At 67.8% G+C, this 114,128-nt stretch carries 105 protein-coding genes and 1 tRNA gene (2 of these 106 cut by a window edge); 45 read left to right on the forward strand and 61 right to left on the reverse strand.

Going from position 1 to position 114,128, the window contains the following annotated elements; translation table 11 throughout:
- The 4 genes from CXQ96_RS05780 to CXQ96_RS05795 all read left to right on the forward strand — a co-directional run.
- Positions 1-447: the 3' portion of a tRNA (cytidine(34)-2'-O)-methyltransferase gene (locus CXQ96_RS05780; RefSeq protein WP_104117095.1), read on the forward strand. It extends 21 nt beyond the left edge of the window; only the last 447 of its 468 coding nucleotides appear in the window; the start codon falls outside the window, past its left edge; it ends in the stop codon at positions 445-447.
- 19 nt (positions 448-466) lie between these two features.
- Positions 467-1,288 carry a class I SAM-dependent methyltransferase gene (locus tag CXQ96_RS05785; RefSeq protein WP_104117096.1) on the forward strand — a complete coding sequence of 274 codons (822 nt, stop codon included), beginning with the start codon at positions 467-469 and terminating at the stop codon, positions 1,286-1,288.
- Between the two features lie 177 nt (positions 1,289-1,465).
- Entirely contained in the window at positions 1,466-2,083 is a 618-nt protein-coding gene (locus tag CXQ96_RS05790; RefSeq protein WP_104117097.1) for a sigma-70 family RNA polymerase sigma factor, read from the forward strand.
- Positions 2,084-2,099: 16 nt separating this feature from the next.
- On the forward strand, positions 2,100-2,954 hold the full coding sequence (locus CXQ96_RS05795) for an anti-sigma factor (RefSeq protein WP_181036373.1): 855 nt from the start codon (positions 2,100-2,102) through the stop codon (positions 2,952-2,954).
- A gap of 117 nt (positions 2,955-3,071) precedes the next feature.
- Here CXQ96_RS05795 and CXQ96_RS05800 read toward each other — a convergent pair whose 3' ends face one another.
- From CXQ96_RS05800 to CXQ96_RS05815, 4 genes are all read right to left on the reverse strand, one after another.
- A complete protein-coding gene (locus CXQ96_RS05800) occupies positions 3,072-3,824 on the reverse strand; it encodes a PIG-L deacetylase family protein (RefSeq protein ID WP_104117099.1) in 753 nt (250 codons plus the stop codon).
- Positions 3,825-3,827: 3 nt separating this feature from the next.
- Positions 3,828-4,775, reverse strand: coding sequence for an electron transfer flavoprotein subunit alpha/FixB family protein (locus CXQ96_RS05805; protein ID WP_104117100.1), 948 nt, complete (start codon positions 4,773-4,775; stop codon positions 3,828-3,830).
- 40 nt (positions 4,776-4,815) lie between these two features.
- Entirely contained in the window at positions 4,816-5,643 is an 828-nt protein-coding gene (locus CXQ96_RS05810; RefSeq protein ID WP_181036375.1) for an electron transfer flavoprotein subunit beta/FixA family protein, read from the reverse strand.
- 233 nt (positions 5,644-5,876) lie between these two features.
- On the reverse strand, positions 5,877-7,454 hold the full coding sequence (locus tag CXQ96_RS05815) for a S1C family serine protease (protein ID WP_104117101.1): 1,578 nt from the start codon (positions 7,452-7,454) through the stop codon (positions 5,877-5,879).
- 442 nt (positions 7,455-7,896) lie between these two features.
- Here CXQ96_RS05815 and CXQ96_RS05820 point away from each other — a divergent pair, with 442 nt between their 5' ends.
- The 3 genes from CXQ96_RS05820 to CXQ96_RS05830 all read left to right on the forward strand — a co-directional run bounded on the left by CXQ96_RS05820 (position 7,897) and on the right by CXQ96_RS05830 (position 12,349).
- Positions 7,897-10,002: a TPM domain-containing protein gene (locus CXQ96_RS05820; protein WP_308662555.1), complete on the forward strand. Its 2,106-nt coding sequence runs from the start codon at positions 7,897-7,899 to the stop codon at positions 10,000-10,002.
- Between the two features lie 57 nt (positions 10,003-10,059).
- On the forward strand, positions 10,060-10,854 hold the full coding sequence (locus CXQ96_RS05825) for a PspA/IM30 family protein (protein ID WP_104117103.1): 795 nt from the start codon (positions 10,060-10,062) through the stop codon (positions 10,852-10,854).
- 106 nt (positions 10,855-10,960) lie between these two features.
- Positions 10,961-12,349 carry a deoxyribodipyrimidine photo-lyase gene (locus tag CXQ96_RS05830; RefSeq protein ID WP_104117104.1) on the forward strand — a complete coding sequence of 463 codons (1,389 nt, stop codon included), beginning with the start codon at positions 10,961-10,963 and terminating at the stop codon, positions 12,347-12,349.
- A 219-nt stretch (positions 12,350-12,568) separates the two neighbouring features.
- On the opposite strand, the gene CXQ96_RS05835 is transcribed toward CXQ96_RS05830, so the two are convergent.
- The 3 genes from CXQ96_RS05835 to CXQ96_RS05845 form a co-directional block, all read right to left on the reverse strand.
- Positions 12,569-12,642: transfer RNA gene (locus CXQ96_RS05835), tRNA-Met, on the reverse strand.
- A gap of 67 nt (positions 12,643-12,709) precedes the next feature.
- Positions 12,710-15,652 (reverse strand): UPF0182 family protein, encoded by a 2,943-nt coding sequence (locus tag CXQ96_RS05840; protein WP_104117278.1) that lies wholly within the window; start codon positions 15,650-15,652, stop codon positions 12,710-12,712.
- Positions 15,653-15,991: 339 nt separating this feature from the next.
- Positions 15,992-17,086 carry a PDZ domain-containing protein gene (locus CXQ96_RS05845; RefSeq protein ID WP_258058895.1) on the reverse strand — a complete coding sequence of 365 codons (1,095 nt, stop codon included), beginning with the start codon at positions 17,084-17,086 and terminating at the stop codon, positions 15,992-15,994.
- 368 nt (positions 17,087-17,454) lie between these two features.
- Here CXQ96_RS05845 and CXQ96_RS05850 point away from each other — a divergent pair, with 368 nt between their 5' ends.
- Positions 17,455-18,954: a zinc-dependent metalloprotease gene (locus CXQ96_RS05850; RefSeq protein ID WP_104117279.1), complete on the forward strand. Its 1,500-nt coding sequence runs from the start codon at positions 17,455-17,457 to the stop codon at positions 18,952-18,954.
- A gap of 98 nt (positions 18,955-19,052) precedes the next feature.
- On the opposite strand, the gene CXQ96_RS05855 is transcribed toward CXQ96_RS05850, so the two are convergent.
- The 3 genes from CXQ96_RS05855 to nudC are packed head-to-tail and all read right to left on the reverse strand — an operon-like array spanning position 19,053 to position 22,679.
- The gene (locus CXQ96_RS05855; RefSeq protein WP_258058896.1) at positions 19,053-19,628 is read right to left on the reverse strand and encodes a M48 family metallopeptidase; all 576 of its coding nucleotides are present in this window, start codon (positions 19,626-19,628) and stop codon (positions 19,053-19,055) included.
- On the reverse strand, positions 19,615-21,723 hold the full coding sequence (locus CXQ96_RS05860) for an ATP-dependent DNA helicase UvrD2 (RefSeq protein WP_104117107.1): 2,109 nt from the start codon (positions 21,721-21,723) through the stop codon (positions 19,615-19,617). Before CXQ96_RS05860 ends, CXQ96_RS05855 begins: the two co-directional genes overlap by 14 nt.
- Positions 21,723-22,679: an NAD(+) diphosphatase gene (nudC, locus tag CXQ96_RS05865; RefSeq protein WP_104117108.1), complete on the reverse strand. Its 957-nt coding sequence runs from the start codon at positions 22,677-22,679 to the stop codon at positions 21,723-21,725. Before nudC ends, CXQ96_RS05860 begins: the two co-directional genes overlap by 1 nt.
- A gap of 147 nt (positions 22,680-22,826) precedes the next feature.
- Between nudC and CXQ96_RS18980 the strand changes: the two genes are divergently transcribed.
- Entirely contained in the window at positions 22,827-24,326 is a 1,500-nt protein-coding gene (locus CXQ96_RS18980; protein ID WP_104117280.1) for a phosphotransferase, read from the forward strand.
- A gap of 51 nt (positions 24,327-24,377) precedes the next feature.
- Here the strand turns inward: CXQ96_RS18980 and CXQ96_RS05875 are convergent, their stop codons facing one another.
- From CXQ96_RS05875 to CXQ96_RS05890, 3 genes are read right to left on the reverse strand one after another with little or no spacing between them, the layout of a single operon-like run.
- A complete protein-coding gene (locus tag CXQ96_RS05875; protein ID WP_104117109.1) occupies positions 24,378-27,779 on the reverse strand; it encodes an ATP-dependent DNA helicase in 3,402 nt (1,133 codons plus the stop codon).
- A gap of 11 nt (positions 27,780-27,790) precedes the next feature.
- Positions 27,791-31,213 (reverse strand): ATP-dependent DNA helicase, encoded by a 3,423-nt coding sequence (locus CXQ96_RS05880; RefSeq protein ID WP_258058897.1) that lies wholly within the window; start codon positions 31,211-31,213, stop codon positions 27,791-27,793.
- Positions 31,214-31,242: 29 nt separating this feature from the next.
- Positions 31,243-31,731: an MGMT family protein gene (locus tag CXQ96_RS05890; protein ID WP_104117110.1), complete on the reverse strand. Its 489-nt coding sequence runs from the start codon at positions 31,729-31,731 to the stop codon at positions 31,243-31,245.
- A 74-nt stretch (positions 31,732-31,805) separates the two neighbouring features.
- On the opposite strand from CXQ96_RS05890, the gene CXQ96_RS05895 reads away from it, so the two are divergent.
- Positions 31,806-32,603, forward strand: coding sequence for a 3'-5' exonuclease (locus tag CXQ96_RS05895; RefSeq protein ID WP_104117111.1), 798 nt, complete (start codon positions 31,806-31,808; stop codon positions 32,601-32,603).
- A 134-nt stretch (positions 32,604-32,737) separates the two neighbouring features.
- Here CXQ96_RS05895 and hemL read toward each other — a convergent pair whose 3' ends face one another.
- From hemL to hemE, 8 genes are all read right to left on the reverse strand, one after another.
- Positions 32,738-34,063 (reverse strand): glutamate-1-semialdehyde 2,1-aminomutase, encoded by a 1,326-nt coding sequence (hemL, locus tag CXQ96_RS05900; protein WP_104117282.1) that lies wholly within the window; start codon positions 34,061-34,063, stop codon positions 32,738-32,740.
- 37 nt (positions 34,064-34,100) lie between these two features.
- Positions 34,101-35,087 (reverse strand): porphobilinogen synthase, encoded by a 987-nt coding sequence (gene hemB, locus CXQ96_RS05905; RefSeq protein ID WP_104117112.1) that lies wholly within the window; start codon positions 35,085-35,087, stop codon positions 34,101-34,103.
- Positions 35,084-35,956: a uroporphyrinogen-III synthase gene (locus tag CXQ96_RS05910; RefSeq protein ID WP_104117113.1), complete on the reverse strand. Its 873-nt coding sequence runs from the start codon at positions 35,954-35,956 to the stop codon at positions 35,084-35,086. The genes hemB and CXQ96_RS05910 overlap by 4 nt, the downstream gene beginning before the upstream one ends.
- A 6-nt stretch (positions 35,957-35,962) precedes the next feature.
- On the reverse strand, positions 35,963-36,910 hold the full coding sequence (hemC, locus tag CXQ96_RS05915; RefSeq protein ID WP_104117114.1) for a hydroxymethylbilane synthase: 948 nt from the start codon (positions 36,908-36,910) through the stop codon (positions 35,963-35,965).
- A 13-nt stretch (positions 36,911-36,923) separates the two neighbouring features.
- Positions 36,924-38,078, reverse strand: a complete 1,155-nt coding sequence (locus CXQ96_RS05920; RefSeq protein WP_104117283.1) for a ferrochelatase — start codon at positions 38,076-38,078, stop codon at positions 36,924-36,926.
- A 47-nt stretch (positions 38,079-38,125) separates the two neighbouring features.
- Complete coding sequence (gene hemQ, locus CXQ96_RS05925; protein ID WP_104117115.1) at positions 38,126-38,845, reverse strand: hydrogen peroxide-dependent heme synthase; 720 nt, start codon at positions 38,843-38,845, stop codon at positions 38,126-38,128.
- 72 nt (positions 38,846-38,917) lie between these two features.
- A complete protein-coding gene (hemG, locus tag CXQ96_RS05930) occupies positions 38,918-40,441 on the reverse strand; it encodes a protoporphyrinogen oxidase (protein ID WP_104117116.1) in 1,524 nt (507 codons plus the stop codon).
- Between the two features lie 2 nt (positions 40,442-40,443).
- Entirely contained in the window at positions 40,444-41,520 is a 1,077-nt protein-coding gene (gene hemE / locus CXQ96_RS05935; protein ID WP_104117117.1) for a uroporphyrinogen decarboxylase, read from the reverse strand.
- Between the two features lie 183 nt (positions 41,521-41,703).
- Between hemE and CXQ96_RS05940 the strand changes: the two genes are divergently transcribed.
- Entirely contained in the window at positions 41,704-43,098 is a 1,395-nt protein-coding gene (locus CXQ96_RS05940; protein ID WP_104117118.1) for a glutamyl-tRNA reductase, read from the forward strand.
- Between the two features lie 64 nt (positions 43,099-43,162).
- Here the strand turns inward: CXQ96_RS05940 and moeB are convergent, their stop codons facing one another.
- On the reverse strand, positions 43,163-44,434 hold the full coding sequence (gene moeB, locus CXQ96_RS05945) for a molybdopterin-synthase adenylyltransferase MoeB (protein WP_104117119.1): 1,272 nt from the start codon (positions 44,432-44,434) through the stop codon (positions 43,163-43,165).
- 154 nt (positions 44,435-44,588) lie between these two features.
- On the opposite strand from moeB, the gene CXQ96_RS05950 reads away from it, so the two are divergent.
- Entirely contained in the window at positions 44,589-45,209 is a 621-nt protein-coding gene (locus CXQ96_RS05950; RefSeq protein ID WP_223263017.1) for a TetR/AcrR family transcriptional regulator, read from the forward strand.
- 48 nt (positions 45,210-45,257) lie between these two features.
- Entirely contained in the window at positions 45,258-45,482 is a 225-nt protein-coding gene (locus tag CXQ96_RS05955) for a DUF3107 domain-containing protein (RefSeq protein ID WP_104117121.1), read from the forward strand.
- Positions 45,483-45,613: 131 nt separating this feature from the next.
- Here the strand turns inward: CXQ96_RS05955 and CXQ96_RS05960 are convergent, their stop codons facing one another.
- Positions 45,614-46,471 carry a ferritin-like fold-containing protein gene (locus CXQ96_RS05960; protein ID WP_104117122.1) on the reverse strand — a complete coding sequence of 286 codons (858 nt, stop codon included), beginning with the start codon at positions 46,469-46,471 and terminating at the stop codon, positions 45,614-45,616.
- Between the two features lie 159 nt (positions 46,472-46,630).
- Here CXQ96_RS05960 and CXQ96_RS05965 point away from each other — a divergent pair, with 159 nt between their 5' ends.
- The 4 genes from CXQ96_RS05965 to CXQ96_RS05980 all read left to right on the forward strand — a co-directional run bounded on the left by CXQ96_RS05965 (position 46,631) and on the right by CXQ96_RS05980 (position 51,665).
- Positions 46,631-47,128, forward strand: coding sequence for a YdeI/OmpD-associated family protein (locus tag CXQ96_RS05965; protein ID WP_104117123.1), 498 nt, complete (start codon positions 46,631-46,633; stop codon positions 47,126-47,128).
- 20 nt (positions 47,129-47,148) lie between these two features.
- On the forward strand, positions 47,149-48,708 hold the full coding sequence (locus CXQ96_RS05970; protein WP_308662562.1) for an RNB domain-containing ribonuclease: 1,560 nt from the start codon (positions 47,149-47,151) through the stop codon (positions 48,706-48,708).
- A 302-nt stretch (positions 48,709-49,010) separates the two neighbouring features.
- Positions 49,011-50,789: a DEAD/DEAH box helicase gene (locus CXQ96_RS05975; protein ID WP_104117284.1), complete on the forward strand. Its 1,779-nt coding sequence runs from the start codon at positions 49,011-49,013 to the stop codon at positions 50,787-50,789.
- A gap of 15 nt (positions 50,790-50,804) precedes the next feature.
- Positions 50,805-51,665, forward strand: a complete 861-nt coding sequence (locus CXQ96_RS05980; RefSeq protein WP_104117285.1) for a site-specific DNA-methyltransferase — start codon at positions 50,805-50,807, stop codon at positions 51,663-51,665.
- A 15-nt stretch (positions 51,666-51,680) separates the two neighbouring features.
- Here CXQ96_RS05980 and CXQ96_RS05985 read toward each other — a convergent pair whose 3' ends face one another.
- The 3 genes from CXQ96_RS05985 to CXQ96_RS05995 form a co-directional block, all read right to left on the reverse strand.
- On the reverse strand, positions 51,681-52,523 hold the full coding sequence (locus tag CXQ96_RS05985; protein ID WP_104117125.1) for a PHP domain-containing protein: 843 nt from the start codon (positions 52,521-52,523) through the stop codon (positions 51,681-51,683).
- Positions 52,524-52,622: 99 nt separating this feature from the next.
- Positions 52,623-53,057 (reverse strand): DUF1772 domain-containing protein, encoded by a 435-nt coding sequence (locus CXQ96_RS05990; RefSeq protein ID WP_104117126.1) that lies wholly within the window; start codon positions 53,055-53,057, stop codon positions 52,623-52,625.
- A complete protein-coding gene (locus tag CXQ96_RS05995) occupies positions 53,054-53,860 on the reverse strand; it encodes an NmrA family transcriptional regulator (RefSeq protein ID WP_104117127.1) in 807 nt (268 codons plus the stop codon). Before CXQ96_RS05995 ends, CXQ96_RS05990 begins: the two co-directional genes overlap by 4 nt.
- 81 nt (positions 53,861-53,941) lie before the next feature.
- Between CXQ96_RS05995 and CXQ96_RS06000 the strand changes: the two genes are divergently transcribed.
- Both CXQ96_RS06000 and CXQ96_RS06005 read left to right on the forward strand, forming a co-directional pair.
- On the forward strand, positions 53,942-54,916 hold the full coding sequence (locus tag CXQ96_RS06000; protein ID WP_104117128.1) for an AraC family transcriptional regulator: 975 nt from the start codon (positions 53,942-53,944) through the stop codon (positions 54,914-54,916).
- Positions 54,917-55,124: 208 nt separating this feature from the next.
- Positions 55,125-56,582 carry an aminopeptidase P family protein gene (locus tag CXQ96_RS06005; RefSeq protein ID WP_258058920.1) on the forward strand — a complete coding sequence of 486 codons (1,458 nt, stop codon included), beginning with the start codon at positions 55,125-55,127 and terminating at the stop codon, positions 56,580-56,582.
- Positions 56,583-56,704: 122 nt separating this feature from the next.
- Here the strand turns inward: CXQ96_RS06005 and CXQ96_RS06010 are convergent, their stop codons facing one another.
- Complete coding sequence (locus CXQ96_RS06010) at positions 56,705-57,619, reverse strand: general stress protein (protein WP_181036376.1); 915 nt, start codon at positions 57,617-57,619, stop codon at positions 56,705-56,707.
- Positions 57,620-57,797: 178 nt separating this feature from the next.
- Here CXQ96_RS06010 and CXQ96_RS06015 point away from each other — a divergent pair, with 178 nt between their 5' ends.
- The 3 genes from CXQ96_RS06015 to CXQ96_RS06025 are packed head-to-tail and all read left to right on the forward strand — an operon-like array spanning position 57,798 to position 60,800.
- Positions 57,798-59,081, forward strand: coding sequence for a CBS domain-containing protein (locus CXQ96_RS06015; RefSeq protein WP_104117129.1), 1,284 nt, complete (start codon positions 57,798-57,800; stop codon positions 59,079-59,081).
- Positions 59,074-59,673, forward strand: a complete 600-nt coding sequence (locus CXQ96_RS06020; RefSeq protein ID WP_104117287.1) for a DUF1003 domain-containing protein — start codon at positions 59,074-59,076, stop codon at positions 59,671-59,673. The genes CXQ96_RS06015 and CXQ96_RS06020 overlap by 8 nt, the downstream gene beginning before the upstream one ends.
- Complete coding sequence (locus CXQ96_RS06025) at positions 59,670-60,800, forward strand: Mrp/NBP35 family ATP-binding protein (protein WP_104117130.1); 1,131 nt, start codon at positions 59,670-59,672, stop codon at positions 60,798-60,800. Before CXQ96_RS06020 ends, CXQ96_RS06025 begins: the two co-directional genes overlap by 4 nt.
- A 30-nt stretch (positions 60,801-60,830) precedes the next feature.
- Here the strand turns inward: CXQ96_RS06025 and CXQ96_RS06030 are convergent, their stop codons facing one another.
- The 3 genes from CXQ96_RS06030 to sigE form a co-directional block, all read right to left on the reverse strand.
- Positions 60,831-61,232, reverse strand: a complete 402-nt coding sequence (locus CXQ96_RS06030; protein WP_104117131.1) for a Sec-independent protein translocase TatB — start codon at positions 61,230-61,232, stop codon at positions 60,831-60,833.
- Positions 61,233-61,357: 125 nt separating this feature from the next.
- On the reverse strand, positions 61,358-62,317 hold the full coding sequence (locus CXQ96_RS06035; protein WP_104117132.1) for an anti-sigma factor: 960 nt from the start codon (positions 62,315-62,317) through the stop codon (positions 61,358-61,360).
- Positions 62,318-62,322: 5 nt separating this feature from the next.
- Positions 62,323-62,970 carry an RNA polymerase sigma factor SigE gene (gene sigE / locus CXQ96_RS06040; protein ID WP_258058898.1) on the reverse strand — a complete coding sequence of 216 codons (648 nt, stop codon included), beginning with the start codon at positions 62,968-62,970 and terminating at the stop codon, positions 62,323-62,325.
- Positions 62,971-63,299: 329 nt separating this feature from the next.
- Here sigE and CXQ96_RS06045 point away from each other — a divergent pair, with 329 nt between their 5' ends.
- The gene (locus CXQ96_RS06045) at positions 63,300-63,938 is read left to right on the forward strand and encodes an O-methyltransferase (RefSeq protein ID WP_104117133.1); all 639 of its coding nucleotides are present in this window, start codon (positions 63,300-63,302) and stop codon (positions 63,936-63,938) included.
- Between the two features lie 141 nt (positions 63,939-64,079).
- Here the strand turns inward: CXQ96_RS06045 and CXQ96_RS06050 are convergent, their stop codons facing one another.
- From CXQ96_RS06050 to CXQ96_RS06070, 5 genes are all read right to left on the reverse strand, one after another.
- A complete protein-coding gene (locus CXQ96_RS06050; protein WP_104117134.1) occupies positions 64,080-64,247 on the reverse strand; it encodes a DUF3117 domain-containing protein in 168 nt (55 codons plus the stop codon).
- 164 nt (positions 64,248-64,411) lie between these two features.
- On the reverse strand, positions 64,412-65,608 hold the full coding sequence (locus CXQ96_RS06055) for a hypothetical protein (protein ID WP_104117135.1): 1,197 nt from the start codon (positions 65,606-65,608) through the stop codon (positions 64,412-64,414).
- A gap of 38 nt (positions 65,609-65,646) precedes the next feature.
- Positions 65,647-66,255, reverse strand: coding sequence for a DNA-3-methyladenine glycosylase I (locus CXQ96_RS06060; RefSeq protein ID WP_104117136.1), 609 nt, complete (start codon positions 66,253-66,255; stop codon positions 65,647-65,649).
- Positions 66,252-66,659 (reverse strand): DivIVA domain-containing protein, encoded by a 408-nt coding sequence (locus CXQ96_RS06065; protein WP_104117137.1) that lies wholly within the window; start codon positions 66,657-66,659, stop codon positions 66,252-66,254. Before CXQ96_RS06065 ends, CXQ96_RS06060 begins: the two co-directional genes overlap by 4 nt.
- A 35-nt stretch (positions 66,660-66,694) precedes the next feature.
- Entirely contained in the window at positions 66,695-67,573 is an 879-nt protein-coding gene (locus CXQ96_RS06070) for a TIGR00730 family Rossman fold protein (protein WP_104117138.1), read from the reverse strand.
- 117 nt (positions 67,574-67,690) lie between these two features.
- Here CXQ96_RS06070 and CXQ96_RS06075 point away from each other — a divergent pair, with 117 nt between their 5' ends.
- The 4 genes from CXQ96_RS06075 (at position 67,691) to CXQ96_RS06090 (ending at position 70,986) form a co-directional block, all read left to right on the forward strand.
- Positions 67,691-68,467 (forward strand): amino acid ABC transporter ATP-binding protein, encoded by a 777-nt coding sequence (locus CXQ96_RS06075; RefSeq protein WP_104117139.1) that lies wholly within the window; start codon positions 67,691-67,693, stop codon positions 68,465-68,467.
- 58 nt (positions 68,468-68,525) lie between these two features.
- On the forward strand, positions 68,526-69,368 hold the full coding sequence (locus CXQ96_RS06080) for a glutamate ABC transporter substrate-binding protein (RefSeq protein ID WP_104117140.1): 843 nt from the start codon (positions 68,526-68,528) through the stop codon (positions 69,366-69,368).
- 77 nt (positions 69,369-69,445) lie between these two features.
- A complete protein-coding gene (locus CXQ96_RS06085; RefSeq protein WP_104117141.1) occupies positions 69,446-70,123 on the forward strand; it encodes an amino acid ABC transporter permease in 678 nt (225 codons plus the stop codon).
- Positions 70,120-70,986 carry an amino acid ABC transporter permease gene (locus tag CXQ96_RS06090; protein WP_104117142.1) on the forward strand — a complete coding sequence of 289 codons (867 nt, stop codon included), beginning with the start codon at positions 70,120-70,122 and terminating at the stop codon, positions 70,984-70,986. Before CXQ96_RS06085 ends, CXQ96_RS06090 begins: the two co-directional genes overlap by 4 nt.
- Positions 70,987-71,144: 158 nt before the next feature.
- Here CXQ96_RS06090 and dapE read toward each other — a convergent pair whose 3' ends face one another.
- Complete coding sequence (gene dapE / locus CXQ96_RS06095; RefSeq protein WP_104117143.1) at positions 71,145-72,236, reverse strand: succinyl-diaminopimelate desuccinylase; 1,092 nt, start codon at positions 72,234-72,236, stop codon at positions 71,145-71,147.
- Positions 72,237-72,269: 33 nt separating this feature from the next.
- Here dapE and dapD point away from each other — a divergent pair, with 33 nt between their 5' ends.
- Together dapD and CXQ96_RS06105 are read left to right on the forward strand one after the other, a co-directional pair.
- Entirely contained in the window at positions 72,270-73,247 is a 978-nt protein-coding gene (gene dapD / locus CXQ96_RS06100; protein WP_104117144.1) for a 2,3,4,5-tetrahydropyridine-2,6-dicarboxylate N-succinyltransferase, read from the forward strand.
- A gap of 3 nt (positions 73,248-73,250) precedes the next feature.
- Positions 73,251-74,129 carry a hypothetical protein gene (locus CXQ96_RS06105; protein WP_104117145.1) on the forward strand — a complete coding sequence of 293 codons (879 nt, stop codon included), beginning with the start codon at positions 73,251-73,253 and terminating at the stop codon, positions 74,127-74,129.
- 51 nt (positions 74,130-74,180) lie between these two features.
- Here CXQ96_RS06105 and CXQ96_RS06110 read toward each other — a convergent pair whose 3' ends face one another.
- On the reverse strand, positions 74,181-74,795 hold the full coding sequence (locus CXQ96_RS06110; RefSeq protein ID WP_104117146.1) for a hypothetical protein: 615 nt from the start codon (positions 74,793-74,795) through the stop codon (positions 74,181-74,183).
- Positions 74,796-74,920: 125 nt separating this feature from the next.
- Between CXQ96_RS06110 and galE the strand changes: the two genes are divergently transcribed.
- Positions 74,921-75,946 (forward strand): UDP-glucose 4-epimerase GalE, encoded by a 1,026-nt coding sequence (gene galE / locus CXQ96_RS06115; RefSeq protein WP_104117147.1) that lies wholly within the window; start codon positions 74,921-74,923, stop codon positions 75,944-75,946.
- Between the two features lie 128 nt (positions 75,947-76,074).
- On the opposite strand, the gene CXQ96_RS06120 is transcribed toward galE, so the two are convergent.
- From CXQ96_RS06120 to fdxA, 3 genes are all read right to left on the reverse strand, one after another.
- The gene (locus CXQ96_RS06120) at positions 76,075-77,358 is read right to left on the reverse strand and encodes a citrate synthase (protein WP_104117148.1); all 1,284 of its coding nucleotides are present in this window, start codon (positions 77,356-77,358) and stop codon (positions 76,075-76,077) included.
- Positions 77,359-77,512: 154 nt separating this feature from the next.
- Entirely contained in the window at positions 77,513-78,667 is a 1,155-nt protein-coding gene (gene dapC, locus CXQ96_RS06125; RefSeq protein ID WP_258058899.1) for a succinyldiaminopimelate transaminase, read from the reverse strand.
- Complete coding sequence (fdxA, locus tag CXQ96_RS06130; RefSeq protein WP_049829022.1) at positions 78,667-78,993, reverse strand: ferredoxin; 327 nt, start codon at positions 78,991-78,993, stop codon at positions 78,667-78,669. The genes dapC and fdxA overlap by 1 nt, the downstream gene beginning before the upstream one ends.
- Positions 78,994-79,137: 144 nt before the next feature.
- On the opposite strand from fdxA, the gene CXQ96_RS06135 reads away from it, so the two are divergent.
- A complete protein-coding gene (locus tag CXQ96_RS06135) occupies positions 79,138-79,395 on the forward strand; it encodes a hypothetical protein (RefSeq protein ID WP_308662576.1) in 258 nt (85 codons plus the stop codon).
- 17 nt (positions 79,396-79,412) lie between these two features.
- On the opposite strand, the gene CXQ96_RS06140 is transcribed toward CXQ96_RS06135, so the two are convergent.
- A complete protein-coding gene (locus CXQ96_RS06140) occupies positions 79,413-79,718 on the reverse strand; it encodes a hypothetical protein (RefSeq protein WP_104117149.1) in 306 nt (101 codons plus the stop codon).
- A gap of 177 nt (positions 79,719-79,895) precedes the next feature.
- Here CXQ96_RS06140 and CXQ96_RS06145 point away from each other — a divergent pair, with 177 nt between their 5' ends.
- Positions 79,896-80,390, forward strand: coding sequence for a transcriptional regulator (locus CXQ96_RS06145; protein WP_104117150.1), 495 nt, complete (start codon positions 79,896-79,898; stop codon positions 80,388-80,390).
- 10 nt (positions 80,391-80,400) lie between these two features.
- On the opposite strand, the gene CXQ96_RS06150 is transcribed toward CXQ96_RS06145, so the two are convergent.
- The 7 genes from CXQ96_RS06150 to CXQ96_RS06180 form a co-directional block, all read right to left on the reverse strand.
- Positions 80,401-80,781 (reverse strand): hypothetical protein, encoded by a 381-nt coding sequence (locus CXQ96_RS06150; RefSeq protein WP_104117151.1) that lies wholly within the window; start codon positions 80,779-80,781, stop codon positions 80,401-80,403.
- 118 nt (positions 80,782-80,899) lie between these two features.
- Entirely contained in the window at positions 80,900-82,816 is a 1,917-nt protein-coding gene (gene typA, locus CXQ96_RS06155; protein ID WP_104117152.1) for a translational GTPase TypA, read from the reverse strand.
- Between the two features lie 208 nt (positions 82,817-83,024).
- Positions 83,025-84,788: an ABC transporter ATP-binding protein gene (locus CXQ96_RS06160; RefSeq protein WP_258058900.1), complete on the reverse strand. Its 1,764-nt coding sequence runs from the start codon at positions 84,786-84,788 to the stop codon at positions 83,025-83,027.
- Positions 84,785-85,861 carry an ABC transporter permease gene (locus CXQ96_RS06165; RefSeq protein ID WP_258058901.1) on the reverse strand — a complete coding sequence of 359 codons (1,077 nt, stop codon included), beginning with the start codon at positions 85,859-85,861 and terminating at the stop codon, positions 84,785-84,787. Before CXQ96_RS06165 ends, CXQ96_RS06160 begins: the two co-directional genes overlap by 4 nt.
- Positions 85,854-86,780, reverse strand: a complete 927-nt coding sequence (locus CXQ96_RS06170; RefSeq protein WP_104117154.1) for an ABC transporter permease — start codon at positions 86,778-86,780, stop codon at positions 85,854-85,856. Before CXQ96_RS06170 ends, CXQ96_RS06165 begins: the two co-directional genes overlap by 8 nt.
- 135 nt (positions 86,781-86,915) lie before the next feature.
- Positions 86,916-88,553 carry an ABC transporter substrate-binding protein gene (locus CXQ96_RS06175; protein WP_104117155.1) on the reverse strand — a complete coding sequence of 546 codons (1,638 nt, stop codon included), beginning with the start codon at positions 88,551-88,553 and terminating at the stop codon, positions 86,916-86,918.
- A 395-nt stretch (positions 88,554-88,948) separates the two neighbouring features.
- A complete protein-coding gene (locus CXQ96_RS06180; protein ID WP_104117156.1) occupies positions 88,949-90,778 on the reverse strand; it encodes an ABC transporter ATP-binding protein in 1,830 nt (609 codons plus the stop codon).
- Positions 90,779-90,864: 86 nt separating this feature from the next.
- Here CXQ96_RS06180 and CXQ96_RS06185 point away from each other — a divergent pair, with 86 nt between their 5' ends.
- Positions 90,865-91,491 carry a PH domain-containing protein gene (locus tag CXQ96_RS06185; protein ID WP_104117157.1) on the forward strand — a complete coding sequence of 209 codons (627 nt, stop codon included), beginning with the start codon at positions 90,865-90,867 and terminating at the stop codon, positions 91,489-91,491.
- An 8-nt stretch (positions 91,492-91,499) separates the two neighbouring features.
- On the opposite strand, the gene CXQ96_RS06190 is transcribed toward CXQ96_RS06185, so the two are convergent.
- The 3 genes from CXQ96_RS06190 to CXQ96_RS06200 form a co-directional block, all read right to left on the reverse strand.
- On the reverse strand, positions 91,500-92,534 hold the full coding sequence (locus CXQ96_RS06190; RefSeq protein ID WP_104117158.1) for an ABC transporter permease: 1,035 nt from the start codon (positions 92,532-92,534) through the stop codon (positions 91,500-91,502).
- Positions 92,531-94,072 carry an ABC transporter permease gene (locus tag CXQ96_RS06195; RefSeq protein ID WP_104117159.1) on the reverse strand — a complete coding sequence of 514 codons (1,542 nt, stop codon included), beginning with the start codon at positions 94,070-94,072 and terminating at the stop codon, positions 92,531-92,533. The genes CXQ96_RS06190 and CXQ96_RS06195 overlap by 4 nt, the downstream gene beginning before the upstream one ends.
- 233 nt (positions 94,073-94,305) lie before the next feature.
- Complete coding sequence (locus tag CXQ96_RS06200) at positions 94,306-96,102, reverse strand: ABC transporter family substrate-binding protein (protein WP_104117160.1); 1,797 nt, start codon at positions 96,100-96,102, stop codon at positions 94,306-94,308.
- A 368-nt stretch (positions 96,103-96,470) separates the two neighbouring features.
- Between CXQ96_RS06200 and CXQ96_RS06205 the strand changes: the two genes are divergently transcribed.
- Entirely contained in the window at positions 96,471-96,785 is a 315-nt protein-coding gene (locus CXQ96_RS06205) for a hypothetical protein (protein WP_104117161.1), read from the forward strand.
- 77 nt (positions 96,786-96,862) lie between these two features.
- Here CXQ96_RS06205 and CXQ96_RS06210 read toward each other — a convergent pair whose 3' ends face one another.
- The 3 genes from CXQ96_RS06210 to CXQ96_RS06220 form a co-directional block, all read right to left on the reverse strand.
- Positions 96,863-98,281, reverse strand: coding sequence for a glycosyltransferase family 39 protein (locus CXQ96_RS06210; RefSeq protein WP_104117162.1), 1,419 nt, complete (start codon positions 98,279-98,281; stop codon positions 96,863-96,865).
- Positions 98,282-98,683: 402 nt separating this feature from the next.
- Positions 98,684-99,040 carry an META domain-containing protein gene (locus CXQ96_RS06215; protein ID WP_146070833.1) on the reverse strand — a complete coding sequence of 119 codons (357 nt, stop codon included), beginning with the start codon at positions 99,038-99,040 and terminating at the stop codon, positions 98,684-98,686.
- Positions 99,041-99,149: 109 nt separating this feature from the next.
- On the reverse strand, positions 99,150-99,728 hold the full coding sequence (locus CXQ96_RS06220) for a hypothetical protein (RefSeq protein WP_104117164.1): 579 nt from the start codon (positions 99,726-99,728) through the stop codon (positions 99,150-99,152).
- Between the two features lie 187 nt (positions 99,729-99,915).
- Here CXQ96_RS06220 and CXQ96_RS06225 point away from each other — a divergent pair, with 187 nt between their 5' ends.
- The 8 genes from CXQ96_RS06225 to CXQ96_RS18810 all read left to right on the forward strand — a co-directional run bounded on the left by CXQ96_RS06225 (position 99,916) and on the right by CXQ96_RS18810 (position 104,960).
- Complete coding sequence (locus CXQ96_RS06225) at positions 99,916-100,509, forward strand: SipW-dependent-type signal peptide-containing protein (RefSeq protein WP_104117165.1); 594 nt, start codon at positions 99,916-99,918, stop codon at positions 100,507-100,509.
- 2 nt (positions 100,510-100,511) lie between these two features.
- Entirely contained in the window at positions 100,512-101,201 is a 690-nt protein-coding gene (locus CXQ96_RS06230; RefSeq protein ID WP_181036377.1) for a SipW-dependent-type signal peptide-containing protein, read from the forward strand.
- On the forward strand, positions 101,198-101,812 hold the full coding sequence (locus CXQ96_RS06235; RefSeq protein ID WP_258058902.1) for a signal peptidase I: 615 nt from the start codon (positions 101,198-101,200) through the stop codon (positions 101,810-101,812). The genes CXQ96_RS06230 and CXQ96_RS06235 overlap by 4 nt, the downstream gene beginning before the upstream one ends.
- Positions 101,809-102,528 carry a hypothetical protein gene (locus tag CXQ96_RS06240; protein ID WP_104117167.1) on the forward strand — a complete coding sequence of 240 codons (720 nt, stop codon included), beginning with the start codon at positions 101,809-101,811 and terminating at the stop codon, positions 102,526-102,528. The genes CXQ96_RS06235 and CXQ96_RS06240 overlap by 4 nt, the downstream gene beginning before the upstream one ends.
- Before the next feature lie 96 nt (positions 102,529-102,624).
- Positions 102,625-103,140 carry a tetratricopeptide repeat protein gene (locus CXQ96_RS06245; RefSeq protein ID WP_104117168.1) on the forward strand — a complete coding sequence of 172 codons (516 nt, stop codon included), beginning with the start codon at positions 102,625-102,627 and terminating at the stop codon, positions 103,138-103,140.
- A 212-nt stretch (positions 103,141-103,352) separates the two neighbouring features.
- Positions 103,353-104,000 carry a maleylpyruvate isomerase family mycothiol-dependent enzyme gene (locus tag CXQ96_RS06250; protein ID WP_258058903.1) on the forward strand — a complete coding sequence of 216 codons (648 nt, stop codon included), beginning with the start codon at positions 103,353-103,355 and terminating at the stop codon, positions 103,998-104,000.
- Between the two features lie 42 nt (positions 104,001-104,042).
- A complete protein-coding gene (locus CXQ96_RS18805; protein WP_104117169.1) occupies positions 104,043-104,489 on the forward strand; it encodes an acetyltransferase in 447 nt (148 codons plus the stop codon).
- Positions 104,490-104,717: 228 nt separating this feature from the next.
- Positions 104,718-104,960, forward strand: a complete 243-nt coding sequence (locus CXQ96_RS18810; RefSeq protein WP_258058925.1) for a hypothetical protein — start codon at positions 104,718-104,720, stop codon at positions 104,958-104,960.
- 115 nt (positions 104,961-105,075) lie between these two features.
- Here CXQ96_RS18810 and CXQ96_RS06265 read toward each other — a convergent pair whose 3' ends face one another.
- From CXQ96_RS06265 to ychF, 3 genes are all read right to left on the reverse strand, one after another.
- Positions 105,076-105,636 carry a hypothetical protein gene (locus CXQ96_RS06265; RefSeq protein ID WP_104117171.1) on the reverse strand — a complete coding sequence of 187 codons (561 nt, stop codon included), beginning with the start codon at positions 105,634-105,636 and terminating at the stop codon, positions 105,076-105,078.
- A 666-nt stretch (positions 105,637-106,302) separates the two neighbouring features.
- Positions 106,303-106,620 (reverse strand): hypothetical protein, encoded by a 318-nt coding sequence (locus CXQ96_RS06275; RefSeq protein WP_181036378.1) that lies wholly within the window; start codon positions 106,618-106,620, stop codon positions 106,303-106,305.
- Between the two features lie 282 nt (positions 106,621-106,902).
- Positions 106,903-107,988, reverse strand: coding sequence for a redox-regulated ATPase YchF (gene ychF / locus CXQ96_RS06280; RefSeq protein ID WP_104117173.1), 1,086 nt, complete (start codon positions 107,986-107,988; stop codon positions 106,903-106,905).
- 84 nt (positions 107,989-108,072) lie between these two features.
- Here ychF and rmuC point away from each other — a divergent pair, with 84 nt between their 5' ends.
- Positions 108,073-109,410, forward strand: a complete 1,338-nt coding sequence (rmuC, locus tag CXQ96_RS06285) for a DNA recombination protein RmuC (protein WP_104117174.1) — start codon at positions 108,073-108,075, stop codon at positions 109,408-109,410.
- 14 nt (positions 109,411-109,424) lie between these two features.
- Here rmuC and CXQ96_RS06290 read toward each other — a convergent pair whose 3' ends face one another.
- Both CXQ96_RS06290 and CXQ96_RS06295 read right to left on the reverse strand, forming a co-directional pair.
- Complete coding sequence (locus tag CXQ96_RS06290; protein ID WP_104117175.1) at positions 109,425-110,522, reverse strand: 4-hydroxy-3-methylbut-2-enyl diphosphate reductase; 1,098 nt, start codon at positions 110,520-110,522, stop codon at positions 109,425-109,427.
- Between the two features lie 61 nt (positions 110,523-110,583).
- Positions 110,584-111,426: a hypothetical protein gene (locus CXQ96_RS06295; protein WP_104117176.1), complete on the reverse strand. Its 843-nt coding sequence runs from the start codon at positions 111,424-111,426 to the stop codon at positions 110,584-110,586.
- A gap of 199 nt (positions 111,427-111,625) precedes the next feature.
- Between CXQ96_RS06295 and xseA the strand changes: the two genes are divergently transcribed.
- Entirely contained in the window at positions 111,626-112,921 is a 1,296-nt protein-coding gene (gene xseA, locus CXQ96_RS06300; RefSeq protein ID WP_258058904.1) for an exodeoxyribonuclease VII large subunit, read from the forward strand.
- Positions 112,922-113,045: 124 nt separating this feature from the next.
- Positions 113,046-113,282: an exodeoxyribonuclease VII small subunit gene (locus CXQ96_RS06305; RefSeq protein WP_104117177.1), complete on the forward strand. Its 237-nt coding sequence runs from the start codon at positions 113,046-113,048 to the stop codon at positions 113,280-113,282.
- A 39-nt stretch (positions 113,283-113,321) separates the two neighbouring features.
- Here CXQ96_RS06305 and CXQ96_RS06310 read toward each other — a convergent pair whose 3' ends face one another.
- Positions 113,322-113,696 carry a VOC family protein gene (locus tag CXQ96_RS06310; RefSeq protein WP_104117296.1) on the reverse strand — a complete coding sequence of 125 codons (375 nt, stop codon included), beginning with the start codon at positions 113,694-113,696 and terminating at the stop codon, positions 113,322-113,324.
- A 90-nt stretch (positions 113,697-113,786) separates the two neighbouring features.
- On the reverse strand, positions 113,787-114,128 hold the end of the coding sequence (locus CXQ96_RS06315) for a PPK2 family polyphosphate kinase (RefSeq protein WP_104117297.1). The gene runs 483 nt beyond the window's last position; only the last 342 of its 825 coding nucleotides appear in the window; the start codon falls outside the window, past its right edge — the gene reads right to left on this strand; it ends in the stop codon at positions 113,787-113,789.

Genomic DNA, 114,128 nt, shown 5'->3' on the forward strand with positions numbered 1-114,128 from the left:
ACTCCCGAGATACCCGGCAATACCGGGGCCGCCATCAGGCTCGCCGCGGTCGCAGGCGCGGAACTGCACCTCGTCGAGCCGTTGGGTTTCAGCCTCGAGGATTCGAAGCTGAAGCGGGCGGGCCTGGATTACCACGACCTCGCGGTGCTGCACGTCCATGCGAGCCTCGACGAGGCCTGGAGCGCACTGAAGCCGGAGCGGGTGTTCGCCTTCACCTCGGACGGCGACGTGTCCTACACGGACATCTCCTACCGCCCCACCGATGTGCTGATGTTCGGCCGTGAGTCCGACGGGCTGCCGCACGACGTCAAGCACGACACCCACGTCACCTCGCGGGTTCGTGTTCCCATGCTCCCCTCACGCCGTTCGCTCAATCTCGCCAACACCGCATCGATCGTCCTCTACGAAGCCTGGCGCCAACAGGGCTTTGCGGGCGCCCAGCGATGATCCACGTCTAGGAGCCCCAATGCCCGCTCGCCACGCCGCCGCCCTGCCCGACAGTGGCGCCGAGGACTACGACCGCCTTGCTCCCGCTGTGTGGAATCCCGTGAGCAACGCGGTCGTCGCCGCAGCGGACGTCCTCGTGGGTGAGCGCGTCCTGGACGTGTTCGCAGCGACGGGCTCCGGGACGATCCCCGCCGCTCAACTCGCCGGACCGAGCGGCCACGTCGACGCCGTGGACCGCTCATCGGCGATGCTCGACCTCGCCGAGGCCAAGGCGGAGGCGTTAGGCCTCGGCAATGTGTCCTTCCACCGGTCGGACCCGGCACGATGGGTGCCGGACGCTGCGTACGACGCGGCTGTCAGCTGCTACGGCGTCCTCCTGCTCGAGGAGATGGACGCCGGGATGGACCACATCGTCCGCATGCTGCGACCCGGCGGAAGGATCGCGATCAGCGTCTGGGACGAGGGCGCCCTCGACGCATTCGAAGGCCTCCTCCTGGACAGCGTCGCAGCGGGCCGGGACGGCGGCGAATCGGGCTCGGATCGGATCGACGTGCCCGTCGTCGGGAATCGGGCACGGTTGGCCTCGTCCGACCGGCTGCGGGACTGGCTCCAGGCGCGGGGCCTGACGGACGTCGCCGTGGAGAAGCTCGGGCTGACCGTGCCCCTCGAGCCCGGGCACGCCTGGTCCTTCGCCCTCGGCAGCGGGTACCGCCAGCTGCTCCCTGGCTCTGCGGACGCCCTGCAGCGCGTCCGCCGCGCCTTCGAGGAACGCCTGGGCGAGGAATTCGTATTGGATGCCGGTTCGCTCATCGCCGTCGGACACCACCAGCCCGACAGCTAGCGCCCGGCACGGGCCATCCGGTGGCCGTCCAGCTCCGAATATCAGGTGTCAGCGAAAAGCTCGAACCGATAGGGGTGTGGAATGGTGCTTCTGCAGCAGGGGCGCGTTCGTCCCACACGTCACGAACGAGTCAATGCTGTTCGGTTTGGCACCACCGGCGCTTTATGCTGGACCCCTATGGAAACGCCACGAGTAAGCCGGGTCGGTCCCATCTCACCCGCAGCAAGCGAGTCGGCCGTTGATCCCAGCGCCGGTCCCACCCTGACCGATCTGCTGTTGCGGGTTGCACGGCAGGATCAGGCCGCGTTCGCGCTTTTCTACGAGCAGACATCACGACGGGTCTACGGACTCGCCCGGCGCGTGCTCATAGACCCGGAACTGAGCGAGGATGCGACCCAGGAGGTCTACCTCCAGGTCTGGAACAGCGCTGACAGGTTCAACCCGGCGATGGGGAGTCCCATGGCCTGGCTGATGACGCTGGCCCACCGCCGCGCGGTGGACAAGGTGCGTTCGGAACAGAGCGCGACGGACCGGGAAGCTCGTTACGGCGCAGCCACCCAGACCATCGATCACGACGACGTCGTGGACACCGTGACGCAGCGCCTCGAGGCGGAAGGCGTCGTCAGGTGTCTGGATACCCTCACCGAAACCCAGCAGGAATCGGTGAGGTTGGCCTACTACGGCGGCCTCACCTACCGGGAAGTGGCCGAGAAACTCGGAGTGGCAGTACCGACGATCAAATCAAGAATCCGAGATGGACTCATCCGACTCAAGACATGTCTGGGGGTGATCTGAAATGCAGGACAAGGAAATGAACAGACAATTTGCAGATGACCTCGACACGGACCTGGCTCGCGGCCACGTTCTGGAATGGGCCGAGATCTACGCGCTGGACGCCCTCAGCGCAGACGAGCGGCGCATCATCGATGCGTTCCTCGATGACGCCGATCCGACAATCAGCGCCACGTTCGCGGACCGGGTCCGAACCTGTCGGGAGACGGTGACATCGGCGTATGCGACCGATGAGGTCGAGCCGCCGGAGGACCTCTTCGAACGCATCGTCGCGCAGCTGCCCGCCAAGGAAGGTTCCGGCACGGGTGCAAGCGGCCGTACCGTGCCGCTCGCACCCGTTGCAGCGAATCGGGTGGAACGCGCCGGAGGTGCTCCGGGCGCGGAACAGGACGAGTTGGCCGCGCGCCGTTCGGCCAAGGCATCGATGTCGTCACGGGCTGCACGGTGGGTCGTCGCTGCGGCGGCTGCCGTCGTCATCGCCGTCGGCGGCGTCACGATCGCGCAGAACCTTCAGCCGACGACGGTCGAGCAGCAGGTCCTGCAGGCCTCCGACGTCCGTACCGAGCAACTCGTCCTGGAGCCGGGCGGCGTCGCCGATGTGGCCGTGTCCGGTGAGGAAGATGCAGCCGTCGTCACCCTCAGCGGAGTGCCGGCACCGGCCGAGGGCTTCGTCTACCAGATGTGGCGCATACCTGCCGACGGACGAGCGCCGATCTCTGTCGGGACGATGTCCGGTGAGGACGTCGCCGGCACCAAGGTCACCGAGCTGACCGGCATCAACGGTGTCAGCGCTATCGCCATCACGGTGGAACCCGAAGGCGGCTCGGACGAGCCGACCCTGCCCATCGTCGCCCAGATCCCGCTCGGAGCCTGAGAGCAAGGAAAGCGTGGAGGCCCCCGTCGAACCACCGACGGGGGCCTTCGTGCAACTGCGGCTGTCGTGCCGATGCTGCCCGACCGGACTGCCATGCTCCCCGGCCGAACTGCGAGGCTAGAAGCCCGCGATGGTCTCGTCGGTGTTGATCCCCACGACATGGAACGCCTCGGCGCTGCGTCCCTCGGGCAGGCGCGCGCGGCGGGCGTTCTCCTGCAGGATGGCGCGGACCCTCTCCTGCATCCGATCGACATCGGGGTGCTGGCTGCGGTGAGCGGTGATAGCTGCGATCTTGAGGTCCTCGGAGCCCGTCACGTCGACGTACCGGTTTTCCAGATGGGCGGGCCCCCCGTAGAACCAAAGCCAGGGGACGCGGAAGCTCGCAAGACCAGCGGCTTCAAGCTCCGGGTAGGCGAAGGGGTTCTCGACCGCCGGGTACACGGCCCGCGTGACTGCTTCGCCGCACGCGAGGTGGTCCGGGTGGCTCTTCTGGATACGGTCCCAGGCCCGCTCGGGATGCATCGACACCACGATGTCCGGCCGGACTTCGCGCATGCGCCTCACCACTTCGCGGACCACGGCATCCGTCGCTTCGAGATATCCGTCGGGTTCTCCCAGGAACGTGACATTTGAGACACCGACGATCTTCGCGGCGGCTCGTTGCTCTTCCCGGCGAAGGCCCGCTATTCCCGGCCGATCCTCGGCCGAGAACCCGCCGGCGTCCCCATCGGTCATGATGCAGTAGCTGACCGAGGCACCCCTGGCCGTCCAGCCGGCGATCGTCGCCGAAGCCCCGAAGTCGATATCGTCAGGGTGCGCAGCGAACACCAGCACCCGCTCGGGAGGCGCAGCAGCCTGTTCCGTCGTCATGTCCTACAGTCCGCGCTTCCGGATCTCCTCGGTAGCCTGTGGCAGGACGGTGAAGAGGTCACCTACGATGCCGAAGTCGGCGATCTCGAACACAGGCGAGTCCGCATCCTTGTTGATGGCCACGATGACCTTGGAGGTCTGCATGCCGGCTTTCTGCTGGATGGCCCCGGAGATCCCCACGGAGACGTACAGCTGGGGCGACACCGTCTTGCCCGTCTGGCCGATCTGCGCCGAATGTTCGATCCAGCCGGCGTCGGTCGCTGCCCTAGACGCTCCGACTGCTCCCCCGAGAGCGTCCGCCAGCTCCTCCAGCGGCCCGAAATTCCCGTCCACTCCCCGTCCGCCGGCCACGATCACGCGTGCCTCGGTGAGTTCCGGCCTGCCACTTGCAGGCTTCTCCGCGCGGCCGGTGATGCGTGCTGCGGACGACGGGAGCTCGACCGGGAGAGGAACCTCCCGCGGCGAGGAGGGCGTCCCGGCCTCCACCGCCTCGAAGCTGTTGGGCTTCACCGTGAGGATCGCTACATCGGTGGTGACCCGGCAGTTCACGGTGTAGGAACCGGCGAAGTCCGCTTTCGTCGCGACCAACCCGCTCTCCAGGCCGACGACGTCGGTGATCACGCCGGCCTCCAGCCGGATACCCAGCCGTGCGGCGATCTCCTTCGCCTCGTAGGAGTTCCCGAGCAGGACGATGCTTGCACCCGACGTTCGCACGGCCTCGGCGAGGAAGGCTGCCTTCCCGGCCACCAGCACCTCTGCGACCGCGCCGGAGTCCGGGCGGTAGTACTCCTGCACGCCGTACGAACCCACTCCGTCCAGGTACGCCTGGCCCGCGGTCTCCGCGAGTGCGACGGCCACGTCGCCGAGCGATGCCCCCAGTGAGAGAAGCTCCCGCTCGCTCTTGGCGAGGCTGGCTCCGGGATGATCGAGGAAAACGAGGACGGTGCTCAAGGCGAGGCCTCCTGGGACGAGTGGGCGAGCGGGGAAAGGACTAGAGGAGTTTCTGCCCGGCGAGGAAGTCGACGAGCCTGATGCCCGCGTCGCCTTCATCGGTGATGATGATCCCCTGGCTGCGTGGTGGCCGCGGAGATGCTGCTTCGACCCGTGTCCACGAGCCCGCAAATCCCACCTCGTCGGGCTGGAGACCGATATCGGCGAGGGTGAGTACCTGCAGCTGCTTCTTCTTAGCGGCCATGATGCCCTTGAAGTTCGGGTACCGGGGCTCGTTGATCTGATCCGTCACCGAGACGAGGGCCGGCAGGGTGGCCTCGATGTTCTCGGCGAACGAGTCGTTGTCGCGGCGCGCGGCGAGCGTCCAGCTGCCGTCGTCGTTCGTCAGCTCGATCGACGCCGCGAAGGTCACCTGCGGCAGCTCGAGCCGCTCAGCGAGCTGCGCCGGCACGAGTGAGGTCTCCCCGTCCGTGGATGCCATGCCCGTCAGGATCAGGTCGAAGGGTCCGACGTGCCGCAGGAGCGCGGCCAGGGCCTTCGAGGAGGCAGCTGCGTCGGATCCGCGCAGGGCCTCATCGATCAGGTGCACCCCGTCGTCGGCACCGATCTGGAGCGACTTCTTCACGGCGTTGACGGCAGGCGCGGGGCCCATCGTGAGGGCGGTGACCCGGTGCCCGGCTGCAGCTCCCCCGTGGGCCTCGACGATCTGCAGCGCCGCTTCGAGCGCGTACTCGTCCAGTTCGGAGAGGATGCTCTCGGAGCGCACCGTCGTCAAGTCGTCACCGCCGATGTGGCGGTCGAACTGGGCGTCGGGAACATGCTTCACCAGGACTGCAATGCGCAATCCGTCTGCTGTGGCCTCGTCCATTGACGACCTTCCTCGTTCAGGGGATTTTCCCATCGACTAGCTAACCATAGTGGGGTCCTGCGGACCGCTGCGGGTGCCGGCCGGAAACGGCGGGTAATGCCAGGCAACGGCAGGTCATGGCAGGTAGTGCTGGTGACCGGCCGGCACAGGCACGGGCACGGGCACGGGGGTAACGTCACAAAAGGCGGTCCCGCACGCAGGACCGCCTTCTGCTCACTGCGCCGCAGTACAGGCTAGGATGTCGGCGCCTGGGCCAGGGTGACGTCCACGGTGCGCGACTGCCCGTTGCGGACGATTTCCACCGGCACCTGCTGGCCGACGGTCTGGATGCGGACGGCTGCCGTCAGCGACTGCGGGTCGCTGATGGTGAAGGTGCCCACCTTGGTGATCACGTCCCCCACCTGCAACGAGGCGTCCTCCGCGGGCGATCCCGGCTCCACCGATTGAACGAGGGCACCCGTCGAGAAGGTCGACTCGGTCCGGGAGCCGTCCCCGGCCGCCGCGGTGACGCTCACTCCGAGGAAACCGTGTGTCGCCTCGCCGTTCTCGATGATCTCCGTCGCGATACGGTCCGCGTAGTTGATGGGGATCGAGAAGCCCACGCCGATGTTGCCGGTCGATTCGCCGGAGCCGGCGGACGCGATGGCGACGTTCACGCCGATGATCCTGCCGTCTACGTCGACAAGCGCACCGCCCGAGTTGCCCTGGTTGATCGCGGCATCGGTCTGGATCACGTTCAGGTAGATGGAGCCCTGCGACTGGGTCTGCTGACCGCTTGAACCGCCCGGCGGCAGGAAGTTGAATCCCTCACCGTCGTCGGACTCGGTGGTGTCCGGCTGCTCTTCCGGCACGGCAGAGGAGGCGACGCTGATGGTCCTGTTCAGGGTCGAGACGATGCCGTCGGTCACCGTGCCGCTCAGGCCGAGCGGAGCACCGATGGCGATCGCGGTGTCACCGACGTTCAGTTCGTCAGAGTTGCCGAGTGTGGCGGCTTTCAGGTCCGGAGCGTCGATCTTGATGACGGCGAGGTCGCTCAGGGGATCGGTTCCGACGACGGTCGCCGCGAAGACGCGCCCGTCATTCAGCTTGACCTCGACCGTCGGGTCGGAGACCTGACCCCCGAGCGTCACGACGTGCGTGTTCGTGAGGATGTGCCCGTCGGTGTCCAGGATGATGCCGGAGCCGGAGCCGCTGGAGCTGCCGCCGTTGACGGCGATCGTGACGACGCTCGGCGACGCCGTCACCGCGGCCCCCGTGATGGCGTTGACGTCGTCGGTGTTGTTCACCACGATCGACTCCGGGGCGGCCTGCGACGTGCCGCCGGTCGACGTGCCGTCCAACGCGGTGTAACCGGCCGTCGCGACACCTCCGCCGATGAGCCCCGCGGCGAGGACACCGGCGGCGAACGTACCGAGCCCGACACGCTTCCGGTCCTTCACGGCCGTCCGTCCGGTGCCGTTCCGGGAGTCGCCCCACGCGCTCTGCTCTCCGTAGAAGGGCTGGTGCCCGGCGTACGCGGGGTGGGGCGCCGCGGCGCTCTGCCCGGCACCGGGTTGCTGGCTGCCGCCGGATGCAGGATGCCCGACGGCGGGGTGCTGCGCGGTGGGCGGACCCGCGATCGGGTGGACCGCCGTCTCCGGATACCCCTCGGTGCGCTCGGAGTCCTGGTGGTACCTGTCGGTTGCCTCGGCGTGGTCGGAGGTCGCGGCCGGCTGCTGGCCGGTCCAACCGGCCCCCCACGACGGCGGGGTCTGTGGCTGTGGAGGGAGGGGACGGTCTCCGTTGCCGGGAGTACCTGGCTGCTCGTTCATGGGAGGTCCTTTCGTTGCTGTTGACCACATCATGACAACCTTCGCTGAGCCTGAAGCATGCATTCGCTGTGCGGTTTCTGAGAAGTCGCTGAATCCTGTCGATGACTCCGCGCCCGATGCTGCTCGCTCCCCCGACAGGTCCGGGTGGCCCTGCACCTTCCGCGGACGACTTCCGGTGACGACGGATCGCGCTGCTCGGTCGCTGTCGTAGGCCCTGTCGTGGCCACTGTCCTCAGCCGTCCGAACCCCACGGCGGGTGCCGCACAACACTATGCCCTCTTCCGTCGTCGTGCCGCTTTCGCTAGGGGCATAGGCGGGGTGGTGGACTGCCCCTGACCCCGACCATAGAATCGGGAACACAGGGAGCCTCCGGCGTCCGCCGACACCAGTCCTGGGACCGGTAGGGTCCGGGGGACGTGCTGAAGGGTCGAAGATGCGAATGATGAGCAGGCGCACCCGCGTCTCTGCTGTCCTGGGTGCCGTCATGGCGATCCCGTTGTTGTCCAGCTCGGCGGCTTTCGCCGATGCTCCGATCACTTTCCCCGCCGGCGACTATGTCACCGACACGGCGGGAGTCCTCACGCCCCAGGAGGAGAGCGAGCTCGAGGCCGCCATCGCGGACCTGCGTTCGCAGCAGGGCTTCACCATCCGTGTCGCGTACGTCGATACCTTCGAGAATCCAGCGGATGCGGAGCAGTGGGCGTCCGCCACCGCCAGCCTCAACGCGTCGAGTGCTGATGAGGCCGTCCTCGCCGTCGGCGTGGATCAGAGGAGCGCCGGGTACGCCCCCGGCAACCGCTCCGCGCTCGGCGGACAGGGCCAGGAGCTCTACGACGAGCACATCCTGCCCGAGCTGCAGGACGGCGACTACGCCGGTGCGGGGCTCGCGGCGGTCGAGAGCAGCGAACAGGCGCTGACGGGCGGCGGCTCCAGCAGTGGTGGCACGTCGACGGGCACCGGTGCCGTGACCGGTGGCAGCGGTCTCGGCGGGCTCGTGCTCGTCGGTGGGCTCGTCGCCGTCGCGGGCGCGGGCGGGTACATGCTGCTCAAGAAGCGGGGCGGCAACAGCGCACAGCGCAAGCGCGAGGAGTACGGCTACGGTCCGGTACCGTCCGCCACGGGCGAGGTGGTGGACCCCCTCTCCTCGGTGAGTGTCGAGGACCTGCGCAAGCGCGCGGGCAGCCTGCTGGTCGCCGCAGACGATGCGATCAAGTCCAGTGAGCAGGAACTGGGCTTCGCGGAAGCCCAGTACGGCAGCGAGGCCATCGCGACGTTCTCCCAGGACATCGCTGCCGCCAAGCAGCATATGAGCGAATCGTTCAAGTTGCAGCAGCAACTCGACGACCATATCCCCGACACCGAGCAGCAGCAGCGGCAGTGGCTCGGTGAGATCATCCGCCGTTGCGAGGACGTGAACGCCTCGCTCCAGGCGCACAAGGCGGACTTCGACTCCCTCCGGGAGCTGGAGAGGAACGCGCCGGATGCCCTGCGCCGGGCGCAGTCCGCAGCGGACGACGCCCGCCGGCGGTTCACAGCGGCCGAGCAGTCCCTGCGCGCCCTGCAGGGCCGGTACCTCGAGACCGCCACCTCCCAGGTGGCGGACAACATCGAGCAGGCCCGCGAGCGGCTGTCCTTCGTCGACAGCGCCGCGCAGGAGGCACAGACACGCATGGCCAGTGGTGACACGGGACGCGCCGTCGTTGCAGTCCGCGCTGCGGAGGAGGCGGTGCACCAGAGCATGGTCCTCCTGGACGCCATCGACAAGCGTGCGGAGGAGCTCGCAGTAGCCGAGCGCGAGCTCGAGCGTGCGCTGCCCGAGACCGAGCAGGACCTCGCCCAGGCCCAGGCCATGGACCGCACGGGGCAGTACCGCGACCTCGCCGGCCCCATCGCCGCGGTGCAGGCTGCTGTCTCGACAGTCCGGCAGGAGCGGCAGAACGCGCGCAGCAATCCGCTGGCCCTGCTGCAACGGCTCGAAGCGGCGCATGCCCAACTCGACGCCGCACTGGGTGGGGTCCGCGACCAGGCCGAGAACGCGCGGCGCGCACAGGAGTCCCTCCAGCACGCGATCATCGCAGCGCAGTCCGGCATCTCCGGTACGGCGGACTACATTCGCGCCCGCCGCGGCGGAGTGGGCAGCGAGGCCCGCACCCGCCTCGCAGAGGCCGAGCGCAACCTCGACTACGCCGTGGAGCTCCAGCGCACCGATCCCGTGACGGCCCTGTCCCACGCCCAGCAGGCAGCCATGCTGGCCGACCAGGCGGCGCAACTGGCCGAGCAGGACGTCGACGGTTTCGGCCGCCAAGGCGTGGGCATGGGTGGCATGTACGGCGGCAGGGGCGGTGACGGGATGGGTGGAGCCCTACTCGGAGGCATCCTGCTCGGGTCCATCCTCAACGGAGGCGGCTTCGGTGGAGGTTTCGGAGGCGGCTTCGGCGGAGGATACGGCGATGGCGGCGGTAGCGACTTCGGAGGCGGCGGCTTCGGCGGCTTCGACGGCGGCGGAGGCGGATTCGGAGACTTCGGCGGTGGTGGCGGCGACTTCTAGCCGCTTCGCTCCGGCAGCAGGACCCAGGACTATCACGAAGAATCGAAAGGGAAATCAATGGTAAAGCAGTCAATTTTCGGCAGGATCGCCCAGCTCACCCGGGCCAACGTCAATGCGTTGATCGATCAGGCGGAGGATCCGCAGAAGATGCTCGACCAGATGGTCCGCGACTTCACCAACAGCATCGCCGAGGCGGAAAGCGCTGTGGCCCAGACCATCGGCAATCTCCGCATGATGCAGGACGACTACAACGAGGACGTCGAGAACGCGCGCAGCTGGGGCAACAAGGCACTCGCTGCGTCACGCAAGGCCGACGAGTACCGAGCGTCCGGTGACACCGCCGACGCCCAGAAGTTCGACAACCTGGCCAAGGTTGCCATCCAACGCCAAATGGCGGCGGAGAACGAGGCGAAGGGTGCCGAACCCACCATCGCGTCGCAGACCGAGATCGTCGACAAGCTGAAGGACGGCCTCAACCAGATGCGGGGCAAGCTCGGCGAGCTGACGACGAAGCGCGACCAACTCATCGCCCGGTCCCGCACCGCCCAGGCACAGCAGCAGGTCCACGACGCCGTCAAGAGCATCGACTTCATGGACCCTACGAGCGAGGTCGGCCGTTTCGAGGAGAAGATCCGCCGCGAGGAGGCCAGGGTCCGCGGCCAGCAGGAGCTGGCGTCGTCGAGCCTGGACGCCCAGTTCGAGAGTCTCGAGGACCTCGGCGAACAGACCGAGATCGAAGCGCGTCTCGCCGCCTTGAAGTCCGGCTCCGGAACGCAGTCCGCGATCGGGCAGGGTACGGGCAGCGAGACCCCGACCGCCACACCGTTGTCGACGGGTGAGACGACGTACTGATCCGCCCCACCGCACCTCCTACAGGGGAACCGCGCCTTTCGGCTGCGGTTCCCCTGTCGCTTTGATCGCCCTGCACAGGCCCGCACCTGCAGGCTAGATTTGGCTCATGGCCCTGACACTGGTGTGGTTCCGTGATGATCTTCGAATCTCCGACAACCCGGCACTTGTCGCAGCTGCGGACCGTGGGGACGACGTCGTCGCCTGTTACGTGCTCGACGAGGAGACAGATGGCATCCGCCCGCTGGGAAGCGCGTCCAAGTGGTGGCTGCACCACTCGCTCGAGGCCTTGGCGGGCACCCTCGAAGGACTCGGGATCCCGCTCGTCCTGCGCCGCGGAGCTGCAGGAGAGGTGCTGCCGCAGCTGGCCGACGAATGCTCCGCCGATGCCGTCACCTGGAACCGCCGGTACGGGTTGGCCGAGCGAACGGCGGACGCGGCCCTCAAGGAATCCTTCGCCGCGCGCGGAGTCGAGGCGACGAGTTACCAGGCAAACCTCATGTACGAGCCCTGGGAGGTCACCTCCGGCTCGGACGAGGCCTACAGGGTGTTCACGCCCTTCTGGCGGGCATGCCTGGCTTTCCGGACACCCCGCACACCGCTCCCGGCACCGGCGTCCCTCCGCGGCCCTCACCTCGCGTCGGACGACCTCGATACCTGGGGGCTTCTTCCGACCGCTCCCGACTGGGCGCAAGGGCTCCGCGACACGTGGACGCCGGGCGAGGCAGGAGCACATGCCCGGCTGGACGACTTCCTCTCCAGGCTCCGCGGATACAAGGACAACCGCGACTTCCCCGCGGTCCGCGGCACCAGCATGCTCTCCCCGCACCTGCGATTCGGCGAGATCAGTCCCTTCGAGGTCTGGCACGCCGCACAAGACCACGGGGACAGCTCGACGGCGGACGACCTCCGCGCCTTCGGGTCGGAATTGGGCTGGCGGGAGTTCAGCTGGCAGCTGCTGTACTTCAACCCCGAACTGGCGACCGTGAACTATCGACCGGAGTTCAATGCGTTCGCCTGGGAGAGCTCCACCCAGAGCGAGTTGAAGGCCTGGCAGCGTGGAAGGACGGGCTATCCACTCATCGATGCCGGGATGCGGCAGATGTGGGAGATCGGCTGGATGCACAACCGCGTGCGCATGGCGACGGCGTCATTCCTCATCAAGAACCTCATGATCGACTGGAGGGTGGGCGAGAGATGGTTCTGGGACTGCCTCGTGGACGCCGATGCCGCGAGCAATGCTGCCAGCTGGCAATGGGTCGCAGGCTCGGGGGCGGACGCCAGCCCCTATTTCCGCATCTTCAATCCGGTGCTGCAGAGCAAGAAGTTCGACCCGGACGGCGCGTTCCTCGTGCGGTTCGTGCCCGAATTGGCTGACGCGGAGAATGTCCACGAGCCCTGGAAGGGAGTCGCACCCGGATATCCCGACCGCGTCGTGGACCTCAAGGAGAGCAGGGAGCGCGCGCTGAGGGCCTACAAAGCACTGTCGGAGTGTTAGGGGGCGGCTCCCCTCCCCTCGCCCCTCCCGGACGCGCCGTCGTCTGCCTGGTGCCCCTGACGGCCCTCTGCTGGGTCAGATCGGTCGGGGTCCGGGGGTCCCGCCCCACGGCGCAGGCAGGAGCACCTGCGACCAGCCCCTGACGGGGACCAAGGCGGCCCACTGTGAGGGAAACCAAGAAGTCCGGCCGACCAGATGGTCGACCGGACTTCTTATTCGTTGCGGGGACAGGATTTGAACCTGTGACCTCTGGGTTATGAGCCCAGCGAGCTACCGAACTGCTCCACCCCGCGGCGTGTAACTAACGTTACCGGCCGCGGGGCCAAGAGGCAAATCGAGCAGCTGCCCGGTCGACCCGGACTACTCTCCGGCGCTCCCCGAGACACGCTCTTCGGCGTCGAGCGCCCTCTGGAGTGCGTCCTGCAGACGTTCCTGCGCCTCACCGTAGGCAGCGAAGTCGCCGGCTGCGAGGGCCGCGTTGCCGTCCTGGATCGCATCGTTCGCGTCATCGAGGGCGGCGCGGAGGTCAGCCGCGGGATCATCCGTGGTTCCACCGGAGGTTCCGCCCTGCGAGGGCGTCGGGGTCGGGGTCGGCGTGGCTCCTCCCTCTCCGTCCGTCGGAGGCGTCCCGGGATCCTCAGGGGTCTCACCGACGTTGTCGCTGTCGCCGGTCGTCGCACCGGAGTCGCCGGCGAAGACCTGGTCGAGCGCCTCGGCGAGAGTCGGAGCGAAGCCGACGGTCTCCCCGAAACTGACCAGGACCCTCCGCAGGACCGGGAAGGACGAACTGCCCGAGGACTGCACGTAGACGGGCTGCACGTAGGCGATGCCGCCTCCGATCGGCAGGGTCAGCAGGTTGCCGTTGATGACCTCCGACGCGCCCTGACGCAGGAGGTTGAGTTCCTGCGAGACAGTGGTGTCCGAGTTGAACAGGTTCTGCGCCTGGCCCGGGCCGACCACGGAGTCCTGCCCGGAACTGTCCAGCAGCGTCAGCTGGCCGTAATTCTCACTCTTGACGCCGTCCTCACCCGTTCCCGCATCGCCATTGGCCGCCAGGAATCCGTACAGCACGTTCCTCGGGGTCTGCCCGGCCGGCACATACGGGATGTACGGCGTCGTGAGGGAGAACGCCGCCTCCTCCTGGTCGGGCATCTGCAGGGTCAGGTAGAACGGAGGCTGCCGCGGCGTCGTCTCCGTCGTCGCGCCGTCGGAGGCGGCTCCGGGATCGGCGGGCACGCTCCAGGCCTCGCTGTTGTTGAAGAACTCGAGCGTCGTCGTGACGTGGTACCGCGCCAGCAGTTCACGCTGCACCTTGAAGAGGTCCTCGGGGTAGCGCACGTGGGCCATCAGATCCGCCGACATCTCGCTGTAGGGCGTCAGCGACGACGGGTACACCTTCTGCCAGGACTTCAGCACCGGGTCCTGATCGTCCCAGGCGTACAGCTTCACCGAGCCGTCGTAGGCATCAACGGTGGCCTTCACCGCGTTCCGGATGTAGTTGACCCGTTCGGCCGGGAGCGCGGTCGCAAAGCCTTCCGCCGTCTGCGAATCCTGCGTCGCGGATTCCAGTTCCTGCTGCTGCGAGTACGGGAAGTTGGCGCTCGTGGTGTAGCCGTCGATGATCCACTTCACCCGACCGTCGACGATCGCAGGGTAGCTGTTGCCGTCGAGCGTCAGGTAGGGCGCCACCTTGCGCACGCGCTCCACCGGGTCGCGGTCGTACAGGATCTGGGACTCGCTGTTGACCTGGTCGGACAGCAGCAGGTCCGTGGACTGGAACTTCAGCGCATACACGAGCCGGTTGAAGGGGTTGCCGACCTCCGGTCCACCGTTGCCGCTGAAGGTCGTCCTGGACTCCGTGTCGGAGTTCTCGTCCTGCGGGCGGTCGATCTCCGCGGGCTCCTGCCCGTCCGGCGCTCCCACGACGGAGTACTCCGGCGAATCCTCACCGAAGTAGATGCGTGGTTCGTAGGTCGACTCATCACCGAGGACGCCGGTGGAGGGAATACCCGACTGCAGGAACTGGGGACGACCATCCGGCTGAACCGTCGAACCCGCCGCTGCCACGACCCCGTATCCGTGCGTGTAGAACGCGTGCTCGTTGACCCAGCCCTCCGGCACGCCGTCGGTGTCGAGCTCACGCACGGCGATGACGGTGTCCTGGATCTCGCCGTCGATCTCGTACCGGTCGACGTTCAGGGTCTCGGGGAACTGGTAGTACTGGCGGAACTGCTGAAGCTGACTGAACGCGTCGGAGACGAGGTTCGGGTCGAGCAGACGGATGTTCGCCGTGGTCTCGCCGTCGCTGTTCAGCGCGCCTGCCTGGGGGTCGGCTTCCGGGGTGTAGTTGGCGGTCTCCACCTGATCGAGCCCGTACGCCTCCCGCGTCATCGCGATGTTCCGGTCGATGTACTCGCCTTCGGCGCTGAGCTGTGACGGGTCGACCTGGAAACGCTGGACCACCGCGGGATAGACGCCGCCGGCGAGCAGAGCCGTGACGATCAGCATCGCCGTGCCGATCAGGGGCAGGCGCCACCGCCCGATGAAGGCGGACGCGACGAACAGGACCGCGACGATGACCGCCGCGACGGCGAGGATCGCCTTCGTGGGAATGACGGCGTTGACGTCCGTATAGAGCGCACCGGCCCAGGTGTCCTGGTTGAGCAGCGTGTCGTACCGGTCCAGCCAGTAGTTGACGCCCTGCAGCACGAGGAAGAGCGCCGCGACCACGGCGATCTGGACCCGAGCGGCCTTCGTGGTGAACAGGCCCTTCTCCTCGAGCCGGATGCCGCCGTACAGGTAGTGGGTGAGGACCGTCGCGATCGCGCTGATGATGACCACGCTGATCAGGAACCCCGTGACGAAGCTCAGGAACGGCAGCGTGAACATGTAGAACGCGTAGTCCATGCCGAACTCGGGGTCCTGCTTGTTGAACGGCTCCTGGTTCACGAACAGCAGCACCTCCTGCCACTGCGAGGACGCGGCCGTGCCGGCGAACGCTCCGAGCACCACGGGGATACCCAGCATCAGCAGGCGGCGGATGGGCTCCAGCTGCGCCTGGTAACGGTTCAGGTTGTCCTGGATCGCGCTGTCCGGCGCATAGATCGGCCTGCTACGGAACGCAATGCGCAGACTGAAGAACACGGCGCCGGCCATGACGAGGAACGCGACGACGAACAGCACGATCCGCGACAGGTTCTCCGTGACGAAAACCTCGAGGAACCCCAGCTGGTTGTACCAGAGAACGTCTGCGTAGACCTGGGACAGGTAGACGAAGGCGATGACGATCACCGCCACGACGATGATCGTCGGGATCAGCGGGCTTCTGCGCCGGCTTGATGCTGCACTTGCTGGGCTCGGCCTACTGCCGAACGGACGTTCTGGTCCGGATGTCACATCTACCTCATCGTTAGCTGCTGCGGGTCACGATGACCGGTATTCCGCTTCGCTCCCCAGCCCGCACACGGGCAGAAGACAGCGTGCAGTCACGCCCTTCGTGTTTTCATTCTGCCCTGTTCACGCTCAGCCGGACCAATTAGGTTCCCCCGGTCCCGCCCACGACCCGAGATTGTCACACAACCGTGTCTTCCGCTCCGCTTTCCGTCGCCTCCATCCGGTGGCGACAGCCCCGCGACCGCGGAATCAGCAGGCGGGCAGACCTGCTGATCCGCCGCCTGCGCCGAGTGTTTCTACGGCATCGACGGCCTGGTCGAGCGTCTCGACCTTGACGACGGTAAGCCCGTCCGGGATGTTGCCGACCACCTCGTCGCAATTCTCGGCGGGTGCGAGGAAGAATTCGGCCCCGGCAGAGCGCGCTCCTACGAGCTTCTGTGCGATTCCCCCGATGGGCCCGACGACGCCGGCCGAATCGATCGTCCCGGTGCCGGCGAAGTGACGACCACCGGTCAGGTCGCCCTCGGTCAGCGTGTCGATGATTCCCAATGCGAACATCGTGCCGGCGGACGGGCCGCCGACGTCGTCGAGCTTGATCGTCACCTCGAAGGGGAAATCGAACGTCGAGGCCAGCAGGATGCCCAGCTGGTAGTCGCCATCCTCCGATCGGGCAGGAGTGACGGTGACGTCGACAGGAGCGCCGTCCCGGATGATCGAGAGGTCGGCGGGCGCTCCACCGGCGTCCGCCAGTCGCGAGCGAAGCGTCTCGATGTTCTCGATCTCCGCGCCGTCGATCGTCAGCAGGACATCGCCCTCCTCGAGGATGCCCTCGGAGGCGGAATCCGCGGCGAGGCCGGCGACGGACAGCTCCTCGGTGAAGTCGATGTCCTCGTGCAGCAGCGCGGCGGCGATCGCCGACTCCTGGGACGACGTCATGGCGACCGCATTCTGCTCCTCGAGCTGGGAGGACGTCGTGCCCTCGGGATACACCAGTTGCTCGGGCAGGACGTTCTCGTTCGGGTTCGCCCATGCGCGGAACGTGTCCAGGACGTTCACCCGCCCGTTCGGCCCCCCGCTCACGAAGACGGTGGTGAGGTCGAGTTCGCCCTCGGGCGGGAAGCTCTCCCTGCCCTCCACCGTGATGAGGGGTGTGCCGTTCACCGCGCCGATCGTGTTGAAGGTCGGCCCGGGCGACTCGATCACGTAGGGCGAAGGAAGCAGCACTGCCGCTGCACACAGGACGACGGCGAGACTGCCGGAGACTGCCATCGCGCGGAAGCGCGGATCCCTGGGCCGGGTGGGCTCCTCTGGGCTGTACGTCTCGAAGTGGCCGGACTGCGTCACTGTGCTTCTCTCTCTAGGGCGCGTGGGGGTGTGCCGTTCCTCGGCGTGGACCGCACCATGCAGGCACACCCAGAGTAGACGCTCGGAGGCACTCCTCCCGTAGCGGTTCCTGCCCTCACATGCTTGCCTGCCCGCTTCCCCTAAACCCCGAACGGCCCGCCTGACGCGACGCTTTGCCCTCAGCGAACGGTGTGCGGCGCGAGGGACATCGGCGACGAGTGGCCGGTAGCGTGGTGTGCACAGCCGGTAGGGATGCGTCTGCATCCCCGCCCGGACCCGCGAAGCTACTCCCAGGACCGGTGGTATCAGTGACCAACCCTTCCAACCCCTCGAACGACGACGACACGCCCCAGGACCCGCTGTCCGAGATGCTGTCCAAGATGTTCGGCGGTGGGGCCGCGGGGTTCGACCCGCAGGAGATCGCCAAAGCGGCCGGCCTGCCATCGGACCCGGGGGCGATGGCGATGATGATGCAGCAGGTCCAGGCGATGTTCTCGACGCCGAGCGAAGGCCCCGTCAACTGGAAGATGGCTCACGACCAGGCGCGCCGGATCGCTGCGTCCGATGGCGACCCATCTGTCACTCCCCTCCAGCGACGCAGCGTGGACGAGTCGCTCAAACTCGCCGAGATGTGGCTCGATCCCGTCACGGACTTCCCGAGCACCGGGCAACTCGGTCGTGCCTGGTCACGCGCGGAGTGGGTCGAAGCCACGATGCCGACCTGGCGTCGCTTGACCGAGCCGGTCGCATCGAGCATCGCGAAGGCGCTGTCAGATGTCATCTCCGAGCAGCTCCCGGAGGAGATGAAGTCGATGATGGGCATGATGGGCGGTCCGGCATCGATGCTCCAGAACGTAGGCGGAGCGATGTTCGGCATGCAGCTTGGACAGGCGGTCGGTGCGCTGTCCAAGGATGTCGTCGGCTCCACGGACATCGGCGTTCCCCTCGCCGATGGACGGATGGCCCTGCTTCCCGCGAATGTCGCGGCCTTCGGTGAGGGCCTGGACATTCCCGAGCAGGAGGTGCAGCTCTTCCTTGCAGTTCGCGAAGCGGCCCACGTCCGTCTGTTCACCCACATCCCGTGGCTCACGGGGCATCTCCTCGGCAGCATCGAACGCTATGCCAGGGGCATCCACATCGACATGGGCAAGATCGAGGAAGCCGCCCGCGACATCGATCCGACGAACCCGGAGAGTCTGCAGGGCGCCCTCTCCCAGGGCGTCTTCATGCCGGAGCGGACTCCCGAGCAGGACGCGGCGCTCGTCCGGCTCGAGACGACTCTTGCCCTCGTGGAGGGATGGGTGGACGAATTGACGGCCGCCGCGGCGGCGAACCTGCCCTCGGCAGGTGCCCTCCGCGAGATGGTGCGGCGTCGCCGCGCGACGGGCGGACCGGCCGAGCATGCGTTTGCCTCACTCGTCGGACTGGAACTGAGGCCGCGCAGGCTGCGCGATGCCGCGTCCCTCTGGTCCCTCCTCACGAAGGAACGCGGCATCGAAGGACGCGACGCGCTGTGGCAGCACCCGGATCTGCTGCCCACCGCCGAGGACCTCGACGATCCAACAGGCTTCACGGAGCGTCGCCGGCTGATCGAATCTTCCGACGCCGACGTCGATGCCGCGCTCGAGCGTCTCCTCGCGGGTGACTTCGAGCCGGGTGCCGATGATGCCGTCCCGGACACCGCCGGTGGGGGCGGAACCGATGACGTTACGACGGAGGGTGCGCCGGCAAGCGATACCGATGGCAGGACCGACGGTGGGCCTACGGACGGTGGGCCTACGGACGGTGGACCTACTGACGGTGGGACCAGCAGCGAGGGCCCGGCGACCGGCGACGACCCTGACGTGGACGGACCCAGCTCCCGGTAGTCCACCCATCAGCAAGTGAAGCGCCCTAGCTCCCAGTAACCGGCCCGCCTTCCGGCAACACAGTGCCTGGAAGCTTGCCGGGGCCCTTGGGACAGGCTTTACAGGCTGTCCTGGCCGCCCGTGAGATTCCGCTGCGCTGCGAAGGCGGCACCGTCTAGGAAGGCCTTGGCCGTCTCGGTCCGCGGATACGTGGTGAGCAGGGCCCAGAACGCCGCATTGTGTGAGGGCTCTATCAAATGCGCCATCTCGTGGAGCATGACGTAGTCGACCACCCACTCGGGCATGCCCTGCAGCTTGTGTGACAGGCGGATCGATCGATGCGCGGGCGTCGCGGACGCCCACCGCGTGTTCTGGTTCGTCACCCATCCGATGGTCGAGGGAATTCCTCTGCCGCCCAGGTACTGCTGGGCGAGCCGCTCCGCCCGCTGCAGCAGAGCCTTTCCTGCCTCATCCGGGGAAGATCCGGCAGGGGGAAGATGCTTGGCGGTCATGCGCTCCACCATGCGATCCACCCAATGCCGCTCCTGCGTGGCGGAGAAGTGCCCGGGGATGGATACGCGGATGACACCGTCCCGTATGTCGGCGCTGACGGTCCGCTTCCGCCGCGCCGAACGTCGTACCTCGACGGGCATCCGCGCCGGTTCGGACGGCGTCCCCGCCTCAGGAATTGTCACTGATGATCTCCAGGACGGCCTCGCCGTACCGCTCGAGCTTCGCGGACCCGACGCCGGCCAATTCGCCGAGCTCGTCGAGCGTCTGCGGCTTCGCCTCGGCAATGGCCACCAGCGTGGCGTCCGTGAAGACGACGAAAGCGGGGACGTCCTTCTCGCGAGCTTCGACGAGCCGCCAGGCACGGAGCGCTTCGAACGTCTCTTCCTCGTAGCTCGCGGGACAGTCGTTGCATCGCCCGATCTTGCGCTCCGACCCGGTCAGCAGCGGACGTCTGCACACCCGGCAGACGACAGGTCCTGATGCCTTGCGGCTGGCCTTCGCCCTCGGCTGACGGAAGGAGGACCGACCGGAGTGTTCGGGCCGCAGAGCGTCCAGGAAGCGCGAGGGCTTCCGACTGGCTCGTCCGCCCGGCGAGCGCGACGTGGACCAGGACAGGGCCAGGTGGATGCGCGCCCGGGTGATGCCCACGTAGAGGAGCCTTCGTTCCTCGTCGATCGCCTCCTGCGTGTCGGCGAAGGAGATCGGCATGAGCCCCTCGCTCAGGCCGACGAGGAAGACCGCATCCCACTCCAGCCCCTTCGCGGAGTGCAGCGACGCGAGGGTCACTCCCTGCACGGTCGGCGCATGCTGCGATGCTGCCCGTTCCTCGAGTTCGGCGACGAACATCTGCAGGGTGAACGTCTCGGGCCCGCGGACCCGGTTGAGTTCGTCCGCGAGGCCCACGAGCGCTGCGAGCGACTCCCACTTCTCCCGGACGGCCCCCGAGTTCTGGGGCGCGACGGAGGTGTATCCGAGAGACGCCAGGACATCGCGAACCTGCTGCGGGACGTCGTCGTCGCCCTGGGTGCGGGCAGCAGCGCGCAGCTGCAGCAGTGCGTCGCGGACCTCGCGTCTTTGGAAGAATCTCTCGCCCCCACGCAGTTGGTACCCGATGCCTGCACTGGCAAGGGCCTGCTCGTACGCCTCCGACTGGCCGTTCGTGCGGTACAGGATGGCGATCTCGCTCGCCTTGACCCCCTGGTCCAGCAGGACGCCGATGCGCCTCGCGCATTCGGTCGCCTCCGCTTCGTCATCGCTGCACTCCGTGAAGACGGGTTCCGGACCGGCGGGTCGCTGTGCGATCAGCTCCAGTGGCGCCGACCACGTGGTGCCCCCGGCCCGACTATCCGCTTCGTTGTTCCTCGCCGCGAGCAGCGTGTTCGCTGCCCTCACCACCTGAGGGGTCGAACGGTAGTCCCGCACCAGCTTGACGACCTGCGCGCCTTCGTATCGCTTCGTGAAATCCAGCAGGTGCCGCGATGTGGCGCCCGTGAAGGAGTAGATGGTCTGGCTGGCGTCGCCGACGACGCACAACTCCCTCCGTTCGCCGAGCCAGAGGTCGAGCAGGCGCTGCTGGAGCGGAGACACGTCCTGGTACTCGTCCACGACGAAGTGTCGGTACTGGGCCCGCACCGTCGCCGCCACCTTCTCGTCCTCCTCCAGGATCGCGACGGTGGTGAGGAGGACATCCTCGAAGTCGATGAGGTTGCGATCGATCTTCAGGTCCTCGTATGCCGAGAAGATGCGAGACACCGTGATGAGGTCCATCCCGGCGGGCTCGGCCCGCCCTGCCGCTGCAGCGGCGTAGGCATCGGGCGTGAGCATCGAGACCTTGGCCCATTCGATCTCCGCCGCGACGTCCCGGATGGCGGCACGATCGGTGGATAGACGCAGCCTCCGCGCCGACTCCGCGATCAGCTGCGCCTTGTGGTCGACGAGCGCCGGCAGCGGCCCGCCGACGGCCTGCGGCCAGAAGTACTGCAGCTGCCGGAGTGCTGCGGCGTGGAAGGTCCTGGCCTGCACGCCTCCGGCGCCTAGGTCACGCAGGCGCGTGCGCATCTCGGCAGCTGCCCGCGCGGTGAACGTCACCGCGAGCACCTGCTGCGGTTTGTAGACCCCGGTGTGGACACCGTAGGCGATGCGATGCGTGATGGCGCGCGTCTTGCCGGTGCCCGCTCCCGCGAGTACGCAGAGCGGTCCGGCGAGCGTGCTGGCCACGGTCCGCTGTTCGTCGTCGAGCCCCTCCAGGATGCTCTCCTCGAGCAGTAGTCCTGACACTAGGGACGCGCCTCCGACGGCTCCTCGTCCAGTGGGCCCCCGTACCAGCGCTCGATCAGCGCCCGGGCGATGGAGACACCTCCGGCAACGGCGATCTTCCCGTCACGCACCTCCACGAAGAGTTGCTCCCGGGTGAACCACCGCAGCGACCGCATCTCCTCGCGGTCGGGCACTGCGTCCGTGGTGAGGGCACGCGCGGTGAATCCCAGCATGAGGGACGCCGGGAACGGCCAGGGCTGGGACCCGAGGTACTGCGGGGAGTCGATGATGATACCCGCTTCTTCTCCGACTTCGCGGAGGACGGCGGCCTCCAGCGATTCACCGGGCTCGACGAAGCCGGCGAGTGTGGAATAGCGATCCTCCGGCCATGCAACGGCCGAACCGAGCAGCAGGCGGTCGTCGTCGTCGACCACCGAGACGATGATCGCCGGATCAGTGCGCGGGTAGTGCTCCGAACCGTCCTTCGGGCACCGGCGCACCCACCCGGCGTCGCGCACCTCCGTCCCGGTACCGCACCGGGGACAATGCGTGTGTGTCGAGTGCCAGTTCGCAATAGCAGCCGCCTCGACGAACAGACCGGCGTCGCGCGCATCCAGGGATCCTGCAATTTCCCGCAGTCCGAGCCACTGGTCGAGGGGCGCCAGCGAGGCATCCTCCTCGTCGAGGACCGCGAGGACGATCCGCCGTCCTGCATCCGCGGCGCCCTCGCTGACGCGCCCCAGATAAACCAGGACCTCGGGCCGCTGCACGTCCACCGGAGCGACCAGCCGGAGCGTGTGTCCCACCACCGGAGCTTTTCCCCGCACGAGGGGCAGCACCAGGGTGTCCGCCGCCGTCCAGAGCAGGTCCAGGAAGTTCTCGGCGGTCCTCGAGTCGCCGTCCCGGTCGGAATCGGCACGCGACAGCGGTAACGATCCGAGGGGAGGGAGCACGAGGGTCCGGAGGGGATCGGTCATGGTTCTACGGTACGTTCTCGCTCTCCCAAAACCCATTCTGGAAGGCGCGAGTGGAGGAGGAGTGGAGCGCTGGTGCGAGCAGCGCATCTGGCGACTCGCCGCGCCGGAAGGGGGCAGGCGGAACAGGAACGCCCTACGGTGGAGCTTGTGAAACGGACACCCATGGAACTTGCTGCCATCGCCAGCGCCGCAGTACCTGGCCTGGCTCCGACGGGCGTCGCCGGTGCTCCGGATGATGCAGCCGACTTCGACTCCGCCCTCCTCGTGGACGACGCAGGGAAACAGTGGAGGGTCCGCTCGCCCAAGCACGCCGAGGCGAGCATGCGGCTCGAGACCGAACTCCAGGCCCTGCGTGCCTTCACACCGGCAGTCAAGGCCGAGCTGCCCTTCCTCATCCCCCACATGGCCGGCAGCGTCCGCCAGGGCGAACTCAGCACGTTCGTCTACTCCCACCTCGCCGGAGCGACACGCACACTCGACGCCCTCACCTCCGGCGGCCGCACGATGGCGCAGGAACTCGGCCGCGTCCTCGCAGCCATCCATGAGTTGCCGAAGGAGATGGTGCAGCGGGCCGACCTGCCGAGTTACGAGGCCAACGAGTACCGCCAGCGAAAGCTCAACGAGCTGGACCAGGCCGCAACCACCGGCAAGATCCCACCCATCCTCCTGCGCCGGTGGGAACACGCCCTCGAAGACGTCGCCCTGTGGCGCTTCGGACCCACGGTCGTCCACGGGGACCTTCACGAGGACCACCTCCTCATTGCCGCCGGCCGGGTTTCGGCCGTGACCGGCTGGACGGATTTGAGCATCGGGGATCCGGCTGAAGACTTCGCCTGGCTCGCCGCCGCGGAGGACACCACTTTCGTCGACGCCGTCCACGCGGCGTACGCCGAAGCGCGGGCAAGCGCCGTCGACCCCCATCTGGCCCGCAGGGCCGCCCTGGCAGCCGAGTTCGCCCTCGCGCAGTGGCTCGTGCGCGGAGTCGCCCTTGCCGACGCCTCGATGATCCACGAGGCCGAGGGCATGCTCGCCACCCTCGCCGCGGACGTGGAGTCGATCGAGCAGGAACAGCATGAAGCCGCCGAACGTGATCGCCGAGCGCACGAGGAGCGCGTCGAGTGGGGCGATGCGATGGGCACCGACTCGGCGGACGGTGACTTCGACGATGACTTCAACGAGGATTTCAACGATCACTTCGACGATCTCGACGACCCTGACACGCAGCACGGCGTGAACCGCGGGGACGGACCGGCACGCTCCGGGAGTTCGAGCGTTCCAGCGGATGAGGAGACGCGCGATGCCGGGTCCGACGCGTCGGACAGCGATCCAGCCCGCGCTCCCGAGGCGGACCCGCGGGCGAGGACCGGCAGCCACAGCTACGGAACGGACACCCCGACCGGCCGGGACCGACGGCAGCAGCCGGGCGCGGCGACAGGGCACGACGAGCGCCCCGGGGAGGAGCACGTGCTCCGCGGGGGCGACGTCGAGGAACCGACCGGACCGTCAGCGGCCTACGAGCGCCTGAAAGCCGGCCGCCAGCAGTCGTCGTCGTCGAAGGTCACGCTGCTCAGGAGCAGCGGAGCGGGTTCGGGATCACCGGATGACGTGGCGACATCGGCGATGCCGATCGTCTCCTTCGGCAGCTGACACCGGGCCCGTCGGGAGCTGGATCGTGCACCAGCCGAACGGGCAGGACGATCATGCGGGCGCAGCAGGACCGGCAGCAGCGATGATCGACTCGAGTTCCGCCGCGTCGGCCAGGTCATGCGGTCGAACGACGAGATTGTCGGAGACATAGAAGAACGCTGCACGCACCGTCTCGAGTGGTACCTCCTTCAAGCGTGACCAGGCCAGGCGGTAGACCGCCAGCTGCACGGCCTTGGCGGCTCGCCGGTCAGGAGCCGGCGGGCGTCCGGTCTTCCAGTCGATCAGGTCCCAGCCGCCGTCGGCGTCGCGGAAGACGGCATCGATCCGGCCACGGACGACGACGTCGCCGATTCTCGTCTCGATAGGAGCTTCGATCGCGGCCGGTTCCCGCAGCGCCCACTCGGACTGCTCGAAGATCGCGGCCATCTCGTTCAGGCCGAGCGTCTCGTCGACGTAGGCGTCGGCCCCGCCGGGGTACTCACCGAGGTCGAGCATCCCGCCGGACCCGTAGAACTCCTCGATCCAGGCGTGGAACGCGGTACCCTTACGCGCCGCAGTCCCGGGCCGCCGCGGAAGCGGCCGCCGCAGTTGCTGCATCACGGCTGCGGGATCCTCGCGCAGCTCGACCAGTGTCGAGGCGGAGATGTGCGATGGCAGCGTCAGCGGCCTCCGCTCGCGTTCCCGCGCCTGCCTGGCCAGCGCAAGCCGGACCTCGCGGCCCCATCGACCGCCGTCGACGTCCACCTCGAGGGCGGGTGCCGCTGTGTGATCGAGGACGGCCTGCGCGGCGCTCTCCATAGCGGAGCGGCGCGGACCGAGCGGATCGAAGGGCCAGGTAGCCCGCTCAGGGCTCGCATTCGCAGGATTGGTGTCGCCTGCATCGTCCTCGGAGATCCAGTGCGGGCTGCTGAATCCCGCAGTGCCCGCCTCCGCCAGTTCCACGAGGTCCGTCAGGTAGGACGACGGCCCGGACGGCCTGGACCGACCACCGCCCCATACCGACGATGTGCAGACGAGGGCGTGCTTCGCCCGGGTGAACGCCACATAAGTCAGACGTCGTTCTTCCCGCTCCGCATGAACCCTCGCCTCGTCGGTGAACACCTTCTCGCTGGCTAGCCATTCCTTCTGGTCCTGCTGCTCCCAGTCCCACTGCGGCAGTTCTGGGGCGTCTCCCCTCAACGGCCAGGGGATGGATGCATCCCCGCTGCTCCATCGGGAGTCCTTGCCGCTGGGGAAGGACCCCTCATTGAGGCCTGGGACGAAGACGACGTCCCACTCGAGGCCCTTCGATGCATGCACGGTGAGGATCTGCACGGCGTCCCTGCTTGCTTCCAGCTGCGTCACCGGCAATCCGTCCTCCTCCTGGTCCGCGGCTTCGAGCCACGCGAGGAATGCCGGCAGGTCGACCCGTTCCGCGGAGGATACGAACCCCGCAACGGCTTCGGTGAAGGCATCGAGATTTCGGCGTGCCTCGTGGATGCTCACCCCTGGTTTCGCGGCTACCTCGATGTCGAGCAGGATGGTGCGCTCCACCTCCCCGATCAAGCTGCCGAGGTCGTCCCCGACGAAGCTGCGGAGTGCGCGAAGCTCCTGCCGCAGGGCATCGAGTCGCTGCCGTGCGGTGTCGCTGAGCGCGCGGCCCGACGAGGACACCCACCCCGACGGAGGCAGGTAGTCCACGGCCTCCACGAGACTGCCGGCTTCGGCGAGATCGGGAGCCACGACGGCGTCCCTGCTCTGGTCACCGTCGAGCTCCTCCCCCGCCCGAGCACCGCGACGGAACATGGCTTCCCTGGTACGGGCGAGCTGCCTCGACCAGTCGCCGAGCGCCATCAGATCGGCCGGTCCCAGGCGCCACCGCGCCCCGGACAGGAGCCTCAGCATCGAGTCCGAACGGTCAGGGTCACCCAGTACGCGGAGGGTGGCGAGCAGGTCGACGATTTCGGGAGTGCGCAGCAGGCCGCCCAGTCCGACGACCTGCACCGGAACCCCTGCGCGCTCGAGTTCGGTCCGGATCGGGTCGAACTGCTTCCGGCCTCGGCAGAGCACGGCCATGGTCTGCCGCAGTGGCGTGCCGTCGTCGTCGGTCTCGAAGCTGCGCCTGCGCTGGCGCAGAACCTCCCGTGCAACCGCCTCCGCCTCGCTCAGCGGGCTACCGGGGGCTGTCGGAGGTGCGCCCTGTCCGTCGGCTCCGTCCTGGGTGAACGGACCGTCGGTGAGGAACCGTCCCAGCAGGACCTCGCCGAGCGGTGCGCCTGGTCGTGCCACCAGACCGGGAACCTGCTGGATCGAGGTGTTGCGAAGCCAGGGAGCAGGCACGTTCAGGGGTGCCGACACCGTGTTCGCTGCCTCGAGGATCGAGGTCGAGTTGCGCCACGCGACGGAGAGGTGTGCCACCTCGGACGGCATGCGCCCTTCACGGGTCACTTTCGGGAAGGCGGTCCGGAAGGTGCCGAGCTGCCCGGCAGACGCTCCCCTGAAGCCGTAGATCGACTGGTGCGGGTCGCCGACCGCTGTCACGGATCGCCCGTCGGCGAACAACCGGGAGAACAGGACCATCTGCGCATGGGACGTGTCCTGGAACTCATCGAGCAGCACTACCTTGTACTTCTCCCGTTCCAGCTCTCCTGCCTCCGGTATGTCCTGCGCGATGCGCGCAGCCAGAGACACGAGGTCCCCGAAGTCGAGCTGCCGTCGTGCGAGTTTGGCAGCGGCGTAGCGCTCGACGAGCTCGGTGACGGTGATGCGGGTGCGGAGCTTGTCGAGGAGTTCGCCGACCTTCTGGGTTGCCGGCCTGTCCGCACCCGCGACGTAGCGCTGCGCCATGACGTAGTCGATATGGCGGCGCAGCTCGTTCCGCACCGTTGCAGGGGCGACGAGGTGCTCGGCGCACTCCCCCGCCATGTCGAGCACGGCCTTCACAAGAGTGCTCTTCGCGGCCGTGAAGTGCTCCCACTCGCCGTCATAAGCCTCGACGACGGAGTGGGCGAGCTGCCAGGACTGGGCTGTCCCGAGCATGACCGAATCCCGTTCCACCCCGATCCGAAGGCCGTAGTCCTGCACGATGCCGTTCGCGAAGGAGTGGTAGGTCGAGATGGCCGGGTCGAGCCTGTCGAGTGCGTCACTGCCGGAGGGAGCGATGTCGTCCTGCGCGAGCGCCGCATAGAGCTGGGCCAGTCGCTGCCGGACCCGAGAGGCGAGCTCGCCTGCCGCCTTCCGCGTGAAGGTGACTCCGAGGATCTGCTCGGGACGCACGAGCCCGTTGGCGACGAGCCACACGACCCTGTCCGCCATGGTCTTCGTCTTACCCGAACCCGCGCCGGCGATGACGAGGAGGGGTTCGAGCGGAGCCTCGATGACACGCGCCTGGTCCTTTGTCGGGTACTGGACCGGAGCGTCCTGGTCGGTGTGCAGCAACTCGGCCAGCCGCCGCGCTGAATAGGCTGGGGTCATCCTGGAAGCCGTCACTGCGTCACCTGCCTGCCCTCTTCGCAGAGCGGGCAGATCTCGGGCAGCCGACAGCCATGCCCGCCGAAACCCGAGCGCCGAGGATCGTGGACTGTCTCGAACGTCGCTGCCGCCATGAGCGCGGCTGCGTCCTCGATCATCGTCCTCGCCCACGAATCCTCGGGACTGACCGGCGCCTGCTCCTGGACGGACACGTTCTTCGACTTCGTGCCCAGGTGGACGAGCGCTGCTCCTCCCGACACTCGGCTCCCGGCTCCGGTGGCGCCCGCGCCCGCGGGGGCGCCGGCACCGCCCCCGGCTCCGTCACCTGCTGCGTCCGACAGGGCGCCGCTGGCAACAGCCGTCTGGTAGGCGGCGAGCTGAGGATGCCGCTCGATGTCACCTGTTGCGGGTGCGCTCTTGCCCGTCTTGAGGTCGACGACGACGAACCGTCCGTCGGCATCGAGCTCGAGCCGGTCGATCTGCCCCCGCAACCGCGCGACCCGTTCCGTGCCGTCGACACGCACGTCGAGGTCCGCCGAGAAGTCCACCTCCGTGGCGTGGAGAGCGCGGCCGGTCTTCCGCATCCATAGGACGTACGCGACGAGTTTCCGGACCATCCCTTCAGCTCGCCTGAAGTCGGCCTGGCCCTCCCAGGTGTCCTTGATGCCCAGTTGCGGCCACCGCCGTTCGAGCTCACGGACGTACTCGTTGCCGGTGGCCTCCGGGATGTCCTGTGCGATCTGGTGGACGAGTGTGCCCAGCGACCGGGCGAAGTCCGTGGTCCGCTCTCCCCCCGCCGCCGACACGAACCAGCTGAGCGGCGACGTGAGCACTGCCTCGACCTTGGAGGGCGACACCGGGATGGGCTGGTCCTCCGGCACCACAGGATCCTCGCTGCTCAGACCGAGGACGCCCCACCACTGTGCTGGATGGGCTCCCGGGACCGGCGGATCGAGGGCCGCCATGCGTCCGAGGTGCAGAACCGCCTCGCGGGACAGAGCCGGGTTCGTCTGTGGATCCTGTGCGAACTTCCGGAGCTCGGCCACGAGGGCGCGAAGCGTCACCGGCCGAAGCACCTCGGTGCGCGGCCGCTCAGCCGTACCGGCCGGAAGCGGGTCGAGGACGTCGAGGAACGGGGAGGGCTGCTCGTCCTGGGACGAGACAGCGCAGCAGACCAGCTCCTGCGTGGCACGCGAGACAGCGAGCGAGAACATGCGCAACTCGTCGAAGCGGATGTCCTGCAGCTGGGAAACGGGGTCACGCGTGCTCCGGAAGGACTCGCCGTGATCGAGCAGGGCACGCAGGTCGCCGGATCCGAGGAGTTCACCGCGCAACCTGAGATTGGGCCAGACGCCGTCCTGCACGCCCGCGACGATCACGAGCGGCCAGTGCCTGCCCGCCGCACTCGCTGGAGTCAGCACCGACACCGATGCCTGACGCTTGGTGCGCTGCGCGAGGGTGTCCATCGGGATGTCCTGGCTGAGGATGTAGTCGAGGAACAGCTCGGGATCCGCACCCGGCAACTGCTCGACGAAACGCTCCGCCGTGTGGAAGAGGGCCATCATCGCGTCCAGGTCCCGGTCAGCACGGGCGGAGGACGGCCCCTCGGACAGCGCCGCCCCCGACCACTGCTGCGCGAGCCCTGACGCCGACCAGAGCGCCCACAGGACCGACTCGGGGTCGGCCCCCGCTGTCTCGGCCGCGGCTCTGCCTGCCTCCAACATCCTGTGCAGGCGGCGCACGGGTGCACCCTCGGCGGACAGTGCGGCGATCTCGTCGGGCGCTGTGAAGAGGGCGGTGATTAGCTCGTCGCTGGTGCGGCCTCCACCCTGCTGCAGCTCGGTGCGGCGCAGGACCTGGCGCAGGCGGCGGAGATCCAGGCTGCCCGCGCCGCCGATGCGCGACGTAAGCAGTGAGATGCAGAGCTCGGTATCCAGTTCCGCACGTCCCACGACCACGGCGTACAGGTCCAGCAGGGGGCGGACCGCGGGTTCCTCCCGGATGGCCGTCTCCGCGGCGGGCACGTTCACGGCGATGCCCTGCGCGGTCAGGAAGCGCTGGACGGCGGATACCTGGGCGCCGTTGCGGACGATCACGGCGATGTCATCGAGGCTGCGCTCTCCGAACAGGTGCGCCTCGAGCACTCGCTGCGCGATGAATCGCTGCTCGTGGAAGGTGCTGTCCAGCACATGGGCCGATACCCCGGGAGCTCCAACTGCGCTGCCGCCCCGTTCGCTGTCCCGCCGACTCTCCCGCAGGCCCTTCCGCAGACCGTCGGGACCGCCTGACCGTGCGGCCCGGAGCACACCGTCACGGCTGCCGCGCTGGTCATCCTCGGAACCGCCCTGTGCGGAGCGGTAGGCGGTGCTGACACCGGTCGTCGCGATGCGGCCGGCCACGTTCCCCCATGCCGCCATGAGGGGACCCCGCAGCGTGAGGGACGCGGGCAGGGTTACCGTGGTCAGTCCTCCGCCGCGCCGGAACAGCCGTGACAACCGTCCCGTGAGTTCGGGACGGGCTCCCCGGAAGCCCTGCGCCACGGTGTCGGGGCAGGAGGTGACGACGACGTCGTTCCCCGCCCCGATCAGTCCCAGCAGCGCATGCACGGCCGGGTTCGCCTCCTGGTAGTCGTCGACGAGGATCAGCTGCAGGCGCTTCCGTTCCCTGTCGAGGTAGTCGCGGTCGGTCTCGAGGATCTCCCGCGCAGCAGTGAGGATTCCGGCGGGGTCGAACGCCTCGGGCATCCTGAGATCGAGCACGTCGCGGTATTCGCGGTACAGGGCCGCTGCGGCGACCCAATCCGGGCGGTCGAACCGCACTCCCCAGGCGGCGAGGTCGTCCGCCTGCACGCCGTACTCGCTCACGCGATCGAAGAGGTCCCTGATCTCCTGACGGAAGCCCCTGGTCGACAGTGCCAGCGCGAGGTTCGCGGGCCACGCGATCTCGGGAGCGCCGTCCCGCCCGTGCCCCGCGAGGAGCTCCTTGATGATGAGGTCCTGCTCGGCCCCGGACAGGAGGCGAGGGGCGCGGGTGATGCCGGGCGTCCGCCCTTCGGACCTGGCCCGCCGGATCAGGTCGAAGGCATACGAGGCCCACGTGCGCGCCGGCGCCGTGCTGATGCTGCGGTCGAGCTTCGCGGTCAGCTCATCACGCAGCCGTGTCGCGGCGGCACGCGTGGGTCCGAGGAGGAGGAGCCCTTCGGGCTGGACGGCTCCCGCAGTGATTCGCCGGACCGCGAGATCGGTGAGCAGCGACGACTTCCCGCTGCCGGGCGCGCCGAGCACCAGGACCTGCCCCTGGAGGCTCTCGAGCGACTCGAGGACATCGAGGTAGCCCTGATAAGGGCGCGAGCTGGCCTCGTCCGGGCTGTCGTCCGAGGGGTCGCCCAGGGCATCGCCGAAGGACGCCTGCGGAGCATCATCGAGGGTGCTGGTCATGCGTCAACACCATCACACGCCACGGACAATCAGCGGGACCGCAACGGCGACCCGCCCTCCTGTCCGGCGTGCCGCAGGGACGCGCCGAGTTCGGCGACGAAGGACTGTTCGGCGTCCGAGGGCCACCAGTGGGCGCGCGTGAGATCGACCCGGTATTCCCCGTCTCCTGCGGGTCCGGAAGGTCCGGAAGGAACCGACAGGGCGGTGCCCTCCTCGTCGTAGTGGGAGCGTGCCTGCAGCTCGAGTCCGCGTGGCGGATGTCCTCCCGCCCGCAGGACGCGCCACCACGGGACCCGCCGCGTGCTGCGCGAGAGCGCCCGGCCGACCTGGCGCGGTCCGCCGCACCGCAGAAGTTCGGCGACGTCGCCGTAGGTCAGCACATGCCCCGCCGGGATCAGTTCCGCCACGGCCAGGACGGCGTCCGCGAACGCCGCCGGATCGACCCGCTGCAGCCCCTGGCCAGGATCGACGGCGCCCTGCGGAACGACTTCCGGGCCGGGGCCACCGCGTGGATGCATGCGCCCACCCTAGCCCGGCACACGTGTCGGAGCGGCTACGCCATTAGGTCGGACCCCGCCGGTACGGTGGGGCCATGACGAGTTGGCATGAGGGCCGGAGAGCAGCTTTCGACCTGGAGACGACGGGACGCGACCCCTTGTCGGCACGCATCGTCACCGCGACGATCATCCTCGTCGACTGCGACGGCGAGGTGCTGGAACACCACGAGTGGCTGGCGGATCCCGGGATCGACATCCCGGACGGCGCCGCCGCCATCCACGGCGTCAGCACGGCTCACGCGCAGGCCCACGGGTCGCCCGCCGCCGCCGTCGTCCGCGCGATCTCGGCGGTCCTCGGCAGGCTCTTCAGTGCAGGCGTACCCGTGCTGGCCTACAACGCGCGGTACGACTTCACGGTGTTGGCCCAGGAAGGCCGCCGGTACGGGGTGGACACGCCCGAGCCGTCACTCGTCATCGATCCCTACATCATGGACAAGCAGGCGGACCGATACCGCCGGGGCAAGCGGACGCTGACTGCCCTGTGCGAGCACTACGGGGTCCGCTTCGAGAACGCCCACACCTCCGCGGCAGACGTCCTCGCCACGCTGCAGGTCGGTCGGATCCTGGCCGAGCAGTACGGCTTCCTGCAACGTCCCGCAGCGGACCTGCACGCCTCACTGGTCGTGTGGGCGGACCGGCAGGCGGCCAACTTCGAAGACTACCTCCGGCGCACGGATCCGGATGCGGTGATCGAGCGGGCATGGCCCATCATCCAGCCGTGCGTCCAGTCACTCGTGGCGTCTGCTGCGGAGCCCCTCGTCGCGGCGGTCGATCAGACCCTGGTCGGCGGCGCCCTGCCGCACGATCAGCAGGCGGTACCCGCCGTCGCCTGAACGAACTGCAGCTATTGCCTGAACAGACACGGCAGAACAACGGCACACCCCGGCCGACCACGGCGGGCCGCGGCGGACGACGGCGGGCCGCGGCGGACGACGGCGCACCCCGGCCGACCGCGGCATCCGACGCGTCAGTCGACCGGGACCGCTTCCGCTGCGGCACGTGCCGCTGCGGGGAGAGCCGCGTGGACACGTTCCATCGCAGCATCGTCGTGTGCCGCCGAGAGGAACCACGCCTCGAACACCGAAGGCGGCAGGTAGACGCCGGAGTCCAGCATCGAGTGGAAGAACGGTCCGTAACGGAACGCCTCCTGGCCCTGCGCGTCGGCGTAGTTCCAGACACCGTGTTCGGCGGTCCCGAAAGCGACGCTGAACAGGTTGCCGGCCCGCTGGATGGAGTGGTCGACGCCGGCCTTCGAGAGCTCGGCGGACAGGGCGTCACTCACCTCGAGCGAGCGGGCGTCGACGTGGCGGTAGACGTCGTCGGTGGCGGCCGTCAGGGTGGCCACACCCGCCGCCATGGCGAGCGGATTGCCGGACAGCGTGCCCGCCTGGTAGACGGGACCGATCGGCGCGAGGTAGTTCATGACGTCGGCACGTCCGCCGAGGGCTGCCGCCGGGATCCCGCCGCCGATGACCTTGCCGAAGGTCAGCAGGTCCGGCGTCCACGGGTGCTCCGCGTCGTCGGCACCACCGGTGAGCTTCCAGTAGCCGCCCCGGTGGGTCCGGAACCCGGTCATGACCTCATCGACGATGAAGAGCGCTCCGTGCTCCGAGGTGATGCGGCTCAGGAACGCGTTGAAGCCGGGAGCCGGTGTGACGACCCCCATGTTCGCAGGTGCCGCTTCGGTGATGACGGCCGCGATCCGGTCACCGTGCGTCCGGAATGCCTCCTCCACCGCCTCGACATCGTTGTACGGCAGCACGAGGGTCTCCGCCGTCGTCGCTTCCGTGACACCGGCCGAGCCGGGCAGTGCCAGGGTCGCAACACCGGATCCGGCGGCGGCCAGGAGGCTGTCGACATGACCGTGGTAGCACCCGGCGAACTTGACGATGAGGTTGCGCGAAGTGAACCCGCGTGCGAGGCGCACAGCCGTCATGGTCGCCTCGGTTCCCGTGGACACCATGCGCAGGAGCTCGACGGCGGGCACGCGCTCCTTGACGAGCTGCGCGAGGTCGGCCTCGGCCGGCGTCGAGGCACCGAAGGTCAGCCCGTGGTCCACGGCGCGATGGACCGCAGCGATGACGTCGGGATGCGAGTGCCCGAGCAGCGCGGGGCCCCAGGAGCACACGAGGTCCACGTACTCCCGTCCGTCCGCGTCGGTGACATAGGCGCCGTGCGCGTCGACGAGGAACCGGGGGGTCCCGCCGACCGAGCCGAATGCCCTGACGGGCGAGTTGACGCCGCCGGGCATCAGGGCACGGGCACGTTCGTACAGGTCTTCCGACGATGTCATGGGGCTGATCGCGGGGTTCGTCATGGGGAGCGGTTCCTTAGCTGTGGTTGTCATCGAGCCAGAGCGCAAGCTCGGAAGCCCAGTAGGTGAGGATCATCTGCGCACCGGCCCGTTTGATGCCCAGCACCGACTCCTCGATGGCACGCCGGCGATCGATCCAGCCGTTCGCCGCTGCGGCCGCGATCATGGCGTACTCCCCCGAGATCTGGTAGGCCGCCACGGGTACGGGAGACATGGCGGCGACGTCGGCGAGGATGTCGAGGTAGCTCATGGCGGGCTTCACCATCACCATGTCAGCGCCCTCCTCGATGTCGAGGTCTACCTCGAGGATCGCCTCCCGGCGGTTCGCCGCGTCCATCTGGTAGGTCCGGCGGTCGCCCGTGAGCTGTGAATCCACCGCCTCCCGGAAGGGCCCGTAGAAGGCAGAGGCGTACTTCGCCGCGTAGGCGAGCACCACCGTGTCCTGGTGCCCGGCCTCGTCCAGCGCCTGACGGATGACTGCCACCTGACCGTCCATCATCCCGGACGGGCCGAGGACGTGCGCCCCGGCGCGCGCCTGCTCGACGGCCATCTGCGCGTAGAGCGCCAGCGTGGCGTCGTTGTCCACCGAGCCGTCCTCCGCGAGGACTCCACAGTGCCCGTGGTCGGTGAATTCGTCGAGGCAGACATCGCTCATGACGACGAGCGCGTCCCCGACCTCGGAACGGACGTCGGCGATCGCCCTGTTGAGGACGCCGTCGGGATCGATACCCGCACTGCCCGTGGCGTCACGGTGCTCGGGGATGCCGAACAGCATGATGCCACCGACACCGCGCTCGACGGCCTCGGCCGCGGCCCGCTTGAGGGACTCCGTGGTGTGCTGCACGACGCCGGGCATCGACAGGATCGGCGACGGCTCGGAGAGTCCCTCGCGGATGAAGGCCGGCAGGATCAGCTCGGACGGGTGCACGCGATACTCCGCGACCATGCGCCGCATGGCGGGGGTCGAGCGCAGCCTCCGTGGCCGGTGCTGGGGGAAACTCATGGCTGATCTCCGTTCAGTGGTGGTGCGGGTACGCGCGTGACGGCGGAGCCGCGCGACAGTGCTTCATCGACGGCCCGGGCGATCCCGAGCGGTGTCGGATCCGCCGCCGTCGCTCCCGGTTCCCAGCCCTGTTCACGCAGTGCGGTGGCTGTGGCCCGCCCGATGGCGACCGGAAGAAAGGCGAGGGACCCCTCGCCCAGCTTTTCATGGAACTGACGCACCGTGCTGGGTGCCGTGAAGACGATGGCCGGCTGGACGCCGTCGGCAGCCATCGTCGCGAGTTCTCGGAGGGCGATCAGCGGTGGCGGCGTGCCCTGTTCCACGACACCGGCAACGCGGCGCTCGGGCTCCGCCGGGTAGGGGACGGTGCGGTAGGCCTCCACGCGCTGCACGGCCCAACCCAGTGCTGCGAGCCCGGCCCGCAGGTCATCGGGAGCGAGATCGGCCTGGGGAAGGAGCACCGCGTCCCCGCCGCGCGGGAACTCCGCCAGGAGCCCGGCCGAGGACGCGTCCTGCGGCACCAGGTCTACGGCGACGCCCGCCTCCGCCAGCGATCGGGCGGTGGCCGAGCCGACGGCGGCGACCCGGGCCCCTCCCGCGCTGACGATCCGCGCGAGGGAGGTGCCCTGTGACGCGGCGACCATGCCGAGCGCCTTGACGGTGTTGGCGCTCGTGACCGTGAGCCAGCGGTACCGGCCGCTGCCGAGCAGGTGGAGTTCCGCCCCCACCGCGTCGACATCGGCGGGCAGTTCGCTGTCGGTCAGCGGCAGTGCGAAGGAGGCCAGGCCGACAGCACCGAGCGCTTCGGCGATGCGCACTGCCCGCTCGGGGTGCCGGAGGACGAGCACGGGTTGGCGATCCCTGGCCACGGGGACCTAGCTGTTCAGCGGGGCGATGCCAGCAGCACCGGCCGCGAGCAGGTCTTCGGCGAGGTCGAGCCCGAGCTGCGCGGCGGCGACGGCGTCCGCGGCCGGCGCCGTACGCGTCAGCCGGAGGATCGATCGTCCGTCGAGGCTGCACACCACGGCCTCGAGGGCGAGTTCGTCACCGCGCAGGTGTGCGAGCGCGCCGATCGGCGCAGCGCACCCTGCTTCGAGCTGCAGCAGCACGGCCCGTTCAGCCGTCACAGCGAGCCGCGTCGGCAGGTGGTCGTAGGCGGCGAGGGCCTCGCGCATCCGGGGAGCCGAGTCGACTTCCCGGCATTCGACGGCGAGCGCGCCCTGCCCGGGGGCGGGCAGCATGACGTCGGTGTCGATCAGCTCGGTGATGGCGTCGTCGCGCCCCAGCCGCCGCAGCCCTGCCGCGGCGAGGACGACGGCGTCGAGGTCGCCGGGCGCGCCGATGACGAGTCCGGCCACGCGCCCCAGCCGCGTGTCCACGTTTCCGCGGATGTCGACGACGTCGAGCCCTGGACGGGCGGCACGGAGCTGCGCCGCACGCCGCGGCGAACCGGTACCCACCCGCGCGCCGTCGGGAAGCGTGGCCAGCGTCAGGCCGTCCCGTGCGCACAGGGCGTCACGGACGTCCTCGCGCTCGGGTACCGAGGCCACCGTGAGTCCCGGCGCGGGCAGCGTGGGGAGGTCCTTCAGCGAGTGCACGGCGACGTCGCACCGCTCCTCGAGCAGGGCGTCCCGGAGCGCCGCGACGAAGACGCCCGTGCCCCCGATCTGCGAGAGCGATCCGCGGGAGACATCCCCCTCCGTCCGCACCCGCACGAGCTCGTACGGGAGCCGGGAGAGGTCGGAGAGGCGCTCGGCGACCGTCGTCGTCTGCGTCATCGCGAGGGCGCTACCCCGCGTCCCCACCCTGATTCCGTGATCCATGGTCAGCGGCCCGTCACAGCCCGGGGTTGGGCAGCGGTGTTCCCACGGTGGAGTCGACGGCCGCGATGGTCGGCTTCTCCCCGCGGCGGTTCGCGCAGCAGTTGGGCCGGCAGACGTCGTACCAGGGACCCAGTGCCGTTGCCGCCGGACGGTCCGCGATGTTGTTGTCGATGGTGCGCTCCAGAATGAGGTCCACCAGCCCCTCCACGAACTTCCGGTGCGTGCCGGGCGTGGGGACGCGGTCCGCCACGATGCCGAGCTCACCGCAGGTCTCCATGGCCTCGGTGTCAAGGTCCCAGGCGACCTCCATGTGGTCGGACACGAACCCGAGCGGCACGATGACGACGCCGCGGGTGCCGTTCTCGTAGCGGTCCCGCAGCGCGTCACTGATGTCCGGTTCGAGCCACGGGATGTGCGGCGCGCCCGAGCGGGACTGGTACACCAGCGACCACTCGACGCCCGCGGCCTCGGGGATCCTGTCCAGCACGGCCTGGGCGGTGGCGAGGTGCTGCGCCACGTAGGCGCCCTCCTCATGGGCCGGCCCACCCTCGGCGTCGCGGGGACCGGCGGCCTCGGCGTCGCCCATCGGGATCGAGTGGGTGGAGAACATGATGTGCACCGGAGCATCGGGGCTCCCCTGCTCGGCGAGGCCCGCGCGGACCTTCGCCAGGCCCTCGGTGACTCCCTCCACGAACGGCTCAACGAAGCCCGGGTGGTCGAAGTACTGACGCACCTTGTCCACTTCGAGCCGACCCTCGAGGCCCGTCTTCACGAGAGCCATGCCGAGGTCCTCCCGGTACTGCCGGCAGCTCGAGTAGCACGAGTACGCGCTCGTCGTGACGGCGAGGACCTTGCGATGGCCGGCGTCGTACGCTTCCTGCAGGGTGTCGGCGATGAACGGCTCCCAGTTGCGGTTGCCCCAGTAGACCGGCAGGTCGATCCCGCGGCGGCGGAGTTCGGCCTCCATGGCGGCACGCAGGGCACGGTTCTGGCTGTTGATCGGGCTCACGCCGCCGAACGCCCGGTAGTGGTGCGAGACCTCCTCGAGCCGTTCGTCGGGGATGCCGCGACCGCGCGTCACGTTCCGGAGGAAGGGGATGACGTCGTCCTGCCCCTCGGGGCCGCCGAACGAGGCGAGCACGACGGCGTCGTACGCCTTCGGAGCCATCCGGCCGTCCTGGTCGACCCCGTCGAGGGGGTTGAATGCCTGCGTCGTCACTGGAGCACCTCTGCAATCTCGTCGTGGTTGATCCGTCGGCCGGTGTAGAACGGCACTTCCTCACGGACGTGGCGGCGCGCTTCGGTCTCCCGGAGGTACCTCATGAGGTCCACGAGGTCCACGAGCTCGGGAGCCTCGAGCGCCAGGATCCATTCGTAGTCGTTGAGGGCGAAGGATGAGACCGTGTTGGAGATGACCTGGGGGTACTTCCGGCCCTTCATGCCATGGTCCATCAGCATCCCGCGGCGCTCCTCGGTGGGAAGGATGTACCAGTCGTAGGACCGCACGAACGGGTACACGCAGACCCACTCGGCGGGTGCGACGCCGCGGGAGAATGCGGGGCTGTGGGACTTCGAGAACTCAGCGTCGCGGTGGACACCCATCGCCGACCAGACCATCGTGGTCTCCGCGAACGTCTCCGTGCGGCGCAGCAGGCGCACTGCAGCCTGAAGGTCTTCCGGGCGGGGGCCGTGCAGCCAGACCAGGACGTCGGCGTCGGCGCGCATGGCCGAGACGTCGTAGAAACCGCGGAGTACGACGCCGTCCTCCTCGAAGGAGGAGAGAACCTCCTCGAGCGTCCGTGCGCCGGACGTCGTCGTCGCCGTTCCCCGCTTGAAAACGGTCCAGAGAGTGTAGAAAAGCTCGCCGGGGGCGTCGTCGCCCTCCCCGGTCTGCTGTGGAGCGCGGGCGGGTGTGCTACCGGTTAGCTCAGTCATGGTACTAGTTTGCCCCTTGCCCGGAGACGATCCGACATCATTTTTTACTACAGGCCGTAGAAGAGAGGAAGCTCACACGGGGGCTCCGGGTGCGTCCGGAACGAGGGCGTCGGCGAGGGCGTCGGCGCGTGCCTTCGCATCGTCGATGACGGCGACGAGCCCCGTGCCCGAGAGCCACCCGCCGGTGACTGCGAGGGATGCTGTCTGTTCCGCGACGACCGACCGGATGCGCGTCACCCGCTCCCGGTGCCCCACCGACGCGTGGGGCAGTGCCCCGGCCCAGCGCACGACGTCCCAGTCGAGCACGTCCGCCTCGTCGATGGACACGCCGAGCAGCGAGGAGGCGTCGGCGAGCGCATGGCGGTAGAGGACGTCGTCGGGCGTTGCCAGCCCGACGTCGGCCGAGGTGTCACCGACGCGCCCGAAGGACAACCGCAGCACGTGCGACCCCGGTCCGGCCTGGTCGCGCAGCCATGCCCACTTCGCGGTCGAGTGCGTCAGGGCCTTGGCCGCGACACCCTCGACGCCGCGTGCCACGAGCACACCGGTTCCGCGCGGTCGGGCATCGAGTTCCGGCACGTCCACCACGAGGGTCACGAGGGCGACGCCGGGGACGGACTCCGGCCTGTCCGCCGCCACGGCGGGAATGGTGTGGGCCAGGAGGTCGACGGCGGCCCGGCCCTCCGTCGCGACGAGCACGCCGTCGGCCGCGATGCGACGTGCCAGGGCCGAGTGCTCGGTGGTCACCGTCCAGCCGGAGGCAGAGCGGGCGAGGCCCGTCACATGCTCCCCCGTCCGGAGATCGGCGCCGTCGGCCCTGAGCTGGCCGACGAGGGCGTCGCGCAGCTGGGCCATGCCACCGGCGAGGCCTCCGACCGCGGCTCCGGCCGGCGCTGCCTTCCGCAGCGCTCCCGCTGCCGCCCCCAGGGACCCGAGGCGGCCCATGGTCGTCCGCAGCCCTGGCGCCACGGAATCGACGTCGAGGTCGTCGGGGTCCGCGGAGAAGACTCCGCCGGCGACGGGGGCGACGAGGCGATGGAGCACTTCCTCCCCCATGCGGCTCCGTACGAGCTCGCCGAGGCTCACGTCCTTACGCGTCGCGAGGGAACCGACGGGCAGGACTTTGTCGAGGGCTGCACGGAGCGCGCCGGCACGACCGATGACGGCGGTGATCGCGGTATCAGCGGGATCGGCCGGTATGCCGAGTACGCCGCTGCTGGGCAGTGGCCGAGCGCTGGCTCCGAGGTCCCTCCCGGGCAGCTGCACCCAGGCCCCGGCGGCATCCGGTGCCACGACGCGGCCGCCGAGTCCCAGTTCGTCGGCGAGCGCCGGAACCGTGGCGGACCGCGTCGAGAAGGACTCGGCGCCGCTGTCGAGCTGGAACCCGCCGAGCACGCGCCCGTCCACGGTCCCGCCGAACCGGTCGGAACGCTCGAGCAGGGTCACGCGGAGCCCCCGCTTCAGCAGTGTCCGTGCCGCGACCAGGCCGGCCATGCCGCCACCGATGACGACGACCCTGCGGCCCTCGGGCTCTGCCCGCGGAGCGACGGACCGGGTTCCGACACGCGCGTCGTCGTCCCCTTTGCTCCGCACCATCGCTACGGCTCCACCGAGTGGATCAGGTCCACGACGCGCGTCAGGACGTCTGGGTCGGTCTCGGGCGGCACTCCGTGCCCGAGGTTCACGACGTGCCCGGGGGCAGAGGCGCCGGCCGCGAGCACGTCGCGAACATGCCGTTCGAGGATCGGCCACGGGGCGGGAAGCAGGGCCGGGTCGATGTTGCCCTGCAGGGGTACGGTGCCACCGAGCCTGCGGTTCGCCTCGTCGAGGGGCAGGCGGTAGTCGACCCCGATGACGTCCACCCCGACCTCGTGCATGGCCACGAGCAGTTCCGAGGTGCCGGTACCGAAGTGGATCAGGGGCGCACCCAGTCCGCGGACGTGGTCCAGCGCGCGGCGCGACGCCGGAGCGACACGCGCGCGGTAGTCGGCGAGCCCGAGGGAGCCGGCCCAGGAATCGAAGAGCTGTGCGGCGCTCGCTCCTGCTTCCAGCTGTGCGCGGAGGAACATACCGGAAGCGTCGGCAGCCCACTCCGTGAGCGCGCGCCAGGTCTCCGGATCGGCGTGCATCATGGTGCGCGGGCCGAGGTGGTCGCGTGACGGCCGTCCCTCCACCATGTAGGCGGCCAGCGTGAAGGGCGCTCCGGCGAAGCCGATGAGCGGGGTGGAACCGAGCTGTGCGACGGTGAGCGCCACGGCCTGGCGGATGGGCTCGAGCGCCTCGGCCGTCAGCGTGGGCAGGGCGGCGACATCCGCGGCCGAACGGATGGGGGCTCCGAGGACGGGTCCGACACCCGGCACGATATCGACGTCCACCCCTGCCAGCTTCAGGGGAATCACGATGTCGGAGAAGAAGATGCCCGCGTCGACGTCGTGTCGCCGCACGGGCTGCAGGGTGATCTCCGACGCCATCTCCGGGTCCAGGCAGGACTCCAGCATGTTGGTGCCCTCACGCAGTGCGCGGTATTCCGGGAGGGACCGGCCCGCCTGGCGCATGAACCATACGGGGCGCCGATGCGGGGTCTGCCCCCGGTACGCGCTGATGAGTGCCGAGCCCGATGTGCGTCCGTCGACCAGTGGGTGCGATGCTCCGAGGCCAGTGCTGCCGATGTCCATACTGCCGATTCTGCCGAAGATCACGGCGGATGGTTAACCGGTAGCCAGGCCGCGGGACGAGGCGTGGCCAACATCACCCCCGGCACTCAGGTGCAGAATCCCGCACCATTCCGCGGATTGCAAGCCCCGGTAAGGATCGCCTATTCAGTGGAAGAGGCTGGTCCTCGGTATGATTTAAGGGCCGTGGTACTTCTTTCACTTGTAGCGACACACTCGAATGTGGACCTGGAAACCGTTGCCCGACTGAGCGTCGGGGCCCCCCAGGTCCCTTCAGCCGTGCTCGCCGAGGACAAGGCGGTCGCCGGTGCCGTCGTCCTGGCGACCTGCAACCGTTTCGAGATCTACGCAGAGGCCCCGTCGGAGGACGACGTCGAGGCCGCGCGTTCGGCGATCGTCTCCACCATCAGCGAGTACTCGGGAATCCCCGAGCAGTCCGTGTCCTCGTCCTTCGAGACGCACACGGGCCAGGACGTCGCGGAGCACCTCTTCGCCGTCGGCGCCGGTCTGGACTCCGCCGTCATCGGCGAGCGGGAGATCGCCGGGCAGGTGCGGCGTGCACTCACGGATGCCCAGGGCTCGGGCGCCGCCAGTGGAGGACTCGTGCGCCTCTTCCAGGCCGCCTCCAAGACCGCGAAGGACGTCGGTGCCCAGACGGCCCTCGGCAGCCGCGGCCGGTCCATCGTCTCCGTCGCACTCGAGCTCGCCGGGGACCTGTCCGAGGACGCCGACTGGTCGCGGAAGGCCGTCGTCCTCTTCGGTACCGGAGCCTACGCGGGCGCCACGATGGCGGCACTGAAGGACAAGGGCTGCACCGATATCTCCGTCTTCTCGTCGTCGGGACGCGCCGAGGCATTCGTGGCGACGCGCGGCGGGACGGCCCTCGCTGCTGCCGACCTGCCCGGTGCCATGGGCCGGGCGGACGTGGTGATCGGCTGCAGCGGGAGCGACGCGCGCATCGATGCCGCTGATATCGAGCGCGTCCGCGAAGGCAGCAACCACCCGCTCGTCATCATCGACCTCGCCCTGAGCCACGACTTCGATCCTGCCGTCGCCACGCTGGACGCCGTCGAACTCATCACCCTCGAGTCCGTGCGGGCGGCCGCTCCCGAGGAGCAGGCCGACGCGCTCGCCCAGGCGAGCGACCTGGTGCGGACGGCAGCACGGAACTTCGAGGAGCAGCAGACCACACGTGCGATGAACGCCGCGATCGTGGCACTGCGGCAGCACACGCAGGCGGTCCTGGACTCCGAGATGGAACGCGTCCGCGCCCAGCACGGCTGCACGGCCGCCGCGGAGGAGGTCGAGTTCGCCCTGCGGCGCATGGTGCGCCAGTTGCTGCACGTCCCGACCGTGCGCGCCCGCGAGCTCGCGGCGGAAGGACGTCAGGACGACTACACGGCAGCGCTGGAGGCCCTCTACGGGATCGACGTGGCACCCGCCACTGGAGACGCCGCCGCAGGAAGGCAGCAGGAGACGCCGGCTGCGTCAGGGTCTGCCCGCGCCGCCCTGCCACACCACACGCATGCTGACGGAGCCGTGTGCCCCGTGGACCACGAACGGCCCGCACAGAGCGCCTGACCAGGGCCCCTGATCGCAGGGGCTCCTGAGCGAAGCGCCACACCACGACGTCCGCAGGAAGGCGCTAGTAGGTCATCTTCCGGGGTTCGATCCTGCGGACCCACTCGAGGATCCCCCCGTCCACCGAGTGCGCGTCCGGGTGTCCCTGGGCTCGCAGGAAACGGACGACGTCGGACGAGCGGACGCCGGACTTGCAGTGCACGTAGACGGCCCTCGCGTTCCCGATCGGGATGTCGCCGTCCAGGATCAGGTTCTTCGGCACCAGCTCGGCGCCGTCGATGCTTACGATGGCGTACTCCTCCGGATTGCGGACATCCAGCAGGTCGAAATCGGCCCGCCCGGCCGCACGTTCTGCCAGGAGACCTGCGAGCTCGTCGACCGACACGGTCGGAACCGGCTCGTCGGCGTCCCCGCTCGCCTGGTCGCCCGAACCGGCCGGGGGCAGGCCGCAGAACTCCTCGTAGTCGATGAGCTCCGTGATCCGGGCGGCCGACGGATCGGGCCGCACGCGCAGTTCCCGCCAGCTCATGTCCAGCGCGTTGAACACCAGGACCCTGCCGAGCAGGGTGGTTCCGACACCTGTGATGAGCTTGACGGCCTCGTTGACCATCACGGATCCGATCTGCGCACAGAGGACGCCGAGCACGCCGCCCTCGGCGCACGACGGCACGGACCCGGCCGGCGGCGCCTCCGGGTAGAGGTCACGGTAGGTGGGCCCGCGATCCTGCCAGAAGACGCTCACCTGGCCGTCGAAGCGGAGGATTGATCCCCAGACGTAGGGCTTGCCGAGAATGGCGGCGGCATCGTTCACGAGGTAGCGCGTGGCGAAGTTGTCCGTCCCGTCCACGATCAGGTCGTACGCGGCGAAGAGCGACAGTGCGTTGTCGCGATCCAACCGCTCCTCGTGCAGCACGACCTGCACCAGCGGATTCAGCTCCAAGATGCTCTCGCGTGCCGACTCGGCCTTCGAGCGACCGAGGTCAGCCATGCCGTGGATGACCTGGCGCTGCAGGTTGGACAGCTCGACGTCGTCGTCGTCCACGATGCCGAGCGTGCCGACCCCGGCCGCGGCGAGGTAGAGCAGCGCCGGCGAACCCAGCCCGCCGGCCCCGATCACGAGTACGCGGGCGTTCTTGAGGCGCAGCTGCGCCTCGATGCCGAAGCCGGGGATGATGAGGTGCCGCGAGTACCGCTGCGTCTCCTCCCGGCTCAGGCTCCCCGCCGCATCGACGAGCGGCGGCAGCGGTGCCGGCACGGCGGACGAAGGCGGCGTCAGGACGGAAGTGCCACGCGGCGTGGTCGGTGACGACGGGGAGCCCGACGGTGAAGCGGTCATGCCCAAGGGTATTCCGCGCGGCTGCGGCGGTGCCAGTGCTCGCGGGGGCGCAGCGGTACGGAGGAACCCGCGGGGTGACCGCCGCACCACCGCCCGGGCACGGGTGGGTAAACTGGATCGACCTTCGCCGACCCTGAACCGAGGAATGCCCTACGTGAGCGCTGAACCGACTGCCGCAGGAAAGGCCCTCCGGCTGCCCCGCGACGAACGCCGCCGGCAGCTCCTGGCGGCCGCGCAGGAGGTCTTCGTGGGCAACGGCTACCACGGGGCAGCGATGGATGACATCGCCGTCGCCGCCAAGGTGAGCAAGCCCGTGCTATACCAGCACTTCCCCGGCAAGCGGGACCTCTACCTGGCCCTGCTCGACAGTCATCTCGCCGAACTGACGCAACTGCTCGTCGACGCCCTCCGCTCGACCGACGACAACAAGCTCCGCGTCCATGCCACGATGCGCGCCTACTTCCAGTTCATCGCCCAGGACAGCCAGGCGCACCGGCTCGTCTTCGAATCGGATATCAGCAACGAGCCCGATGTGAGTAGCCGGCTCGAAGCGTTCAATGCGCACTTCGCGAGCGCTATCGCCGGAGTCATCGCCGGTGACACGCAGCTGTCGATGGTCGAGGCGACGCTCCTCGGCCGCGGCCTCGCCGGCATGGCCCAGATCAGCGCGCGCTACTGGCTCGAGACGGACGGCAGCCTCGACATCGATGCGGCTGCGGAGCTGATCTACCGTTTAGCTTGGCGCGGAATCAGCCGCTTCCCCAAGGAAATCTAGAGTAGGTTTCGAAGGAATGACACGTTCACTACACAGGAGGCATGCGCCGTGGAAGTAAAGATCGGTATCCAGAACGTCAACCGGGAGATCATCCTCGATTCGTCCGAGAGCGCCGACGCCATTGCCGAACTCGTGGCGCAGGCGATGACCAGCGGCTCGGAGTTGCGCCTCAAGGATTCCAAGGGCCGCCAGGTGATCGTTCCGACGTCGGTCCTCGGCTATGTCGAGATCGGCGCGGAGGAAACCCGACGGGTGGGCTTCGGCGCGCTGTAACACCTGAGGGCACGTCGTGAAGACCCGCAGCCACGGCTCATGCCGCTGGATGCGGGTCTTTCTCGTAGGTCCCGGAGAGCTTCCGGCAGAAAAGCTTCCGACACCGTGTGGTCCCGCCCGGCGTGAGTGGGCTACGCCGTGAGACCCAGGGCGCTCATGCGCCGCGAATGGTTGCGGGTCAGCTGTGAGAAGAGGGCTGTCGTGTGCTGCGTGTGATCGGCTTCGTCCGCGAAGAGCAGACCGGCAAGGTACTCGCGCTCGATGCCCACACGCTGCGCCTGGGTGAGCGCCTCCCCCACGAGCCGACGGCCCCAGAGCGCCAGGCGCGAGGCCAGCCTCGGATCATCGGCGAGCGCCTCCTTCAGCCGGCGCTGCAGGTGCGCCGCGCCCTCCCCGGAATCGATGGTGCCGATGAGGTCGCGTGTGCGCGGGTCGAGGGTATCGGCGAGGGAGCGATAGAAATCCCCGGAGAACGCATCGATGACGTAGGCCTTCATGAGTGACTCGTACCAGTCACCGGGCCGTGTGCGCTCGTGGAATGCGTCGATGGACGCCTGGAAGGGGCTCATCGCGTCCTCGACCGTCACGCCCAGGTCCGCCAGAAAGGCGCCGACCAGCTCGAAGTGCTCGAACTCCTGCACGGCGAGCCGCCCCAGGCTGGCGCGGTCGGCGAGGCTGGGCGAGAACCGCGCGTCCGACGACAATCGTTCGAAGCCTGACAGTTCCCCGTAGGCCATGACACCGAGCAGGTCGGTCACGAAACGCGCGTAGCGCGGATTCGCAAGGGCGTCGTCGGCGGCACTGGCAGGAGGGGCGGCACTGGCAGTAAGGGCGGCACCGGCAGCGGCGGTCGGAGCGGCCGGTACCGAATCCTTGGAAGCACTACCCGCGCCGGGGTACGAAGCTGCAGTCGTGGCAGGTCCGGCGGATGTCGTGTGCTCCGGCCCGGCGGCGGAGAGGGCCGTGTTGTCGGAGGAGCCGTTGTTCATTCTGCTAAGAGTACGCAATCGAGGGGTCGGGGCAACCCGCGGCTCTCGCCCGGGGGTCTGGTGCTGTACCCGCTTCCGGTCTACTCTCGAACGCGTCGACGGCCCGTGTGAGCGCCCGGGCACCGGTGATCCCGGCCCTGCCGGTGGAAGGAGTCGGACATGGAATTCACCGCTGTCCTCCTTCTCTCAGGACGCACGGCCACCGGCATAGAGGTTCCTGAAGGAGTCCTCGCCGAGCTCGGCGGCGGCCGGCGAGCTCCCGTACGCGTGGGTCTCGGCGACTACACCTACCGCACCACGATCGGTTCGATGGGCGGGCGGGCCATGATCCCCGTCAGTGCCGAGCACCGTACCGCGGCCGGGCTGGAGCCGGGGGCGACGCTGAGGGTCAGCCTGGACCTGGACACGGAGGAACGCACGGTGGACGTGCCCGAGGACCTGGCCGCAGCACTGTCCGTGGAGCCATCGCTCGCCCGCGCCTTCGACGCACTGTCCGTCAGCCGCAGAAAGGCGCTGGTCCTACCGATCGAGCAGGCCAAGGGCGCGGATACTCGGGAACGGCGGCTGGCGAAGGCTGTCGAGAGCCTCCGCCGGCCTTCCCTCTGGCAACGGCGCCCGGCTGCGCGTCACCCGTTCGGAAATGCCCGATGCATGTGACGTGCATTACCGTGAACCCTGTGCCAGCACAGCATATGGATCTCAGGGACCGTGAGTCCCAGCAGCGCCTCACCGAGTCGCTGCGAACCCTGCGCGAGGAACTCGGCATCCGCGAGGAGTTTCCGGAGGAGGTGCTGCGGGAAGCGGAGGCGGTTGTTCATAGTCACGAGCTCCCCGCGGCCGACCTGCGGGAGCTTCCGTTCCTCACGATCGATCCACCCGGTTCCACGGACCTGGACCAGGCCGTGTGCCTTGCCCGGAGCGGTACCGGCGGCGAAGGCGACAGCGGGAATGCGAGCGAAAAGGCCAGCGAAAAGGCCAGCGACAGTGGACCCGGCGGCTACGAGGTCTGGTACGCCATCGCGGACGTACCCCTCTTCGTCCGCGCGGGGGGCGCCATCGACGCAGAAGCGAGGCTGCGCGGCCAGACCATGTACGCGCCGGACGGCCGCATCTCGCTGCACCCCGAGGTCGTCTCCGAGCACGCTGCCAGCCTCCTCCCGGAGCAGGACCGGCCGGCCTTCGTCTGGCACTTCCGCCTCGATGCGGATGCTGTCGTCCAGTCCGTCACCGTCAGCCGGGCGACCGTCCGCAGCCGGCGCCAGCTCACCTACGCGCAGGTCCAGGCCGACATCGACGCGGGCACGGCGGACGAGCAGCTCACCCTCCTCGAGGAGATCGGATCCCGTCGCATCCAGCTGGAGCTCGATCGCGGAGGCGCCAGCCTCAACCTCCCGCGGCAGGAGATCACGCACGAGGGCGACAGCTACGGCATCATCACCGAGCCCGCCCTGCCCTGCGAGGACTGGAACGCGCAGATCTCGCTGATGACCGGCATGGCCGCTGCCCGCATGATGATCGACGGCGGCATCGGCATCCTCCGGACCATGCCCGAGCCCGACGACGGCGCGCTCGGCAAGTTCCGGCGCCAGTCGGAGGCGCTCGAGCACCCCTGGCCGGAGGGTATGGCCTACGGCGCCTTCCTCCGCACGCTGGACGTCACCGACCCTCGGCAGCTCGCATTGATGCACGCAGCCGCTTCGCTGTTCCGGGGTGCGGGCTACACCGCGTTCGACGGCGCGCTGCCGGATGCCGTCGTGCAGTCCGCCATCGCGGCTCCCTACGCCCACACCACCGCTCCCCTGCGCCGTCTCGTGGACCGGTTCGTCCTCGTCATCTGCTCCTCGCTGTGCGCGGGTGAGGAAGTGCCCGCCTGGGTCCGCTCGGCTCTTCCGGAACTCAACGCCCTGATGTCCTCGTCCAACCAGACGGCGTCCCGGCTCGACTCCGGCGCCATGGACGCGGTACAGGCCGCGCTCCTGAGCAACCGCATCGGTGAGGCGTTCTCCGCCGTCGTCCTCCAGGGATCGCCGCCCGCTATCGAGGAATCGCCGGGCAAGCAAGCGCCGCGACTGTCCGGAACCGTGCAGGTCACCGAACCACCGCTCGAGGCGAAGTGCTACGGCGAGCTCGTGGCGGGCGAGCGCGTGACGGTGGTCCTGCTGGAGGCGGACATCGCCCGGCGGCGCCTCCGCTTCGAGGTCAAACCGACGGACGCGCCGCAACGATACCCGCAATGACGCCGCGGCGGGGCCGGCAGGGTAGTCTTTAACGCGTAGTAATGGATGACCGGTCGTTATCATTTCCTCGATAACCCGCAGTACCTACTCGATCCCGAGTTTTTCCGCAGGCGCGAGGTCTCACTCCGCAGCCCGCACGCAGTCGCAAGCCCGCGATCGGCTTCCACTGGACGCCCTGCGCCCGCCGATACGCTCCGCACGGTATGAATCCATCGCGATGAATCCACTCCGGCGTCGAGCCTCAGCGGCCGCACGGCCTGAATGAACGGTAGAACGTGCACAACGCAAAGACAGATTCAGACATCACCGCGGCCACGGGTGCGCACCACCTCGTCGCCGACGACGCCCCCGATGCCATCGACGTCGAGGAGACCCTGGTCACGACGGAGGAGCCGCATGCTCCCGTCGCCGAGACCTTCGCGGACTTCAACGTCCGCCCGGACATCGTCGAGTCCCTCGCGGACGCCGGCATCATCCACCCCTTCCCCATCCAGGCGATGACCCTCTCGATCGCCCTCGGCGGTCACGACATCATCGGCCAGGCGAAGACCGGAACCGGCAAGACCCTCGGCTTCGGCATCCCGGCCATCCAGCGCGTCGTGGGTCCTGATGACGCCGGTTACGACAAGCTCCCGGTCCCCGGCGCACCGCAGGCCCTGGTCATCGTGCCGACCCGCGAACTCGCCGTGCAGGTTGCCAACGACCTCACGACGGCGGCGAAGAAGCGCAACGCGCGCATCGTCACCATCTACGGCGGCCGTGCCTACGAGCCGCAGATCGAGGCGATCAAGAAGGGCGTCGAGATCGTCGTCGGTACGCCCGGCCGCCTGATCGACCTGTACCGGCAGAAGCTGCTGGTCCTGAAGAACGTGAAGATCGTCGTCCTCGACGAGGCCGACGAGATGCTGGACCTCGGCTTCCTGCCGGACGTCGAGACGCTGATCGCCGCCACTCCGCCCGTGCGCCAGACCCTCCTGTTCTCCGCGACCATGCCTGGCCCCGTCATCGCGATGGCCCGCCGCTACATGACGCAGCCCACCCACATCCGCGCGGCGGACCCCGAGGACGAGGGCATCACCAAGAAGGACATCCGCCAGGTCATCTACCGTGCGCACAACCTGGACAAGGCCGAGGTCGTGGCCCGCATCCTGCAGGCACGGGGCCGTGGCCGCGCCATCATCTTCTGCAAGACGAAGCGCACCGCCGCAAAGCTCTCCGAGGAACTGATCGACCGCGGTTTCGCGGCCGGTGCAATCCACGGCGACCTGGGTCAGGGCGCCCGCGAGCAGGCCCTGCGCGCCTTCCGCGGCGACAAGATCGACGTCCTCGTCGCCACCGAGGTCGCTGCACGCGGTATCGACGTCGAGGACATCACGCACGTCATCAACTACCAGTGCCCCGAGGACGAGAAGGCATACCTGCACCGCGTGGGTCGCACGGGCCGCGCCGGCAAGAAGGGCACGGCCGTGACCTTCGTCGACTGGGACGACGTTCCGCGCTGGGGCCTGATCAACAAGGCCCTCGGACTCGACGTGCCCGAGCCCGTCGAGACGTATTCGTCCTCGCCCCACCTCTACACCGACCTCGACATCCCCGAGGGCACGAAGGGGCGCCTGCCCCGCAAGGACCGCAAGCTCGCCGGAATCAACGCCGAGGTGCTCGAGGACCTCGGTGAGACCGGCAAGCGTGGCGGCGGCACCCGCTCGGACAGCGCGGGGAACGACGGCGGACGCGGTCGGTCCGGCGGACGCTCCGACAGCGCCGGGAACGACGGCGGACGCGGTCGTTCCGGACGTGGCGGCCAGTCCCGCGAGGGCGGCGAGTCCGGCGAGGGCTCGCGCGGTTCACGCGGCCGCGGTCGCGGAGCCAACCGCTCCGGTGGCGCCGATGCCCCTGATGCACCCGCGGCGGCCCCTGCTGATACCGTCGCCTCGAGCGACGCGGTCGAGAGCGGCGGACGTCGTCGTCGGTCCGGCGGCGGCGAGAGCGAGACGCCGACGAGTGAGCGGCCGCGCCGCAGCAGGACCCGTCGACGCAACGGCGAGGTCGTCGGGAAGCCCGCCGGCGGCACGGAGGATTAGCCCTCGGTGACGGAACTGCCTGTGCCGTCCGCGCCTCCTGCCTGGAGGGCGGACGGCGCCAACCTCGTGGTGCACGCCGAGAACGCGGAGTACCTGGCATCGCTGCCGGACGCGGCCTTCACCATGATCTACGTCGATCCGCCGTTCAACACGGGACGCGCCCAGCGCCGCCAGCAGACCACGATGGTGCGTGCGGTGGAGGGCTCGGGCGACAGGATCGGTTTCAAGGGCCAGTCCTACTCGACCGTCAAGGGCATCCTCGCGAGCTACGACGACGCCTTCGACGACTACTGGGACTTCCTCGCACCACGGCTGGCCGAGGCGTGGCGGCTCCTCGCCGACGACGGGACGCTCTACCTGCACCTCGACTATCGCGAGGTCCACTACGCGAAGGTCATGCTCGATGCCCTGTTCGGCCGCGACTGCTTCCTGAACGAGATCATCTGGGCGTACGACTACGGCGCGCGGGCCAAGCGGAAGTGGCCGGCCAAGCACGACAACATCCTCGTCTACGTGAAGAACCCGTCCGGCTACTACTTCAACAGCGAGGAAGTGGACCGGGAACCGTACATGGCGCCCGGGCTGGTCACGGCCGAGAAGGCCGCGCTCGGCAAGCTGCCCACCGACGTCTGGTGGCACACGATCGTCTCGCCCACCGGTCGGGAAAAGACGGGATACCCCACCCAGAAACCCGAGGGCCTGCTACGGCGGGCTGTTGCAGCCAGCAGCCGCGAAGGCGACTGGGTACTGGACTTCTTCGCGGGCTCGGGGACACTCGGGGCGGTCGCGGGGAAGCTCGGCCGGCGATTCGTGTGCGTGGACCGCAATCCGCAGGCCGTCGACATCATGCGCGCGCGACTGGCTCCCTGGACCTAGTCCGAGCATGCGTCCTCAGCGGACTGCAGTGCCCGTCGCGAGCCCGATGATCATCTCCAGGGTCTCGCTGCTCGTGACGTTCTCGCCGAGCAGATTCGGCTTCCCGCTGCCGTGGTAGTCGCTGGAGCCCGTCACGAGGAGGCCGTTGTCGCGGGCGATCCTCCTCAGTTCGACGCGTGCTGCCTCCGGGTTGTCGCGGTGCTCGACCTCAAGCCCCAGCAGTCCGGCGTCGATCATCTCGTTGATGACGGCTCCTCCAACGACCGCTCCGCGGTTGAACGCGGAAGGGTGGGCGAAGACCGGCACGCCGCCGGCATCACGGATGAGGGCTACGGCGTCGGCAGGGTGCGGCGCGTAGTGGCTGACCCAGTACGGCGAGCGCGCCGTGAGGACGCGTTCGAAGGCCTCGGATCGGGTGCTCACCACACCGAGGGCGATGAGCGCGTCGGCGATGTGGGGGCGTCCGACCGTGGCACCTTCCGTGACATGCTCCTGCACCAGATCCCAGCTGATGGGGAAGTCGGCCGACATGAGCTCCACCATGCGTTGGGCCCGCGTGAGCCGTGCCTCCCGTGATCTGGCGATCTCGTCGAGCAGTCCCACGTGCGCGGGGTCGTGCAGGTAGGACAGCACGTGCACGCTGATACCGGTGTCGGTGCGACACGACACCTCCATCCCAGGGACGAACGTGATGCCGTGCTCCGTCGCCGCCGCCCCCGCCCTGTCCCATCCGGCTGTCGAGTCGTGGTCGGTGAGCGCAACGGCGTCGAGCCCTGCGGCGGCCGCGGACGCAATCAGGACATCAGGGTCCTCGGTGCCGTCCGAGACGTTGGAGTGGGTGTGCAGATCGATCCTCACCGGTCCAATCTACGCGCCGCCGGCCGAAGGGGCCGCCACCGTGCCCGGCTGCGAGCGGCCCGGCGGACGGTGACTGCGCTTCTTCCGCGGCTTACGCGGCTACGGAATCCGTAGCCGGTCCACGCCGGCAACGAGCACTGCCGTCGTGGCCAGCGCCGCTCGTAGGGTGTTGAACGCGACCCAGCGGCGGCGGTAGTGCACCCAGAAGCTCGGTCCCTCCCGTTCCAGCCGTCGGTTGAGTGGTACATTGACCGACACCGTCACCAGCGTGCTGGCGAGGGACGCCCCTGCGACGACCATGCTCGTCGTGTCGCCGCGTGGTGCTGCTGTAGCTGCCAGCCCGATGGCTGCTGCCGCGGCGGATGCGAAGAGCAGGATGAAGGGAACGCGCTCGGCCGAACGGTTGATGCCGACCATGGCCGGCGTCGCCTCCCTGTCGTCGAGCCGTCCGAGGGCCGGCATCACGATGGTGGTGAAGCCGGCGTAGACGCCTCCGACGAGACCCGCCCCGACGACGGCGGCTGCCAGGATCATGACCACGCACCCGACGCGGCAGCGCGCCTGGCATAGGTGCGAAAGGGGGACGCCGGTCGTCCGAGGAGCCGCTCGATCCCGTCCGCGAGTGACGCATTCCTTCCGTCGAGGATGTCCATGAAGAGGTGTGCGAGGGGCTCCGCTTCCTCTGCCGGCACTCCATCGACGGCAAGGTCCCTGACGAAGCTCGGAACGTCCACCGCCTCGAACGTGACCGTCCGGCCGCTGACTCCGGAGATCAGAGCGGCGGCCTGGGCGAACGTCAGCAGTTCCGGCCCGGAGAGTTCGTACGTTGCGTCCTCGGGGACCGCTCGGGTGAGGGCGACGACGGCCGCATCGACGACGTCGTCGAGGTCCACGAACGCCTCGGGGACATCCGGCGCAGGCAGCCGCAGGCGGCCGCGTCGAACGGGACCGGTCAGGAAATGCTCGGAGAAGTTCTGCTGGAACCACGAACAGCGCAGCACCGTCCTCGGGACGCTGCCCCCGCGGAGCGCCGTCTCACTCGCCCGGGCCCCCTCCTCTCCACGTCCCGAGAGCAGGACGAGCCGCTCCACGCCCTCGGTGGCGGCGAGTCTGCCGAGGGTTCCCATCGTCTCGGGGACACCGGGAAGAGCGAGGTCGGGGGTGAAGCACACATACGCGGCGGTGGCTCCGCGCAGGGCACCTCGCCAGGTCGAGGGGTCGTCCCAGTCGAAGCCCGATCGGCGCGATGCGGGCCGTACCGGATGTGCAGCAGCGGTCAGGCGGTCGAGGATGCGGGAGCCGGTACGTCCGGCGCCGCCGAGAATCACAGTGGTCATGGAACAAGTACAGACCGAATGCGGAAGACGGAGAATGGGTGATCGTCGCGCGGTGCTTCGTGATCGTCTAGAGTTCGTCGCGTGGATCCCCTCGCACACTTCCTCGACGGACCGCGTGCAGCACGAGCATTCGCTCTGTCGATGCACATGAGTGCCCCCTGGGGTGTCTCCATCCGCGACGGCGCTGCACTGACGATCCTCGCCGTCGTCCACGGCAGGGTCCGGATCGACGGCACGTTGCTTGAGGGAGGCGACGTCGCCCTCGTACGCGGCCCCGAGCCGTACCGAGTGACGGATGCTGCCGCCACCACGCCCACGATCGAGATCGGTCCCGACCAGCGGTGCACGACGCTCGAGGGGCGTAGCGTGCGCGAAGAATACCGGCGCGGCATCCGGAGATGGGGTAACGCCACCGACGGAGAGACGTCGCTGCTCGTCGGCACCTACGAACGTCCCGACGAGGCCGGCCGCTTCGTCACCCGGGCCCTCCCCCGGCTCGCCGTCGTGCGGCGCGACCGTGCCGACACCACGCTCGTGGACCTGCTCGGTCAGGAGACAGCCCACGACGACCCCGCCGCCCAGATCGTCGTCGACCGCCTCCTCGACGTGCTCGTCGTCAGCACCATCCGCCGGTGGCTCAGCGGTCCGGACCGCCCTCCGGGAAGCACCTGGCTCACGTGCGATGACGCGCTCGTGGTCCGCGCCCTCGAGTACCTGCACGCCGACCCCGCGGCGCCATGGACGGTGGAACGCCTAGCGCAGCACGTCAACACCTCCCGCGCCTCGCTCGCCGCCCGGTTCCGTGCCGGCGTGGGCCGGCCCCCGATGAACTACCTCACGCACTGGCGCCTCACCCTCGCGAGCGACCTGCTGCAGGACCCTGGCGCCACCGTGGCGCGGGTAGCCCGCAGTGTCGGATACCAGAACGCCTACGCCTTCAGCACGGCTTTCAGGCGTGAACTGGGGGTGCCGCCGTCGGAATATCGTCTGCGTCGGCCAGAATTCTCCGCAGGGCTGCCGGTGACGCTCCCGCGGAAGGCCGGGTCCGCCGTCTGAACGACCACGGTAGGGGCGGCATGGCGCAGAGCCTGCTACGACGCCGGGCTTTCATGCTGCACCGCGACGGTGAGACGATGACGGAGTGAGCACCGACGACACCGCACCCGCATACCTGACCCAGACCGACGCCCCGGAGGGCCAACCGCTCTCCGACCGCAACGAGAACCGCTCCCAGCGGCCGGATTCGGAGGCCTTCAAGGCCTTCATGGCCGGCAACTGGGCGCCTGCGTCGGACGAGCTCCCCGCCGAGTCCCCGGTCGCTGCGCACGCGGCCCGGCGTCGTCGTGCCATCTCGGACAGGTTCCCCGGCGAGCGCATCGTCATTCCCGCGGGGCCCTTCAAGGTCCGGTCCAACGACACCGACTACCGGTACCGCCCCCACTCCGGTTTCGCGCACCTGACCGGCCTGGGCCTGGACCACGAGCCCGACGCCGTCCTGGTCCTCGAACCGGTCGAGCCCGGCACCGGTGACGACGGCGGAAATCACACGGCCACGCTGTACTTCCGCGAACTGGCCGGGCGCGAGAGTGCCGAGTTCTACGCGAACGCCCGCTACGGGGAATTCTGGATCGGCCAGCGCCTCTCGATGGCGCAGATCACGGCACAGCTCGCCCTCGCGACAGCAGACCTCAGCGAGCTCGAGGTCGCCATCACCAAGGATGCGGGAGTCCCCGAGATCGGCGGCATCAGCATTCGGCTGCTGCGCGAGGTCGACCTGAATGCCGACGCCCTCGTGGATACCTCGCGCATCAACACCGGAGTCGACCTCGAGAGGGCCGATTCCCTGGACGCGGTGCTCGCCGAAGCACTCTCGGAGCTGCGGCTCATCAAGGACACGTGGGAGATCGAGCAGATGACGATCGCCGTCGCCGCCACGGTCAACGGCTTCCATGACGTGGTCCGCACCCTCCCCCGCGCCATCACGCATCCGCGGGGCGAGCGCGTCGTCGAAGGGGCGTTCTTCGCCCGGGCACGCGAGGAGGGCAACGACCTCGGATACGACACCATCGCCGCCTCGGGCAACAACGCCACCACGCTCCACTGGATCCGCAACACCGGCCAGGTCAGGGCTGGGGAGCTGCTCCTGCTGGATGCCGGCGTCGAGGCAGAGAGCCTCTACACCGCCGACATCACCCGGACCATCCCGGTCAACGGGCGGTACACGGAGGTCCAGCGCAGGATCTACCAGGCGGTGCTCGACGCCGCCGACGCGGGTTTCGCCGCCGCCCAGCCAGGACGCCGCTTCCGCGAGGTCCACCTCGCCGCGGTGACGGTCCTGGCGGAGAACCTCGACCGGTGGGGCCTCCTGCCCGTCCCACTCGAGGAGGCACTGGCTCCCGAGGGCCAGCACCACCGCCGGTGGATGCCCCACGGCACGAGCCACCACCTCGGCATGGACGTGCACGACTGCGCCCAGGCCAAGCGCGAGCTGTACCTCGACGGCATCCTCACCGAAGGGATGATCTTCACCATCGAGCCCGGCCTCTACTTCAAGGCGGAGGATCTCGCCGTGCCGGAGGAGTACCGGGGCATCGGCGTCCGCATCGAGGACGACATCCTCATGACAGCTGACGGTCCGGTCAATCTCAGCGCAGCTCTCCCGCGCAGTCCCGACGACGTCGAGGACTGGATGGCGGGCATCTGGGGCAGCACGGGCGAATAGCTCCTCGGCACCTGCACCCGGGCCGCCGGACGGAAGAAGGCAGGGACCGTGGGTCCCTGCCTTCCCTGTGCATCCTCCGTCGCGCGTGCTGCTGCGCGTCCGTCGAATGGAGATCCTCGTCGTCAGCCCTGCTTCGGGCCGCCCGCGGCCGAGGAACCGCCGGTAGCCGAGCCGCCGTCGTCGTCCGCGGCCAGGTCCTGGCCCTGCTGGACTGTCATGCCGCCGGGCTGGCCGACGCCGCCCGCCGCCGCCGAAGAGGACCGGCCGGGGTCATCCTGCGCCTCCACGCGCACGCCGTACTGCGGACGTCCATCGGGGAGGTCGGGGAACTGGCCCCGCCGCGGCCCGCTGGTCCCCGGGCCGGCCGTCTGCGCCTCGGCGGGATCGGACTCGTGAGATCCTGCCTGCTGGGACCGGCTGCCCGCGTAGGGATCGTTCCAGGACGCGGGGCGCTCGGGAGCCTGTTGCTGGCCGGCCGGTGCGGCAGGGTATTCCGGGCCCTGCACCGAGACCGACGGGTCGACCCCCGGATGCTGGGCCTGGCCGTTCATGGGAAGCTGCTGGAGCAGGCGGCGGGCGTCCGCTGCAAGGCTCGGCTCGACGATCACGTCGTAGCTGGTCGCGATGACCTGGCTCGTGGACGTGAAGTCGCGCTTCCCCCGCTGGAAGGCGTAGGTGAGGACGCCGAAGAGCAACCAGAAGATCGCCCCCAGGGCGATCGACGAGGTGATGGTGATCCCGGACTCGCTGCCGGCGAAGAGGCTCAGGATGAGTCCGACGAACAGCCCGAACCAGGCTCCGGTCGCCGCGCTGCCGAGTGCGACGCGCGGGTAGCTGAGCCGCCCGGTCACACGCTCCACGGTCTTGAGGTCGTTACCGATGATGGACACCCGCTGGACGGCGAACTTGTGGTCCGCGAGGTAGTCCACCGCTTTCTGGGCGTCCAGGTAGCTGGTGTACCGGCCGATGGTCTCGCCGGTGGGCAACACCCGGCCCAGGTCACGGGAGGCAGTGGTTCCAAGTGGTGGTGTCGACATGGTTCCATTCTTGCCTACCGCCCGTCCGTGCGGGAGGCAGTAAGCCGCAGGTGAACTCCCGCTGAGCCGCGAGCCCGGCACCGACGACACCTGTCGCGGGTGGGTGGATCCCGGCAGCGGTCCGCGTCCGGCACAGCGCGATGCCATGTCGGCTTGCCGTGGCCGATAGCCTAGAGCGGTGACTACCAACCCGACCCGCGTCTTCGTCGCCCGACTGCTGGGCCTCGACGTCTTCGACCCGCTCGGCGACCGTCTCGGACGCCTGCGGGACGCCGTCGTGCTCGACCGCGGCCCGGCCAAGACGCCACAGGTCATCGGCCTCGTGGTCGAGGTTCCGGGCAAGAAACGTGTATTCGTCCCGATGACTCGCATCACGTCGATGGACCCGTCGCAGATCATCTGCACCGGCCTCGTGAACCTGCGCCGTTTCGAACAGCGCGGCGCCGAGATGCTGGTGGTCGCTGAACTGTTCGATCGCCGCCTGACGCTGCGGGACGGCAGCGGTAGTGCCGTCGTCGAGGACATCGCGATGGAGCGCAACCGCGCGGGCGACTGGCACGTCTCCCAGCTGTTCGTCCGTCGCGGCGGGTCCACCTCGCCGTTGCGCGGACTGCGCCGCGGGGGCGAGCGCCTCATCATCGACTGGCTCGACGCCTTCCACGGCACCACGGACGAACCGCAGGGCGCGACGCAGTTCGTCGCCCAGCACGACGACCTCAAGGCCGCCGATTTTGCGGACGCCCTGCACGAGATGACCGACAAGCGACGCATCGAGGTTGCGGGCGAACTGCAGGACGATCGCCTCGCTGACGTCCTGCAGGAGCTTCCCGACGACGACCAGGTGCAGATCCTCACGTCCCTGACGCGTGAGCGCGCAGCCGACGTGCTCGAGGAGATGGATCCCGATGATGCCGCCGACCTCCTCAACGAGCTGACCGAAGCGCAGAAGGAGGAGCTGCTCCAGCTCATGGAGCCCGAGGACGCGGAGGACGTACGCCGCCTGCTCGAGTACGAGGAGGACACCGCGGGATCCCTGATGACCACGGTGCCCGTCATCCTCCCGCCGGAAGCCACCGTAGCCGAGGCTCTGGCACACGTCCGGCGTGAGGAACTGACGCCGGCCCTCGCGTCGTCCATCTTCGTGTGCCGACCGCCGCTCGAGACGCCGACCGGTCGCTACCTCGGCGTGGTGCACATCCAGCAGCTGCTGCGGTATCCACCACCCGAGCCGCTCGGCAACATCATCGACACGGATCTCGAGGCCGTCGGCGACCAGGCCAACGTCAGCGAGGTGTCGCGCATCCTGGCCACGTACAACCTGAACTCGCTGCCCGTGGTCAACACCGACGGCAGGCTGGTCGGTGCGGTGACCGTCGACGACGTGCTCGACCACCTGCTGCCCGACGACTGGCGGGCACAGGACGACACATCCGTAGCAAAGCGAGGTGACCGCCGTGGTTGAGAAGATCAGGTCGAATTCCCGTGGGCTCGATACGCCGCGAGAGGCACGTAAGCGCATCCTCCCGCGGCTGAGACCGAACCCGGACCGTTTCGGCAGCGGCACGGAGAACATAGCTCGTTTCATGGGCACTCCGCAGTTCCTCTTCTACATGACGGTCTTCGTCGCGATCTGGCTGACGTGGAACACCGTGGCTCCGGAGAACCTGCGCTTCGACAGCGCGGCGCTCGGGTTCACGGCGCTGACCCTCATGCTGTCGCTGCAGGCCTCCTACGCAGCCCCCCTGCTACTGCTCGCGCAGAATCGCCAGGACGACCGCGACCGGGTCTCCATGCGGGAGGACCGCCAGCGCGCGGAGCGGAACCTCTCCGACACGGAGTACCTCACACGGGAGATCGCCGAACTCAGGATCGCCCTGCGGGAAGTCGCGACGCGTGACTACGTGCGGTCGGAGCTTCGCTCGATCCTCGAGGAACTGCTGGAGACGACGGATGGCCAGGAGCTCACCCTGCAGAAGCGGAAGCCGCGCCGGCCGTCGGACAACACCGTGGCGCTTGCGAAGGTCCAGCCGACGGGGAGGAAACCGTCCCGGTGAGCACGAACCTGCCCTCGGAGGAGGCGGTACGGTCTGCCCTCGACACGGTGATCGATCCGGAACTGCGCCGCCCCATCACGGACCTCGGCATGCTCGACGCCGTCTCCATCAAGGGGCACGCCGTCCGCATCAGGGTCCTGCTGACCATCGCCGGCTGCCCGCTGAGGGACACGATCACGCAGGACGCCGAGGCCGCGCTGTCCGCCGTCGACGGCGTCGGGAGCGTCGAGGTGGAACTCGGTGTCATGAACCAGACACAGCGCGACGCACTGAAGGAGCAGCTGAAGGGGGCAGGTGGTCGCCGTGGCGTTCCGTTCAACGATCCTTCCTCCCTGACGCGCGTCTACGCAGTCGCGAGCGGCAAGGGTGGCGTCGGCAAGTCCAGCGTCACGGTCAACCTGGCGGTCGCCATGGCCGCGCAGGGTCTGCGGGTGGGAATCGTCGACGCCGACGTCTACGGCTTCTCGGTGCCTGCCCTGCTGGGCATCACCCAGCAGCCCACGCGCGTCGACGAGCTGATCCTGCCTCCCGTGGCCCACGGCGTGAAGGTCATCTCGATCGGCATGTTCGTCGAGGGGAACCAACCGGTCTCCTGGCGCGGCCCGATGCTCCACCGGGCGCTCGAACAGTTCCTCACCGACGTCTACTTCGGCGATCTGGACGCACTGTTCCTCGACCTGCCCCCGGGCACGGGCGACATCGCCATCTCGGTTGCGCAACTGCTGCCCTCCTCGGAACTCCTCGTGGTGACGACGCCCCAGAGCGCCGCCGCGGACGTCGCCGAGCGGGCCGGAGCGATGGCCGCGCAGACCGGGCAGCGGGTCTCTGGCGTGATCGAGAACATGTCCTGGCTCGAGCTGCCCGACGGCGGGCGGCTGGAGCTTTTCGGTGCAGGCGGTGGGAGCACACTCGCGGCGCGGTTGTCGACGACGCTGGGCACCGCGATCCCCCTGCTCGGCAGCATCCCGCTCGACATGGCCCTGCGGGAGGGCGGCGATGCGGGCCTACCCCTCGTCCTCGGACGACAGCCTTCGGTCGCGCGCGATGAACTCACCAGGATCGCGACGGACCTCGCGCGCAGGCCCAGGGGCCTGCAGGGCGTGAAGCTGCCGGTCAGCGTCTCCTGACGCAGCCAAGACACGGGGCGGTGGCGCTCGCTAGGTTGCTTCGAGATCGTACGGAGCTGCCTGCCCTGCCTCGAGGCGGGGCCCCAGCTGCAGGGACATCGGAGGCTGTGCGGCGACAGCGGGAGAAACCGCAGCTGCGGCAGGTGCGCCGGGGCTGACGGGCTTGAACACGTCCTCGATGTCGTCGAGGAGGGCTTCCTTGATGATGCGGCGCGGATCGTACTGGCGCGGGTCGAGCTTGCGCCAGTCGACCTCGTCGAGCTCGGGGCCCACTTCCTCGCGGAGCTGCTCCCGCGCACCCGTCGCCATGCGTCGAAGGCCCTTCACGAGGCGTGCGAGCTGGGCGGCGTACTCCGGTAGGCGCTCCGGCCCGAGCACCACGACGGCGATCATCGCCAGGACGACGAGTTCGAGGCCGTTGATTCCCAACACGTGAAAAAGACTACCTTCCCGAACTACGCCCGACACATTCGCACAGCCTCCGTGGGCGGCGGCCGGACACTGGCCGTCGAGCGTTCATGTCCGCGACGCCGCGGTGTCACCCGGCCGCCATCCTCCTACGGACGGGTGATCGTGGAGAGGCCCCGGACGATGCGGTCCACCATCGAGTCGTCGGAGGTCTGCGGCGAGAGTGACAGCTGCGCGTGCTCGGCGGCGACCAGCTGGCTGAGGGTCTGCGGCATGGCGGCGGCCGGCAGGCTGGAGACCACGGTGTAGGTGACGGACGGCGAATCGAGGACGACCTGCCACGGCTCATCCGAGCGTACCCAGACGTCCCGCTCGGCACCGCCGATGTGGTCGAACCCGTCGGCCGTCACCGTATTGCCCGTCATCGCGTTGACAGGCGCAGTGTCTGCCTCGCGGCCCTCGTCGACCTTCCTCTGCTCGTACACGGTGACCGTGTCGCCGTCGTTCTCGAGGACTAGTTCCAGCGTCGGCATGCCCCCGACCGTGATGCCTTCGGCGCCCTTCAGCGTGAAACCCAGGGACTCGAGCTCGGGACAGTACCAGCCGCCGGCCCGGAGCGTCTCCAGCTGGTCGTCGTCGAGGTTGGTGGGTGTTCGCGGTGCCACGGACTCCCACCCGGCACGCAGGGCTGTCGCTCCGGTCGCAGCTTCGACCGTGACTGATGCGGACTCGGTCCCGACGACGTAGGCGCTCGCGAGGACGGCGGTCGCGGCGACGGCGGATCCGCCGACCGCGGCGATGACCGTGTGCCGCCGCCGGTGCGTGCTCGTCCGTTCATGGTGCTCGCGCACGAACGCCGCACTGGAGCCCGTACGGAACCCCGTCGGGCGAGGAACACTCCCCGGCGCCGGCGAGAGCAGCCGTCGCTGGAACTCGGGATCGGGCTCAGGGTTCCGTAGACCGAGCAATGCGCTCTTGAATCCCCGCAGGCGCGCTACCGAGATTGAACAGGCCGAACACTGGGACACGTGGCGCTCGACGGCCATGCGCCGCCGGTCGGACAACTCACCGTCCACGAGATCCTGCAGGGAGCGATGGGGGTGCCGCATCGGTCCTAACCCAGACCGGCGATCCGTGGGACCGCCAGGGCCGCTCCGTTGCCGCCCGATCGACGAGGATCACGATGCGCGAGCTTCTCCCGGAGCATCGTCCGCCCGCGGTGGATGCGGGAGCGGACCGTTCCGAGCTTGACGCCCAGCACCTGGGCCACCTCGTCGTAGGCGAGGCCCTCGAGGTCGCAGAGCACGACGGCGGCGCGGAAGTCCGGCGGCAGTTCCTCCAGCGCGGACTGCACATCGATGTCCAGGTTGTTGAACTCGAAGCTGCGCTCCGGGCCAGGGTGCCCGCTCGGCAGGCGACTCTCGGCCTCATCCGTGAGGCCATCGAAGCGGATGCGCGTCTTCCGCCGGGCCTGGTCGAGGAAGAGGTTGGTGGTGATGCGGTGCAGCCAGCCGTCCAGCGTTCCCGGTTTGAAGTTGGCGAGCGACCTGAAGACCCTCACGAAGACCTCCTGCGTGAGGTCCTCGGCGTCGAACTTGTTGCCCGTGAGCCGGTAGGCCAACCGGTACACCTTCGGCGAATAGTTGGTGACGACCTCTTCCCAGGAGGGCGCTACCCAGGGGTTCCCGTGCTCGTCGAGGATCGGTGCGTCCGCTCCTGGAACAGCCTGCACGGCGTTCTGTGCCGCTTTCACGCTAGACATCATCTACCCCTTCTTGCAGCAAACCCTCAACGGATACTTCAGACGGCCCGCAGGCCGAGTGTTCTAGTACCAAGGGTTCGGGACAGCTCTCCTGCTGGATGCCCCGAGCGAAGAGTCTTTCGCATCAAGCTGGGAAGAAGCTGGCAGCATCAACCGTGTTGCGTCCCGCCTCGGGCGCCTCCGTCGACTACCCTGTCAGCCCTTTCAGGACCGCCAGAAGCCCCACCACGGCGCGTGTCACCGCATGGCAGGGCCGGCGCGGCGGGCAGTAGTGTTGGGGCAGGGCTCCCGCCTCCCGACTATCGCAGCGACCCACAGAACGGACGTCCATGGCCGCCGACAAACACAGCAGCTGGTCCTACACGGAAGGCCTCCCCGAGGAGGACGACATCCTGCTCCGGGCACGGGACCGCTCGCATGAACTCGGCGTCACCCCTGTGACCCCTGCCGTCGGCGCAGCCCTGACGGTGCTGGCTTCCGCGTCCAAGGCGACGACGGCGGTGGAGGTAGGAGCAGGAGCGGGAATCTCGGGTGTCTGCCTGTTGAGGGGCCTCGGACGGAACGCCGTGCTCACGACCATCGACTCCGACGTGGACCACCTGCGGGCAGCCCGGGAGGCGTACGCCGAGGCAGGCATCCCCTCCAACCGCACGCGCACCATCTCGGGACGCGCCGCCGATGTGCTGCCGCGACTGACCGATGCCGCCTACGACCTGGTGTTCATCGACGCGGACAAGCCCGGGCTGCCGGCCTACGTCGAGCAGGCCACCCGCCTGCTGAAGGGCGGGGGCATCATGATCATCAACGACGCCCTCGACCAGGACAGGGTTGCGGAACCTGCTGTACGGGAGCAGTCGACCAATACCCTGAGGCAGGTCGGCAGGATGATCCGGGACGACGAGTCGCTGGTGTCTGCACTCCTGCCGACCGGCACCGGGCTTCTCCTGGCCGTCAAGCAACGCCCCTGACCGCGTTCTTCGGCGGAGGCGGCCCGGCGGTGCCAGGCGACCGGGCGAGGAACTGCGCGACTAATCGCGCGATGGCGAGCGCCGACGACTGCTCGTTCGTATCAGCCGGTGCGAACGCCCGGGGCTCCCGAAGGCTCGCGCCTAGTTAGTAACGGTGAGCAGGCAGTCCTTGAGCTTGCCGGCTTCCTCGGCGTTGAGCTCCACGACGAGGCGTCCGCCGCCGTCGATCGGCACGCGCATGATGAGGCTGCGCCCCTCCTTGGTGACTTCCATCGGTCCATCGCCGGTACGCGGTTTCATGGCAGCCATGGGGAGTGTCCCTTTCGACAGGGCGCAACCGCGATCAGCGGCAGCGCGACAGTAAACGGTGCTCCGCGCCGGCGCCTGTTGAAAGGTCCGGCTGTGCACGTCATCACCTTCATTATTCAGCACAAGGCCTGCACCTGCTAATTCAGGTGCGGCGTGAATCACACTCAGGGTGGATAATCCCCGTCCGGTCCGGACGGGCTCCACGCCCACAGCCAGTCCACCCACAGGAACTGGAGCACGACCGAGACCGGCAGGAGCAACCAGAGCGCGCGGGCCCCGGCGGCGTTCGCGAGGGCAAGGGCCAGGGGGAACAGCGGGAGCAGGATGCGCCACGTGCTCGATTGCGGGTCCCAGAACGCCGCCAGGTACAGGAGGTACCCGGCGCACCAGTAGACCTGGACGGGCCCCAGCGAACGCACCGCGGGCGCGAGGAGGAGGACGGCGGCGCCCACCAGGAGCGCTACCACGACCAGCGCTGCGGCGGCGGGCCCGAGCACCGAGGCCGGTGCCTCGAACCAGGGCAGGAAGGGAGCGAGGGCTTCCCCCCGCCATGCGGTCTCGGTCGCGACGTAGGCGTCGCGCTGCCCCGTCACGGCCCAGGCGATGAGGGGCCAGGCAACAGCGCCGATCGATGAGACCACGCCCAGGAGGAACAGGGGCACCAGGGGCACCCCCGCCGGGTCGCCCCCACCCTGTGGCACGCTCCGGTGCCGCCAGGACGACATCCTCTTCCTCCGGGCCCAGAGTGCATGGAGGAAGAGGGCCCCCACCATGATCGCGAAGGGGACACCGGCAGGGCGCGCGAGGCACATGAGAAGGACGACGGGCATTGCCGCGTTGTACCGGTTCGTCGAGACCAGGTAGAGCGCCCCGGCAAGCAGCAGCAGGTGCACGGATTCGGCGTACGGCACCTGAAGGATGGCGGACACGGGCGCGAAGGACACGACGGCGACGCCGGCGAGGGCCGTGCGGTGCTCCGCGCGCAGACGGAACAACCGGTAGACCACCAGCGATGCACCCGCGGCGGCCGCGACCGCCACCAAAGGCGCGAGGACCCCCCATCCGAGCCCGGTGACGACGTGGAGCAGGCGGACCAGCCCGGGAAAGAGGGGGTAGAAGGCCCACTGGTTGTGGCTGACCTCGCCCAGCGCGTCCCGCGGCAGTTCGGTGGGATAGCCCTCCCGGAAGATGCGCTCGTACCAACCGCTGTCCCAGTAGTTGATGAAGGTGCCGTAGGCGGGAGCGGGGCCGGACCACGGGCTGGCGCCCTGCCGTGCGGCGGCGACGAGCAGCAGGACGGTGGACACCAGGCGCCCGGCAACGAAGACCGCGAGGACCTGCAACGACCAGTGGACCGACACCGGGCGCGTCCTACCCGTGGCGGCGGAGCCGGTACGGCTCACCGGGCAGCTTCAGGAACGGTGGCGCGTGCGACGTCGAGCCGGACCCAGCAGTCGCGGAGATGGTCGTTGACGTAGCCCGTGGCCTGCAGCATCGCATACGCCGTCGTCGGGCCGACGAACCGGAACCCGCACGTCTTGAGCTCACGGGCAAGGGCAGTGCTCCCGGGCGTGGTGGCGGGCACGTCCGAGAGGTTCACGGGCGGGGGCCCGTCAGTGGATCGATAGCGCGCGAGGATCGACCCGAGGGTCACGTCGTCGGGCAGGGCGAGCAGCGCTCCCGCGTTGGCGATCACCGCCTCGATCTTCCGGCGGTTCCTGACGATCCCGGCGTCTGCCATCAGTCGCTCCACGTCCCCGGCGCCGAATGCCGCGACCGTCAGGGGGTCGAACCCGGCGAAGGCACGACGGAACGCCTCACGCTTGCGCAGGATGGTGATCCAGCTCAGGCCGGACTGGAACGCTTCGAGGCTCAACCTCTCAAACAGTGCTGCCTCGCCGTGCACGGGTCGGCCCCACTCCTCGTCGTGGTAGCGCTCGTACTCGGTGGACGAGGTTGCCCAGCCGCACCTCGGTCGGCCGTCGGAGCCCGGGACCGCACCGTTCATCTGTCGGTGTCCCTTCCTGCCAGCCGGGAGCGCAGCTCCCTGATCACGGCGTCGCGCTGCTCGATAGCGGCCGCAAGCCGGTCCAGTACCTCGTCCACCTGGTCCATCCGGTAGCCGCGTAGCCCGAGGCCGAACCGCACGGCGTCGACGTCCCGGGCCGAGGGAGGATCGGGCAGGAGGACGGGCGGGAGGGAGGCTACGGGCTCCACGAGGCCGAGGCTCAGGGACGGCCCAGAGTGCCCATCGGCCGGTTCATCGGTGGTTCCCGGAGCTCTCCCGATCCGATCCGAGGATCCTGATCCGCTCCCGAGTCGCTGGAGTGGCGCCGGCAGCGCGCGCCCGGATGCAAGCAGCGCGGTTCCCCCGACCAGCAGGATGGCGAGGATCACCAGGAAGATAGTCACACGGCAATGGTGCCAGAGTCGTCCCGGCGCACCGCTCAGGAAGCGTGCTCGTGACCCGCGGAGGCCGCCACGATCCGCACCGCTTCCTCGGCGGTGTCCACGAGCTGCAGCAGCGACAGGTCCTTGGCCGAGATGGTGCCCTCCGCGAGCAGGGTGCCCTCGATCCAGTCCAGGAGCGGTCGCCAGTAGTCGACGCCGATGAGCACGATGGGAAAGGAGGTCACCTTGCCGGTCTGCACCAGTGTCATCGCCTCGAAGAGTTCGTCGAGGGTTCCGAAGCCGCCCGGCAACACGACGAAACCGCTGGCGTACTTCACGAACATGGTCTTGCGGGCGAAGAAGTACCGGAAGTTGATGCCGAGGTCCACCCACTCGTTCATGCCCTGCTCGAACGGCAGCTCGATGCCGAGTCCCACAGAGGTCCCGCCCGCCTCGCAGGCACCTTTGTTGGCAGCCTCCATGGCTCCCGGTCCTCCTCCGGTGATGACGGCGTAGCCGGCTTCGACGAGCCGGCGGCCCACCTCCTCACCTATGGCGTAGAAGGAGGAATCCCGGGCCGTCCGGGCCGACCCGAAGACACTGATGGCGGGACCGAGGTCGGCCAGGGTTCCGAAGCCCTCCACGAACTCACTCTGGATACGCAGCACGCGCCACGGATCGGTGCGGACGAATCCGCCCGTATCGTCGGCATCGAGCAGCATGTTGTCCGACTGCGGGGTCGCGGCCTGGCTACGCCTCAGCTCGACCGATCCCCTGCGCCGGGCCGGCTGTCCCGCTGCGGTCCTGGTCGGGCGGTCGCCGCCCGTGCCGTTCGCACTGCCCGCGGGAAGCCGATCGGAGCCCGCGGGGACGTCGTCGTGCGTGGTGGAGGGCCGGACATCGTCGTTGGCCGCCGGGTGCTGGGAGGGAGACATCCACCTAGGCTAACCAACCGGGCGCGCCGCGGGGATCTTTGATTGCTCTTGAATCACAATCCCCGCCATTCCGCTGCTTCGTATTGCTGGGAAGGAATAGTTCGCTACATTTCTCCCATGACCAGTGAACCGCAACCGACTACGCCCGCGTCCTCGGGAAGCCCTCTCGTCTCGCTCAGGAACGTGAACAAGCACTTCGGGGACCTGCACGTCCTCCGCAACATCAATCTCGATGTAGCCCGCGGCGAGGTCGTAGTCGTGATCGGCCCGTCCGGCTCCGGCAAGTCGACCCTCTGCCGTGCGATCAATCGCCTCGAGACGATCGACGACGGCGAGATCACCATCGACGGCAAGGTGCTCCCCGCAGAGGGCAAGGCGCTGGCGAAACTCCGGGCCGACGTCGGCATGGTGTTCCAGTCCTTCAATCTCTTCGCGCACAAGTCCATCCTCGAGAACGTGACGCTCGGACCGATCAAGGTGCGGGGCATGAAGGGCGGCGAGGCCAAGGATCTCGCGATGTCCCTGCTCAAGCGCGTCGGGGTCGACAACCAGGCGCAGAAGCTCCCCGCCCAGCTGTCCGGCGGCCAGCAGCAGCGCGTGGCCATCGCCCGCGCCCTCGCCATGAAGCCCAAGGTCATGCTGTTCGACGAGCCCACGTCCGCTCTCGACCCGGAGATGATCAACGAGGTCCTCGATGCCATGGTGTCCCTCGCCAAGGAGGGCATGACCATGATCGTGGTGACCCACGAGATGGGCTTCGCCCGCAGGGCCGCCGACCGCGTGATCTTCATGGCCGACGGCCAGATCATGGAGCAGGCCACGCCCGAGGAGTTCTTCGACAACCCGAAGAGCGACCGCGCCAAGGACTTCCTCGGCAAGATCCTCTCGCACTGACCCCCACTCATCACCAGCACCCATCAGGCCCTCGAAGGCCGCAACACAAGGAGAACCCATGCAGAAGACCCGATACGCAGCAGCCGCGGTGGCCGCGGTGGCCGCACTGACACTGTCCGCCTGTGGCGGCGGCGACAGCGCCGAAGGAGAGAGCGGTGGCGAGGCCGGCGGTGAGACCGTCCGCATCGGTATCAAGTTCGATCAGCCCGGGCTCGGTTTCGACGAGGGCGGCTCCTACTCGGGCTTCGACGTCGACGTCGCGAAGTACGTCGCGGGCGAACTCGGCTTCAGCGAGGACCAGATCGAGTTCGTGGAGGCCCCCTCCGCCAACCGCGAGAACCTGCTGTCCAACAACCAGGTGGACATGATCTTCGCGACCTACTCCATCACGGACACCCGCAAGGAGACGGTCGATTTCGCCGGACCGTACTTCGTAGCAGGCCAGGACCTCCTCGTCCCCACCGACAGCGACATCGCGGGTCCCGAGGACCTCGAGGGCAAGAACCTCTGCTCGGTGACCGGCTCCACCTCGGCCCAGAAGATCAAGGACCAGTACCCGGGCGTGCAGCTCGTCGAGCAGCCGGGCTACGCCGAGTGCGTCACCGCGATGGGCGGCGGCCAGATCGACGCCGTCACCACCGATGACATCATCCTCGCCGGCCTGGCCGCGCAGGAGTCCAACGCAGGCAAGTTCAAGGTCGTCGGCAACACGTTCTCCGAGGAGAACTACGGCGTCGGACTGCCGAAGGGCAGCACCGAGCGTTGCGAGCAGATCAACGAGGCCATCACCAAGATGATCGACGACGGTGCATGGGAAGAGGCGATCACCAAGAACACCGAAGGTGCCGACTACACCTTCAACGCGGAGCTCAACCCGCCCACCCCCGCACCCTGCGCCTAGCATCGCTTCCATTGGTGGGGTGGTCCGCACGGACCACCCCACCAATGCCATGTTCCCCACCACGAAAGAGGTGAACCGTGGAGAACTACCTGTCTCTGTTCGAGACGTACAACGTGCCCGCGGCCTTCTGGGTCAACATCCAGCTGTCCTTCTGGGCAGCCATCATCGCCCTGGTCATCGGCACGGTGCTGGCACTGTTCCGCATCTCCCCGATCGCGAGCCTGCAGTGGTTCGGCGCGGCATACGTCAACATCTTCCGCAACACGCCCCTGACGATCATCCTCGCGTTCGGTTTCCTCGGTCTGTTCTCCGTCATGCAGATCAGTCTCGCGGCCGACCTGAACGTCAGCCTCTTCCGGATCGCGATCGTCGGGCTGGCGCTCTACCACGCGGCCTTCGTGTGCGAGGCGATCCGCAGCGGCGTCAACACCGTCCCGCTCGGCCAGGCGGAAGCGGCCCGGGCCATAGGCCTGAGCTTCCTCCCGGCAGCGCGCCTCATCATCCTGCCGCAGGCCTTCCGCGGAGCCATCGCACCGCTCGGCAACGTGCTGATCGCCCTCATCAAGAACTCGACGGTGGCCGCCGCGGGCTCCGTCGCCGCCGAGTCGTCGAGCCTCATGAAGACCATGATCGAGTTCCGCTCTGACCTCGTGATCCCGATCTTCCTCACCTTCGCCCTGGGCTTCGTGGTCCTGGTGATCCCCATCGGGCTCCTCACCACCTGGGCCTCACGGAAACTGGCGGTGGCACGATGAGCGCGCAGCAGGTCCTCTTCGATGCGCCCGGCCCCCGCGCCCGGCGCATCATCCTCATCGGCAACATCATCGGTGTGCTGATCGTCCTCGCGATCGTCGCCTGGATCATCTCGGCTCTGGCGGACAAGGGCCAGTTCGCCGGCAGCATGTGGGCCCCCTTCCTGGAGTCGCGGACCTGGGAGTTCTTCATCCTGCCCGGACTGCTCAACACGCTGAAGGCCGCCGGCATCTCGATCGTGACGTCGGTCCTGTTCGGACTGGTCTTCGGCGTCGGTCGCCTGTCGCACTCCGCCCCCATCCGCTGGGTAGCGGGCGTCGTCGTCGAATTCCTCCGCGCCGTGCCCGTGCTGCTGATGATGATCTTCTTCTGGCTGGCGCTCGGCAGCTCCGGGTCGGTCAAACCCCAGGATGCACCGCTCATCGCGGTGGTCGTCGCCCTGACGCTCTACAACGGGTCGGTCATCGCCGAACTCGTGCGCTCCGGCGTGCACGGGCTGCCCAAGGGCCAGCGCGAGGCGGGGATGGCCATCGGCCTGACGAGGAACCAGTCACTGCGGAACGTCGAGGTGCCGCAGGCGCTGATCGCGATGCTTCCTGCCCTGATCAGCCAGTTCGTGGTGATCCTCAAGGACTCCGCGCTCGGCTTCATCATCACCTACCCTGAGCTGCTGCAGTACACGCGCCGCCTCGGGGTCGGGGAGGGCAACGTGATCCCGTCCCTGTTCGTGGCTGCGGCGATCTTCATCATCATCAATTTCGCCCTGTCGACGCTCGCCACGCGGCTCTCCGTCCTGCTGAGTTTCAGGACGAAGGCGAAACCTGCAGCGAAGGGGTCCATCGTCATGGACGCCGCGTCGACCTGATCCACGCATAACGCAGGTACGGCACGACGACGAAGGGCCCGGCAGCCGCCGGGCCCTTCGTCGTTCCGCCTTCGTCGTTTCGCCTTCGTCGTCTCCCGTGGTGCCGGCCGCTCGTGCCGGCCGGTGCCGGCGTCGACCCGGCCGTCACAGCTGCGAGGTCACGACAACCAGGTGACCATGGCCTGAAGGCACGCCCGTACGGCGCCGGCATGCACGTGCTCGTCGTCCGTGTGTGCGAGGAGCGGATCGCCCGGGCCGAAGTTGACCGCGGGCACGCCGAGGGCGCTGAAGCGCGCAACGTCCGTCCAGCCGTATTTCGGTTTGGGCTCGGCGCCCACAGCGGCGACGAAGGCGGCCGCTGCAGGGTGGTGCAGCCCCGGCCGGGCTCCGGCAGCAGCGTCCGTGCGCTCGACCGCGAAACCCTCGAGCAGCGCACGGACGTGCTCCTCGGCCTGCTCGGGAGACTTGTCCGGTGCGAAACGGTAGTTCACCTCGATGACCGTGCCGTCCGGGATCACGTTGCCGGCCGTACCGCCCGAGATCCTCACCGCGTTGAGGCTCTCCCGGTAGTCGAGGCCATCAACGTGAACGGTGGCGGGCTCGTGGTCGCGCAGCCGCACCAGCACCTCGGCGGCGCCGTGGATCGCGTTGACACCCATCCAGGCGCGGGCGGAGTGGGCGGCCTTGCCGGCTGTCCGCACCTCGAACCGGGCGGTTCCGTTGCAGCCGCCCTCGACCGTACCGTCCGTCGGTTCCAGGAGGACCGCGAAATCGGCCCTCAGCCACTCCGGCTGGGAGCGTGCAACCCGCCCGAGGCCACTGAGGGACGCTTCCACCTCCTCGTGATCGTAGAAGATGAAGGTGATGTCGCGCGTGGGCTCGGTCAAGGCCGCGGCAAGTGCCAGCTGCACGGCCACCCCGCCCTTCATGTCGGTGGCACCCCGGCCGAACAGGGTCTCCCCCTCCCACGACGACGGCACGGTCCCGCGGGATCCGGGAACACCCGGCAGCGGCACCGTGTCGATGTGTCCCGCGAGGATGACCCTCTCGGAACGCCCGAGATGCGTCCTCGCCATGACGCAGTCGCCGTCGCGGATGACCTCGAGGTGTTCCAGCGGACGCAGCGCACGTTCGATGGCGTCGGCGATGCCCACCTCGTTCCCGGAGACGCTCTCGACGTCGATCAGTCGGGCGGTCAGGTGGGCGACGTCGGAGGTGAGATCGAGCTCCAGCGGGGGTGTCTGAATCATGCTGCAACACTATCCCTCGGTAGACTGCTGCCCATGACTTCTCACCTGCCCAGCTCATCCCTGCCCGCCTCCCAGCGCGTCGCCGGCGGTACCGGCCTCGCCACCGTGGCTGCGGACGGCGTCGTCCTGGACACCTGGTTCCCCGCGCCGTGGCTCGGGGAGGACACGCTGGGCGACGGCGGGAAGCAGGAGCTGCGCGACACCCTCGTGGCCCTCGCCCAGCAGGGAGTGGACAACGCGCGGAAGGTCACGCAGCGTGTCGTGGACGTCGAGCTGGACCTCGACGCCGCCCCGGCGGGCACCGAGGATGCCTACCTCAGGCTCCACCTCCTCTCCCACCGGCTCGTGCAGCCCAACACGATCAACCTCGACGGCGTCTTCGGGCTCCTTGCCAACGTCGTCTGGACGAATCACGGTCCGGCGGCCGTGCAGGGCTTCGAGACCGTTCGGGCGGCCCTCCGGGCACGCGGGCCCGTCGCCGTCTATGGGGTGGACAAGTTCCCCCGCATGGTGGACTACGTCGTACCGACCGGCGTGCGGATCGCGGACGCCGACCGCGTGCGCCTCGGAGCGCACCTGGCCGACGGCACCACGGTCATGCACGAGGGATTCGTGAACTTCAACGCGGGAACGCTCGGTCACTCGATGGTCGAGGGCCGCATCTCGGCGGGCGTCGTCGTCGGCGACGGCTCTGATGTCGGTGGTGGCGCCTCGATCATGGGCACCCTCTCCGGCGGCGGGAAAGAGCGCATCACGATCGGCGAGCGCTGCCTGCTGGGAGCCGAATCGGGCGTGGGCATCTCCCTCGGGAACGATTGCGTCGTCGAGGCGGGCCTGTACCTGACGGCGGGAACGAAGGTGACGCTGCAGGACGGCACGCTCGTCAAGGCAAAGGACCTCTCCGGCGAGCACGGCATCCTGTTCCTGCGCAATTCCGTCACGGGAGCGGTCGAGGCCCGCCCGCGCACCGGCGAGGGCATCGCGCTCAATCCGGCCCTGCACGCCAATTAGGGCATGACCCGGTACCCGCCCTCCGCTGCCGTTCGCCGTCGTCGCCGACGGCTACGCAGCGCAGCCATGCTCACGGCACTCGCGGCCGTCGTCGTCGGCGGGGCCGTGGTCGCCGTTCACCAGCTCGAGGACAGCGAGGTCCTGGTCCGGGAGCGCTGCAGCGCCACCGTGGGCTCGGACACCTTCGAACTCACGCCCACCCAGGCCGGGAACGCGGCTCTCATCTCCGGCGTGGCCGTCAGCCGCGGCCTTCCCGCGCGGGCTGCCTCGATAGCCATCGCGACCGCCATCCAGGAGTCGCGGCTCGAGAACATCGACTACGGCGACGACGCCGGGCCGGATTCCCGCGGCCTGTTCCAGCAGCGCCCCTCGCAGGGTTGGGGCACGGAGGAGCAGGTCATGGCACCGCTCTACGCCACCGGCGCGTTCTACGACGCGCTCGTGCAGGTACCGGGCTACGAGGCCCTGCCCATCACCGAGGCGGCCCAGACCGTGCAGCGGTCGGCCTACCCAGAGGCGTACGCGGATCACGAGCCGGAGGGCCGTGCGTTCGCCTCTGCCCTGACGGGAAACTCCCCTGCGGCACTCAACTGCACGCTGCGCGAACCGGACGGGTCCGGGGACGTCCTGGCGGTCTCATCCGCCCTGGACGAAGTGTTCGGACCGCTCGGTGGCGTGGCCGACGGCCACCGCCTGACGATGCAGGTCACCGGCACCACGGGGTGGGCGGCCGCTCAATGGGCGGTGGCCAATGCCTCGACCCACCACATCACGTCGGTGGCCTACTCGGGCCTCGAGTGGGTGCGGGAGGACGACGGCTGGACGCCGACGACGTCCGCCGACGGCACGCTCACTGTCACTGTCGCAGCAGCCACGCCCTGAGGACGATGCCCGCAGAGGGCCGCAGCGGTGCCGTGGAAGCCCGAACGGGCCTCAGGCCAGCATCCTGACCACGGGCTCCACGTAGCTCCGGAAGGAGCGCTCGTCGTCGAACAGTTCCTGACACATGAGGAGCTTGTCCGGTTCCACCCACCACGCGCGGTGGACGCCCAGCGGCAGCTCGATGACCTCGAGGGTGAAGCGCCGCGCCGCGCGGCCGAGTTCCAGTTCACGTTCATGCACCATCCGCGCCAGCAGGTACTCGACGGTCTCCACCCCGCGGGCACCGACGTGCAGCGCATACTCGGCACACCGTTCCTCCGCCCACTGCATTGCCGCGCCGACGTGCGCCCTCAGCAGCGCCTTCAGCGCATCCATCCCGTCGAGGGCCTCGAACAGCGGGGGCATGGGCAGCACGGCGTCGCTGATGCGGTGCCGTAGGAGCCCGTGCCACCATGCGTCCCACTCGACCCTCAGTGCGGCCGGACCCCCCACGGGTCCGGTGAGGCGCCGGGTGTCGACGACCCGCACCGGAGGGATGACCGGCGGGAGCGCCGGGCGCCCCACCCCCCGCAGCCCCGCACAATCGCGCAGGTAGAGCGCCACGAGGAGGACCTCGGACGTGTCCACCGTGAAATGTGCGCCGTAGCCGGGCTCGGAGTACGACATGGGCCTCCTTCGGACCACTCAGGCTGCTCCTACAGTAATCCCCGGGCGGGCTCCGCTCCAGAGCCGCGCCGCCGCCGCAGGAGCGTCGGAGGAGCGCAGGCAGGACACCGACCTAGGATGGAGGAATGAGAATCCTCGTTACCGGTGGAAGCGGCTATATCGGCTCGCACACCGTCCTGACCCTCCTCGACCACGGCCATGACGTCGTCGTGGTCGACAATCTCCTGAACTCCACGCGGACCTCGCTCGAGCGCGTCGCCGCTCTTGCCGGCCGCACCCCGACGTTCCACCAGGCGGACCTCCTCGACGAGCCACGCCTGCGGGCAATCTTCGCGGAGGAGCAGGTGGACGCCGTCATCCATTTCGCGGGACTTAAGGCAGTGGGCGAGTCGGTCGAGAAGCCGCTGTATTACTACCACAACAATGTGGGCGGCACGTTGAACCTGCTGCGCGTGATGGATGACGCCGGCGTCCGAACCCTCGTCTTCAGCTCTTCCGCGACGGTGTACGGCGCTTCGGAGGAGGTGCCGCTGACCGAGAAGCTACCGCTGGATGCCACCAACCCGTACGGACGCACCAAGGAGCAGATCGAGGACATCCTCTCCGATCTCGGAGCAGCGGACGGCCGCTGGAACATCGCGCTGCTGCGGTACTTCAACCCGGTGGGCGCGCACGCCTCGGGCACGATCGGCGAGGACCCGACCGGTATCCCCAACAACCTCCTGCCCTTCGTGGCGCAGGTCGCGGTGGGCCGGCGCGAGAAGGTCTTGGTCTTCGGCAATGACTACCCGACCCCGGACGGCACGGGCGTCCGCGACTACATCCACGTCGTCGATCTCGCCGAGGGTCACCTCGCCGCTCTCGACTACCTCGTGTCGCATGGCGGCGTGCACACCTGGAACCTGGGCACCGGGAACGGCTCCTCGGTCCTCGAGGTCCTCTCCGCGTTCTCCGCCGCCGTCGGCCGCGACATTCCCTACGAGTTCGCGCCCCGCCGTCCAGGAGATGCCGCGGTGAGTTACGCCGATCCGTCGTCGGCCCTCGCCGACCTCGGCTGGTCAGCGACACGCACTCTCGCCGAGATGTGCGAGGACCACTGGCGCTGGCAGAAGAACAACCCGCAGGGCTACGCGAAGGCTACCGGCGAGTAGACGCGCCGGCTCCCGGTAGGTAGCCGGTAGTCGGCGACCCCGCCGCCGTCACAGGCCTCCGCAGGTACGGAAAAGGCCGCCCATCCGGCAGGATGGGCGGCCTTTCGCGTTCAGACCCTCGACGGGGGTCAGTTCGCCGGGTAGTGGCGTTCTCCCTCGCCCGTGTACAACTGCCGCGGGCGGCCGATCTTGGTCTGCGGATCCTGCATCATCTCGCGCCACTGGGCGATCCACCCGGGCAGGCGGCCGATGGCGAAGAGGACGGTGAACATCTTCTCCGGGAACCCCATGGCCTTGTAGATGAGGCCGGTGTAGAAGTCGACGTTCGGGTACAGCTTCCGCTCGATGAAGTAGTCGTCGGCGAGGGCCTTCTCCTCGAGCCGCATGGCGATGTCGAGGAGCTCGTCGTTCCCTCCGAGCTTCGAGAGGATGTCGTGTGCGGTCGCCTTGACGATCTTCGCGCGCGGATCGTAGTTCTTGTAGACGCGGTGCCCGAAGCCCATGAGCTTCACGCCGTCTTCCTTCTTCTTGACCTTTTCCATGAAGTCCTCGGGCTGCATACCCTTGGCCTGGATGTCGCGGAGCATGTTCAGCACGGCCTCGTTCGCACCGCCGTGCAGCGGGCCGAAGAGCGCGTTGATACCGGCGGACACCGATGCGAACATGTTGGCGTTCGAGCTTCCGACAAGACGCACCGTCGACGTCGAGCAGTTCTGCTCGTGATCCGCGTGCAGGATGAGCAGCAGATCCAGCGCCTTCACCATCATGGGATCGAGGTCGTAGGGCTCGGCGGGCAACCCGAAGGAGAGCCGCAGGAAGTTCTCCACCAGGTTCATGGAGTTGTCCGGGTAGAGCATCGGCTGGCCAATGGACTTCTTGTGGGCGTAGGCCGCGATGACGGGGAGCTTCGCCATGAGGCGGAAGGTGGAGAGCTCCACCTGCTCGTCGTCGAACGGGTCCAGCGAGTCCTGGTAGAAGGTCGACAGCGCGGAGACGGCGGAGGACAGCACGGGCATGGGGTGCGCGTCGCGCGGGAAACCGCCGAAGAAGCCCTTGAGCTCCTCGTGCAGGAGGGTGTGGCGCCGGATGCGGCCGTCGAACGCGCTCAGTTCCTCGGGCGTCGGCAGGTTGCCGTAGATGAGCAGGTAGGACACCTCGAGGAAGCTCGAGTTCTTGGCGAGCTCCTCGATGGGATACCCGCGATAGCGGAGGATACCGGCGTCACCGTCGATGTAGGTGATCGCGGACGTCGTGGCCGCCGTGTTCATGAAGCCGGGGTCGAACGTGACCTGGCCCGTCTGCTTCAGCAGTTTCGACACGTCGTAGCCGTTGTTGCCTTCGACAGCGGGCACCAGCGGCAGGCTGAGTTCCCCGCCGTCATAGTGGAGGGAAGCAGCATTCTGCTCGGTCATTGATTCTCCTTCAGGAGCCGGAGCGAGGTTGTCGCCACGAATCATCGCTGCGCAGGGGGACACGGGTCACTCCGGCGCTCGCACAGTCAGCAAGAACGCTACCGCCCACGGTGCCCTGATCACTAATCCTCCTGCCTTTCGCAGGAACCTGCGCTCAGCGCCTCGCGCCGTCGAGTCGGGCGACGGCGGCTTCTATCCTCTCGTCGCTGCCTGTCAGCGCAACACGGATGAAGCCCTCACCCGCGTCGCCGTAGAACGTGCCCGGCCCGGCGAGGATCCCGAGCCCGGCGAGCCACCCGATGGTGTCCCACGTCGGCCTGCCGTCGGACGCCCAGAGGTAGAGACCCGCCTCGGAACCACTGATCGTAAAGCCCGCGGCTTCCAGGGCCGGGATGAGCAGGGCACGACGACGGCGGTACAGGTCCTTCTGCTCCGCCACGTGCACATCGTCCCCGAGCGCCACACGCATCGCTTCCTGGACGGGGTAGGGAACGATCATGCCGGCGTGCTTGCGGGTGTTGACGAGATTTGCCACGATCTTCGGATCGCCGGCCGTGAAGGCCGCGCGGTAGCCCGCGAGGTTCGACTGCTTGCTCAGGGAGTACACGGCGAGCAGGAGGTCGTGGGTTCCACCGCACACTCTGGGGTCGAGCACACTGGGCACGGCTTCGCCGCCGTCCGCGGGGTCCCACCGACCCCACCCGAGTTCGCCGTAGCATTCGTCGGAGGCGACCACGGCGCCGAGGGAACGGGCATCGGCGACGATGGCGCGGAGGGCATCGACGCCGAGCACCTCGCCCGTCGGGTTGCCCGGCGAGTTGATCCACACGAGGCGCACGCGCGCGCGGAGGTCCGGAGGGAGGTCGGCCAGCGAATTGGCGGCGACCGGCGTCGCACCGGCGAGGTGAGCACCGATGTCGTAGGTCGGGTAGGCGACGGAGGGGCGGACGACGACGTCCCCCTCACCCAGCCCGAGCAGCAGGGGCAGCCACGCAACCAGTTCCTTCGACCCCACGGTGGGCAGGATGTCCTTCGGGTCCAGCCCGGGGACCCCCCTGCGTCGCGCGAACCAGGCGCTGATCGACTCGCGCAGCGCGGCCGTCCCGTGCGTGGTCGGGTACCCGTGGGCGTCGGCTGCGGAGGCCAGGGCCGACCTGATGAGCTGGGGTGTCGGATCGATCGGCGTGCCGATGGAGAGGTTGACCACGCCGTCGTCGTGCCGTGAGGCGATCTCCTGGTAGGGCGCCATCGCGTCCCACGGGTAATCGGGCAGATGCAGGCCGAACGCGGTCGGCTCCCCGTCCGCCACTAGGCGGGCTGGTTCTGGGGCGGCAGGGCGGCGATGATCGGGTGGTCGAACCCGGTGTTGCCGACCTTGGCCGCTCCGCCGGGTGAACCGAGGTCGTCGAAGAACTCCACGTTCGCCTTGTAGTACTCGGCCCACTGCTCCGGGGTGTCGTCCTCGTAGTAGATCGCCTCGACGGGGCACACGGGCTCACACGCGCCGCAGTCCACGCATTCATCCGGGTGGATGTAGAGCGATCGCTCGCCCTCATAGATGCAGTCAACAGGGCACTCCTCGATACAGGCCTTGTCCTTGACATCCACGCATGGCTGCGCGATTACGTAGGTCACTTCCCACGCCTTTCCTTGTGACTGGGTCCGCTGCCGCACCCGCGGTGCGGTTTCCAGCTTAACGCAACGGCCCACCACGGCAGGACGACGGACCGCCGGCCGGCCACGGACCACGATCGGCGCGGATGGGCCTACCCTTGATGCGTGCAGACACCCGCCGCCCTCCTCGCATCGCTCCCCCTGATGACGAGGGTCGTCGTCCGCCGGCGCCTCGAGAACGGAGCGACCGACTCGCTCGGTGACCTCGTCTCGCTCGACGCGACCTCCTGTACCGTGCGCACCCGCAGGGGTGACGACGTCGTCCTGCTCGCCGACGTCCTCGCAGCGAAGCCCGTGCCGCCTGCTCCACCGCGACGGGCTCCACGAAGGCCTACGTCAGGTTCTGAGCCAGGAGACCAGTGACACGCAGGTGCAGCCGCTCAGTCGGTCGGCGCCTCCGATACAGGCGCCTCCCCTACACTGGCCTCCCCTATAGGGGCCTCCGCGTGACGCATGACGAGCGCCGCACCGATCAGGACGGCGGAGAAGAGCGGGAGCGCCGTCATCAGCGCCGAGTAGCCGGTAGTGACCATGGTGGCGACGGGCGCACTCTGCGCAGGATCGGACGACCCGACGTTGGCGAGAATCAGTGGCCACGCCATCATGAGCACGACAGCCGCGACTCCCAGGCCGACCCCCCACCGGAACGTGCGTCTCCTCAGGCTCACTGCGTCGCTGCGGTCCATACGATCCCCCGTTGATTCATCCGCCACTGGTCCATGCCTACCGAAGCACGATCGGCCCGGGAGGGCAACGCCTGGGAGCGGAACTTGCCTGGTCTGCCATGGACCCGTCCCGCAGCGAGACCCTTCAGTGATTGGGACCTGTCAATGGGGGAGGCCGTTTCCCCGTACAATCGACGGATGGAAAGAGACGAGGACCTCCAGGCACGGAGCCGGGCGCTCAGCTCCCCCGTCAGGCTCCGCATCCTCCGACTGTGCCTCCACAAGCCGAGGACCAACAAGGAGATCGCGGGACTCCTCGACCTCAATCCGGCGACGGCACTGCACCACGTCCGCACCCTGCTGTCCACCGGGTTCCTCGCCGCCGAGGACGCCAGGACCGGTAACCGCGGCGCGAAGGAGATCCCCTACCGGGCAACGGGTCTCTCCTGGGGGAGCCGCATGCCCAACGCGGCTCCCGTCCTCGTGGAGACGTTCCTCCAGGAGATCGAAGGACTGCAGCCGTCCGAGATCGACGTGTGGCGACTGGGAGTCAGGCTCAACGACGAGCACCGCGCAGAGATGATGGGGCGGATCCGGGAGGTCTTCGAGGACTACGTCCAGCGAGGGCCTGACGACGACGGCACGGCCACCTCGATCATGCTGGCCCATCACCTCGACCGGACGGCCGACTGAGGCCTCCCGGTCAGGGACGCCGCAGGGGGCGTAGCACGACGGCGGCGAGCGCGACCGCCCCGAGCGTCACCACCAGGACGCCGAAGAGCCAGATGTTCCCTGCAAGGGCCAGGCCCGGCGCGGCTTCGGACGAGCCCGTGAGGATCAGCGTCTTCGACGACGTCGACAGCAGCGCCACCACACTGTAGGCGATCGCTCCGGCGACCGCCGCCAGAATGACGTTCCGCGCCCAGAGTCCGCACAACAGGAACAGGCACCCTGCAAGCACCAGCGCCGCGAGGGAACCGACCGGCAGCGCGGCTCCGCCCGCGTACAGCACGTGCCCGTGCAGGAGGGTGCCGAGCACCCCCGCAGCGATTCCCGCTCCGACGGCGGCCAGCACTGCGGCCAACCGCCGGGGTGGGGACGCACCCGCGTATCCCGCAGCCCTCCGGTCCGCAGACGACGAACGCCGACCCTTCCCCACTGGGAAGGTGCCGGCGTCGTCGTCTACCACGTGCAGCTGGTCGTCAGGCGCGGGCGCGCGAACGCGATGCTCGCATGCGCTCGTTGGCGTCGAGGATGACCTTGCGGATACGGATGGACTCGGGCGTCACCTCGACGCACTCGTCCTCGCGGGCGAACTCGAGGGATTCCTCGAGCGTCAGGTTGCGCGGCGGGGTCAGGTTCTCGAAGGTGTCGGAAGAGGCCGCACGCATGTTGGTGAGCTTCTTCTCCTTCGTGATGTTGACCTCCATGTCGTCGGCGCGGGAGTTCTCGCCGACGATCATGCCCTCGTACACCTCGGAGGTGGGCTGGACGAAGAACGAGCCGCGCTCCTGCAGGTTGATCATGGCGAACGGCGTGACGACGCCGGCGCGGTCGGCGATCATCGAACCGTTGGTGCGGTACTCGATGTCACCGGCCCACGGCTCGTAGCCCTCGGAGATCGACGCAGCGATACCGGCACCCCTGGTGTCGGTCAGGAAGCGGGTACGGAAGCCGATCAGGCCACGGGCGGGAACGATGAACTCCATGCGGACCCAGCCGGTGCCGTGGTTCGCCATGTTGGTCATGCGGCCCTTGCGTGCGGCCATGAGCTGGGTGACGCCGCCGAGGTACTCCTCGGGCACGTCGATGGTCATGTGCTCCATCGGCTCGTGGATCTTGCCGTCGATGGTCTTGGTGACCACCTGCGGCTTGCCGACCGTGAGCTCGAAGCCTTCGCGGCGCATCTGCTCGACAAGGATGGCGAGGGCGAGCTCACCACGGCCCTGGACCTCCCAGGCGTCGGGACGCGCGGTGGGCAGGACACGGAGCGAGACGTTGCCGATGAGCTCCTTGTCGAGGCGGTCCTTGACCTGGCGGGCCGTGACCTTGGCACCCTTGACCTTGCCTGCGAGCGGCGAGGTGTTGATACCGATGGTCACGGAGATCGCGGGATCGTCGACGGTGATGAGCGGCAGCGGCTGGGGGTTGTCGACATCGGTGAGCGTCTCGCCGATGGTGATGCCCTCGATACCGGCGACGGCGACGATCTCGCCGGGTCCGGCGGACTCGGTGGGAACACGGTCGAGCGCCTTGGTGGCGAGGAGCTCGGTGATCTTCACGGACTTCAGTTCGCCGTTCTGGCGGGCCCAGGCGACGGTCTGTCCCTTACGGAGGGTTCCGTTGAAGATGCGGAGCAGTGCGAGGCGGCCGAGGAACGGCGAGGCGTCGAGGTTGGTGACGTGCGCCTGCAGAACACCCTCGGGGTTGTACCGGGGCGCGGGGATGTGCTCGATGATCGTCTGGAACAGCGGCTCGAGGTTGTCGTTCGCGGGCACGGTGCCGTCCGCGGGCTGCTCGAGCGACGCGGCACCGGCGCGGGCCGCGGCGTAGACCACGGGCACGTTGAGGATCGCGTCGAGATCGAGGTCGGGAACCTCGTCCGCGAGGTCCGAGGCGAGTCCGAGGAGGAGGTCCATCGATTCGCTGACGACTTCCTCGATGCGGGAGTCGGGACGGTCGGTCTTGTTGACCAGCAGCACCACGGGGAGCTTGGCCGCGAGGGCCTTGCGCAGCACGAATCGGGTCTGGGGCAGCGGACCCTCGGACGCGTCGACGAGGAGGACGACGCCGTCGACCATGGACAGTCCGCGCTCCACCTCGCCGCCGAAGTCCGCGTGGCCCGGGGTGTCGATGACGTTGATGGTGATGGTCTCGCCATTAGCCGAGGGGCCGTCGTAGAACACCGTGGTGTTCTTCGCGAGGATGGTGATGCCCTTCTCCCGCTCGAGGTCGCCGGAGTCCATCACGCGGTCGGCGACGTCGCCGTGCGCCGCGAACGAGTTGGTCTGCTTCAGCATGGCGTCGACCAGGGTGGTTTTTCCGTGGTCAACGTGAGCCACGATGGCTACGTTGCGGAGATCGCTGCGGACAGCGGTGTTGCCTGTGGTTTCAGACATGCGTAATGACTCAATTCGGTATCTACTGCGGGGAAAGTGGCGGCGGCTGCACTGCACGCCCTCTCACCAGTCTAGGTGCTGGACAAAAACAGACCTAATGCGCGCTGTCAGCGGTGGTCCGAATCAGCGGTGGGCGCACAACGACGGCCCTCCGTAGGGAGGACCGCCGTCGTCGCTGTGTCATCACCGTCCGGTGCAGGGCGGCGTGCTAGGCGACCTCGGGTGGGAGGACGAGCCCGGCGCCGGGGATAGCCGCGAGCAGGGCCTGGGTATACGCCGTCCGCGGGTTGTCGAACACCTCGTCCGTCGTGCCCTGCTCCACGAGCCTGCCCTTCTCCATGACGGCCACGTGGTCGGCGATCTGCCGGACCACCGCGAGATCGTGCGTGATGAAGAGGTAGCTCAGGCCGAGTTCGGACTGCAGATCGGCGAGCAGGTTCAGGATCTGGGCCTGGACCAGCACGTCGAGTGCCGAGACCGCCTCGTCGCAGATGACCACTTCCGGATCCAGCGCCAGCGCACGGGCGATCGCCACTCGTTGGCGCTGGCCGCCGGAGAGTTCGTTCGGGAAGCGCTGCATCATCGAGGACGGCAACGCCACCTGCTCGAGCAACTCGCGGACCTTCTTCTCCCGGCTCTTCGCGTTGCCCACCCCGTGGACGCGGAGCGGCTCCTCGATGGTGCGGTAGATGTTGTACATCGGGTCGAGCGAACCGTAGGGATCCTGGAAGATGGGCTGCACGCGGCGCCGGAAATCGAACATCTCCTTCCGTCCGAGCGTGGTGATGTCCACGCCGTCGAAGCGGATACTGCCCGACGTCGCTCCTTCCAGGCCGAGCACCATCTTCGCGACGGTGGACTTGCCCGAGCCGGACTCCCCCACGACGGCGGTGGTCGTGCCGCGCGCGATGGAGAAGGACACCTTGTCCACGGCGGTGAAGTCCGTGGACTTCCCCCAGCTGCCGCGGATCTTGAAGACCTTCGTCAGGTCCTCGACCTCGATCACCTTGTCCGCCACAGCACCGTGAGGCGTCGCCGGAGCGAGCAGGTCCCCGGTCTCGACACCGGCGCGCTTCGCCGATGCGATGCGGCGCGAGGCGATCGACGGAGCCGACGCCACGAGCTTCTGCGTGTAGGGGTGGCGGGGGTTGGTCAGCAGTTCGAGGGCCGGCCCTGCCTCGACGACCTGCCCCTTGTACATCACGATCACCTTGTGGGCGCGCTCGGCGGCGAGGCCGAGGTCGTGCGTGATGAGCAGCACCGCGGTGCCGAGCTCCTCCGTCATGGTGTCCAGGTGGTCGAGGATCTGTCGTTGGACGGTGACGTCCAGGGCGGACGTCGGTTCATCGGCGATCAGCAGTCGGGGTCGGCATGACAGGCCGATCGCGATCAGGGCGCGCTGGCGCATGCCCCCCGAGAATTCGTGCGGGTACTGGTTGGCCCTCGACGCGGCGTCCGGGAGCCCCGCCTCGGAGAGCACCTTCGCCACGTCCTGAGGAGTGCTCGCGAGTCCGTTGGCCTTCAGGGTCTCCTTGACCTGGAAGCCGATCTTCCACACCGGGTTCAGGTTGGACATCGGGTCCTGCGGCACCATGCCGATGGAGGATCCCCGGAGCTCGACGATGCGCTTCTCCGAGGCGTGTGTGATGTCCTCGCCGTCGAAGATGATGCTGCCGTTCGAGACACGCCCGTTCGCGGGCAGCAGTCCGATGGCGGCCAGCGCCGTCGTCGACTTGCCCGAGCCGGACTCCCCCACGATCGCGACGGTCTCCCCCGGCATCACGGTCAGGTGCGCGTTGCGCACCGCCGGGACGTCCCCGTTCGACGTCGAGAAGGTGATGGCGAGGTCGCGGAGTTCGAGCAGCGGCCGCGGAGCGCCGGACGACGCCGGGATTCCCCCGGTGCGCGCTGCCCGGCGCCGGCCGTCGCTGCCCTTTCCGGCATCCACTTCGTTGCCCATGCTGTGGCTCATCGTTTGCGTGCCTTCGGATCGAGAGCGTCACGCAGGGCATCGCCCAGCATGATGAAGCTCAGAACAGTGATCGACAGTGCGAGTCCCGGCCAAAAGATGGCCATCGGATTGCTCCGCAGGGACGGCTTCGCCGAGAAGATGTCATTGCCCCAGGACATGACGTCCGGCGGGAGGCCGATGCCGAGGAACGACAGCGTCGACTCCGCGACGATGAACGTTCCGAGGGAGATCGTCGCGATGACGATGACCGGCGCGAGGGCGTTCGGGATGACGTGCTTCACTAGGGCGCCGAGGGGTGAGACCCCGAGCGACCGGGCCGCGGTGACGAAGTCCGCATTCCGGACCTCGATGACGGCCGCGCGCGTGATGCGTGCGATCTGCGGCCAGCCGAACGCCACGAGGATGACGACGAGCGTCCACACGTTGCGGTTCTGCTGGAACACCGGAAGCTGCACGACGACGATCGCGCCGAGGATCAGCGGCAGCGCGAAGAAGATGTCACCGATGCGGGCGAGGACGGCGTCGATCCAGCCCCCGAAGAAGCCGGCCAGCGCACCGATCAGGCCGCCGATGAGGACGACGCCGATGGTCGCGAACAGGCCGACCGTCAGCGACGACTGCGTGCCGTGGACGACGCGGGACAGGATGTCGCAGCCCTGCACCGTGAAGCCGAGCGGGTGCCCGGGGGCCGGTCCACCGTCGGAGTTCTCGAGCAGGCAGTTCTCGTTCGGCGGCTCGCTCGTGAAGAGGCCCGGGAACAGCGCCACGAAGATGACCGCGAGGATCAGGACGGCGCTGATGATGAACAGCGGCTGGCGCCTCAGGCTGCGCCACGCCTCGCCCCACAGGCTGCGCGGAGCGGCATCGGAGACGGCACTGTCGGTTGCCCGGACGGGGGTCTCGTCGGGGTCCGCCACGAAGTGCTCGATCGGGTAGGCGGACTTCTTGGTGCGGCCGACGGGCGTCGGTGCCTCTGTCGCCAGGGGGGCCTGCGGCTCCGACCCGACCAGTCCTTCCGCCGACATCGGGGTCGAGGTCGAGGCCGGAGCGTTTGATGATGTTGGTTCAGGCATATCGAATCCTTGGGTCCAGCCACGCATACAGGAGATCCACCAGCAGGTTGGCGAGGCAGAAGATGAGGATCAGGAACGTGACGATCGAGACGACCATCGGTCCGTCACCGTTCAGTACGGCGCGGTAGAGGGTGTTGCCGACGCCGTTGACGTTGAAGATGCCCTCGGTGACGATCGCGCCGCCCATGAGTGCGCCGAGGTCGGCGCCCAGGAAGGTGACGACCGGGATCAGTGAGTTGCGGAGGACGTGCACGACGACGACGCGCCTGCGGCTCAGGCCCTTGGCCGTGGCCGTCCGGACGTAGTCCGCATTGACGTTCTCGATGATGCTCGTGCGGGTCAGGCGCAGGACATAGGCGAAGGACACCAGCCCGAGCACCACGGCCGGCAGGAGGAGTTCCGCGAACGTCGCGTCACCGCTCACCGTCGGGTTGGTCCACTGCAGCTTGACTCCGATCAGGAACTGCATCAGGAAGCCCAGCACGAAGATCGGCACGGCGATGACGATCAGGGACAGGACGAGGACCGACGAATCGAAGATCTTCCCCTTGCGGAGACCCGCGACGAGGCCGAAGACGATGCCGAAGACTGCCTCGATGACGAGGGCCATGACGGCGAGCTTCGCGGTGGTCGGGAAGACCTCGGCGATGATCGTCGCGATCGGACGGCCGGAGAAGTTCGTGCCCAGATCGAAGGTCAGGACGCCCTTGAGGTACAGCAGGTACTGGATCCAGAAGGGCTGGTCGAGGTTGTACTGCTCGCGCAGGCCAGCGACGACGGCCGGGGTGCAGCCGCGCTCGCCGCAGATGGCAGCGGTGGCATCACCGGGCAGGCTGAAGACCAGGAAGTAGACGAGAAGCGTCGCGCCGAGGAACACGGGGATCAGCTGCAGGAAGCGTCGGACGATATACCAGGCCATCAGCGCGCACCTCCCGGCGCGGCGAGCGCCCGGACCGGACGCAAAGAGGGGTTGCTCATGAGGTGTTGAACCTTTTCGTGGGAGCACGGAAAAGGGGCCTGCCCTGTGCCGGGCAGGCCCCGAGACCGCTAGGGGTTACTTGCCGGTGATGGCGTAGTAGAGCGGAACACCGTTCCAGCCGAACTCGACGTTGTCCACGTTGTTGCTCCAGCCGCCCTGGGCGACCTGGTACCACAGCGGGATGGCCGGGAGGTCTTCCAGAAGCTGCTCCTGGGCCTTGTTCATCGCCTCGTTGCCCTCCTCGACAGAGCTGGCGGCGAGTCCGTCGGTCAGCTGCTGGTCGAACTCGGGGTTGCTGTAGCGCGCGTCGTTCGATCCGGCGCCCGTGGCGTAGATCGGCCCGAGGAAGTTGTACAGCGACGGGTAGTCGGCCTGCCAGCCGGCACGCAGGGCGCCGGTGAGGGTCTCCTCGGTGGCTTCGGTACGTGCTTCCTTGAACGTCGCGTACGGCTTGCCCGCGACGTCGATGCCGAGGTTGTTCTTGATGTTGTTGACGACCGCCTCGACCCACGTCTTGTGGTCACCCTTGTCGGCGTTGTAGCCGATGGTCAGGGGCTGCGATTCGTCGTAGGGTGCGATCTTCTCGGCATCGGCCCAGAGCTGCTTAGCCTTCTCGGGGTTGTAGTCGAGGTTCTCGCTGCCCGGGAGGTCCTCGCTGAAGCCCTCGAGGACGGGAGCCGTGAAGTCCTTCGCGGGGGTGCGGCCGTTGTTGAAGATCACCTCGGTGATCTCCTCCCGGTTGATCGCCATCGAGATCGCCTGGCGGCGCAGCTTGCCGGCCTCGCCTTCCCAGTTCGGGAGGTAGTACGGGATCGCGATGGTCTGGTTGCCTGCATAGGGCGATTCGATCGAGCGCTCGCCGAGGTCGTTCTTGAAGTTCTTGATGTCGCTGGTCGGAATCGTCTTCAGGACGTCCAGGTTGTCCGAGATCAGGTCCTGGTAGGCCGTCGTGTCGTTCTGGTAGATCTTGAAGGTCACGCCGGCGTTCTGCGCGGCCTGCGGGCCCTCGTACTCGTCGTTGGGCACGAGTTCGATCTGCTGGTTGTGCTGCCAGGCGCCCTCGGAGGCGAACTTGTACGGTCCGTTGCCGATCGGGTTCTCGCCGAAAGCGGCGGGATCCTCGAAAGCCACGGCGGGCAGCGGGAAGAACGCGCTGTAGCCGAGGCGCAGGGGCCAGTCGGATTCGGGCTGGGAGAGCTTGACGGTGAACGTCAGGTCGTCGACGACGGTGAGGCCGCTCATGGTCTCCACCGTGGAGCCTTCGGCGCTCGCCTCGTCGTAGCCTTCGATGCTCTCGAAGAAGTAGCTCGAGAGCTGCGCGTTCTTCGCGGCAGCACCGTAGTTCCAGGCGTCGACGAAGGAGCTCGCGGTGACGGGGTCGCCGTTGGTGAACGTCTTGCCTTCCTTGAGCTTGATCGTGTAGTTCTGGGCGTCCTCGGTCTCGATGGACTCGGCCATCTCGTTCTGGGACGCGCCGTGCGCGTCGTAGCTCACGAGACCGGCGAAGATCAGGTCGAGGATCGCTCCGCCGCCCACCTCGTTGGTGCTCGTGGGGATCAACGGGTTCTGGGGCTCGGAGCCATCCACCACGATGACGGCATCTGTGGTGCCCTCGCTCGTGCCGGACTCACTGCTTCCGCCGCCGCATGCACTCAGTGACAGAACGGCGATGGCCGCGACGCTGAGCATTTTGGAAGTGCGCGTGAAACGCATTCCGCCTCCTAGGTATCTGGGTCGTTCCGGCGCTGTTGTGGCCGGGATAGCGGCTCCGCAGAGAGCGAGAGCCAACTCACACCGGAAGATCATATGCCCATTCCGTTGCTTCCCTGAACATCTTGGAGGACGGCGCTTCCAGGCGGTTTTCAGGATGCCCGCCCGATGACCGTGATTCCGCGGGCGACGGCCTGCGACTGCGGCACGTCACGCTTCGATAACGGGAGCGTGGGGGCTTCCGGCGTGGGGAGGCCGACGTGGCGTACATGCCCCGGTCCGGTCCCGGGTTCCACAGTGGCACGTGGCGTCGGAACCGGACACAGCGACGTAGCCCGCCCTGCCTCAGCAGGACGGGCTACGTCGGGTGCAACCCCCTACAGGGGACGCGACCGCACTCAGTCGGTGGACGCCATCAGCTTCGCTCGCAGCTCGCGGCGCTCTCTCTGCTTGGCCGGATCCGGCAAGGGCACGGCCGCCAGCAGACGCTGGGTGTAGGGGTCCCGGGGGCTGCGCAGGATCTGGTCACGCGTGCCCTGCTCCACGATCCGCCCACGCTTCATCACGCAGATGTAGTCCGCGAGCACGTCGACGACGGCGAGGTCGTGCGTGACGAACAGGCAGGCGAATCCGAGTTCGCGCTGCAGGTTCTGGAAGAGTTCCAGGACCTTCGCCTGCACGGACACGTCCAGGGCGGACGTGGGCTCGTCAGCAACCATCAGCTTCGGTTTGAGCGACAGCGCTCGCGCGATGCCGACTCGCTGCTTCTGGCCTCCGGACAGCTCGTGCGGGTACCGGTTGCGATAGGAACGCGGCAATTCGACCTGGTCCAACAGCGTCTCGATGCGCTTCTGCAACTCGCCACCCTTGGCCTCGCCCGCCAGGAACATGGGCTCACCGATGCTCTCACCGATCGGGAGCCGGGGGTTCAGGGACGACGACGGGTCCTGGAAGACCATGCCTACGTGCCGCCGCACCTGCACGAGTTCCTTCGACGTGGGCCGGAAGCCCGAGATGTCCGTTCCCACGACCTTGAGCGAACCGTGCGCGACCGGCAACAGCCCGACGGCGGCCCGCCCGATCGTGGTCTTCCCGGAGCCCGACTCCCCCACCAGTCCGATGACCTGGCCTGGATAGACGGTGAGGTTCGCACCCTCGACAGCCCGGAACGCCGGGACGCGGCCCTGCTTCGGATACTCGATCGCCACGTCCACCAGCTCGAGGACCGGCTCCGCAGCGGGCGACGCCGTGTGCGCTTCCTCGTGGAGCTGCGCGAGTACCTGCTGCTCGCGCCGCTCCAGCTCGTCGTGGTCGACGGTCTGCAACTCCGTGTGGGTCGCTGCCGCCAGGGCGGCGGTGATGTCGACGTCGTCGTTCCCGTCCCCCTGCCCGAGGTGCGGCACGGCGGCGAGGAGCGCCCGCGTGTACTCGTGCTGCGGGTTGTTGAAGATCTGCTCCGCCGTGCCCGTCTCCACGATGCAGCCCTTGCGCATCACGGCGATCCGGTCCGCGAGGTCTGCCACCACTCCCATGTCGTGCGTAATGAGGACGATCGCGCTGTTCAACTGGGTGCGCAGGTTGCGCATGAGGTCTAGGATCTCGGCCTGAACGGTCACATCCAGGGCCGTCGTCGGTTCGTCGGCGATCAGGAGCTTCGGATCGCACGACAGTGACTGGGCGATCATGGCGCGTTGGCGCTGCCCTCCCGACAACTGGTGCGGGTAGGAGCGGAACGCCTTGTCGGGATCTGGCAACTCCACCATCTGCAGCAGGCGCAGCGCACGCTGCTTCGCCTCGTCCGGCGAGATCTCGTTGTGCAGGCGCAACGTCTCCACGATCTGGAAACCCACGGTGTAGACGGGGTTCAGTGCGGTCATCGGCTCCTGGAAGATGACGGCGACGTCGTTGCCGCGGATCTGCCGGAGCTTCGCCGGCGACATCGTCAGGACGGACTTGCCGTTCAGCAGCACCTCGCCGGTGACCCGGCTGTTGGACGGCAGCAACCCGAGAAGCGACATGGAGCTGGCACTCTTGCCGGAACCGGACTCGCCCACGATGGCGAGGACCTCGCCGGCACGCACCTCGTAGTTGAGGTCGATGGCGGCAGGGACCCACTTCTTGTCGACACCGAAGTCGACGCTGAGGTTCCGGACCTCGAGCACGGGACCCTGGAACGCCGGCCGGTCCGGGCCGGCGCCGCCTGTGCCACCGATTACCTGAGTACTCATGAGGGGGTCTCCTTCGTGATGGAGGCGCGAGACTGCCCGCGCTCCGGGATTGCCGTGGTCGGCCGCACTGCTGGGACTATTGAGCCATGGAAAGCTCGAGGGATGTGGCCGGGGCCACCGTTTTCAAACCGCGGACCAGCGTCTGGTTCACGGGTATCGCGGTCATCGTCGCGTTGGCCGGGCTTGTGTCGATCCTCGCCACCGAGGGTCCGGCCGGCCTGCTCGCGGGATGGCCGCTGGCAAGCATCGGCTATGTCGGCTGGTGGCTCTTCTGGTATCCCGCCGTCGTCCTGTCCGACGACGCCGTGACGCTGCGGAACCCGCTGGCGACCATCAGGGTCCCCTGGGCCGCCCTGATCGACGTGGATACGAGGTACGCCCTGAAGCTGGTGACGCCGACAGGCTCGTTCACCGCCTGGGCCGCACCCGCTCCCGGGGTCTGGGGAACCCATGCCGGCAAGCCCGAACACGTGACGAACCTGCCGTCCACGAGCTACGGCCCCGGCGGGTCCATCCGTCCGGGGGACCTGAAGAACACGGACTCGGGACTGGCGGCCTACCTCGTGCGTTCCCGCTGGCAGGAGCTGGTGGAGTCCGGCGCCATCGACGTCGACTCCCCCGACCGTGCGCGCCGCGCGTGGAACTGGCCGCACATCGCCGTGGCGGTGCTGCTGGCCTCGGCGGCTGCCGCGTCGCTGACTCTCGGCTCCTAGCGGTCCGGTCACGCGGCTGCGGGCTTCTCTGCGTCCTTCGCCCGGCTGGCGTTGAATTTCTTCTGCCGAGGGTCGAAGGCGTCACGCAGGCCGTCGCCGATGAAATTGATGCAGAGGCAGATCAGCACGATGAACAGGCCGGGGAACCAGAACAACCAGGGCCGCGTCTGGAACGCCTCCTGGTTCTGGCTGATGATCAGGCCCAGGGACACATCGGGAGCCTTCACACCGAATCCGATGTAGCTCAGCGCCGTCTCGAGCAGGATGCCCGCGGACATCAGCAGCGTCGTGTTCACGATGATGACGCCGACGGCATTCGGCAGGATGTGCTTGAAGATGATGCGTGCGTTGGACGCACCGGCGATCTTCGCCGCATCCACGAACTCACGCTCACGCAGCGTCAGGAACTCGCCTCGCACGAGGCGTGCCAGACCGGTCCAGGCGACCAGCCCGAGGAAGATGCCGAGCAGCCACACCTGCGCGCCGCTACCGACGAAGCGGTTGACGGACTCACCCAGCGTCGCTGCGATGAGGACGAGCGGGATGATGATGATGACGTCGGTGAATCGCATCAGCACGGCCTCGGTCCAGCCGCGGAAGTAGCCGGAGCTGGCACCTATGACCACTCCCACGAGGCACGCTAGCGCTCCGATGAGGAACATGATGATGATGGAGTTCTGAGCTCCGCGCATCGTCATCGCAAAGTAGTCACGGCCGATCGAATCCTGCCCGAACGGGTGCTCTCCCCAACTGAACGGTCCGGTGACGGTCGGCGCACCACCGTTGAGCAGTGGGACGAACTCGGTGTGGTTGTACTTCCACCAGCCCGGAATCCCGGCGAACCCCACCGAGGTGAAAGCCAGTACGAAGATGACGACGAACACGATAAGGCTGACGATCGCGGCGGTGTTGTCGAAGAACTTCCTGCGGACGATCTGGCCCTGCGACAGGCCCTTCGCCTCGGCCTCGGGAGCCGGATGCGTAGGACCGGTGACGGTCGCTGCCTCACCGCCGGGAAGGTCGGAGGGAGTCTGAGTGGTCATGCTTTCACCCTTACGCGAGGATCGAGGAACGAGTACACGATGTCGGCCACCAGGTTGAAGACCAGCGCCAGGATGCCGGCCACCAGGAAGAAGCCCATGATCGGATCCGGGTCGGTGCGCTGCAGCGCCTGGACGAAGAGCTGTCCCATCCCCGCGAAGGCGAAGACCTGCTCTGTGATGATCGCGCCGCCGATCAGGGCGCCGATGTCGAAGGCCACCAGGGTCGCGAGGGGGATGAGCGCGTTGCGGAAGGCGTGCCGCATCACGACGGTCCGCTCGCTCAGGCCCTTGGCCCGGGCGGTGCGGATGTAGTCCATGTTCATGATCTCCAGCATGGAGGCGCGCGAATACCGGCTGTAACTGGCGAGGGATGCGAGGAGCAGGGCCAGCGTTGGCAGCAGCAGGTGCGTGAACGTGTCGAGGCCGTTCACCCAGAACGTGCCGTCGAGGCCCGGCGTCTCCGCCCCCACCGTCGCGATCGGCCTGCCGCGGACACGCGAGTTGTTGACGTAGGAGGGCCAGGTGACCATGAAGCGGTCGACGACGATCAGGAGCCCCATCAGCAGCCCGGTCAGGGCCGCCGCACGCATGCTCTGGCCGCGGTCGTAGCCGCCCATGAAGTATCCGACCGTGACACCCACCAGAACCGTGATGACCGCGAAGATGACGATCATCCAGGCGGTTGCCGCATTCAGGATCGGGTTCACGACGTAGTAGGCGACGAGGCCGATGGCCACCATGATCAGCGACGAGTACAGCGCCTTGCGGTTGCGGAGACCCGCGGTGAGCAGCACGATGCCGAAGGCGATACCGACACCCGTCACAAGGATCACGATGGGTCCCAGGCCCGGCCGGGTGAACCAGTCCACAAGGTCCAGGACGAACAGGAGCGCCGCGGCGACGACCGCGCCGAGGACGAAAGCGATTCCTTTGCTCCGCCAGGACCTGCTCGCGAACAGCGCCCAGATGAGCCCGCTCGCTATCGCGACGACCAGGATCGTCGAACCCGGGATCTGCGGGTTCGCGAGGAAGTTGTTGAACCCGATGGCGCCGAATTCCTTCAGCAGGACAGCCAGCCAGAAGATCGGCAGCGAAAAGAACAGGAACGACATGAACGTCACGCCGTAATCGAGTCCGCTGTACTGGCGCAGTGCCGTGATGATGCCGAGCGAGATGCCGATGATGATGGCAAGCACCGTTGCGGTGGTGACGAGCGTGATGGTGTTACCCATGGCCCTCACGAGCGCTGTGGTCACCGCCTCGCCCTGGATGCTCGCGCCGAGATCGCAGGTCGCCGCGAACGGGACGAGGCACTTCGCCGCTCCGGCGAGCCACCCGAAGTACCTGAGCGGTGCCGGCGTGTTGAGGTCGAGGAGTTCCGTCCGGGCCTGGATCAGCTGATCGCGGTTCGGCGCGTTGCTCGCGCGCAGGTCCTCGAGCGGGTCACCCGAGAGGGCGGTGAGCTGGTACACGACGAATGACGCGCCGATCAGGATGAGGACGGCCGTCACCAGACGCCGAACGATGTAGGTCACCATAGATTTCGAACCTCAATGTTTGATTTCGGGTGGGTGTTCCCGTGCTATCGCAGAGTGTAGTGCAGCCTCCGTAGCCGGAGGAACGCCGGGGCCGGCAGCCACCGCGGGTCCTCGCCATGGCGCCGAAGCGGAACATCGTCCTTCCGCGACCTGCACAAAGAGAGGCGCCGGAACGGGCGAGTTCCCCTGTCCCGGCGCCTCTTTGCTACTGACGTGCGTTACTCAGTGACGGACTACTGGACGACTTCCCAGTCCCAGAAGTTCCACCAGACGCCCGTCTGGTTCGGCATGTATTCGATGCCGGTGATGTTGTCGCTGTAGGCGTCGACACCGGGAACCTGGAACAGGGGCAGTCCGTACTTGGAATCCCAGATCAGCTTGTCGATCTGGATCTGCAGGTCGTCCTGCGCATCCGGATCGGTCGTCACGATCAGTTCGTCCATGAGCTCGTCGGCCTCGGGGCTGGAGAACCCGTTGAAGTTCGAGCCGTTGCCCGTCTTGAAGATCTGCGGCACGCCGGACACGCCGACGCCCGAGTTGATCCAGCCGAAGATGGTGGCATCGTAGGTGCCGTTGCCCAGAGCGGCGCTCCAGTCAGAGGCACCGAGACCGCCGTCGATGACCTTGAATCCTGCCTTCGCGGCGGATTCCGCGATCAGCGTGTAGGAGTTCAGGCGATTCGGGTTGTCACGGTTGTACATGATCCGGACCTCTGGAGTCGCTCCGGCGAGCAGCTCCTTCGCACCCTCGATGTCGACCTCGGCGTAGGCTTCCGAACCGTTGTTGGCGGCCGACTCCTCGTAGGGTTCCTGGTCCGTCAGGAAGAGCTGCGAGTCGAGAGGCTCGGCGTCGGGGTTCAGCTTCTTGACGATCGTCTCGACCAGCTGCTGGCGAGGCACCGTCTTCATGAAGGCTTCGCGGACACTCTCCTCGGCGAAGACTCCGCTGAAGTTCAGGTCGAGGTGGTCGTAGGAGAGCTCGTTGCCGCGAGAAACGGTCACGCCCTCGATGGCTTCCAGCTGCTCGACGGTGTCAGCGGACGCCTGCGGAGCGATGATGTCCGCTTCGCCATTCTGAAGCGCCTGGACCTGGGCCGGTGCCTCGCCGATGTAGCGGACGGTGATTTCGTCCACCTTCGGCATCGGGCCCCAACTGTAGTCCTCGTTGCGGGTCAGCGTCATGGACTGGTCCGGCGTCATCGCCGAAGCGATGAACGGGCCGTTGGACAGGTAGAGCGACGGATCGCTCGGCAGCGACTTCGTGTCGAAACCGGCGTTCCAGAAGTCGGCGACCGCCTGGAGTTCAGGGCGCTCCACCGGCTTCTCGGGGTCGCCCTCCGGCGAGGTCTGAATGAGTTCGATCAGCGCGTCCTCATCAGCGAGGCCACCCTTCTCGGCGACGACGTGGGCGGGCGTGGAGATGCCGCCCTCACTCATGAGGCCGAAGGCTACCTGGTAGTCGGCAAAGGGCTCCGAGTAGTTCAGGGTGATGGACCGGCCGTCATCGCCGATCTCGGGAAGCTCGGTGAGACCGAGTCCGCCGGTGTCGCCGGCGTAGTCGAAGTAGGTGGCACCCGATACGACTTCACCCGCTTCATCGGTCTTCGCGTCGTTGAAGTGTCCTGAACCGATGGCCCACGAAAGCAGCAGGTCGCCGCCGTCCACGGGCTCGCCGTCGGACCAGTTAACGCCCTCGTTAACTGTGTACTTCACGCTCAGGGGATCCTCGGAGAGGACCTCCATCGAACCGAAGTCCTCGTTCTCGACCACCTCGAGATCGTTGTTGATGTAGACGAAACCGGAGTGGGTTGCATAGGCAATCCTGCCGTTGATGTCCGAGTTGCCCTCTGAGCTGTTCGAGTTGAACGAGCTGAAGCCGTTGACCTCGACAACACGGACGTTTCCGCCCGTTGCTTCGCCTTCAGCGCTTTCCTCGGGTGTCTCGGCACCCGTGTTGGCAGCGCAGGCGCTCAATGCGAGCGCTGCTACAGCAGCGACCCCCACAGCTTTGGAAGTACGTCCGAAACGCATTCCGCCTCCTATTTCATAGTGTGGATCCAGCTTCACGCGGTCTTGCATGACAGCCGATACGCAACCCAAAAGGGTGACGCTACTCACGTGAGCAAAAGCCTAAGTGCACTTTGTTACCAATAGGTATCCAATGCCACGCCGGTTCGGTGTTGTTATCGAGCTGCAACCAAAGTTCACCGAACGTTCCGAGGTCCTCTCCAGCGGTACGGGCGGTGGCGCCGTCCGACCAGCCCTGCGCTGGAATCAGCGCTTGATCAGGGGCGCCGCGCGGTGTTTCGTTAAGAGACCCGGCCGCCCGCTGGTGCGGCCGGAGTGCCGCTGACCGCACCTGGTCCGCGGCGGAACCCGCAGGGCAGGCGAGGAGCACCATGGCTTGGCTTTTCGTGGACAGGCACGCGGCGATCTGGGACGACGACGCAGACGTGCAGGCTGCGATCGGGGCGATCAAGGCCCGGCTCGACCAGCACGCCGAAGTGCACCTGTCGATCCAGAGCAGAGGCTTGAAGGGCCCGGTGTTCGTCATTACGAAGGAGACCGCCCTGACGTCCCCGGAGCTCAGCAACCGGTTCAACGCGGATCTGTTCTCCGATCTCACGACGCCGACGGCGCGGAACAGTCCGACCATCCACTGGTTCTCGGACGGGCGGGGGTTCGTGTCGGAGACCAACAGCCGCATGTGGTGACCCTCGCCGGCGTCCATGTCGGCAGGCGTCCATGTCGGCAGGAGCGACGCGGCGCTCCTGCCGGACGAGGGCCTACGTCAGGGCTGCGTCCACAGGGTGACGGTGTGCGCAGGGCCGCTCGAGGACGACGTCGGACGGAACCCCAGGTTGTTGAGCTGGGCAGCATAGGCGCTGTCCTGCTCGTTCTTGGCCACAAGCCAGACACGCCGCGGTACGGCGCGTTCCGCGATGTCGACCACCGGAGGATCCGAGGCGAACACCCAGCCGAGCGGCGGGCGTTCGGGCTGGGCTATGTCCACCAGCCGATCGAACTCCTGCGGGTACAGGTCGACGGCGTTGCGGGCGGAGTCGATGGAACCGACACCCGGTTCGATCAGTAGGCCGTCCCCGTTCTCCGCCTGGTCGTGCAGGGCCGAGGCGATGAAGGAGTAGTCGTAGCCGGGAATCTTCGCGTACGGCTGGCGCTGGGCCACGATGAGGACGATGCATCCTGCGACCAGTAGCGACGCCAGGATCTGCTTGGCGTAAGGCCGGAGCACCATGATGCACTCCGCCAGCAGCATCGCGACGAACGGCGACGACGACGTGAAGTAGCGGCCCAGCAGCATGGGTTCATGCGCGATTGAGATGCCCCACAGAACGGCGACGGCCAGCGCCGGCGGCACCGCGGCCATGAGCAGGCGGTCCTTCGGCAGCGGACGGCCGATGATCACCGCGAGTGCAATGGCCACCGCGGCCAGACCGGCCACCGCGACTGCGACGTACTGCAGCGGCACCTCGGAACCGGCGGGCTCGATGTTCCAGCGCGAGGTGAACCAGGACTCCACCAGCGCCTGGTCGGCGATATTGTACCCTCCGTCCCCGATCCAGCTCACCTGGGACTGCTGCGGAAGCGCGGCGAGGGCGAGCGGGAGGCACACGAGCCCCGCCACTACCGAGGTCACGAGCAGTGCCAGCCGGGACTTCCCCTGGAAGAGGATGAGCGCGACAGCCACCAGGCCGACGACGGGCAGCGCGGCGAAGAGGTGCGCGCCGACGGCGCCGATCATCGACGCCCCCAGCAGTAGCCAGTACCCGATCGAACTCCTCTCGCGGAGCTTGACGACCGCGAGCAGGGCGAATGCCATGAACATCGACGTGAGCGCATAGGGTCTGGCCTCGATTGCCATCGCGGTCATGCGGGGCAACAGGGCGAACGCCGCGGCGTAGAACAGTTGCGCCCTGCGACCGCCGACGGCACGGCCCGCGGCTGCCATCGCAGCCGTGCCTGCTCCCACAGCCAGCAGGCTGGGCATCCGCAGCCAGAGCGGCGTAACCCCGGTCACGCTCACCCAAGCGCTCATGAAGACGTAGTACGGAGCGAACACGGCGTCGGTCTGCTGCCACAGGACCGCCATGTCGGCGAAGGGATAGCTGATGATGTGGGCTGTCGCTGCCTCATCCAGCCACGGCGAAGGAATCCATGCACCCGCGAAGCTGATCAGGAAACCGAGCACTCCCAGGAAGAGGCTGCTTCGGACGGAAGCGGAAAACCCCGACGAAGCGCCCCTCCCAATCCCTCTTCGGGAGGGGTACCTTGCCTTGGAATGCCGGGCCGGAAGCTGCGAAGTCACCCCGCGACTATAGATGATCCGCTTCGGCCCTCCACCATTCCTCCGCGTCGCTGGACTCGAGCTCCCCGACGTGGCAGGGCCGATCACGTCCGCGCTCCCTCCAGGACGGGGCATCGGCAACGATCGCTCCACGACGGGCGGTGCTTGCGACCCGTTGCCATCCACATCGCAGCACCAGCCACTCCTTATATACGGGGGACACGCCTTCGTCCCCTGCCCCGCCGTATATTTCGTCCCCTGCCCCGCCGTATATAAGAAGGGGTCCACGCCGGCGGGTCCTCCTGCTCAGTCACCGGTCACGGGCTCCAGGACGAGCGAACCCCTGTCATTCGAGAGGGTGAGTGTCGTGCCGTCCAGGGTGTAGCTGATCGGAAGTTCGGCAAAATTGTGGATCCACGCGTCGTACTCGTGCTGCGGAGAGTCGCAGGCGACAGCTGCTATCTGCATGGTTGAGCGGTCGATCGTCATCTGCTCGTCCGTGACCTCAACTCCGGCCTCGAATCCCGCGCAGGGGGTCCCGACGCGGACGACGCGGCGGTTGTCACGGGTGCCCACCCACCAGGTGACGCGGTCAGTCGTCAGCCACGCGAGTTGGCCGGCAGTGCCTGAGCCCGACACTGCCACGAACTGGATCCCGTTCAAGGGAGTTGCCTCAGGTGTTGCGCATCCGCTCAGCAGAGCGGCGGACAGCAGCGCTGACATCACCCTGAACGACCGTCGAGCAGCACCTGCGAGCACGTCGCGCATCTCCTCAGATAACGTTCCGACAGTTGCCGCCGAGGCCGGCAACCAGACCCGGGTTGGTCACCGTGGAGACGGGTGTGGAGGTCCATCCGTGCCTGCTCATGACAATCGACAGCTCTAGCTCGGTTCCCAAGCCGAGAAGTCCGCCCAGGAGATTCGTTGGAACCGTCGTGACGTACTGTCCCGGCGTAGCGGCAGGACGGGTGTTCTGCGCGAGGTTGTAGCCGGTGAGGGGCGCCAACGCAGACCCAAGGCCCGAGGTCGATGCCCACAACTGGCTTTCTGAGAGCTGGTATCCCGACGGCAGCGCCCAGTACATCTCGACCCGGGAACCAATGCCGAGAACGGCAGGAAAGTATCGGCACTGGGCAGTAAGTCGCGCCGGGGAGATGGCGATTGCTGTGAATGATCCGGCAGTGACCTGGTTCTGATGCCACGCAGCATCGGTCATCCCGGCGCGCAGGCCTGTACCGGCGGTTGGCAGGACCAGGAGCCCAACCAGCACCGCCGCCCACACGCCTGAACGGAGCCGGAAATTCTGCGCCCCCTGACCGATACCAGGCAACTCAGGATCGTGCTCTCTCATCAGCCTTCCTTCCTGAACCGTTTGACGTCACATCACGAGGATTTGGGACTGGTACATGAACGCAGTGTGAACATTCCATTTCGCACAGAAATTGATTTTCAGCATAAACCGGAGAAATGGGACAACTGGGTATAGTTTACGTCGCCGGCGGTCCTAGCCGGAGCGACTCATTACAGGGGGATCCACCATGAACGATGTTCCGCAGTTGAAGCGCCGCCGCGTCCGCGCCGTCCTGGCAGGAGGCCTGGTCCTCGGGGTCGGTGCTGCTGTGACGCTGGCAGCCTGGAACGACTCGGAATTCGCGACTGGTAGCTTCGCCGGCGGACAGTTCAACCTCGTCGGCAGCACCGACGGGACGAACTTCACCGACCACGCAACAGCAACCGACGCGGCCGACCTCGGTTTCGTCGTCGATGCGGACGAACTGACACCGAACGACGTCGTCTACGCGCCATTCGCCGTTGCCTTGGATGGGACCACCTCCTATGGGGCAACCGTCACCGTGTCTTCCGAGGCCCTGGCCGGAAGCCTCAAGGACCTCACCTACGAGCTGCTTCAGACGACCGGCTTCGGCTGCACGGCGACCACGACGGGAACCGCCCTGGTCCCGGCGGGCACCGCTCTGGGTACTGTGCCCGCAGGCGTCACCTTCAGCCTCGAGGAAGCGACCGGGACCGCGCTTGCGCCGGCCAACCTCTGCTTCAAGGTCACCGCGGGTGACATCGCCCAGGGCATCAGCGGCAGCGCTACCTGGGAATTCGCAGCAGAGTCCCTCTCCTAGCCGTGGGCGCGCACAGCGTCCGACGGCCCGCACGAGCAACACGCGCAGCTCGACCGAAGTCCCTGGCCCGAATCCGCGCGGTACTGGCCGGGGCGCTGGTGCTCGGAGTCGGCGGATCATTGACCCTCGCCTCCTGGACGGACACCGAGTACGCCTCCGGCTCCTTCGCAGCGAGTTCCTTCTCGATCGAATCGACCACCTCGAGCCCGTACTCGGCCGATGGCCCCTGGACCATCAACGAAACAGCTCCCGGTGCGACGCTTTCCTTCAACGCCACAGGAATGTACCCCGGCAGTACTGCCTATGCGCCGATCGCCCTGCGCACCCGGACTGGTTCGCTGGCGGGCACGGCGTCCCTGGGACCTGCGGCAGTCACCAATCCCCCAGGGACTGCCGCACCTCTGCTCGGCGATGCCCTGGTGTACCGCGTCGTGCGCTCGGAAACCTGCTCTGCTGCCGTATTCGCATCCGGTGCCGTGTTCGTGGTCGGCTCTGCGACTGCGGGCCGACCCTTGACTACCGGCCAGAATGCCGGTGTGGTGAACAGCCTGGCTCCAGCTACACCGACAGCCCCCGGTGCCAGCACCAGGTTCTGCTTCGAGGTCTCGCTTCCCCCTGGAGCAGCCAACGCACTGCAGGGGAAGTCAGCGTCGGCGATCTGGCAGTTCTCCGCGGTTTCGACAGCACCGTGAGCGGGACGCCTAACCCTGCCGTGATTGCTCCCCTCGGTTCCGCCGATGCATCAGCTCCCCTGAGGAAGCGACACTCCCCCGCCGCCGTCATCCGCGAGTTGCTGATGAATCTTGCCGCTATCGGTGGCGCAGTGTGCATCCTGCTTGTGGTGGCAGCGCTTGTCTTCGACATCACGCTGATGATGTTCAGGACCGGCTCGATGAGCCCGACCATTCCGGCAGGATCAGTCGCCGTCGTCCGTGAGATGCCAGCGGCCGGCATCTCCATCGGCGACATCATCACCGTCGACCGACCGGGAGCGCTGCCGATCACGCATCGGGTCACCAGCGTGACCGATACCGGCGGACCCACGCGGATCATCACCATGAAGGGTGACGCGAACGACGTCGAGGACCCGGCGCCGTACAGGGTCGATACCGTGCGCGAAGTCCTGTTCTCGGTTCCCGGTCTGGCTCCGGTCATCATCGCGATGTCGAACCCTCCGGTGCTCGGCGGCATCACGCTCGCTGTCGCTGCGCTCGTGACCTGGAGCAGCTGGCCGACGTCGGACAAGAACGGCAGGCACGGACGCCGCAGTGCCCGCGGCGAACACAACGGGCGCAGCGCGTGAGGCGTTTCGCCCTCGGACAAGGACTGTCGCTCGCGGCTTGCGCACTTGCCTTCTCCGCTGCGCCTGCGGCTGCTGTGCCAGCGGAGATACCAGCCACCACCACCGGACCAAACCTGCTCGACCTCGAGTACTCGGCAGACACCGTGCGCCTTACCCCTGGCGAGACATCGTCCTGGGATGTGCTCGTGACCTTCGTTCCGCATCTCGTCGACGAGCTCGTACTGGATCTCGATACGCCGCCGAATGCCAGTTCGCTGCTCATGCAGGACCTCGCGGTGCAAGCCAGCGCGTGCTCCGTGGCTTTCAACCCCTCTGGCTGTCCGGGCACAACCGTCGAGTTGCTGCCAGTGATTCCTTTCACCGACATAGCAGCGTCAGAGGCGACCGTGCTCCGTCCGGTCACCGAGGACCTTCCCGGTCCCCTGTATGTACGAGTCAACGTCACCCTTGCCGAGGACACTGACGTCTCGGCCGACCACGAGCCTGCCACCATTCATCTCGCGGCCGTTGCCACCGGAATGGACACGCCACCGGGAACAGCACCTGAGCGGGTGCTCGACGGGGCAGCTGCCGGTCAGGCTCGACCAGGGAACCGTTCCCCTTTGGCCGAGACAGGCGCAACCATTCTGGGTTACGCGGGGCTGGGCGTGGCCGCAGTCATCATCGGCCTCCTGGTGTCCGGAGTGGCACGGCGGACCAGCGGCGGAGCTGCCTAGCTTGCTCTGCCCCCGAATCTGGATGCGCCCCATTGGTTCGCTCCGGCATCAGTTCCACGGTATGGACGTACCACGGTGACATGGAAGGCTGGTGGGATGACCGGCACAGCGTGGCAGCAGAAGATCGATCGCTTCTACGAGCAGGACTTCGACGACGACGATCCGCAGGGCTCCATCGCGAAGATGGGCGAGCTGCTCGCCGAGCGTCCCGAGGATGATGCAGAGGCCTTGTTCGAGTTGGCCGGTGTGCACGATGCCCTGGGTTTCGAGAACGAAGCGATCCCGCTGTACAGGCGAGCCATCGCAGCAGGGCTGAAGGGCACGAGCGCGCTACGGGCGTCCATCCAACTCGCGAGTAGCCTGCGCAACGTAGGCGCGTCCGCCGAGGCTCTGACGATCCTCGAATCCATGCCGGATGGCGGCATCGACGAAGGGGCGCGCCAGGCCTTCCTCGCCCTGGCGCTGCATGACGAAGGCAGACACGGCGACGCACTGAAGACCGCGCTCCTCGCCCTCATTCCGACCCTCGATGGCTACAAGCAGTCCCTCACCGCTTACGTGACAGAACTGCCAAGCACCGCCACGAAGCCCCAAAGCGGGGAGCCCAGGTAAGGGATCCCCCAGCCGGGACGACCACAGATGCTCAGGGTCGCTCGGATCTTGCCTGCCCGATCTTGCGTGACGTCATCCGTGCAGCAGTCCTGCCAACCCCGTGACTCGCACGCAACACCTGCATCACCTCGCGCAGCGGAACCGCGCCATCGTCAGTCGTAGTGGGTTGATCGATGACTTCGAGGGTCCAACCGCGTCTACCGAGTGGTGGTATGCAGCACAAGAAAAGGATGAAAATGATCAGCGATTGGCAGACAGTGCACCAGGAACGGCAGGCCCTTGCAGATGATCTGGCATCGCTGACGGATGCGCAGTGGGCGACGCCCTCGCTATGCCAAGGCTGGGACGTTCACGACGTCGTCGCGCACCTGACAGGTTCAGCAAAGACCACCCGCCGCAGCTTCTGGCTGTCCCTCATCAGGTCGGGCTTCGACTTCGACCGCGCAAATGCCCGGGAGGTAGAAACCGAACGAGCTCCCACTCCTGCCGAGACCCTCCAGCGATTCAAGTCCACCATCACCAGCACCAGAACCCCTCCCGGGCCCTTCATCACTCGTCTCATCGAAATCGTCGTGCACGGCGAGGACATAAGGCGCCCGCTCGGTATAGAACACGCAGCCCTGCCGTCGAAGCTGCGAGAGGCTGTGGCCTACTTAGCCCAAGACCGCCTGTCAGGTGGGAAGAAGCGGCTGAGCGGCCTGGAACTCACCGCGACCGACGAGGGATTCACGATCGGCTCGGGCCAGGTGATTGCGGGGCCGGCGCTGTCGCTTCTACTTGCGGCGTCCGGACGGCCGGCCGCCCTTTGCGACCTCCGAGGGCCCGGCCTAGCGCTTCTCCGGAGCCGCTTGACCCTATGATACGAACAAACCTGAGCGTCAACGGCACGATATCGTGGGCGCATGGCCGACATTCGAGGTCTCGACGAACTCCTGGCCGCTCTCAACGCCGGGGAGACAATCCCCGGAGGTTCGGCGCACCATGAGGCCATGCACGCCGTGAGCCAGGAGTCCCTGCGCATCACCGCCGAGCTCAACGGACGGTACCACTCCCCCATGGAGGTGAGGGCCCTGATGGGCGAACTGACCGGGCGCGAGGTCCCGGAGTCCTTTCAACTTTTCCCGCCGTTCAGCGCTGACTTCGGCAGGAACATCCGCTTCGGCGCGGAGGTGTTCGTCAACAGCGGCTGCCGATTTCAGGACCAGGGGGGCATCGACATCGGTGACAGGTCCCTTATCGGCCACAATGCGGTGATTACGACCTTGAATCACGATATGGCGCCTGGCCGACGAGCAGACATGCACCCGGCTCGCGTCGTGATAAGGGTGTGTGGTTCGGGGCCAACGTGACGGTCCTGCCCGGGGTGACCGTCGGCGATGGGGCTGTAGTGGGAGGGGGTGCAATCGTCACGAGGAATGTTCCCGCGGGGGCACTGGTCGTTGGGGTGCCGGCACGGCGTGTCGGCGCGGCGTGTCGGCGCGGTCCCGGAAGGGTAATGACCGGCGCTGACGCTGCTGTTCTGGCTGATCACCCTGCCCAAGCGCTATGCGAAGACGGCCCCGAAGACTGCCCGACACATGTACCAGGTCCGGCAGTCCATCCGGGTGAACCCCCTGGTGATCAAGATCTTCTGGGGCTTCAGTGCGCTGCTGGCTATCACCACGCTCGTCCTGCCCTTCGTGTCGTCCGGACAGTCCTCGCCGGAGCTGGTTCCCCTGAGCGCATTCTTCGCCGTGTTCTTCGCCGGGCTCGCATACGGGCAGTCCCACCAGCTACGGCACCTCGCCGCGGCCACGGAGACATCTGTGGACGTCAGGTGAGAGGACTTCACGATGATGGTTAGGGCTACCGGAGGAAGGTTCCGGCTGCGCTCAAGCAGTAGGGGTGGTTCGGTATGGGAAGCTACGTAGCGTGCGTGATGACCTGGGTGGCAGGCTAACGAGTTGCGACCCGTTGGTGCGCACTGACCCGACGATCACGGGTGAATTCCTTGACGCCGAAGGAGGCGAGCAGCACCACGGTGAACCACGCTCCGATGACGGAGGACGAGGGGAACAGCAGTCCGACGGCTACGCCGGTGACGATCATCGGAATCGCCAACAGCAGGAACGAGCGCATGCCGTAGAGGAAGACGAACGGCAGGTAGTGCGCCCCGACGAGCACCATTGCTGCAGGGAAGAAGAGGTCCGCGTCGAACGCAGCAAGCGTCAGGGCCACAAGGAATCCCAGGGGCACCTGCATTGCAGTCTGGAAAGCCAGCGCTGACATCGGGTGTCCAGCCGGCAACGCGGAGGGCCCACCGAGGAGGCCGAGACCGAGGGTCGTGAGCGGGAAGATGAGCATCCCGCCGACGAACAGGACGAACGGAGCGATACCAGCGAGCCCGCTCGAGGCGGCAGCTGCCGAAGCAGCCCACATCAGTGCCGTCACGATCTGTCCGACCGAACCGCGTCTGTAAACGCGCCGAATGTCCGTCTGAGCTGCAGAGATGTCCATAGTCAGATTCTGTCAGTTCGCGCCGCGGTGTCGAACTGGCTCGGCGTTACTGTGAGCTCGACGACGACTGGATTCCTCACGTCCTGGCTGAGCCACAGCCTGGCCATTAGCGGGCGATACGTCGGGCCGGGCGACAGGTCGAGGACTTGAGCGCGGCTGCCCTGCATCTACGGCCCCTACGGCGCGAGGGGCAGGTGTTCTTGCCGGATGGGGTAAGGACCGCCTCTTCTGCTTTCATGCGGGATGGAGCGCGACCTCCCATACGGCGTTGCACGCTTTCTTGGTCCGCCAGGTCGAGGATCCCCCCCGCCGAACTGACCCGTCTGGCCGCTAAGACGTCGACAGCGGGGTTGGTCGGATACGTCGATCTTCACGGCCTGAACCCGGGCGAGGAAGAGCTCGGGTTCGTCACTGAGCCCTCGAACCGCTGGACAGGGACTTGGGCGGTAGTCCGCGGAAGCTGGAGTCTCGGACGGCTTCAATGAACCTCCGGTGCAACAGGCTTCTCCTCCTGCGTCCAGGTAGCGAAAGCTATCGCACCCGAAACCACCCCGAGGATGAGGAAGACCAACATCGGAGTTCTACCTGAAGCCAGCCCGCCGGAGAGGCCGATGATGCCACAGCTGCCGGCCGAGGCCAGACACGCCAACGTCGTGTCCTCCATGCCTACTCTCCCCCGCCGCCAGCGCCGCCCCCACCGTCGAAGCCTCCCCCACCCGAGGATGAGGATGAGTCGCCGCCGGAAGGGCCCCCGCCAGGGTGCGACTCGTGACCGCCCATGAGCGCTGCCCCACCCAGGACAGCCGCGGAGGATCCGCCCCCGCTGTCGGGCTGACTTGCGGCTCTCGCCGTACGCCTGCTCGCCTCCTGGTTACCCTGGCTCGTCTTCGGTGAGGATCTTCGGGCGATCGCCAGCAATGCGAGGACGATAACCACCGCCGCCACCAAAATGAAGGCGAAGATCAGTGCACCAGATAGGTCCACGGTCAGACTCCTGTCGGCTCGATGAGGTTGCACGGGTGCTGTGCGGGGATTGCCCCTCACAGCCCAGCAGCAACGAGCCGGCACCGAAACAGCCCTTGGGATGATATTCAGGGGACCAGCATCGGTGCCGGTTCGTCGCCTCCTGGCACAAGGACATTCACCGAGGCAGAGCACTTCGATCTCTCAGCTGGGTATTCAGCAGTGCGGTCCCGCTGAAATCTTCGAGTTACGACAAATCACGATTCCGCGGGATTACCTCAGAACGGAAGCAATCACGCCGACTCACACATTGAAGCGGAACTCCACCACGTCGCCGTCGGACATGACGTACTCCTTGCCCTCGATCCGGACCTTGCCCCGTGACTTCGCCTCGCTCATCGAGCCGGCATCGACCAGGTCGTCGAAGGACACCACCTCGGCCTTGATGAAGCCGCGCTGGAAGTCGGAGTGGATGACGCCCGCGGCCTCAGGCGCCGTTGCACCCTTCCTGATCGTCCACGCGCGGCTCTCCTTGGGGCCCGCCGTGAGGTAGGTCTGCAACCCGAGGGTGTGGAAACCGACGCGCGCCAGCTGGTCGAGGCCGGACTCCTCCTGGCCGTTCATCTCGAGCATTTCGCGAGCCTCCGCCTCGTCGAGTTCCACGAGGTCGGCTTCGAGTTTGGCATCGAGGAAGATGGCGTCGGCGGGCGCCACGAGCTCGCGCAACTCCGCCTGACGCTGCGGATTGCCGAGAACGGCGTCGTCGACGTTGAAGACGTAGATGAACGGCTTGGCCGTGAGCAGGCTCAACTCACGAAGGTGCTCCATCTCGAGCTTGTCGCTCGCTACGGACGAGAAGATCGTGTCCCCGCGTTCCAGGACGGATTGCGCCGCCTGCATCGCGCTGAGCTGCGCCGCTTCGCGCTTCTTGATCTTCACTTCCTTCTCGACGCGAGGGATGGCCTTCTCGAGCGTCTGCAGGTCGGCGAGGATCAGTTCGGTGTTGATGGTCTCCATGTCCGACCGCGGATCGACCTTGCCGTCCACGTGGATGACATCGGGATCATCGAACACGCGGATGACCTGGGCGATGGCTTCGGCCTCACGGATGTTCGCGAGGAACTGGTTGCCGAGCCCCTCCCCCTCGGACGCGCCCTTGACGATGCCTGCGATGTCGACGAAGGACACGGTTGCCGGCAGGATGCGCTGCGAACTGAAGACCTCGGCGAGCTTCGCAAGGCGTGAATCGGGCAGGTTGACCACACCGACGTTTGGCTCGATGGTCGCGAACGGATAGTTCGCGGCCAGCACGTTGTTGCGCGTCAGCGCGTTGAAGAGGGTTGATTTGCCGACGTTGGGCAGTCCGACGATGCCGATAGTAAGAGCCACGGGAGACAAGTCTACCGGGCAGGGAGGACCCGCTTCGCGGTGTCGCCACCCCTGAATGTCGGAGGGTGCTGCAACAGTGTGGGCATGAGCACCACCACGCTTCTTCTCGTCCTCCTCGCCTTCGTCCTCGGGTGCGCACTCGGCGCGTTCCTGGTGGCGCGCCCACTGCGGCATCGTGCGGACGAGCTCCGCTCCGAGCTCGACGACGCCGCAGCGCGCCTGGGGAGCACGACGACGGACCTCGCGGCAGCAGTGGCCCAGCGCGATATCCTGCAGCAGCACAACCGTGAGTTGTCCGGTAAGACCTCGACGGACAACGACGTCCTGCGCGCCCTGGCTCCGGTAGCAGAGAAATTGACGCAGGTGCAACGGCAGGTGGGCCTTCTCGAACGTGATCGCGTGGAGCAGTACGGACAGCTTGCGCGGCAGCTCGAGGAGTCGCGCGAGGCCGACGCGCGCCTCCTGGCGACGACCCACTCGCTGGCCGGCGCGCTGCGTAGCAACAGTGCGCGCGGCCAGTGGGGCGAGGTCCAGTTGCGGCGGGTGGTCGAGGCGGCAGGCATGCTCTCCCGTGTCGACTTCCTGGAGCAGGTCTCGATTCCGACGGGTAGTGACGGCGAGCGCGCACGCCCGGACATGGTGGTCCAGCTCCCGGGCGACAAGCAGCTCGTCATCGATGCGAAAGTACCCTTGACGGCGTTCCTCGCCGCGCAGGAGCTGCAGGGAACGGCCGAAGGGCAGGCTCAGGCCGACGGCGGCACGGAGTTCCGCCGGGACGAACTGCTGCGGCAGCATGGAAAGGCTCTCCGCGCGCACATCGACGCGCTGGCCCGCAAGAAGTACTGGGAGGGCGTGGCCAATTCGCCGGAGCTGGTCATCTGCTTCATCCCTGTCGAGTCCGTCCTCTCGGAAGCTCTGCGAGCGGACCCCGAACTGCTGGACTACGCCTTCAGCCGGAACGTCGCGCTCGCCTCACCGGTGTCCCTGCTCGGCATCCTCAAGGGCGCTGCCTTCAGCTGGCGCCAGGCCGTCCTCACCGACAATGCCCGCGAGCTCTTCGATCTGTCCAAGCAGCTGTACGAGCGCCTCGGCACGATGGGCGGACACGTCACCCGGCTCGGGGCCTCGCTGAAGACGTCCGTCGAGCGTTACAACTCGTTCGTAGGGGCACTCGAATCGAGGGTCCTGCCCACCGCGCGCCGTATCGGTGCCTTTGACTCCGCATCGCTGGACGTCGTCGACGCTGCGGTCGGGGGAACGGACGGCCTGCACGACTCGCAGGGCGCCGACGTCAGTCTGCTCGGCGCAGCTCGCGCTCAAAGGGCCGGCAGCCCGGCATCGCCCGGTTACTCGGGAGCTGCCATCGATGCCACGCCCCGCTCACTCACCGCCCACGAGCTCCTCGACGGCACTGACGGCTAGCCGCAGCACTGCGGTCAGTTCAGTGCCGTACGGTCCTGCCGCTGGCCGCGACCCCCGCGGCCCTGCGACGAATCGCCCATGGCCTTCAGCGCTGCGCGGATCTCCTTGGGCAGGGAGAAGATGATGTCCTCCTGCGCCGTCACGACCTCCTCGACCTCTCCATAGCCGTACTCGGCGAGCAGCCGGAGCACGTCCTGCACGAGGTTCTCGGGTACGGATGCACCGGAGGAGATACCGACCGTGCGCACGCCCTCGAACCAGGACTCATTCACCTCGTTCGCGAAATCGACGCGATGCGCTGCTTTCGCCCCGTACTCCAGCGCCACCTCGACGAGGCGCACGGAATTCGAGGAGTTCGCAGAACCCACGACGATGACGAGGTCGGTCTGTGGTGCGATCTTCTTGATCGCTGCCTGGCGGTTCGACGTGGCGTAGCAAATGTCGTCGCTGGGTGGGTCCTGCAGTGTCGGGAAGCGTTCCTTGAGCAGGTTCACGGTCAGCATCGTCTCGTCCACACTGAGCGTGGTCTGCGACAGCCAGATGAGCCGCTCCGGATCGCGGACCTGGACCTTGTCGACGTCCTCAGGACCATTGACGATCTGGATGTGGTCCGGAGCCTCTCCCGCCGTGCCCTCTACTTCCTCATGGCCTTCGTGGCCGATCAGGAGGATGTCGAAGTCGTCGCGGGCGAACCGCTGCGCCTCCTTGTGCACCTTGGTGACGAGCGGGCAGGTGGCGTCGATCGTGCGCAGTCCCCTGTCCTCGGCGGACTGCACGACTGCGGGTGAGACACCGTGCGCCGAGAAGACCACGAGCGCTCCCTCGGGAACCTCGTCGGTTTCCTCGACGAAGATGGCACCCTTCGCCTCGAGCGTCGAGACGACGTGCAGGTTGTGCACGATCTGCTTGCGCACGTACACCGGCGGGCCGTAGTGCTCGAGGGCCTTCTCGACGGCGATGACCGCGCGGTCCACGCCGGCACAGTATCCGCGGGGGGCAGCGAGCAGTACCTTTTTCTCACCCAGGACCGGCGCTGCTGCCAGCACGTCCTCGGGAGAGCGACGCCTGCGCGGAATGGTGGGCATGGGGACCTGAACGGTGGTACTGGTCATATCCCAATTCTACCGGGTCGCAACGTTCGGGCCGGGTGTTCCGGCGCTGCTCGGCTGTGAGCTAGGCCCTACGGCGACGCTCGAAACCGATCCGGAGAACGACGCCGATCACGACCGCGATCGATCCCGCGACGATGACAGGGACGCTGGAGCCTGCGATGTTCGATCCCGCTCGTTCAGCAAGTCCCCGGATGAACACGTCGGCTATGGCACTCGTTCCCGGCGCCTGGGCGGCAATCCCCGGCACCCACTCTCCTGCGAGATAGCCGATCACGCCGAGCCCGGCCACGCCGAGACCCAGCAGCGCGAGCGTCGTGCCCCTCCGCCGTGCGATGACGAGCGCGAGTAGCGCCAGGACTCCCGCTCCCGCGAGGTAGAGCCGCCAGCTCTGCACCCCATCGGCGAGACCGCTCAGAAGCCCGCCACGCTCGATGGATCCGACGTCGATCGTGGTGTCCTCAGGCACCGGCACATCCACCCCCAGGCTTTCGCTGACGCTCTCCGCCACGAGCCCCACCACCGGACCGACGTCGAGGGTCAGGATGGCCGGAGCCGGCTCGGACGGTTGGGGCGCCTGCGCGAAAGTGAATGCATGGGACAGTCGCAGTGTCTCCCGCCATGCTGCCGGATAGCCGGAGGAGCCGGTCACTGCTCCCGCGGCGTCCCGGACCAAGGGTTCGACGAAGGAGTCGAACTGCTCCGGCAGCCCCGTGGTCGCCGTGACCTCCTGCGCCAGCGAGTCGGTGAGCGCCGCCTGGAAATCGGCATCGTCAGCCAGCGGTGCTGCAAGCGCCACGAACCCGGACTCCTCCACGAGGTTCTCGTCGATCCAAGCAGACGTGAGACCGGCAGCAGCGACGGCAAGGGCGAGGAGTGCCAGGAGGGCAGAGACGAGGGTCCGCATGGAATCCTTTGATGGAGATCGGATGCACGATTATGCCCGGAGTGCGTTGCCGGGCATAACCAGCAGGCAGCGAACCACCCTGCGGCTTCCACAGACATAAGCTGGGCTCCGCGCCTGTGGGTCCGGGATGGTACAGATGGACAATGCCCGAACGACGTGCGGAACCGGAGGCAGTTGCCTCCCGAAGGACAGGACAGGAATGACGAGCGAGGGAAGCCGCGCCCAGCCGATGGCCCAGATTCCGCAGCAGAGGTCATCCGTCCCGGCGACGGCGGCCGAGACGTCTCCTGAAACCCCGTGGCCGCTGCATCTTCTGTCCGAGAAGCTCAAGGCCCACATCGATCGTGCACCTGCGGCATGGGTGGAGGGACAGGTCATCGAACTCAACCGTCGATCGAGCATGTGCTACATCACCCTGCGGGACGTCGATTCGGAGGTCTCTCTGTCGTTGTCCGTGTACGGAACCGTGATGGATCGGGTCTCGTCCCCCTTGGACCGCGGGTCGCGGGTGGTGGCCCGCCTGAAGCCGGACTTCTGGGTCAAGACGGGTCGCTTGTCGATGCAGACGATCGACATCCGGCCTGTGGGCATCGGGGACCTCCTGGCGCGGATCGAGCGACTCAGGCAGGCGCTGGCGGCGGAGGGGCTGTTCGCCGCGAACCGCAAGAAGCAGCTCCCCCTCCTCCCTCATCGGATCGGCCTGATCACCGGTCGCGATTCCGATGCGATGAAGGACGTGATGCGTAACGCGGCCCTGCGGTGGCCCGCCGTCGAATTCGAGGTACGGGAGGTCGCGGTGCAGGGCGTGAACAGCGTCGCCCAGGTGACCGCGGCGCTCGCGGCGCTGGACGCAGATCCCCGCGTCGACGTCATCATCATCGCGCGCGGTGGTGGGGCGCTCGAGGATCTCCTCCCCTTCAGTGACGAATCCCTGGTCCGGGCGGTTGCGCTTGCCATCACTCCGGTGGTGAGCGCGATCGGGCACGAGGCGGACCGCCCGCTCCTGGACGAAGTGGCAGACCTCCGCGCGTCGACCCCGACGGACGCAGCGAAGCGGGTGGTGCCCGATGTGTCCGAGGAGCTGGCTCGCATAGGCCAGGCTCGTGCTGCCCTCGAGCGATCGATCCGCGTGCTCGTCCACCGCGAGACCGAGAGCCTCGCGAATCTCCGTTCCAGGCCGTCGCTGTCCAAGCCCGAGGGGATGATAGACGTCCGTGAGGCCGACATCGGGCGCCTGAGGTCGCGGGCGCTGCGGTGCACCACCGCTGCCGTGGAGCGCGAGGCGGATTCGATTCATCACCTGCGTGAGCGTGTCAGGTCGCTTTCGCCCCAGAAGACTCTGGACCGCGGATACGCCGTGGTCCAGACACGGGACGGTCATGTCGTGACGAATCCGCAGGAGGTACAGGGCGGGGAAGCCCTGAGAATCCGCGTAGCCGGCGGCCGGTTCGGGGCAGTCGCCCAGAGCCTGTCAGACGGCGAACCCCGTCCATGAGGGCGGAGTTCCCCGGGTTCCACCTGGATCCCGGGCGTGTCCGGCCGCAGGTTCGCCACCGTCGGTCACACCTCGAACGATTCCGGCCGGAACACCTTGGCCACCAACAGATGAGGACAACGAAATGACCGAGACCAACCAGCCGGAACCGGGACAGGCAGACGTCGCCGCACTGTCCTACGAGCAGGCCCGCGAGGAGCTCGTGGCCGTCGTGTCTCGGCTCGAGGCGGGTGGTGTGAGCCTCGAGGAATCGCTGGCGCTGTGGGAACGTGGCGAGAGCCTCGCGGATCGCTGCGAGGCATGGCTGGAGGGCGCGAAGGCGCGGCTCGCGGCTGCCCGGGACAAGGCCGAGGGCCAGTAGCGCCCTGTCGGCGGGCAGCACGGCGCCATGACCCGCGGGTCAGTCCGCGCGGACAGGCAGCTCCTGCAACGCCCACTGGTTTCCGTCCGGGTCGGCGAAGTAGACGAAACTACCCCAGGGCTGCACGTCCACCTCGCTCGCCTCGACTCCTCGGTCCAGCAACTCCTTGCGGGCCCCGGCGGCGTCGTCCACGACCACCTGGATCCCGTGCAGCGATCCGGGCGCCATGGTGCTGATTCCCTCGCCGAATGCGATGGAGCAGGCGGACCCGGGCGGCGTGAACTGGACGAAGCGAAGCCCGTCCTCGACCCGGTGGTCGTGATCCAGGGTGAATCCCGCCCTGTCTCGGTAGAAAGCGATCGCCCTGTCCACGTCGCTGACGGGTAGTGCGATGAGTTCGATCTTCCAGTGCATGTGTACCTCCGTCGTGTCCGGTGCCTCCACCCTAGGAGGTATCGCGGACGGGTTCGGTCCTTGTTCCTGACCGTACCGACGGCACGATGGTCAGGACGCAGAGAGCCGCTGCTTCTCCAGCTTGACGTCGAAGGTAGCGCGTGGCCAGGTCAGCTGCATGTCCTCGAGTGTCGCGGTGAGCAGGTGCTGGACGGCGAGCCGGGCGAACCACTTCCGATCTGCGGGCACTACGTACCAGGGGTTGTCGGGCGTGCTCGTCCGCTCGACCGCGAGCTGGTACGCCTCCTGGTACTGATCCCAGTAGCCGCGTTCGTCGACGTCCCCCGGGTTGTACTTCCAGTACTTGTCCGGGCGCTCGAGCCTTTCCGCCAGTCTGGCTTTCTGCTCGTCCTTGCTGATGTGCAGCATGACTTTGAGCACCCGGGTGCCCGA

Origin of the sequence: Arthrobacter sp. B1805, assembly GCF_002929745.1 — a bacterium.
Classification (GTDB): domain Bacteria; phylum Actinomycetota; class Actinomycetes; order Actinomycetales; family Micrococcaceae; genus Arthrobacter_D.

Excerpts from the sequence above, each read along its gene's own strand:
- hemE (WP_104117117.1), bottom strand. The coding sequence starts at position 41,520 with ATGGACATCGGCAGCACTGGCCTCGGAGCATCGCACCCACTGGTCGAC.
- CXQ96_RS06190 (WP_104117158.1), bottom strand. The coding sequence starts at position 92,534 with ATGACCACTCAGACTCCCTCCGACCTTCCCGGCGGTGAGGCAGCGACC.
- CXQ96_RS05960 (WP_104117122.1), bottom strand. The coding sequence starts at position 46,471 with ATGAACAACGGCTCCTCCGACAACACGGCCCTCTCCGCCGCCGGGCCG.
- CXQ96_RS06220 (WP_104117164.1), bottom strand. The coding sequence starts at position 99,728 with ATGAGAGAGCACGATCCTGAGTTGCCTGGTATCGGTCAGGGGGCGCAG.
- CXQ96_RS05850 (WP_104117279.1), top strand. The coding sequence starts at position 17,455 with ATGCTGTCCAAGATGTTCGGCGGTGGGGCCGCGGGGTTCGACCCGCAG.
- CXQ96_RS05990 (WP_104117126.1), bottom strand. The coding sequence starts at position 53,057 with ATGATCCTGGCAGCCGCCGTCGTCGGGGCGGGTCTCGTCGGAGGCGTC.
- xseA (WP_258058904.1), top strand. The coding sequence starts at position 111,626 with ATGACGAGCGAGGGAAGCCGCGCCCAGCCGATGGCCCAGATTCCGCAG.
- CXQ96_RS06060 (WP_104117136.1), bottom strand. The coding sequence starts at position 66,255 with ATGAACGGTGCGGTCCCGGGCTCCGACGGCCGACCGAGGTGCGGCTGG.
- CXQ96_RS05785 (WP_104117096.1), top strand. The coding sequence starts at position 467 with ATGCCCGCTCGCCACGCCGCCGCCCTGCCCGACAGTGGCGCCGAGGAC.
- CXQ96_RS05920 (WP_104117283.1), bottom strand. The coding sequence starts at position 38,078 with ATGGCTCCGAAGGCGTACGACGCCGTCGTGCTCGCCTCGTTCGGCGGC.
- CXQ96_RS05795 (WP_181036373.1), top strand. The coding sequence starts at position 2,100 with ATGAACAGACAATTTGCAGATGACCTCGACACGGACCTGGCTCGCGGC.
- hemC (WP_104117114.1), bottom strand. The coding sequence starts at position 36,910 with ATGGATCACGGAATCAGGGTGGGGACGCGGGGTAGCGCCCTCGCGATG.
- CXQ96_RS05965 (WP_104117123.1), top strand. The coding sequence starts at position 46,631 with ATGGAATTCACCGCTGTCCTCCTTCTCTCAGGACGCACGGCCACCGGC.
- dapE (WP_104117143.1), bottom strand. The coding sequence starts at position 72,236 with ATGATTCAGACACCCCCGCTGGAGCTCGATCTCACCTCCGACGTCGCC.
- CXQ96_RS05890 (WP_104117110.1), bottom strand. The coding sequence starts at position 31,731 with ATGCATCCACGCGGTGGCCCCGGCCCGGAAGTCGTTCCGCAGGGCGCC.
- CXQ96_RS06035 (WP_104117132.1), bottom strand. The coding sequence starts at position 62,317 with ATGCGGCACCCCCATCGCTCCCTGCAGGATCTCGTGGACGGTGAGTTG.
- CXQ96_RS06295 (WP_104117176.1), bottom strand. The coding sequence starts at position 111,426 with ATGCGGACCCTCGTCTCTGCCCTCCTGGCACTCCTCGCCCTTGCCGTC.
- CXQ96_RS06080 (WP_104117140.1), top strand. The coding sequence starts at position 68,526 with ATGCAGAAGACCCGATACGCAGCAGCCGCGGTGGCCGCGGTGGCCGCA.
- typA (WP_104117152.1), bottom strand. The coding sequence starts at position 82,816 with ATGTCTGAAACCACAGGCAACACCGCTGTCCGCAGCGATCTCCGCAAC.
- hemG (WP_104117116.1), bottom strand. The coding sequence starts at position 40,441 with ATGGTGCGGAGCAAAGGGGACGACGACGCGCGTGTCGGAACCCGGTCC.
- CXQ96_RS05815 (WP_104117101.1), bottom strand. The coding sequence starts at position 7,454 with ATGAACGAGCAGCCAGGTACTCCCGGCAACGGAGACCGTCCCCTCCCT.
- CXQ96_RS06250 (WP_258058903.1), top strand. The coding sequence starts at position 103,353 with ATGCAGCACAAGAAAAGGATGAAAATGATCAGCGATTGGCAGACAGTG.
- CXQ96_RS06105 (WP_104117145.1), top strand. The coding sequence starts at position 73,251 with ATGACCCGGTACCCGCCCTCCGCTGCCGTTCGCCGTCGTCGCCGACGG.
- CXQ96_RS06145 (WP_104117150.1), top strand. The coding sequence starts at position 79,896 with ATGGAAAGAGACGAGGACCTCCAGGCACGGAGCCGGGCGCTCAGCTCC.
- CXQ96_RS18805 (WP_104117169.1), top strand. The coding sequence starts at position 104,043 with ATGGCCGACATTCGAGGTCTCGACGAACTCCTGGCCGCTCTCAACGCC.
- sigE (WP_258058898.1), bottom strand. The coding sequence starts at position 62,970 with ATGTCTAGCGTGAAAGCGGCACAGAACGCCGTGCAGGCTGTTCCAGGA.
- CXQ96_RS05790 (WP_104117097.1), top strand. The coding sequence starts at position 1,466 with ATGGAAACGCCACGAGTAAGCCGGGTCGGTCCCATCTCACCCGCAGCA.
- moeB (WP_104117119.1), bottom strand. The coding sequence starts at position 44,434 with ATGACCGCTTCACCGTCGGGCTCCCCGTCGTCACCGACCACGCCGCGT.
- CXQ96_RS06265 (WP_104117171.1), bottom strand. The coding sequence starts at position 105,636 with ATGGACATCTCTGCAGCTCAGACGGACATTCGGCGCGTTTACAGACGC.
- hemQ (WP_104117115.1), bottom strand. The coding sequence starts at position 38,845 with ATGACTGAGCTAACCGGTAGCACACCCGCCCGCGCTCCACAGCAGACC.
- CXQ96_RS05800 (WP_104117099.1), bottom strand. The coding sequence starts at position 3,824 with ATGACGACGGAACAGGCTGCTGCGCCTCCCGAGCGGGTGCTGGTGTTC.
- CXQ96_RS05895 (WP_104117111.1), top strand. The coding sequence starts at position 31,806 with ATGACGAGTTGGCATGAGGGCCGGAGAGCAGCTTTCGACCTGGAGACG.
- CXQ96_RS06175 (WP_104117155.1), bottom strand. The coding sequence starts at position 88,553 with ATGCGTTTCACGCGCACTTCCAAAATGCTCAGCGTCGCGGCCATCGCC.
- CXQ96_RS06200 (WP_104117160.1), bottom strand. The coding sequence starts at position 96,102 with ATGCGTTTCGGACGTACTTCCAAAGCTGTGGGGGTCGCTGCTGTAGCA.
- CXQ96_RS06045 (WP_104117133.1), top strand. The coding sequence starts at position 63,300 with ATGGCCGCCGACAAACACAGCAGCTGGTCCTACACGGAAGGCCTCCCC.
- CXQ96_RS06075 (WP_104117139.1), top strand. The coding sequence starts at position 67,691 with ATGACCAGTGAACCGCAACCGACTACGCCCGCGTCCTCGGGAAGCCCT.
- CXQ96_RS05880 (WP_258058897.1), bottom strand. The coding sequence starts at position 31,213 with ATGACCAGCACCCTCGATGATGCTCCGCAGGCGTCCTTCGGCGATGCC.
- CXQ96_RS06120 (WP_104117148.1), bottom strand. The coding sequence starts at position 77,358 with ATGACCGAGCAGAATGCTGCTTCCCTCCACTATGACGGCGGGGAACTC.
- nudC (WP_104117108.1), bottom strand. The coding sequence starts at position 22,679 with ATGACCGATCCCCTCCGGACCCTCGTGCTCCCTCCCCTCGGATCGTTA.
- rmuC (WP_104117174.1), top strand. The coding sequence starts at position 108,073 with ATGAGCACCACCACGCTTCTTCTCGTCCTCCTCGCCTTCGTCCTCGGG.
- dapD (WP_104117144.1), top strand. The coding sequence starts at position 72,270 with ATGACTTCTCACCTGCCCAGCTCATCCCTGCCCGCCTCCCAGCGCGTC.
- CXQ96_RS06195 (WP_104117159.1), bottom strand. The coding sequence starts at position 94,072 with ATGGTGACCTACATCGTTCGGCGTCTGGTGACGGCCGTCCTCATCCTG.
- CXQ96_RS06290 (WP_104117175.1), bottom strand. The coding sequence starts at position 110,522 with ATGACCAGTACCACCGTTCAGGTCCCCATGCCCACCATTCCGCGCAGG.
- CXQ96_RS06305 (WP_104117177.1), top strand. The coding sequence starts at position 113,046 with ATGACCGAGACCAACCAGCCGGAACCGGGACAGGCAGACGTCGCCGCA.
- CXQ96_RS06005 (WP_258058920.1), top strand. The coding sequence starts at position 55,125 with ATGGCCGGCAACTGGGCGCCTGCGTCGGACGAGCTCCCCGCCGAGTCC.
- CXQ96_RS06070 (WP_104117138.1), bottom strand. The coding sequence starts at position 67,573 with ATGTCTCCCTCCCAGCACCCGGCGGCCAACGACGATGTCCGGCCCTCC.
- CXQ96_RS06110 (WP_104117146.1), bottom strand. The coding sequence starts at position 74,795 with ATGTCGTACTCCGAGCCCGGCTACGGCGCACATTTCACGGTGGACACG.
- CXQ96_RS06310 (WP_104117296.1), bottom strand. The coding sequence starts at position 113,696 with ATGCACTGGAAGATCGAACTCATCGCACTACCCGTCAGCGACGTGGAC.
- CXQ96_RS06050 (WP_104117134.1), bottom strand. The coding sequence starts at position 64,247 with ATGGCTGCCATGAAACCGCGTACCGGCGATGGACCGATGGAAGTCACC.
- galE (WP_104117147.1), top strand. The coding sequence starts at position 74,921 with ATGAGAATCCTCGTTACCGGTGGAAGCGGCTATATCGGCTCGCACACC.
- CXQ96_RS06245 (WP_104117168.1), top strand. The coding sequence starts at position 102,625 with ATGACCGGCACAGCGTGGCAGCAGAAGATCGATCGCTTCTACGAGCAG.
- CXQ96_RS06090 (WP_104117142.1), top strand. The coding sequence starts at position 70,120 with ATGAGCGCGCAGCAGGTCCTCTTCGATGCGCCCGGCCCCCGCGCCCGG.
- CXQ96_RS18810 (WP_258058925.1), top strand. The coding sequence starts at position 104,718 with ATGTACCAGGTCCGGCAGTCCATCCGGGTGAACCCCCTGGTGATCAAG.
- CXQ96_RS05830 (WP_104117104.1), top strand. The coding sequence starts at position 10,961 with ATGGCCCTGACACTGGTGTGGTTCCGTGATGATCTTCGAATCTCCGAC.
- CXQ96_RS05875 (WP_104117109.1), bottom strand. The coding sequence starts at position 27,779 with ATGACCCCAGCCTATTCAGCGCGGCGGCTGGCCGAGTTGCTGCACACC.
- CXQ96_RS05820 (WP_308662555.1), top strand. The coding sequence starts at position 7,897 with ATGAGCAGGCGCACCCGCGTCTCTGCTGTCCTGGGTGCCGTCATGGCG.
- hemL (WP_104117282.1), bottom strand. The coding sequence starts at position 34,063 with ATGACATCGTCGGAAGACCTGTACGAACGTGCCCGTGCCCTGATGCCC.
- CXQ96_RS06165 (WP_258058901.1), bottom strand. The coding sequence starts at position 85,861 with ATGCCTGAACCAACATCATCAAACGCTCCGGCCTCGACCTCGACCCCG.
- CXQ96_RS06170 (WP_104117154.1), bottom strand. The coding sequence starts at position 86,780 with ATGGCCTGGTATATCGTCCGACGCTTCCTGCAGCTGATCCCCGTGTTC.
- CXQ96_RS06160 (WP_258058900.1), bottom strand. The coding sequence starts at position 84,788 with ATGAGCCACAGCATGGGCAACGAAGTGGATGCCGGAAAGGGCAGCGAC.
- CXQ96_RS06205 (WP_104117161.1), top strand. The coding sequence starts at position 96,471 with ATGGCTTGGCTTTTCGTGGACAGGCACGCGGCGATCTGGGACGACGAC.
- CXQ96_RS06185 (WP_104117157.1), top strand. The coding sequence starts at position 90,865 with ATGGAAAGCTCGAGGGATGTGGCCGGGGCCACCGTTTTCAAACCGCGG.
- CXQ96_RS05825 (WP_104117103.1), top strand. The coding sequence starts at position 10,060 with ATGGTAAAGCAGTCAATTTTCGGCAGGATCGCCCAGCTCACCCGGGCC.
- CXQ96_RS05810 (WP_181036375.1), bottom strand. The coding sequence starts at position 5,643 with ATGGACGAGGCCACAGCAGACGGATTGCGCATTGCAGTCCTGGTGAAG.
- CXQ96_RS05995 (WP_104117127.1), bottom strand. The coding sequence starts at position 53,860 with ATGACCACTGTGATTCTCGGCGGCGCCGGACGTACCGGCTCCCGCATC.
- CXQ96_RS06180 (WP_104117156.1), bottom strand. The coding sequence starts at position 90,778 with ATGAGTACTCAGGTAATCGGTGGCACAGGCGGCGCCGGCCCGGACCGG.
- CXQ96_RS06225 (WP_104117165.1), top strand. The coding sequence starts at position 99,916 with ATGAACGATGTTCCGCAGTTGAAGCGCCGCCGCGTCCGCGCCGTCCTG.
- CXQ96_RS06010 (WP_181036376.1), bottom strand. The coding sequence starts at position 57,619 with ATGTCGACACCACCACTTGGAACCACTGCCTCCCGTGACCTGGGCCGG.
- CXQ96_RS06140 (WP_104117149.1), bottom strand. The coding sequence starts at position 79,718 with ATGGACCGCAGCGACGCAGTGAGCCTGAGGAGACGCACGTTCCGGTGG.
- hemB (WP_104117112.1), bottom strand. The coding sequence starts at position 35,087 with ATGAGTTTCCCCCAGCACCGGCCACGGAGGCTGCGCTCGACCCCCGCC.